The sequence below is a fragment of the Stenotrophomonas sp. Steno-Z1 genome, assembly GCF_056393175.1.
In genome coordinates, this window is record NZ_JBWJPB010000001.1 from 1,146,065 (window position 1) to 1,256,475 (window position 110,411).

The 110,411-nt window shown below is 68.3% G+C and carries 106 protein-coding genes and 9 tRNA genes (2 of these 115 running past the window's edge); 55 read left to right on the plus strand and 60 right to left on the minus strand.

The window, feature by feature from the left end; genetic code table 11:
* Positions 1–36: the 3' end of a hypothetical protein gene (locus tag AC06FD_RS04985; protein ID WP_478077135.1), read on the plus strand. The gene continues 108 nt to the left of window position 1, outside the view; 36 of the gene's 144 nt are visible here — the last part of the coding sequence; the start codon falls outside the window, past its left edge; the stop codon is at positions 34–36.
* 214 nt (positions 37–250) lie between these two features.
* Complete coding sequence (locus AC06FD_RS04990; protein ID WP_478077136.1) at positions 251–763, plus strand: hypothetical protein; 513 nt, start codon at positions 251–253, stop codon at positions 761–763.
* 901 nt (positions 764–1,664) lie between these two features.
* Here AC06FD_RS04990 and AC06FD_RS04995 read toward each other — a convergent pair.
* Positions 1,665–2,240, minus strand: coding sequence for a hypothetical protein (locus AC06FD_RS04995; RefSeq protein ID WP_478077137.1), 576 nt, complete (start codon positions 2,238–2,240; stop codon positions 1,665–1,667).
* Positions 2,241–2,376: 136 nt separating this feature from the next.
* Between AC06FD_RS04995 and AC06FD_RS05000 the strand changes: the two genes are divergently transcribed.
* On the plus strand, positions 2,377–3,186 hold the full coding sequence (locus AC06FD_RS05000) for a hypothetical protein (protein ID WP_478077138.1): 810 nt from the start codon (positions 2,377–2,379) through the stop codon (positions 3,184–3,186).
* Positions 3,187–3,410: 224 nt separating this feature from the next.
* Here AC06FD_RS05000 and AC06FD_RS05005 read toward each other — a convergent pair whose 3' ends face one another.
* From AC06FD_RS05005 to AC06FD_RS05015, 3 genes are all read right to left on the minus strand, one after another.
* On the minus strand, positions 3,411–4,169 hold the full coding sequence (locus AC06FD_RS05005) for a tyrosine-type recombinase/integrase (protein WP_478077139.1): 759 nt from the start codon (positions 4,167–4,169) through the stop codon (positions 3,411–3,413).
* Positions 4,118–4,654 (minus strand): hypothetical protein, encoded by a 537-nt coding sequence (locus AC06FD_RS05010; RefSeq protein WP_478077140.1) that lies wholly within the window; start codon positions 4,652–4,654, stop codon positions 4,118–4,120. The genes AC06FD_RS05005 and AC06FD_RS05010 overlap by 52 nt, the downstream gene beginning before the upstream one ends.
* Positions 4,655–4,871: 217 nt before the next feature.
* A tRNA-Leu gene (locus tag AC06FD_RS05015) sits at positions 4,872–4,958 on the minus strand.
* 124 nt (positions 4,959–5,082) lie between these two features.
* On the opposite strand from AC06FD_RS05015, the gene AC06FD_RS05020 reads away from it, so the two are divergent.
* Positions 5,083–5,463 carry a response regulator gene (locus AC06FD_RS05020; protein ID WP_478077141.1) on the plus strand — a complete coding sequence of 127 codons (381 nt, stop codon included), beginning with the start codon at positions 5,083–5,085 and terminating at the stop codon, positions 5,461–5,463.
* 9 nt (positions 5,464–5,472) lie between these two features.
* Here AC06FD_RS05020 and AC06FD_RS05025 read toward each other — a convergent pair whose 3' ends face one another.
* The gene (locus AC06FD_RS05025) at positions 5,473–6,429 is read right to left on the minus strand and encodes an SOS response-associated peptidase family protein (protein WP_478077142.1); all 957 of its coding nucleotides are present in this window, start codon (positions 6,427–6,429) and stop codon (positions 5,473–5,475) included.
* A gap of 104 nt (positions 6,430–6,533) precedes the next feature.
* Here AC06FD_RS05025 and AC06FD_RS05030 point away from each other — a divergent pair, with 104 nt between their 5' ends.
* Entirely contained in the window at positions 6,534–6,950 is a 417-nt protein-coding gene (locus tag AC06FD_RS05030) for a GNAT family N-acetyltransferase (protein ID WP_449336322.1), read from the plus strand.
* A 79-nt stretch (positions 6,951–7,029) separates the two neighbouring features.
* Here the strand turns inward: AC06FD_RS05030 and AC06FD_RS05035 are convergent.
* The 10 genes from AC06FD_RS05035 to AC06FD_RS05080 all read right to left on the minus strand — a co-directional run bounded on the left by AC06FD_RS05035 (position 7,030) and on the right by AC06FD_RS05080 (position 11,154).
* A tRNA-Glu gene (locus AC06FD_RS05035) sits at positions 7,030–7,105 on the minus strand.
* A gap of 48 nt (positions 7,106–7,153) precedes the next feature.
* Positions 7,154–7,229, minus strand: a tRNA-Ala gene (locus AC06FD_RS05040).
* 129 nt (positions 7,230–7,358) lie between these two features.
* A tRNA-Glu gene (locus AC06FD_RS05045) sits at positions 7,359–7,434 on the minus strand.
* 48 nt (positions 7,435–7,482) lie between these two features.
* Positions 7,483–7,558 (minus strand) — tRNA-Ala (locus AC06FD_RS05050).
* A gap of 119 nt (positions 7,559–7,677) precedes the next feature.
* A tRNA-Glu gene (locus AC06FD_RS05055) sits at positions 7,678–7,753 on the minus strand.
* 50 nt (positions 7,754–7,803) lie between these two features.
* A tRNA-Ala gene (locus AC06FD_RS05060) sits at positions 7,804–7,879 on the minus strand.
* Between the two features lie 146 nt (positions 7,880–8,025).
* Positions 8,026–8,101, minus strand: a tRNA-Glu gene (locus AC06FD_RS05065).
* Between the two features lie 52 nt (positions 8,102–8,153).
* A tRNA-Ala gene (locus tag AC06FD_RS05070) sits at positions 8,154–8,229 on the minus strand.
* A 103-nt stretch (positions 8,230–8,332) separates the two neighbouring features.
* Positions 8,333–10,759, minus strand: a complete 2,427-nt coding sequence (locus AC06FD_RS05075) for a heavy metal translocating P-type ATPase (RefSeq protein WP_478077143.1) — start codon at positions 10,757–10,759, stop codon at positions 8,333–8,335.
* Positions 10,756–11,154 (minus strand): heavy metal-responsive transcriptional regulator, encoded by a 399-nt coding sequence (locus tag AC06FD_RS05080; protein ID WP_259202960.1) that lies wholly within the window; start codon positions 11,152–11,154, stop codon positions 10,756–10,758. Before AC06FD_RS05080 ends, AC06FD_RS05075 begins: the two co-directional genes overlap by 4 nt.
* Before the next feature lie 219 nt (positions 11,155–11,373).
* Here AC06FD_RS05080 and AC06FD_RS05085 point away from each other — a divergent pair, with 219 nt between their 5' ends.
* The 10 genes from AC06FD_RS05085 to map all read left to right on the plus strand — a co-directional run bounded on the left by AC06FD_RS05085 (position 11,374) and on the right by map (position 22,349).
* A complete protein-coding gene (locus tag AC06FD_RS05085; RefSeq protein WP_259202959.1) occupies positions 11,374–12,441 on the plus strand; it encodes a GlxA family transcriptional regulator in 1,068 nt (355 codons plus the stop codon).
* 178 nt (positions 12,442–12,619) lie between these two features.
* Entirely contained in the window at positions 12,620–13,420 is an 801-nt protein-coding gene (locus tag AC06FD_RS05090; protein ID WP_478077144.1) for a TlpA family protein disulfide reductase, read from the plus strand.
* A 40-nt stretch (positions 13,421–13,460) separates the two neighbouring features.
* A complete protein-coding gene (gene dsbG / locus AC06FD_RS05095; protein WP_259202957.1) occupies positions 13,461–14,279 on the plus strand; it encodes a thiol:disulfide interchange protein DsbG in 819 nt (272 codons plus the stop codon).
* Between the two features lie 380 nt (positions 14,280–14,659).
* Positions 14,660–16,120, plus strand: a complete 1,461-nt coding sequence (locus AC06FD_RS05100; protein WP_478077145.1) for a DcaP family trimeric outer membrane transporter — start codon at positions 14,660–14,662, stop codon at positions 16,118–16,120.
* A 51-nt stretch (positions 16,121–16,171) separates the two neighbouring features.
* The gene (gene adiC / locus AC06FD_RS05105) at positions 16,172–17,518 is read left to right on the plus strand and encodes an arginine/agmatine antiporter (RefSeq protein WP_478077146.1); all 1,347 of its coding nucleotides are present in this window, start codon (positions 16,172–16,174) and stop codon (positions 17,516–17,518) included.
* Between the two features lie 21 nt (positions 17,519–17,539).
* On the plus strand, positions 17,540–19,828 hold the full coding sequence (locus tag AC06FD_RS05110; RefSeq protein ID WP_394162332.1) for an Orn/Lys/Arg family decarboxylase: 2,289 nt from the start codon (positions 17,540–17,542) through the stop codon (positions 19,826–19,828).
* A gap of 28 nt (positions 19,829–19,856) precedes the next feature.
* Entirely contained in the window at positions 19,857–20,759 is a 903-nt protein-coding gene (locus AC06FD_RS05115) for a cation diffusion facilitator family transporter (RefSeq protein ID WP_478077147.1), read from the plus strand.
* 114 nt (positions 20,760–20,873) lie between these two features.
* A complete protein-coding gene (locus AC06FD_RS05120; RefSeq protein WP_478077148.1) occupies positions 20,874–21,305 on the plus strand; it encodes a RidA family protein in 432 nt (143 codons plus the stop codon).
* Between the two features lie 67 nt (positions 21,306–21,372).
* Positions 21,373–21,585, plus strand: a complete 213-nt coding sequence (locus AC06FD_RS05125) for a ParD-like family protein (RefSeq protein WP_179458689.1) — start codon at positions 21,373–21,375, stop codon at positions 21,583–21,585.
* A complete protein-coding gene (gene map, locus AC06FD_RS05130; protein WP_478077149.1) occupies positions 21,582–22,349 on the plus strand; it encodes a type I methionyl aminopeptidase in 768 nt (255 codons plus the stop codon). The genes AC06FD_RS05125 and map overlap by 4 nt, the downstream gene beginning before the upstream one ends.
* Positions 22,350–22,376: 27 nt before the next feature.
* On the opposite strand, the gene AC06FD_RS05135 is transcribed toward map, so the two are convergent.
* Together AC06FD_RS05135 and AC06FD_RS05140 are read right to left on the minus strand one after the other, a co-directional pair.
* On the minus strand, positions 22,377–23,162 hold the full coding sequence (locus AC06FD_RS05135; RefSeq protein ID WP_478077150.1) for a LytR/AlgR family response regulator transcription factor: 786 nt from the start codon (positions 23,160–23,162) through the stop codon (positions 22,377–22,379).
* Entirely contained in the window at positions 23,159–24,283 is a 1,125-nt protein-coding gene (locus AC06FD_RS05140; protein WP_478077151.1) for a sensor histidine kinase, read from the minus strand. The genes AC06FD_RS05135 and AC06FD_RS05140 overlap by 4 nt, the downstream gene beginning before the upstream one ends.
* A gap of 185 nt (positions 24,284–24,468) precedes the next feature.
* Here AC06FD_RS05140 and AC06FD_RS05145 point away from each other — a divergent pair, with 185 nt between their 5' ends.
* The gene (locus AC06FD_RS05145) at positions 24,469–24,843 is read left to right on the plus strand and encodes a hypothetical protein (protein ID WP_259202940.1); all 375 of its coding nucleotides are present in this window, start codon (positions 24,469–24,471) and stop codon (positions 24,841–24,843) included.
* Positions 24,844–24,911: 68 nt separating this feature from the next.
* Here the strand turns inward: AC06FD_RS05145 and AC06FD_RS05150 are convergent, their stop codons facing one another.
* From AC06FD_RS05150 to gstA, 3 genes are all read right to left on the minus strand, one after another.
* Positions 24,912–25,577, minus strand: coding sequence for a hypothetical protein (locus tag AC06FD_RS05150; protein WP_478077152.1), 666 nt, complete (start codon positions 25,575–25,577; stop codon positions 24,912–24,914).
* Positions 25,574–26,317 (minus strand): hypothetical protein, encoded by a 744-nt coding sequence (locus tag AC06FD_RS05155; protein ID WP_394162311.1) that lies wholly within the window; start codon positions 26,315–26,317, stop codon positions 25,574–25,576. Before AC06FD_RS05155 ends, AC06FD_RS05150 begins: the two co-directional genes overlap by 4 nt.
* 191 nt (positions 26,318–26,508) lie before the next feature.
* Positions 26,509–27,153, minus strand: a complete 645-nt coding sequence (gstA, locus tag AC06FD_RS05160) for a glutathione transferase GstA (RefSeq protein WP_478077153.1) — start codon at positions 27,151–27,153, stop codon at positions 26,509–26,511.
* A gap of 135 nt (positions 27,154–27,288) precedes the next feature.
* Between gstA and AC06FD_RS05165 the strand changes: the two genes are divergently transcribed.
* A complete protein-coding gene (locus AC06FD_RS05165; RefSeq protein ID WP_259202936.1) occupies positions 27,289–27,621 on the plus strand; it encodes a winged helix-turn-helix transcriptional regulator in 333 nt (110 codons plus the stop codon).
* Positions 27,622–27,779: 158 nt separating this feature from the next.
* On the opposite strand, the gene AC06FD_RS05170 is transcribed toward AC06FD_RS05165, so the two are convergent.
* The 3 genes from AC06FD_RS05170 to AC06FD_RS05180 all read right to left on the minus strand — a co-directional run bounded on the left by AC06FD_RS05170 (position 27,780) and on the right by AC06FD_RS05180 (position 30,691).
* Positions 27,780–29,258, minus strand: coding sequence for a hypothetical protein (locus tag AC06FD_RS05170; RefSeq protein ID WP_478077154.1), 1,479 nt, complete (start codon positions 29,256–29,258; stop codon positions 27,780–27,782).
* An 82-nt stretch (positions 29,259–29,340) separates the two neighbouring features.
* Positions 29,341–29,730, minus strand: a complete 390-nt coding sequence (locus AC06FD_RS05175; RefSeq protein WP_478077155.1) for a hypothetical protein — start codon at positions 29,728–29,730, stop codon at positions 29,341–29,343.
* Positions 29,731–29,764: 34 nt separating this feature from the next.
* Positions 29,765–30,691 (minus strand): LysR family transcriptional regulator, encoded by a 927-nt coding sequence (locus AC06FD_RS05180; protein WP_394162299.1) that lies wholly within the window; start codon positions 30,689–30,691, stop codon positions 29,765–29,767.
* Positions 30,692–30,821: 130 nt separating this feature from the next.
* On the opposite strand from AC06FD_RS05180, the gene AC06FD_RS05185 reads away from it, so the two are divergent.
* Both AC06FD_RS05185 and AC06FD_RS05190 read left to right on the plus strand, forming a co-directional pair.
* Positions 30,822–31,214, plus strand: coding sequence for a RidA family protein (locus tag AC06FD_RS05185; RefSeq protein WP_449334445.1), 393 nt, complete (start codon positions 30,822–30,824; stop codon positions 31,212–31,214).
* A gap of 210 nt (positions 31,215–31,424) precedes the next feature.
* A complete protein-coding gene (locus tag AC06FD_RS05190; RefSeq protein WP_478077156.1) occupies positions 31,425–33,602 on the plus strand; it encodes a translocation/assembly module TamB domain-containing protein in 2,178 nt (725 codons plus the stop codon).
* Between the two features lie 24 nt (positions 33,603–33,626).
* On the opposite strand, the gene AC06FD_RS05195 is transcribed toward AC06FD_RS05190, so the two are convergent.
* On the minus strand, positions 33,627–33,836 hold the full coding sequence (locus tag AC06FD_RS05195) for a hypothetical protein (protein ID WP_478077157.1): 210 nt from the start codon (positions 33,834–33,836) through the stop codon (positions 33,627–33,629).
* Between the two features lie 99 nt (positions 33,837–33,935).
* Between AC06FD_RS05195 and AC06FD_RS05200 the strand changes: the two genes are divergently transcribed.
* The gene (locus tag AC06FD_RS05200; RefSeq protein WP_478077158.1) at positions 33,936–34,832 is read left to right on the plus strand and encodes a LysR substrate-binding domain-containing protein; all 897 of its coding nucleotides are present in this window, start codon (positions 33,936–33,938) and stop codon (positions 34,830–34,832) included.
* 16 nt (positions 34,833–34,848) lie between these two features.
* On the opposite strand, the gene AC06FD_RS05205 is transcribed toward AC06FD_RS05200, so the two are convergent.
* From AC06FD_RS05205 to AC06FD_RS05240, 8 genes are all read right to left on the minus strand, one after another.
* Positions 34,849–35,289 carry a hypothetical protein gene (locus tag AC06FD_RS05205; RefSeq protein WP_478077159.1) on the minus strand — a complete coding sequence of 147 codons (441 nt, stop codon included), beginning with the start codon at positions 35,287–35,289 and terminating at the stop codon, positions 34,849–34,851.
* A gap of 51 nt (positions 35,290–35,340) precedes the next feature.
* A complete protein-coding gene (locus tag AC06FD_RS05210; RefSeq protein ID WP_478077160.1) occupies positions 35,341–35,769 on the minus strand; it encodes a hypothetical protein in 429 nt (142 codons plus the stop codon).
* 52 nt (positions 35,770–35,821) lie between these two features.
* Positions 35,822–36,601, minus strand: a complete 780-nt coding sequence (locus AC06FD_RS05215) for a YggS family pyridoxal phosphate-dependent enzyme (RefSeq protein ID WP_478077161.1) — start codon at positions 36,599–36,601, stop codon at positions 35,822–35,824.
* Between the two features lie 64 nt (positions 36,602–36,665).
* Entirely contained in the window at positions 36,666–37,172 is a 507-nt protein-coding gene (locus AC06FD_RS05220; protein ID WP_394162283.1) for a hypothetical protein, read from the minus strand.
* Positions 37,173–37,352: 180 nt separating this feature from the next.
* Positions 37,353–40,454: an error-prone DNA polymerase gene (locus AC06FD_RS05225; RefSeq protein WP_259202917.1), complete on the minus strand. Its 3,102-nt coding sequence runs from the start codon at positions 40,452–40,454 to the stop codon at positions 37,353–37,355.
* Positions 40,451–41,866, minus strand: a complete 1,416-nt coding sequence (locus tag AC06FD_RS05230) for a Y-family DNA polymerase (protein WP_478077162.1) — start codon at positions 41,864–41,866, stop codon at positions 40,451–40,453. The genes AC06FD_RS05225 and AC06FD_RS05230 overlap by 4 nt, the downstream gene beginning before the upstream one ends.
* Positions 41,867–41,876: 10 nt before the next feature.
* Positions 41,877–42,494 (minus strand): translesion DNA synthesis-associated protein ImuA, encoded by a 618-nt coding sequence (gene imuA / locus AC06FD_RS05235; protein ID WP_478077163.1) that lies wholly within the window; start codon positions 42,492–42,494, stop codon positions 41,877–41,879.
* 244 nt (positions 42,495–42,738) lie between these two features.
* Entirely contained in the window at positions 42,739–43,917 is a 1,179-nt protein-coding gene (locus AC06FD_RS05240; RefSeq protein WP_478077164.1) for an MFS transporter, read from the minus strand.
* A 76-nt stretch (positions 43,918–43,993) separates the two neighbouring features.
* Between AC06FD_RS05240 and AC06FD_RS05245 the strand changes: the two genes are divergently transcribed.
* The gene (locus tag AC06FD_RS05245) at positions 43,994–44,437 is read left to right on the plus strand and encodes a winged helix-turn-helix transcriptional regulator (protein ID WP_449334437.1); all 444 of its coding nucleotides are present in this window, start codon (positions 43,994–43,996) and stop codon (positions 44,435–44,437) included.
* A 269-nt stretch (positions 44,438–44,706) separates the two neighbouring features.
* On the plus strand, positions 44,707–47,529 hold the full coding sequence (locus tag AC06FD_RS05250) for a beta-glucosidase (protein ID WP_394162271.1): 2,823 nt from the start codon (positions 44,707–44,709) through the stop codon (positions 47,527–47,529).
* Between the two features lie 111 nt (positions 47,530–47,640).
* On the opposite strand, the gene AC06FD_RS05255 is transcribed toward AC06FD_RS05250, so the two are convergent.
* Positions 47,641–48,537 carry a LysR family transcriptional regulator gene (locus AC06FD_RS05255; RefSeq protein WP_478077165.1) on the minus strand — a complete coding sequence of 299 codons (897 nt, stop codon included), beginning with the start codon at positions 48,535–48,537 and terminating at the stop codon, positions 47,641–47,643.
* A 107-nt stretch (positions 48,538–48,644) separates the two neighbouring features.
* Between AC06FD_RS05255 and AC06FD_RS05260 the strand changes: the two genes are divergently transcribed.
* The 3 genes from AC06FD_RS05260 (at position 48,645) to AC06FD_RS05270 (ending at position 52,400) form a co-directional block, all read left to right on the plus strand.
* Positions 48,645–50,000, plus strand: coding sequence for an MFS transporter (locus AC06FD_RS05260; protein ID WP_478077166.1), 1,356 nt, complete (start codon positions 48,645–48,647; stop codon positions 49,998–50,000).
* Positions 49,997–50,410, plus strand: coding sequence for a DUF4440 domain-containing protein (locus tag AC06FD_RS05265; protein ID WP_478077167.1), 414 nt, complete (start codon positions 49,997–49,999; stop codon positions 50,408–50,410). The genes AC06FD_RS05260 and AC06FD_RS05265 overlap by 4 nt, the downstream gene beginning before the upstream one ends.
* A gap of 94 nt (positions 50,411–50,504) precedes the next feature.
* On the plus strand, positions 50,505–52,400 hold the full coding sequence (locus AC06FD_RS05270; protein WP_478077168.1) for a CocE/NonD family hydrolase: 1,896 nt from the start codon (positions 50,505–50,507) through the stop codon (positions 52,398–52,400).
* A 318-nt stretch (positions 52,401–52,718) separates the two neighbouring features.
* Here the strand turns inward: AC06FD_RS05270 and AC06FD_RS05275 are convergent, their stop codons facing one another.
* Entirely contained in the window at positions 52,719–53,816 is a 1,098-nt protein-coding gene (locus tag AC06FD_RS05275; protein ID WP_478077169.1) for an alkene reductase, read from the minus strand.
* 212 nt (positions 53,817–54,028) lie between these two features.
* Between AC06FD_RS05275 and AC06FD_RS05280 the strand changes: the two genes are divergently transcribed.
* The 6 genes from AC06FD_RS05280 to dld all read left to right on the plus strand — a co-directional run bounded on the left by AC06FD_RS05280 (position 54,029) and on the right by dld (position 59,696).
* Positions 54,029–54,787, plus strand: coding sequence for an SDR family NAD(P)-dependent oxidoreductase (locus AC06FD_RS05280; RefSeq protein WP_449334432.1), 759 nt, complete (start codon positions 54,029–54,031; stop codon positions 54,785–54,787).
* A 128-nt stretch (positions 54,788–54,915) separates the two neighbouring features.
* The gene (locus AC06FD_RS05285; protein WP_310439164.1) at positions 54,916–55,374 is read left to right on the plus strand and encodes an MgtC/SapB family protein; all 459 of its coding nucleotides are present in this window, start codon (positions 54,916–54,918) and stop codon (positions 55,372–55,374) included.
* A complete protein-coding gene (locus AC06FD_RS05290; RefSeq protein WP_259202900.1) occupies positions 55,371–55,808 on the plus strand; it encodes a VOC family protein in 438 nt (145 codons plus the stop codon). Before AC06FD_RS05285 ends, AC06FD_RS05290 begins: the two co-directional genes overlap by 4 nt.
* A gap of 251 nt (positions 55,809–56,059) precedes the next feature.
* Positions 56,060–56,824, plus strand: coding sequence for a transcriptional regulator LldR (gene lldR / locus AC06FD_RS05295; protein ID WP_478077170.1), 765 nt, complete (start codon positions 56,060–56,062; stop codon positions 56,822–56,824).
* Positions 56,825–56,829: 5 nt separating this feature from the next.
* Positions 56,830–57,990: an FMN-dependent L-lactate dehydrogenase LldD gene (lldD, locus tag AC06FD_RS05300; protein WP_478077171.1), complete on the plus strand. Its 1,161-nt coding sequence runs from the start codon at positions 56,830–56,832 to the stop codon at positions 57,988–57,990.
* Positions 57,987–59,696: a D-lactate dehydrogenase gene (dld, locus tag AC06FD_RS05305; RefSeq protein ID WP_478077172.1), complete on the plus strand. Its 1,710-nt coding sequence runs from the start codon at positions 57,987–57,989 to the stop codon at positions 59,694–59,696. The genes lldD and dld overlap by 4 nt, the downstream gene beginning before the upstream one ends.
* A gap of 66 nt (positions 59,697–59,762) precedes the next feature.
* Here the strand turns inward: dld and AC06FD_RS05310 are convergent, their stop codons facing one another.
* On the minus strand, positions 59,763–60,068 hold the full coding sequence (locus AC06FD_RS05310) for an I78 family peptidase inhibitor (RefSeq protein WP_478077173.1): 306 nt from the start codon (positions 60,066–60,068) through the stop codon (positions 59,763–59,765).
* Positions 60,069–60,177: 109 nt separating this feature from the next.
* On the opposite strand from AC06FD_RS05310, the gene AC06FD_RS05315 reads away from it, so the two are divergent.
* Positions 60,178–60,672, plus strand: a complete 495-nt coding sequence (locus tag AC06FD_RS05315; protein ID WP_259202895.1) for a DUF1543 domain-containing protein — start codon at positions 60,178–60,180, stop codon at positions 60,670–60,672.
* A gap of 7 nt (positions 60,673–60,679) precedes the next feature.
* Here AC06FD_RS05315 and AC06FD_RS05320 read toward each other — a convergent pair whose 3' ends face one another.
* A complete protein-coding gene (locus AC06FD_RS05320) occupies positions 60,680–61,450 on the minus strand; it encodes a M949_RS01915 family surface polysaccharide biosynthesis protein (RefSeq protein ID WP_478077174.1) in 771 nt (256 codons plus the stop codon).
* Positions 61,451–61,573: 123 nt separating this feature from the next.
* Between AC06FD_RS05320 and AC06FD_RS05325 the strand changes: the two genes are divergently transcribed.
* From AC06FD_RS05325 to AC06FD_RS05355, 7 genes are all read left to right on the plus strand, one after another.
* A complete protein-coding gene (locus tag AC06FD_RS05325) occupies positions 61,574–62,197 on the plus strand; it encodes a decarboxylase (RefSeq protein WP_394162246.1) in 624 nt (207 codons plus the stop codon).
* A 19-nt stretch (positions 62,198–62,216) separates the two neighbouring features.
* Positions 62,217–63,008: a CDP-diacylglycerol diphosphatase gene (locus AC06FD_RS05330; RefSeq protein WP_478077371.1), complete on the plus strand. Its 792-nt coding sequence runs from the start codon at positions 62,217–62,219 to the stop codon at positions 63,006–63,008.
* Between the two features lie 67 nt (positions 63,009–63,075).
* Positions 63,076–63,978: a hypothetical protein gene (locus AC06FD_RS05335; protein WP_478077175.1), complete on the plus strand. Its 903-nt coding sequence runs from the start codon at positions 63,076–63,078 to the stop codon at positions 63,976–63,978.
* 151 nt (positions 63,979–64,129) lie between these two features.
* A complete protein-coding gene (locus AC06FD_RS05340) occupies positions 64,130–64,894 on the plus strand; it encodes a SapC family protein (RefSeq protein WP_259202891.1) in 765 nt (254 codons plus the stop codon).
* A 392-nt stretch (positions 64,895–65,286) separates the two neighbouring features.
* Entirely contained in the window at positions 65,287–68,016 is a 2,730-nt protein-coding gene (locus AC06FD_RS05345; RefSeq protein ID WP_478077176.1) for a TonB-dependent receptor, read from the plus strand.
* A gap of 283 nt (positions 68,017–68,299) precedes the next feature.
* Positions 68,300–68,755, plus strand: coding sequence for an N-acetyltransferase family protein (locus AC06FD_RS05350; RefSeq protein WP_478077177.1), 456 nt, complete (start codon positions 68,300–68,302; stop codon positions 68,753–68,755).
* 233 nt (positions 68,756–68,988) lie between these two features.
* On the plus strand, positions 68,989–69,408 hold the full coding sequence (locus tag AC06FD_RS05355) for a hypothetical protein (RefSeq protein WP_478077178.1): 420 nt from the start codon (positions 68,989–68,991) through the stop codon (positions 69,406–69,408).
* A 12-nt stretch (positions 69,409–69,420) separates the two neighbouring features.
* Here AC06FD_RS05355 and AC06FD_RS05360 read toward each other — a convergent pair whose 3' ends face one another.
* From AC06FD_RS05360 to AC06FD_RS05425, 14 genes are all read right to left on the minus strand, one after another.
* Positions 69,421–70,791 carry a serine hydrolase domain-containing protein gene (locus AC06FD_RS05360; protein WP_478077179.1) on the minus strand — a complete coding sequence of 457 codons (1,371 nt, stop codon included), beginning with the start codon at positions 70,789–70,791 and terminating at the stop codon, positions 69,421–69,423.
* Between the two features lie 173 nt (positions 70,792–70,964).
* Positions 70,965–71,681: a DUF2968 domain-containing protein gene (locus tag AC06FD_RS05365; RefSeq protein ID WP_478077180.1), complete on the minus strand. Its 717-nt coding sequence runs from the start codon at positions 71,679–71,681 to the stop codon at positions 70,965–70,967.
* 111 nt (positions 71,682–71,792) lie between these two features.
* Positions 71,793–73,967, minus strand: coding sequence for a TadG family pilus assembly protein (locus tag AC06FD_RS05370; protein WP_478077181.1), 2,175 nt, complete (start codon positions 73,965–73,967; stop codon positions 71,793–71,795).
* 4 nt (positions 73,968–73,971) lie between these two features.
* The gene (locus AC06FD_RS05375) at positions 73,972–74,400 is read right to left on the minus strand and encodes a DUF3613 domain-containing protein (RefSeq protein ID WP_478077182.1); all 429 of its coding nucleotides are present in this window, start codon (positions 74,398–74,400) and stop codon (positions 73,972–73,974) included.
* On the minus strand, positions 74,397–75,245 hold the full coding sequence (locus tag AC06FD_RS05380) for a tetratricopeptide repeat protein (protein WP_478077183.1): 849 nt from the start codon (positions 75,243–75,245) through the stop codon (positions 74,397–74,399). The genes AC06FD_RS05375 and AC06FD_RS05380 overlap by 4 nt, the downstream gene beginning before the upstream one ends.
* Positions 75,246–75,250: 5 nt before the next feature.
* Positions 75,251–76,237, minus strand: a complete 987-nt coding sequence (locus AC06FD_RS05385) for a type II secretion system F family protein (protein ID WP_478077184.1) — start codon at positions 76,235–76,237, stop codon at positions 75,251–75,253.
* Positions 76,234–77,184 (minus strand): type II secretion system F family protein, encoded by a 951-nt coding sequence (locus tag AC06FD_RS05390; protein ID WP_478077185.1) that lies wholly within the window; start codon positions 77,182–77,184, stop codon positions 76,234–76,236. Before AC06FD_RS05390 ends, AC06FD_RS05385 begins: the two co-directional genes overlap by 4 nt.
* Before the next feature lie 2 nt (positions 77,185–77,186).
* Positions 77,187–78,539, minus strand: a complete 1,353-nt coding sequence (locus tag AC06FD_RS05395; protein WP_259202879.1) for a TadA family conjugal transfer-associated ATPase — start codon at positions 78,537–78,539, stop codon at positions 77,187–77,189.
* Positions 78,524–79,810 (minus strand): CpaE/TadZ family protein, encoded by a 1,287-nt coding sequence (locus AC06FD_RS05400; RefSeq protein ID WP_478077186.1) that lies wholly within the window; start codon positions 79,808–79,810, stop codon positions 78,524–78,526. Before AC06FD_RS05400 ends, AC06FD_RS05395 begins: the two co-directional genes overlap by 16 nt.
* Positions 79,811–79,834: 24 nt before the next feature.
* Positions 79,835–81,187 (minus strand): type II and III secretion system protein family protein, encoded by a 1,353-nt coding sequence (locus AC06FD_RS05405; protein ID WP_478048043.1) that lies wholly within the window; start codon positions 81,185–81,187, stop codon positions 79,835–79,837.
* 18 nt (positions 81,188–81,205) lie between these two features.
* Positions 81,206–82,243 (minus strand): Flp pilus assembly protein CpaB, encoded by a 1,038-nt coding sequence (gene cpaB / locus AC06FD_RS05410; protein WP_478077187.1) that lies wholly within the window; start codon positions 82,241–82,243, stop codon positions 81,206–81,208.
* Positions 82,244–82,274: 31 nt separating this feature from the next.
* Positions 82,275–82,751 carry a TadE/TadG family type IV pilus assembly protein gene (locus AC06FD_RS05415; protein ID WP_259202876.1) on the minus strand — a complete coding sequence of 159 codons (477 nt, stop codon included), beginning with the start codon at positions 82,749–82,751 and terminating at the stop codon, positions 82,275–82,277.
* Positions 82,748–83,290 carry a prepilin peptidase gene (locus AC06FD_RS05420; RefSeq protein WP_478077188.1) on the minus strand — a complete coding sequence of 181 codons (543 nt, stop codon included), beginning with the start codon at positions 83,288–83,290 and terminating at the stop codon, positions 82,748–82,750. The genes AC06FD_RS05415 and AC06FD_RS05420 overlap by 4 nt, the downstream gene beginning before the upstream one ends.
* A 105-nt stretch (positions 83,291–83,395) precedes the next feature.
* The gene (locus AC06FD_RS05425) at positions 83,396–83,599 is read right to left on the minus strand and encodes a Flp family type IVb pilin (RefSeq protein ID WP_259202873.1); all 204 of its coding nucleotides are present in this window, start codon (positions 83,597–83,599) and stop codon (positions 83,396–83,398) included.
* Positions 83,600–84,385: 786 nt separating this feature from the next.
* On the opposite strand from AC06FD_RS05425, the gene AC06FD_RS05430 reads away from it, so the two are divergent.
* From AC06FD_RS05430 to AC06FD_RS05440, 3 genes are all read left to right on the plus strand, one after another.
* Positions 84,386–85,378 carry a helix-turn-helix domain-containing protein gene (locus AC06FD_RS05430; RefSeq protein ID WP_478077189.1) on the plus strand — a complete coding sequence of 331 codons (993 nt, stop codon included), beginning with the start codon at positions 84,386–84,388 and terminating at the stop codon, positions 85,376–85,378.
* A 225-nt stretch (positions 85,379–85,603) separates the two neighbouring features.
* On the plus strand, positions 85,604–90,184 hold the full coding sequence (locus AC06FD_RS05435) for a YadA-like family protein (RefSeq protein WP_478077190.1): 4,581 nt from the start codon (positions 85,604–85,606) through the stop codon (positions 90,182–90,184).
* Positions 90,185–90,277: 93 nt separating this feature from the next.
* Positions 90,278–91,138 carry an outer membrane protein assembly factor BamE gene (locus tag AC06FD_RS05440; protein WP_478077191.1) on the plus strand — a complete coding sequence of 287 codons (861 nt, stop codon included), beginning with the start codon at positions 90,278–90,280 and terminating at the stop codon, positions 91,136–91,138.
* A gap of 175 nt (positions 91,139–91,313) precedes the next feature.
* Here AC06FD_RS05440 and AC06FD_RS05445 read toward each other — a convergent pair whose 3' ends face one another.
* The 4 genes from AC06FD_RS05445 to AC06FD_RS05460 all read right to left on the minus strand — a co-directional run bounded on the left by AC06FD_RS05445 (position 91,314) and on the right by AC06FD_RS05460 (position 95,143).
* On the minus strand, positions 91,314–91,901 hold the full coding sequence (locus AC06FD_RS05445) for a fasciclin domain-containing protein (protein ID WP_478077192.1): 588 nt from the start codon (positions 91,899–91,901) through the stop codon (positions 91,314–91,316).
* A gap of 114 nt (positions 91,902–92,015) precedes the next feature.
* Positions 92,016–92,411: an OsmC family protein gene (locus AC06FD_RS05450; RefSeq protein WP_478077372.1), complete on the minus strand. Its 396-nt coding sequence runs from the start codon at positions 92,409–92,411 to the stop codon at positions 92,016–92,018.
* Between the two features lie 104 nt (positions 92,412–92,515).
* Complete coding sequence (locus AC06FD_RS05455) at positions 92,516–93,364, minus strand: acid phosphatase (protein WP_478077193.1); 849 nt, start codon at positions 93,362–93,364, stop codon at positions 92,516–92,518.
* A gap of 102 nt (positions 93,365–93,466) precedes the next feature.
* On the minus strand, positions 93,467–95,143 hold the full coding sequence (locus AC06FD_RS05460; protein ID WP_478077194.1) for a sensor histidine kinase: 1,677 nt from the start codon (positions 95,141–95,143) through the stop codon (positions 93,467–93,469).
* Between the two features lie 224 nt (positions 95,144–95,367).
* Here AC06FD_RS05460 and AC06FD_RS05465 point away from each other — a divergent pair, with 224 nt between their 5' ends.
* The 3 genes from AC06FD_RS05465 (at position 95,368) to AC06FD_RS05475 (ending at position 97,671) form a co-directional block, all read left to right on the plus strand.
* Positions 95,368–96,339: a helix-turn-helix domain-containing protein gene (locus tag AC06FD_RS05465; protein ID WP_478077195.1), complete on the plus strand. Its 972-nt coding sequence runs from the start codon at positions 95,368–95,370 to the stop codon at positions 96,337–96,339.
* Between the two features lie 171 nt (positions 96,340–96,510).
* Positions 96,511–97,161: a response regulator transcription factor gene (locus AC06FD_RS05470; protein ID WP_259202866.1), complete on the plus strand. Its 651-nt coding sequence runs from the start codon at positions 96,511–96,513 to the stop codon at positions 97,159–97,161.
* 114 nt (positions 97,162–97,275) lie between these two features.
* Positions 97,276–97,671 (plus strand): response regulator transcription factor, encoded by a 396-nt coding sequence (locus AC06FD_RS05475; protein ID WP_449334407.1) that lies wholly within the window; start codon positions 97,276–97,278, stop codon positions 97,669–97,671.
* Between the two features lie 13 nt (positions 97,672–97,684).
* On the opposite strand, the gene AC06FD_RS05480 is transcribed toward AC06FD_RS05475, so the two are convergent.
* On the minus strand, positions 97,685–98,869 hold the full coding sequence (locus AC06FD_RS05480; RefSeq protein WP_478077196.1) for a hypothetical protein: 1,185 nt from the start codon (positions 98,867–98,869) through the stop codon (positions 97,685–97,687).
* Between the two features lie 173 nt (positions 98,870–99,042).
* Between AC06FD_RS05480 and AC06FD_RS05485 the strand changes: the two genes are divergently transcribed.
* From AC06FD_RS05485 to AC06FD_RS05530, 10 genes are all read left to right on the plus strand, one after another.
* A complete protein-coding gene (locus tag AC06FD_RS05485) occupies positions 99,043–99,477 on the plus strand; it encodes a hypothetical protein (RefSeq protein ID WP_259202863.1) in 435 nt (144 codons plus the stop codon).
* On the plus strand, positions 99,474–99,986 hold the full coding sequence (locus AC06FD_RS05490) for a YidH family protein (protein ID WP_478077197.1): 513 nt from the start codon (positions 99,474–99,476) through the stop codon (positions 99,984–99,986). Before AC06FD_RS05485 ends, AC06FD_RS05490 begins: the two co-directional genes overlap by 4 nt.
* A 34-nt stretch (positions 99,987–100,020) precedes the next feature.
* Entirely contained in the window at positions 100,021–100,947 is a 927-nt protein-coding gene (locus AC06FD_RS05495) for a formylglycine-generating enzyme family protein (RefSeq protein WP_259202859.1), read from the plus strand.
* A 42-nt stretch (positions 100,948–100,989) separates the two neighbouring features.
* On the plus strand, positions 100,990–101,388 hold the full coding sequence (locus AC06FD_RS05500; RefSeq protein ID WP_259202858.1) for a DUF1622 domain-containing protein: 399 nt from the start codon (positions 100,990–100,992) through the stop codon (positions 101,386–101,388).
* 5 nt (positions 101,389–101,393) lie between these two features.
* Entirely contained in the window at positions 101,394–102,377 is a 984-nt protein-coding gene (locus tag AC06FD_RS05505) for a SphA family protein (RefSeq protein ID WP_478077198.1), read from the plus strand.
* Between the two features lie 37 nt (positions 102,378–102,414).
* Positions 102,415–103,233: a DUF2092 domain-containing protein gene (locus AC06FD_RS05510; protein ID WP_478077199.1), complete on the plus strand. Its 819-nt coding sequence runs from the start codon at positions 102,415–102,417 to the stop codon at positions 103,231–103,233.
* A 1-nt stretch (position 103,234) separates the two neighbouring features.
* Entirely contained in the window at positions 103,235–103,720 is a 486-nt protein-coding gene (locus AC06FD_RS05515) for a hypothetical protein (RefSeq protein WP_478077200.1), read from the plus strand.
* Between the two features lie 156 nt (positions 103,721–103,876).
* Complete coding sequence (locus AC06FD_RS05520) at positions 103,877–104,425, plus strand: DUF4136 domain-containing protein (RefSeq protein ID WP_259202854.1); 549 nt, start codon at positions 103,877–103,879, stop codon at positions 104,423–104,425.
* 105 nt (positions 104,426–104,530) lie between these two features.
* Entirely contained in the window at positions 104,531–105,736 is a 1,206-nt protein-coding gene (locus AC06FD_RS05525) for a BamA/TamA family outer membrane protein (RefSeq protein ID WP_478077201.1), read from the plus strand.
* The gene (locus tag AC06FD_RS05530) at positions 105,727–107,991 is read left to right on the plus strand and encodes a patatin-like phospholipase family protein (RefSeq protein ID WP_478077202.1); all 2,265 of its coding nucleotides are present in this window, start codon (positions 105,727–105,729) and stop codon (positions 107,989–107,991) included. Before AC06FD_RS05525 ends, AC06FD_RS05530 begins: the two co-directional genes overlap by 10 nt.
* A gap of 12 nt (positions 107,992–108,003) precedes the next feature.
* On the opposite strand, the gene AC06FD_RS05535 is transcribed toward AC06FD_RS05530, so the two are convergent.
* The 5 genes from AC06FD_RS05535 to AC06FD_RS05555 form a co-directional block, all read right to left on the minus strand.
* Positions 108,004–108,180 (minus strand): hypothetical protein, encoded by a 177-nt coding sequence (locus tag AC06FD_RS05535; protein WP_259202851.1) that lies wholly within the window; start codon positions 108,178–108,180, stop codon positions 108,004–108,006.
* A 19-nt stretch (positions 108,181–108,199) separates the two neighbouring features.
* Positions 108,200–108,799 carry a lipid-binding SYLF domain-containing protein gene (locus AC06FD_RS05540; protein WP_259202849.1) on the minus strand — a complete coding sequence of 200 codons (600 nt, stop codon included), beginning with the start codon at positions 108,797–108,799 and terminating at the stop codon, positions 108,200–108,202.
* A 33-nt stretch (positions 108,800–108,832) separates the two neighbouring features.
* The gene (locus AC06FD_RS05545; RefSeq protein WP_478077203.1) at positions 108,833–109,645 is read right to left on the minus strand and encodes a hypothetical protein; all 813 of its coding nucleotides are present in this window, start codon (positions 109,643–109,645) and stop codon (positions 108,833–108,835) included.
* The gene (locus AC06FD_RS05550; RefSeq protein WP_259202847.1) at positions 109,642–109,809 is read right to left on the minus strand and encodes a DUF6515 family protein; all 168 of its coding nucleotides are present in this window, start codon (positions 109,807–109,809) and stop codon (positions 109,642–109,644) included. Before AC06FD_RS05550 ends, AC06FD_RS05545 begins: the two co-directional genes overlap by 4 nt.
* A gap of 452 nt (positions 109,810–110,261) precedes the next feature.
* Positions 110,262–110,411 carry the 3' end of a DUF2092 domain-containing protein gene (locus AC06FD_RS05555; RefSeq protein WP_478077204.1) on the minus strand. It continues 657 nt past the right edge of the window, so the window shows 150 of its 807 coding nt (coding positions 658–807); its start codon lies beyond the right edge, outside the window — the gene reads right to left on this strand; it ends in the stop codon at positions 110,262–110,264.

The following is a 110,411-nucleotide window of genomic DNA, read 5'->3' on the forward strand; positions in this document are numbered from 1 at the left end:
GCTCCGAAGCCGTCGTCGAAGTCGCGCGGGAAGTGAGCAACCGGAGGGGTGGCCGAAAGGCCGCCCCTCTTCATTCGTAGATTGCAGAGGACAATCAAATCATATGAGCGCCATTACTAAGCTCTCGCCCGTAATACCCAGGCCCCGTCTATCTGACCGCAATCTTGCGCGATTCGTCCGCATGTCTGCTAGCAGGCAAATGAGGTTTCTGCATGATCAGAAGTACCCTCGCGGCACTCCCCAGGTGTTCATGCAGCCTTACTATGCCAAGGCCCTTGCAGGCATTCGTGACGTGATGAAGCGTGGCTTCCCCGGAATCATCGATGCTCGTGGAAAGCTCCAGGGCATTGCCCAGGAGACTCGTCGCAATAACTCGATGCGCGTGTTGGATGCCTTCATCGCATCGCCACACGCACAGCGGCGTTTGAAGGTAGTTCCCGGGCATCGCTACCAAGCCTACGTTCGTAGTCTCGAAGTTCGCTTCTCTCCACACGTTGTGGCGATGGATGGAGCAGAGGTGCGCTACATCTATTTCCATGAGAAGGGCGTTCAGTGCGATTCTGAAGAAGCTCGTCTTACACTGGAGTTCGGCTACTGGGTACTTACGCAGAACGGAGTTGAGGCCAAGCCACATCAGTTTGAGCTTATCGATCTCTTTTCTGGGAAGCACTTCCAAGGCCAGCCACTGAGGGCCGAGACCTTGAAGATGCTGGATGACATGGCGCGGCACATTGAGAGTCAGTGGTCCACCATCGAACCCTAGGTGTCACTTCACCCTGCCTCAGAGGATTTTACCGGGGCGGGTAGTCCCTGGGGTGACCTGCTTATTGGAACAGTTTGGCGAGGCCTGCCATCAAGCCGAAGCATATTGCGCCTGCCGTGAAGGAGTGCAAACGGGAGCAGGCGTTGATTTTTGAAGTCTCAGCAATCAGCTTGGCAATCTCGGCCTCAACCGTTTGGACGTCCATCGGCTTCCCTTTAGGTATCACCAAGGGCCGTCATTGTACGGCCTTTCAGGATGCCAACAGTGCCTTTCGGCCCCGCCTTCTCGCCGGCTGGAGATCTAAGCAGCCTAACCAGTAGAAAAAGATGGATGGCCGCAGGCCTGTTGAAAATGTGGAGGCCAGAATGGAAGCTGGCCTGCGCGTAAGGTCGTTGCGGCATAGTGGCATGAGCTGCAGAATGGCGTCCATGTTTGGACCATGGGGGGGCATAGATGTCGTTTGAAGGTCTTTTTCTCTTTCCCAATAGCAGCTTCTTGACCACAAAATAGTGGCATCGTCTTTCCAGAGTCATCTTTTGAGCATGAGTGTCGAACGCCGAGTCTTCTGGAATCAACTTCCTATTGACCGTTCGGTCTTCGACCAAGGCGGTCCCGCTGAAAGCCGCAGGAGGAGACGGAATCGCGAAAAGATCGGACTGGAGGGAGTTAAGCTTGATAACGGGGAGATCGAGCTGCCTGGGATGTGCATAGAGGGTCTTGCACGCACATGAGAAGGCGGGACGAATGAGTGCCCGGCCTATCTGCTAACTATTTCATTAGAAGTAGGTGCGAGAGCGCCCCCCAGAGGGGGGCGCCCGGCCATACTCATCAACTCCCCTCGAATTTTTTCACTAAAACCGCTGAATATAAGGTCCATTTCAGTGGCTCCGGACACTAACATTTAGCGCAATAGTGCCCATACAAAAAGCCAGCGGATTACCCAAAAAAGGATGAACGATGCGCCAACGCCTGCCAGGACCCAGATGGCAACTGAAGCGTATCGGTTGGGGCGTGGCTTCGGAACTACTTGGAGGATCTTACCCATCCCCTCGTTACTTAGTACATCGCCAAGTATTTGCCCGATGTACAACGGAGGGAAGTATATGTAAGAGATTGTGACCTGCTGCTTTGCTACCAGTGTTGGGAAAACGATCTCGGGGTACCCTTCGGGATTGTTTTGAATCGAGTACTGGGTGGGCGGGAAGATCGTGTGCGCCGGCAGGTTGCCTTGGATTCGGTGGGAGACACGAACGCCAGTCGCGGTCTTTTTGCCGGTATTGGCGACGACTATGGAGTGAAAGTTAACAAATGTCGGAACTCCCTGGTCGTTGGTACCGAGTGGCACTTGCGAGGCTTGCACTAGATAGCTGATGACTCGTGGCTTCGCCTCCGCGTACAACTTAAAGGCTGCGATAGAGAGGGCCGATATTGTTGGTGCCGCCAGTTTTGCCCAGGTCTCAATCTGATCTACTACCATGACAGTCTCTCCTATGACTGGGTGGGTTACCTAGGGCAACATTAGCAGGGCCGGTAAAGGCCAGCTAGGCCCTGCAAACCACTATCCTCCAGACTAGAAGACCACTAAAATCGCTTGAAATCCCAGGGGGCGATCCATGTCAAACGAGCCGGCGGAAACCGTTGCAGAGCTGAAGGAGCAGGTAAAAAGTGCCTTCTCTTCTCGCCTAAGAAGTCCATTCGTTGGCGTTTTCATCTTTAGCTGGATAGCGTGGAACCACAGACTTCTCTTTGTGCTCTTCGCAGACATGAGGGTCGGAAAACGTTTTGATTTTATCGATAGCGAACTCTATCCAACCCTTGAGCGATTTGTTGCTTATAACCTGCTATGGCCGATGTTGTCGTCGTTGGTATACATCATGCTGGTTCCTTGGGTGACGGAGCTGGTTCATCGTTGGAATCTATGGCATCAGCGACGGCTTCGAGAGGCTGACCTAAGGTCTCAGAATCTAGATGTCCTGACAGAGCAGCAATCTTCCGAGCTTCGAGGAGACGTGAGCGCGAGAAACCGCTTGATTGACGATCTCCGACAAAAGCTGACACGGCAGGAAAATTTGTCAAAAATGCTGGCTGCTATGCACGGAGAGCTTATCAACGCCGCCTCCGATAAGCCGCAGACTACCCTGCAGGACTATTTGCTATGCGACGTCTTTGTGACCAGGACAACGCTGGATATGAACGCGGACTTGTCAGTTCATGCATTTGAGGAGGACGGGCACGTCCATTCAAGGGGCGTGAGCCGAGGCCGTGCAGTTAAGGCAGAGAACTGGAGGTTCGATCACAAGAACCTTCAGCTTTTATGTGCCAATGGTGAAGTAATCGCTTCATTTCGGTTCAATTCAGCCAATGGGCGGTTCGAGGGTCAAGCTAACAATAGAGAAACGATTCTCATGCCACGCAGCTTGTAGTCATGCGTGAGGATAAGGCGATTTCCCGTGTGCGCAGTGCGCAGCTTGCGAACGCCACTGTCTAGCGAACGGGTGCCGATGTATGACGGCGCGGCCCTTCCTCTCGCTCTCTAAGGGCGTGGTGGTCCTTAGGCGCCCTATGTTGTCAGTGGCATTTGCGCAAGGTGCAAGATAGATCATGGTCCACATTCTTCCTTTAAGCGCGCTGTGTTTGGGGCGTCCGGTCATTGGGCTGTGACGATGCTCACTTCGCACCCTTGGACTTGAGTGGAGACCTCGCGCGCTTGGCTTTGGCGCATAACATAGTGATCAACTGCATCCCCGTAGGTGATCGCCCGCATTGCCTCGCTCATCATTTCCAGATTTTTCGATTTCACGTAGTGTTTAGCCATGATTGTCGAGGCACCTTCGTGACCGACAATCAGCTGCCGGAGCCATTCGGGGTGACCGGCCTCCGTCATCAAGGTGATCCCCGTATGTCGCAAGCTGTAGACCTGCAGCGTCTTATCTAGGCCGACTCGCTTCCGTACCGTCTGCAGTCGCTTGCCAATAAGCTTGAACCTGTTGTCGTCAGGCGTCGATGTGGTCAGGCCCGACAAGAGCCAGCCATCGGAGCTTTGGTCTGCCAGGCATGAGACAAGATCTCGAAGCTGAGACGGGATGGGAATCGTGCGCTCTCCTGCCTGTGTCTTGCTCCTGTTGATAGTCAGGGTGGTTTCGGTCACATCCTCGCAGCGCACATTGCACAGCTCCTGGGGACGCGCAGCCGTGTATGCGCAGATGGCCACCAAGGGCCACATCGGGTCGCCTTGAGGGATGGCCTGAAGCATTCTCAGCAGGTCATCAGGCGACCACGTAGACCGTTCATCGCGTGACGTGTCAGCAGCGCGCAGCAGCATACCGACCTTTCCAAAGGGATCGGACGTGGGGATCATCCCTCGAACTTCGAGCCAATCGGCAAATCCTCGGCAGGTGGCGAGCATGAACTGCTTGCGCGACTTACCCACCGGCAACGGTTCAGGGCCTCTTCCACAAAGCCCACCGCTCGCGTCTTAGTCAGATCGGTGGGGCGGGCGTCATCCCCCAGGTAGGTGAGCAGCTTGTTCAAGTGCCCACGGCGCTCTGCAACGGTTGCCTGCTTGATGCCTTTAGTCGCCTCAAGGGCCAACCACTGTTCACTGAGCGACTCGAGCAGCTGGACGCCGTTCGCCACTGAGCTCGCCTTGCGAACAAACCTTAGGTCTTTGATGCCGATCACCGGCTGCCCGTACTCGTCGCGGGGCAGGGCATCTAGGTATGAAGACAGCTGTCCATCGAAGTCGTTCTCCGACATGTCTCCAGCTCGAACCTGCTCGGCCAACGGCATAAGAGAGGCGGCATCCGCAGGCAGCGGCGCGCGCGCAGCCTCCTCGAAATCAGCTTGGAACCGCGCAATGACCTTGTGCCTGTCCCGAAGGGCTTGGCTCAAATTGGACGTGCGAAGAGATTCGTTTCCGGATCAGGCCCCAGACGTGCTGTGCGGATGTCGGGACTCTCATCGTGACGTAGAAGACCTTGCGGTCCCCTTGCCACGCTGCTTTAGATAGGTCCGTTGGGGACTCATGAACTACATTGTAGTTCAGTTTGTAGTTCACTTTTCGCCTACAACCCTTGTCCTCTATGGGTTTCAAGGGGTTTCGACCAGCTGGTGCCGAAGGTGGGACTCGAACCCACACGCTTTTAAGGGCGGCGGATTTTGAGTCCGCTGCGTCTACCGATTCCGCCACTTCGGCTGGCTGGCCGCGTAGTGTATACAAAACACGACGGTCTGGGGAGATCTGAATGCTTCAGTCGCCATGCGGCCGTCATCTGGGCGGGACGCTATACTCACCGTGCTGAACCATACAGGGAGCCGGTATGAGCGCGTTGCAGGATCTGCGGGTACTGGTGGTGGAAAACGATGAGATGAGCGCCACGCTGCTGCAGATGCAGCTGGTGCAGTCCGGTGCGGTCGTGGTGGGGGTGGCGGCGTCGGTGTCCGAGGCGTTGCGCTTGCTGGGGGCCAGCGATCCCCAGGTTGCCTTGCTGGATTACCGGCTGGCCAACAACGAAACAAGTGAGGCCGTTGCGGCTGGCCTGGGCGAGCGCGGCATTCCGTTCGTGCTTGCCACCGGCATGGCGCCGGACCACCTGCCCGAGGTATTTCGCAGTGGCGTGTTGCTGGGCAAGCCCTATCTCACCGCGGAACTGAACGCCGCGCTGGCGCGCGCGCTGCGGGGCGCGTCGGTCGCCAGCTGAGCGGGTGGCTCACGCCGCCTCGGCGTAGGCCAGTGATACGGGCTCGCGGTCATCCAGGATGCGGTAGAGCGCGGCCAGGTCCGGCGGGTCCGGGTTGAGCCACGCATCCAGGTATTCGGCCCGGATCGGCACGATGCAGCGATCATGGCCCGCCGCCGCCACGTCACGCGGCGGTTCATCGGTGATGGCGGCAAAGGACAGCAGGCGGCCTTCGGGGCCCTCCCACTCGGACCACAGGCAGGCGATCAGCAGGTCGCGCGGCGGCTGCGGTCGAAACTCCAGCACCACGTTGCCCGGTGTCTCGCCGGGCGCCAGCCTGCGCTTTTCCAGTGCATGGCGCGGGACGTGTTCGTAGAACGACTGCACCACCACCACACCGTGGCGATGCCCGAACGCGGACTTCCAGTACGAGGCGAGGCTGTCGCGCCGGGCGTTGTAGGTACCCGGATACAGCGTGTCGTTGCGAGCGGGTTTGTCAGGCAGGCGGCACTGGTAGCGCATGGGCTTGATCACCCGCTGGCCGTGCTCGGACACGATCACCGGCGCGTACACGCCAGGAAAGATGCGGCTGTCACGCGGCAGCAGGCCGGTGCGGCGCAGGTCGTCCAACCGCGCCTGCGCGCGCTCGATCCGGTTGCCGGCAACGCGCAGCGCGTTGCGTGCCTTCTGCGTGGGGCGGTGGGCCAGGGCCTCTTCGGCCTCCTTGAGGCGCGCGGACTGCACGCGGATCTCCTCGTCCAGCGCCTGCATTTCCTCGGCATGCCAGTGCTGGATCTTCGCCACGATGTCCTGGCCCTGGGCGGTACGCGCGCCGGCAAAGCCATCGTCCATGGCCTTGGGGGTCTTCGGGCGGTGCTTGCCAGGGTCGTGCGCGTAGAGCTGGGCGAACTCGTCCAGCGACAGCATGGCGCCGAATTCGCGGACCAGTTTGGTGTAATCGGCGCGGATCTGGGCGGAATAGCACATGGGGCAGGGCAGCGGCAGACAGGGGTACAGCATAGGCGTCTTCGTCGCACCCGGTGAGAAACCCATGGGTATGCTGGGGGTTCCTTCCTGTTGCGTGTCCTGCCATGTCCCTGCCTGACGGCCTCCAGTGTTTTCCCCAGACGCCCGATGTGGACGAGTACCGCGCGCTGCGCGTGGCCGCCGGGCTCAGTCCCAAATCGCACGAAGCGGCCACGCTTGGGCTGCCGCATACGGTGTTCGGGGTGAGCATCCGGGATGGCCGGAGGCTGGTGGCGATGGGACGGCTGATCGGGGACCGCGGCTGCTTCCTGCAGGTGGTGGATATCGCGGTGTTGCCCGCATGGCAGGGCCGGGGGCTGGGCAAGGTGGTGATGCAGCAGTTGGACCAGTGGCTGGCCGCGCATGCGGTGGGAGCCTATGTCAGCCTGATTGCCGATGGCCACGCCAATCGCCTGTATGCACAGTTTGGTTTCGCGGAAACCGCGCCGCGGTCGGTGGGGATGGCCAAGGTGGTCACGTAGGCGCGAGGGTCGGCGCTGGGCCGCTGCCGAGCACGCAAACAAAAAGCCCCGACCGAAGTCAGGGCTGTTTGTTTGAAGCTGGCGTCCCCACGGGGATTCGAACCCCGGTCGCCACCGTGAAAGGGTGATGTCCTAGGCCTCTAGACGATGGGGACGCGTTAAACCGAATTTGTCTTCCATCGGACGGCCTGTGTCCGGAGAAGTGGTGGAGCCAGGCGGGATCGAACCGCCGACCTCCTGCATGCCATGCAGGCGCTCTCCCAGCTGAGCTATGGCCCCACGTTGATGCTGCGAGCCGCCTATCATAGCGGCGCTTTTGCAGGATGGGAAGCTTTTTCTGCGGCCGACCGCTGGCGGGTGCGTACAAACAAAAAGCCCCGACCGAAGTCAGGGCTGTTTGTTTGAAGCTGGCGTCCCCACGGGGATTCGAACCCCGGTCGCCACCGTGAAAGGGTGATGTCCTAGGCCTCTAGACGATGGGGACGCGTTAAACCGAATTTGTCTTCTATCGGACGGCCTGTGTCCGGAGAAGTGGTGGAGCCAGGCGGGATCGAACCGCCGACCTCCTGCATGCCATGCAGGCGCTCTCCCAGCTGAGCTATGGCCCCACGTTGTACCGCGAGCCGCCTAGTATACCTGCCTGTTCACGTTTGTGGAAGACCAAACGAAACCCGCGGGAGGCGGTGACAAAAAGACCCGGCAAACCGGGCCTGATGTCGTTGATGAGTGGCGTCCCCACGGGGATTCGAACCCCGGTCGCCACCGTGAAAGGGTGATGTCCTAGGCCTCTAGACGATGGGGACGCATGAACTCATCAATGTTTTCAGCCATCCTGACGGCCTAAGGTCAGGAGTGGTGGAGCCAGGCGGGATCGAACCGCCGACCTCCTGCATGCCATGCAGGCGCTCTCCCAGCTGAGCTATGGCCCCACGATGCTGGAGGCGGAATTCTACGCGGATGTGAAGCTCCCGCCAAGTCTTTTTTCTGTCGTAACGCAGAAAAAAGTGCGTGCAGAACGCCGGTGATACACAACAAAAAAGCCCCGACCGCGGTCGAGGCTTTCCTGCTTTTCAATTGGCGTCCCCACGGGGATTCGAACCCCGGTCGCCACCGTGAAAGGGTGATGTCCTAGGCCTCTAGACGATGGGGACGCACGAAACTTCATATTTTGTCACTGCACTTCAATCGGCCTAATGATTGGAGTGGTGGAGCCAGGCGGGATCGAACCGCCGACCTCCTGCATGCCATGCAGGCGCTCTCCCAGCTGAGCTATGGCCCCACGTCGTGAGGAGCGAAATCATAGCGACGGTGTTTTCGATTGGCAAGAGAAAACTGCAGGAATTTCTTCATCCGTTGCATGAACTTCACTCACGCCGATCCGCTCATGCATCGGGCAAGCGTTGATGACGCAGGCGCAGTGCATTGCTGATCACCGATACCGAACTCAGGCTCATCGCAACGGCGGCCAGCATCGGCGACAGCGTGATGCCCAACGGATACAGCACGCCGGCGGCGACCGGTATGCCCAGGCCGTTGTAGAGGAACGCAAAGCCCAGGTTCTGGCGCATGTTGCGCACGCTGGCGGTGGACAGCTGACGGGCGCGCAGGATGCCGCGCAGGTCGCCCTTGACCAGCGTCACCTGCGCGCTGGACATGGCCACGTCGGTGCCATTGCCCATCGCGATGCCGACGTCGGCGGTGGCCAGTGCGGGCGCATCGTTGATGCCATCGCCGGCCATCGCCACCTTGCGGCCCTGCGCCTGCAGGCTGCGGATCAGCGCAGCCTTGTCGGCCGGGCGCATTTCGCCATGGACCTCGTCCAGTCCCAGCGTGCGCGCGACCGCATCGGCGGTGGCGTTGCCGTCGCCGGTGGCCATCACGATGCGCAGGCCGTCGCGGCGTAACTGCGCGATCGCGTCGGCGCTGGACGCCTTGATCGGATCGGCCACGGCGACCAGACCGGCCAGCTGCCCGTCGGCGGCCAGGAACATCACGCTGGCCGCGTCGCGGCGCAGGGCATCGGCGCGGTCGTGCAGCACGTCCAACGCGATGCCGTGTTCCTGCATCAGGGCGGCGTTGCCCAGCAGCAGGGCCCTGCCTTCGACGGTGCCGCGCACGCCCATCCCGGTCAGCGAATCGAACGCCTCCACCACGGCAAGCGCGCGCCCGCGCTGCCGCGCTTCGGCCACGATCGCGGCGGCCAGCGGATGCTCGCTGCCCTGGTCCAGGCTGGCCGCCCAATGCAGCACGTCGTCGGTGACAAACGGCGCCACGGCGTGCACGTCGCGGAAGTGCGGGCGGCCTTCGGTGAGCGTGCCGGTCTTGTCCACCACCAGCGTATCGATCTGGCGCAGCGCCTCGATCGCTTCGGCGTCGCGGAACAGCACGCCGTGCTGGGCGGCGCGGCCGGTCGCGACCATGATCGACATCGGCGTGGCCAGGCCCAATGCGCACGGGCAGGCGATGATCAGCACGGCGACTGCGCTGAGCACGGCGTGGGTCCAGGAGGGTGCCGGGCCGAACAGGCCCCAGCCGAAGAAGGTGAGCGTCGCCGCCAGCAGCACCGCCAGCACGAACCAGTAGGCCACCGTGTCGGCCATGCGCTGCATCGGGGCGCGTGAGCGTTGTGCCTGCGCCACCAACTGCACGATCTGCGCCAGCATGCTGTCGTCGCCCAGGCGGTCGGCGCGGATGACCAGGCTGCCGGTGCCGTTGAGGGTGGCGCCGATCACGCCGTCGCCGACGGTCTTGCCGACCGGCACCGGTTCGCCGGTGAGCATGGACTCGTCGACCGACGAGCGCCCCTCCAGCACCGTGCCATCGACCGGCACCTTTTCACCGGGGCGCACGCGCACGCGGTCGCCGGGGTGAAGTTGGGCGATGTCCACGTCCGCTTCGCTGCCGTCCTCGCGCAGCACGCGCGCCGTCTTCGGTGCCAGGCCCAGCAGCGCCTTGATCGCCGCCGAGGTCTTGGCCCGTGCGCGCAGTTCCATCAACTGGCCCAGCAGGGTCAGCGAAATGATCACCGCGGCCGCTTCGAAGTACACGCCGACATGGCCGTGTTGGCGGAACGACGGCGGGAACAGGTCCGGCGCGAGCGTGGCAACCACGCTGTAGCCATAGGCCGCCAGCACGCCGGTGCCGATCAGGGTCCACATGTTGGGGCTGCGGTTGCCGATCGACTGCGCCCAGCGCTGCAGGAACGGCCAGCCGGCCCACAGCACCACGGGGCTGGCCAGGGCCAGTTCGATCCACACCCGCACATCGGGCGACAGCCCGTGCAGCAGCGGGGTCATGGCCAGCATCGCCAGTGCCATGGTGGCCACGCTCAGCGGCAGGCTCCACCAGAAACGGCGCCGGAAGTCGGTGAGCTCCGGGTTCTCGCCGTCGTCCAGGCTGGGCATCATCGGCTCCAGCGCCATGCCGCAGATCGGGCAGGTGCCCGGGCCCTCCTGCACGATCTGCGGATCCATCGGGCAGGTGTACAGGGTGCCGGCCGGGGCCGGGGCGGCCATGTGCGAGGCCGGGTCCAGGTAGCGCGCCGGATCGGCGACGAACCGGCGCCGGCAGCCATCGCTGCAGAAGTGGTAGGCGCTGCCGGCATGCTGCGCGTGGTGGGCGGTGCGGGTCGGGTCCACGTCCATGCCGCAGACCAGGTCCTTCACCGTGGGGGCCCCGCCTGGCGCCTTGGCACCGCGGCAGCCGCCGGTGCTGGCCGGTGCCGCTACCGGCGCAGTGGCGGGCGTGCCGCCGCAGCAATTGCCGCCGGTACTGCCGTGGGAGGGATCGTGGTGATGGGTGTGGCTCATGGGCGGGGCTCCGTCAGCGCCGCCAGGATCGGGCACTGCTGCAGGTCGCCATGCCCGGGGCAGGCATCGACCAGTTGTTCGAGCGCGGCATGCATGCGCTGCAGCTCGGTGATGCGCTGCTGGATGTCGGCCAGCTTGTGCACGGCGGTTTCGCGGACCTGGGCCATGTCCTGGCCGCGCTGGTCGCTCAGGCTGAGCAGCTCGCCGATCTCCTCCAGCGTGAAGCCCAGCGCCTTGGCGCGCCGGATGAACTGCAGCCGGGTCAGGTCGCCCTGGTCGAAGACGCGATAGCCACCGGCACTGCGGCGCGCGGTGGGCAGCAGGTGCTGGCGCTCGTAATAGCGCACGGTGTCGATGGGCACGCCGGCCTGGCGTGCGAGCTGTCCGATGTTCATTGCCACCTCGTTGAAGAGCTGGACGGAAGGGTAAACCCTGGACTCTGGTCAAGAGTCAAGGGTTGCTGAAGCCCAGCCATCCGATGTCGCAGACGGGCCGGAAAATACAACTTGTTTCATAGCTCGCGCCGCACGCCCTCCGTACGCTCGGACACGTTCGCGAACCCCTTTCCCTGCGTGGGTTTCGCTGGTTACGGACGTTGTTCGAGGAGTTTGTCTATGCATGCACGTGTCTCCCCCCCGCCGACCCTTCCCAAGGCGGCGACCCCGGCGCTGATGGAAGTGGCCGTGCTCGAATACCCCGGCAGCCTGCGTGCGGCCGCTCCGGTGCTGTCCGAGCTGGCCCAGCGCTGCAACCGCACCGCAGCCGCTGGCCGGCGCCCGGGCGCGCGCATGCTGGTCACGCGCTGGACGCTGTCTGCGCGCGGCATGCAGCGGGTGGCCGGTGCCGAGCTGTTCGGCGATGCGCCGCCGGCGATCGTGGTGGTGCCGGGCAATGAACCGAGCTGGCCGCTGCCGCCGCCGGACGAGCGGATGCTGGCGTGGGTGCGCGACTGCCATGACGCCGGCACGGTGCTGGCGGGCTGCGACGAGGGCGCATTGCTGCTGGCCAGCAGTGGGGTGCTGGCGGGGCGCACGGTGAGCCTGCCCGATATCGCCCGCTGCCCGTCGCTGGCCTCCACCGTGGCCAGCTGGTCGCAGGGCGACCGCGCGCTGGTGGATGACGGCGATGTGCTCACCACCTCCGGTGCCGATGCCTGGAAGTACCTCAGCCTGCGCCTGTTGGCCCGCGTGTACGGACATGCCGTGATGGTCGAGGCGATCCAGCAGTTGCAGCTGGTGATCCCGCGCGCGGTGCAGGACGACCTGGAGCGCTTCAGCCCCAATTTCGCCCACGGTGACCGTGGCATCCTCAAGGCGCAGCGCTGGCTGCACACCATCGCCGCACGCGGGGTGAGCCTGCAGGACATCTGCGAGTCGTCCGGACTGGAGCCGCGCACCCTGCAGCGCCGTTTCCTGAAGGCCACCGGCCTGCGCCCGATCGAGTACTGCCAGCGCCTGCGCATCGCCAAGGCCCAACTGCTGCTGCAGGCCGGCGGCATCGTGGACGAAGTGTCCTGGGCGGTGGGCTATTCGGACCAGAGCGCGTTCCGCAGGTTGTTCCTGCGCATCGTCGGCGTGACCCCGGCGCGCTACCGCCGGCAGATCATCTCGCAGCGGCGCGCAGGGCGCGCCCGTACCGCCGCGGCGTGCGAGGTCGAGGAGCCGTTGCGCTCGGCTGCCTGACCGCTGCGCGCTGCGCATCCACTCCCACGACAACGGCAGGCCGGCACACGCGGCCTGCCGTTGTCGCCTGTGCAGGTGCGGCTTGCCCGATGGGCCTGGGGCGGTGACCATGCCGACGGGGTGATGTACAGCTGGGTGCGGCCGCGCGGGGTGCGGCTGGGCCGGAGATGGATGGATGATGAGCAGTATCGGCCCGGTTCCGCTGGGTGTCGTGTGGGTGGTGGTGGGAGGAGTACTGGCAGTGGGCGTGGCGCGTTGGCTGCGGCCCACGCCGCGGGAAGGCCAGCCGGCGCCGAGCGCGCTGTTGCTGGACATGCTGTTGCTGGCCCTGCTGGGGGGCCGCATCGGCTTCGTGATGGCGCATGCGCGCACCTACCTGGCGGATCCGTGGGCGGTCCTGCGCGTGGGCGACGGCGGCTTCCTGTGGTGGGCGGGGGTGCTGGTGGCCGCGGCCTGGGCGATATGGCGGCTGCGCCGCTGGCCCGGCGCCCGGCGCGCGGTCTGGTCCGGCGCGGTGGCCGGCCTGCTGTGCTGGCTCGCGCTGTCGCTGGGCATGGCGCAGTTGCAGCAGGCGCGCATCGTCGTGCCCGAGCTCACCCTGCAATCGATGGAGGGCGCCCCAGTGGCGCTGGCCGGGCAGGGCGGCATGCCGTTGGTGGTCAACCTGTGGGCGAGCTGGTGCGGCCCCTGCCGGCGCGAGATGCCGGTCTTCGCCGAGGCACAGCGACGTACGCCGGCGGTGCGTTTCGTGTTCGTCAACCAGGGCGAGGACGCCGGCGAGGTACGCCGTTTCCTGGGCGCCGAGCGCCTGTCGCTGCAGAACGTGCTGCTGGATGCCGACAGCCTGACCTCGACACGACTGCAGGTGCATGCCTATCCGACTACCCTGTTCTTCGATTCGCACGGCCGCCTGCAGGGCCTGCACATGGGGGAACTCAGTGCCGCCGGCCTGCAGGCCAGGCTTGATACGCTGCGCTGAGTACGCGTTGCTTTCCGTTTTGCAGACACCAGGAGTTGCCATGTTGTTCATATCCCCACGCCCGTTGGGCTCCCTGCTTGCCACGGGTCTGCTGTTGAGCCTGGCCGCGTGCAGCCAGGCGCAGTCGCCCAAGGCCCCGGCCACCGCCGCGACCAGGACCGGGGAACAGCCGGCCGTGCTCAAGGGCATCCAGAAGCATGGCTTCGAGGTGCTCGGCGAGTTCGACGCGCCCGGTGGCTTGCGTGGCTTTGCCGGCGTGGTCGGCGGGCAGCAGCCTGCGGCCGCCTATGTGACCCCGGACGGCAAGCACGTGCTGGTGGGCAGCCTGTTCAACGAGAACGGCGAGGAAGTCGGCGCGGCCGCGCTGGAGAAGCTGGCGGCCAAGCCGATGTCCGACCGGATGTGGAACAAGCTCGACGCCAGCGCCTGGGTGCGTGACGGTCGGGCGGATGCGCCGCGCGTGGTCTACACCTTCAGCGACGCGAACTGCCCTTATTGCCACAAGTTCTGGGAAGCGGCGCGGCCGTGGGTGGACAGCGGCAAGGTACAGCTGCGCCACATCATGGTCGGGGTGATCCGCGAGGACAGCCCGGCCAAGGCGGCGGCGATCCTGACCGCGCCCAACCCGAGCGCGGCCCTGCTGGAGAACGAGCATGGCTTCGACAAGGGCGGTATCAAGCCGGCGTCCAAGCTGAGCCCGGAGATCGCCAACAAGCTCAATGCCAACCAGGAGCTGATGCTGGAGATGGGCTTCCAGGGCACCCCGGGCATCCTGTTCAAGGACGACAAGGGGATGGTCGACCGCCTCTCCGGCTTGCCGCAGGGCAAGGACATGGAGCGGGTGATGGGGCCGCGCTGAGCGCACGCGCCGACGCATGATTCGCGCGCCGGTGCACTGCCGGCGCGCTGTACGTCACACTTTGCATCATTGGCGGTTGATCTAGATCAAGGCCAAAAACGACATGCGCACTAGCCTGTACGCATGCAGCCCACACGTCCCACGCTCCCGATCCTCTGCCGCACGACGACCGCGCGGCTGCTGCGTTCGCGACGCTTCACGAATGTCTCACCCGGCGATTGTTATTCAAGGCGCTGGCGCGCGGGTCAACCCCGCCATGCCGCTCGGGATGAGGAGGGCATCCCGCACGTGCAGTGCAGTACCGGGTTGTCGACCGGATTCCCTCGCGCATGCGCGGCGGAAACGGCCGGCAAGGCTGTTCGCGGTTCATGGAGAACGTGATGCGCCTGGCTGTCGTAACGTTTGCTTGCGTGGCGGCGCTGTCGTCTGCGCCAGTCCATGCACAGGCGTCGGCGGACGCGCTGCGGCAGGAGATCCGGTCGCTGCGGCACACGCTTGAGGCGATGGAGAAGCGCCTGGATGCGCTGGAGTCCAACAAACCTCCGCCAACCGCGTCGAGCGCTGCGAGCACCACGAGTCCCGCCATTCCCGCGATCGCCGCAACGACCGCGCCGCTACCTGCCACGTCCCCCCGCGCGCTCACCCAGGCCGGTGCCTCACAGGTCCCCGGCGTCGGCCAGGCCATCCTGCCGCCCCGTGATTCAGTGGCCGATCCGTCTTCGGCTGCATCGCGCCCGGACAGCGCTGCCGGCCCGACCGATCCCGAGCTGAAAGGCTTCTTCGCCATCCCAGGCACCGACACCCTGATCCGCATCGGCGGCTACGCCAAGCTCGATGCGATTGCCGATGCGCGCGCGGCCGGTGACCAGGAACAGTTCGTCACTTCTTCGATTCCGGTCGGCGGTGCACACCGGGATGTCTCCAACTTCACCCTGCATGCCAAGCAGACCCGCTTCAGCTTCGAAGCGCGGCGCCCGACCACGCATGGCAACCTGCGCTTCTACCTGGAGAACGACTTCTTCGGCAGCAGCGACAGCTACACGTTCCGCCTGCGCCACGCCTACGGTCAGCTCGGCAACACGTACGCGGGCTACGGCTATGCGACCTTCATGGACGCCGACAGCCTGCCCGACACGCTTGATTTTGCCGGGCCCGGTGGCGCCGGCTACCTGCTGGTGGCCGGCATCCATCACAGCGTCCCGATGGGCAAGGGCAACACGCTGACCTTCGCCGCCGAAGACCCGGACGCACAGCTGAGCGCGCCGGGCGACGGCATCAGCGCGGTCAACCAGGCACCGGATGTGACGGTCACCGCGCGCATGGAGCGCGGCTGGGGCCACCTGCAGCTGGGTGCCGTGGCGCGCAGCCTGGGCTATGACGGCAGTGCCGGCGATGACCGCCGCATCGGCGGCGGGCTGCAGTTGAGCGGCTCGGCCGCGATGGGCGACCAGGACCTGCTGCTGTTCGGCGCGCTGGGCGGCAAGGGCCTGGCCCGGTACACCGCCGACCTGACCGGCTCGGGCATGGATGCGGTGGTGACGGCCGACGGGCGCCTGGAACTGCTCTCGCTGCGCGGCGGCTTCGTCGGCTACACGCATTACTGGTCGCCGCTGTGGCGCTCCAACCTGATCTACGGGCAGCTCGACAGCGAACGCAACGACGCGCTGGCCGCCGACGCCTTCCGACGCAGCCGTTATGGCGTGTTCAACCTGATCTGGAGCCCGGCGCCGTCCTGGACGATGGGCATGGAGCTGCTGTACGGGCAGCTGGAACAGCAGGGCGGACAACGTGGCGACACGGTGCGGCTGCAGGGCAGCCTGCAATACAACTTCATCAAGTAGACCCCAACGCCCGGCGCGACCGGGTTCCTGCCAGGCAAAGGAGACAGCGTCATGGCGAAAGCGAAGAAGATCGGGGTGGTCGGTGCCACCTTCCTGGTGGCCGGCAACATGATGGGCTCGGGCGTGTTCCTGCTGCCTTCCAGCCTGGCCAAGATCGGTACCGCGTCGATCTGGGGCTGGCTGGTCACCACGGCCGGCGCGCTGCTGCTGGCCTTCGTGTTCGCCAAGCTGGGCAAGCTGGCGCCCAAGGCCGGCGGTCCCTACGCCTACGCACGCGACTGGTTCGGCCCGTACATGGGCTTCCAGACCAACACCATCTACTGGTTCGCCAACTGGATCGGCAACGTCGCCATCCCGATCGCGGCGGTGGGCTATTTCAGCTACTTCTTCCCGATCCTGTCCGAGCCGCTGCCGCGCTGCATCGCGGTGCTGGCCCTGGTATGGGCGTTGAGCTTCGCCAACGTGATCGGGCCGTCGTTCGTCAGCAAGCTGCAGACGGTGACCACCAGCTTCGCGCTGGTGCCGATCCTGGGCATCGCCATCTTCGGCTGGTTCTTCTTCGACCCGACCCTGTTCAAGGGCGCCTACAACGTGTCCGGGGAGTCCAACTTCGGGGCGATCTCCAGTGCGGCCGCCCTGACCTTGTGGGCGTTCATCGGCGTGGAATCGGCCTCGGTGACCGCCGGGGTGGTGGAGAACCCGGAGAAGAACGTGGCCCGCGCCACCCTGGCCGGTGTGTTCCTGGCGGCCATCGCCTACATCGCCAGTTCCTCGGTGATCATGGGCATGGTGCCCAACGGCGAGCTGCAGGTGTCCGATGCGCCGTTCGCGCTGGCCGCGGCCAACGCGGTGGGCGGCTGGGGCGGGGCGCTGGTGAGCCTGTGCGCCTTCGTCGGCGCGGCCGGCTCGCTCGGCGGCTGGATCCTGCTGACCGCGCAGAGCGCCAAGGCGGCCTCCGATGACGGCCTGTTCCCGGGCATCTTCAGCAAGACCAACAAGGACGACGTGCCCGTCAAGGGCGTGCTGATCGTGGCGGTTCTGATGACCCTGGCGGTGCTGGTCACCTCCACCTCGGAGACGGCCTCGGCGCAGTTCGATGTGATCACCTCGGCCGCGGTGGTCCTGACCCTGCTGCCCTACATCTATTCCTGCGTGGCCTGCTACTTCGTGGTCGAGCGCTCGCACACCCTGGTGCATACCGGTGCGTTCTGGCTGCTGACCAGCGTCACGGTCGTGTACTGCCTGTGGGCGATCTTCGGTTCGTCCGGCAGCATCGTCCAGTACGCCTTCCTGTTCGTGCTGTTCATCACGGTGTTCTACCCGTTCTTCAGCGAAGAGCGCCGCCGCCAGCGCGGCCTGCCTGCGCTGGATTCCGCCGTCCGCACGACGCTTTCGTGATATTGCCCCAGGAGAATGCCTGTGTACTTCAAGTCCCTTGATTACCCGATCATCGTCATCGACGACGATTACGAGTCCCCGCGCATCGGCGGCATCCTGATCCGCGCGCTGGTCGAAGAGCTGCGCAAGAGCGACCAGCGCGTCCTGTGCGGCCTGACCCTGGCCGACGCTCAGGCCGGTGCGCGCACCTACGTGGCCGCGTCGGCGGTGCTGATCTCCATCGATGGCACCGAAGAGAACCCGGAGCAGTTCCAGCGCCTGCTCGGCTTCCTGCGCGAGCAGAGCGCGCGTAGGGCCAACCTGCCGGTGTTCCTGTACGGCGAGCGGCGCACCATCGAGAAGGTGCCGAGCAAGCTGCTCAAGTTCGTGCACGGCTACATTTTCCTGTTCGAAGACACCAAGAGCTTCATCGCGCGCCAGGTCATGCGCGCGGCCGAAGACTACATGGCCAACCTGCTGCCGCCGTTCTTCAAGGCGCTGATCCACCACACCGCCGAGTCGAACTATTCGTGGCACACGCCGGGACACGCCGGTGGCGTGGCGTTCACCAAGTCGCCGGTGGGACGCGCGTTCCACCAGTTCTACGGCGAGAACACCCTGCGCAGCGACCTGTCGATCTCGGTGCCCGAGCTGGGCTCGCTGCTGGACCACAGCGGCCCGATCAAGGAAGCGGAAAACGAGGCAGCGCGCAATTTTGGCGCCGACCACACCTTCTTCGTCACCAACGGTACCTCCACCGCCAACAAGATCGTCTGGCACGGTACGGTAGGCCGTGGCGACGTGGTGTTCGTGGACCGCAACTGCCACAAGTCGCTGCTGCATTCGCTGATCATGACCGGCGGCATCCCGGTGTACTTCACCCCCAGCCGCAATGCGCACGGCATCATCGGGCCGATCAGCCTGGACCAGTTCACCCCCGAATCGCTGCAGGCGGCCATCGCCGCCAACCCACTGGCCAGCAAGGCCTTCAAGGCCGGCTCCAGGCCGCGCATCGCGGTGGTGACCAATTCCACCTATGACGGGCTGTGCTATAACGCCGAAAAGATCGCCGAGGAGATCGGCAGCGCGGTCGACTTCCTACATTTCGACGAGGCCTGGTATGCCTACGCCGCGTTCCATCCGTTCTACGAGAACCACTACGGCATGGCCAAGGGCAAGCCGCGCGAACAGGATGCGATCATCTTCACCACCCATTCCACGCACAAGCTGCTGGCCGCGTTCTCGCAGGCGTCGATGATCCACGTGCGCAATGCCGCCAGCCGGGAACTCGATGCCGAGCGCTTCAACGAAGCGTTCATGATGCACACGACCACCAGCCCGCACTACGGGGTGATCGCCGCGTGCGATGTGGCCTCGAAGATGATGGAAGGGGCGGCCGGTGAGTCGCTGGTGCAGGAGATGCACGACGAGGCGATCGCATTCCGCCGCGCCATGCTGCACGTGCGCGAGGACCTGGGCCGCGACGACTGGTGGTTCAGCGTATGGCAGCCGGACAAGCTGGAGCGTTCGCTGGCCAAGGGCGATACGCCGGCGCCGATGGTGGCCAAGCGCAGCGAGTGGTACCTGCAGCCGGACGCGCACTGGCATGGCTTCGACGGCCTGGTCGAGGACTACGTGCTGATCGATCCGATCAAGGTGACCCTGTTGACGCCGGGGCTGTCGATCGACGGCGCGGTCGGCCAGCGCGGGATCCCGGCGGCGGTACTGAGCAAGTTCCTGTGGACCCGTGGCATCACCGTGGAGAAGACCAACCTGTACTCGGTGCTGTTCCTGTTCTCGATGGGCATCACCAAGGGCAAGTGGAGCACGCTGGTCACCGAGTTGATGGCGTTCAAGGAGCTGTACGATGCCAACGCGCCGTTGACCCGGGCATTGCCGGGGCTGGCCGCGGACTATCCGGTGGCCTACGCCGGCTGGGGCCTGCGCGACCTGTGCCAGGCGCTGCACGAATTCAACCGCGAGTTCGCGGTGGCCCAGGTGATGCGCGCAATGTACGTGGACCTGCCCGAGCCGGTGATGACCCCGGCCGAGGCCTACGACCACCTGGTGCGCGGGCAGATCGAGCGGGTCGACATCGAGCAGATCAGCGGCCGTATCGCCGGCACCATGCTGGTGCCGTATCCGCCGGGCATCCCGACGATCATGCCCGGCGAGCGGTTCGGCGCCAGCGACGAGCCGATCATCCAGTCGCTGCGCATCGCCCGCGAGCAGAACGCGCGCTTCCCGGGTTTCGAGTCGGACGTGCACGGGCTTATCATCGACCGCGACGGCGATGTGCCGACCTACAAGGTGGAGGTGCTGAAGGTCTGACGCCCACGCGCAGGACCTTCGGCGGGCGATGGATACAGCACGCGAGCAGCGGGTCCTGAAACTGTCGATCGGGGTGACGGTGGCGGTCAGCGCCATCGGCTTCATCGGCGGCCTGCTGGTGGGGTCGCAGGCCATCCTGTTTGATGGCGTGTACAGCCTGGTCGACGTGGCCCTGACCCTGGTGGCGCTGGCGGTGCTGCGGCTGGTGGCGCGGGAAGGGAGCCCGCGCTTCCAGTACGGGTATTGGCACCTGGAGCCGATGGTGGAGGCGCTGGGAGGGGCGATCCTGTCGCTGGCCTGCATCTATGCGCTGGCCAATTCGGTCATCGGGTTGACGACCGGCGGCCACGAGGTCAAGGCGGGCCCTGCGCTGCTGTGGGCAGCGGTGTTGTGCGTGAGCAACCTCGGCATGGCGGCGTTCGTGCGGACCCGCGCGCTGCGCTTGCAATCATCCTTGCTGTGGCTGGATGTGCGGGCCTGGCTGCTGAGCGGGCTGATGAGCCTGGCGGTGGTGCTGGCATTCGTGATCGCCCTGCTGTTGCGCGGCGGCGCGCACGCCCACTGGATTCCGTACCTGGACCCGTTGGTGCTGGCGGCGATCAGCGTGGCGGTGCTGCCGGTGCCGCTGCGCAGCGCCTGGAAGGCCATGCGCGAGGTGCTGCAGGTGGCGCCGGACACGCTGGACGCGCGCGTGCAGACGGTCATGCAGGATTTCGTGGCCGAACACGGCTATCTGGATTTCACCAGCCACGTGGCCAAGATGGGACGCATGCGTTTCGTGGAGATCCACATCCTGACCCATCCGGAAACGGTCATCGGCAACATCGGCAACGTGGACCGGCTGCGTGATGAGATCGCCGAACGCCTGGATGCGCGGGGCAGCGAGTTCTGGTTGACGATCGATTTCACGGCCGATCCGGCCTGGACCTGAGGCCTGCGGGCAGTAGGGCCGTGCACGCACCGCAGCGTTGCATCGCGTCGCGTTGACCTCAACCACGGTTGAGGCCGGACACTGCGCGTCCACTCCCCAAGCGACACCCGCCCCATGTTGACCGATGCCCCTGTTGCGCCGACCGGCCTGTTCGGTTTCATCAATCCGTCCGGTCTATACGACCCGAGCGCGAACGGCTATTCGCACGTAGCCGTGGTGCGCCTGCCGGCGCGGGTGATCCACATCGCCGGGCAGGGCGGTGAGACCGCCGATGGCGCGTTGTCGCCGCGCTTCGAGGTGCAGGTTGCACAGGCACTGGACAACCTCAGCCTCGCGCTGGCGTCGGCCGGCGCCAGCCTGGCCGACGTGGCCAAGCTGACCGTGTTGGTGGTGGATCACGATCAGGACCGGCTCGGCATCCTGTCCGATCAGATCGGTCGGCGCTGGCCAGTGGGGCGTGCCCCGACCTGCACGTTGATCCCGGTACCGCGACTGGCGCTGGACGGGATGTTGTTCGAGATCGAAGCGACGGCCTATACCGCGTAAGAGCGCGTTGCCAGCGAATATATGAAGCATATATGATGTATATATCTTCAGTATTCGGGGCATCCCCATGGGCATCGTCAACATCGATGACGAACTGCACGACAACCTGCGCCGCGCCAGTGGCGTCTCCGGCCGTTCGATCAATGCCCAGGCCGGGTTCTGGATCAAGATCGGCATGCTGTGCGAGATGAACCCCGGTATGAGCTACCAGGAGATCGTCGGTCGCGAGCTGCGTGCCGCCGGGGTCGAGCCGGGGGCATTGCGGGTGGCCGAGGCATGATCAAGACCCTCGAAGAGCAGGCGTTGATGCGCGCATCGGGGCGCCTGCTGGCACAGGTGTTCGAGGCGCTGGACACGCTGCCGCTGGAAGGCATGAGCACGCTGCAGGTCAATGACTGGGTGGAGCGCTTCATCGTGGATGAGCTGCACGCGCGCCCGGCCAGCAAGGGGCAGTATGGCTTTGCCTACGTGTTGAACAGCTCGATCGACCGGGTGGTCTGCCACGGCGTGCCATCGGCTGATGACATCCTGCGCAGCGGCAGTATCGTCAACCTGGACATCACCCTGGAAAAGAACGGTTACATCGCCGATTCCAGCAAGACCTACCTGATCGGCGAGGTGGACTACGCGGCCAAGCGGCTGGTGCGGGTTACCCGCGAGGCGATGTGGAAAGGCATCGGCGTGGTACGCCCGGGCGCGACGCTGGGCGATATCGGCTTTGCCATCCAGCAGCATGCCAAGGCGCACGGTTACAGCGTGGTCAAGGAGTTCTGCGGGCACGGCATCGGCCGGGAGATGCACGAAGAGCCGCAGGTGCTGCATTACGGGCGGCGGGGTGACGGGCTGGCACTGGAGGAAGGGATGACCTTCACCATCGAGCCGATGATCAACCAGGGGCGAGCGGCCATCGACATGAGCGACGACGGCTGGACGGTGACCACCCGCGACGGCAAGTTGTCCGCGCAGGCCGAGCATACGGTGCTGGTCACTGCCGACGGGGTGGAGGTGTTGACGCTGCGTGCGGGCGAGCAGACCGGACGCTGACGGCAACCCGGCCGGGCATGGCCGGCGCTACCCGATGTCGCCGCTGCGCGTGGACACCAGCTTGAGGAACGCCTCGTTCTGGTAGCGGCTCATGCGCAGCTGCTGGCCGGTATCCAGGGTCACCACGTGGTGGCCGTTGAACCACGGATGGATTGCCTTGACCCGACGCACGTTGACGATCGCCGAGCGGTGCACCCGGGCGAACTGGCGCGGGTCCAGCCGCGCGGCGAGGGTGGTCATGGTTTCGCGCAGCTCGTGGACGCGGTCGGCCAGGTGGATCTCCACGATGTTGCGCGCGGCTTTGACCCAGACGATGTCGTCCACGGCGATCAGCACCACGTGTTCGTCCACCCGCACCGGGATGCGCTGCAGGTAGTCCTCGCGTTGGCGCAGTGCGTCCAGTGCCTGCAGGATCTGCACCGAGGCCTGGCTGCCGACCGCGCCGGCCATCGACAGCCGCTGCTTGGCGCGGTGCAGGGTGGCGGCGAAGCGCTCGCGGCTGAACGGCTTGACCAGGTAGTCCACCGCGTTGGCCTCGAAGGCCTTGACCGCATACTGCTCGTAGGCGGTGACGAACACGGTGGCGGGCATGCGTCCGGCGCCGATGGTGGCGACCACGTCCATGCCGTTGATCGCCGGCATCTGGATGTCCAGGAACACCAGGTCCGGCGACTGGCTGCGGATGGCGGCCACGGCCGAGACGCCGTCGCCGCATTCGCCGAGGATCTCGATGTCCGGGTCATCGGCCAACAGGCGCACGATCGCGCGGCGCGCGATCGGCTCGTCATCGACCACCAGCGCGGTAAGGCTCATGCCGGCGAGAGCCCCGGATGGAACTCGGGGGCATCCTCGGCGCTCTCCAGTGCGCGGAACGGCACCCGGATGCGGCACGCCACCCCTTCGGGCCAGATCATGTCCAGGCGGACCTCGGCGGCATCGCCGTACAGTTCGCGCAGGCGCAGACGCGTGTTGGCCATGCCGATGCCGTGGCCGGCCGAGGCGGTCGGTTCGGCCGACAGCGTGCTGTTGCGGTTGCGCACTTCGATGCACAGCACATCGCCGTCGCGTCGCGCGTCGATCTCGATGGTGTCGCTGCCCACGCGCTGGCCGATGCCGTGGCGCAGCGCGTTCTCCACCAGCGGCTGCAGGATCAGGCTGGGCACGGCGCAGTCCAGCGTATCGGGGGCGATATAGGTGCGGGTGGTCAGTCGGTCCTTGAAGCGCACGCGCTGGATGCCCAGGTACAGCTCGATCAGGTCCAGCTCCTGGCGCAGGCTGATTTCCTGGCCGTCGTAATCCTCCAGGAAGGCGCGCAGCAGCTCGCTCAGGCGCAGCAGCATGTCCTCGGCCGACAGCTTGTCTTCGTCGAGCAGGGTGATGATCGCGTGCAGCGTGTTGAACAGGAAATGCGGCTGCAACTGCGACTTCAAGGCGAGCAGGCGCGACTGTGCCAGCTCGGTGGCCAACTGGCTCGCTTCCAGTTCGCGCCGGGCCTTTTCAGCGTGGAAGTGGATGGCCTGCTGGATGGCAAACAGCGTCCAGTAGGTGAGCAGCCCGATGGCGAAGTGCTGTTCCAGGAAGTAGCCCAGCTGTTCGGCAAAACCGCTGGGCTCGAACAGCGTGGAGACCAGCGCGCCCAGCACCATCGCCGCGAACGTCATGCACAGGCTCGCCAGCACCTGCGCGCCGAGTCCGTGGAAGCGGAGGCTGCCGCGCACGGGGAAGCGCTCGGCGAGGCGGAAGACGGTGGGGGCCAGGGCGGCCCAGGTGTACCACTGGATCAGCGACCAGCGGGCCAGGTCCCAGAACGGCCAGTGGGTGCGGGGCAGGCCGACGTTGATCGCGTTCTGCATGGCGAACACCATCGCCACCAGCGTCCACAGGGCGATATAGCGTGACAGGCGGATCTGCGTGCTGCCGAGGCGGATGTTCATGCGGGCGTCCAGGGCCAGGCATCGCTGGCGAGCCCCATCTTAGGCAGGCCCCGGGCGGGCGGGAAGCGCCATGACGGCCCATTACGATTGGCCCGCGCGTGGCGACGATTGGTCCCGGATCGGTTGGCGGGGGGCGATGGCCGGTGCCTGATGCGGACGTCCTTCACCGCTACGGAGACGCCGCCATGTTCCTGATCCGCCCTGTCCTGATCGCTTCGCTGTGCTTGATGCCGCTGCTGGCGGCCGCCCCGGCGCAGGCCGGCGAGGCACGTTACCTCGGCCTGCTCAACCGCGCCCATGACAGCGTCGTGGCGCTGGAGGTGGCCCCGGCCGGCAGCGATGCCTACGTCGCCCGACCGATCGACAGGCTCGACGGGGGCGGCGGCGCAATCACCGTGCGCCTGGGGGAGGCCGGCTGCCGGTTCGACATACGGCTGCAGTTCCGCAATGGCCGGCGCGCTATCTATCACGGGGTGGATGTGTGCACCGGCGATACCCTGGCGATCGCACCGCTGCCACGCGGCCGCGACGATGTGGCGGTTGCCGTGCAGTCGCGCTGAGCACGCCGGTCGTCAGTGCTGACGACCGGTTGCCGAGCGTGCGGGTATCGGTGGGTGTCCCGCGAGGCTCACTTGTGCGGCGTTGCGCCTTCCTCGAAGGCCGCGCGACGGGCGCGATAGGCCACTACCTGCAGCTTGCCCGCACCCAGCAACGGACGCATCCGGCTGACCTCGGTGCCGACCCGATAGGCGCCCCCGCCGGGCGTGATGAAGGCCGAGGACTGCGAGGTGATCGTGGTGTCCTGCTTGCCCACGTGGCTGGCATCGGGGCGCAGCAGCAGGTACACCGGCGGCGTCGGACGGCTGCGGTCAACGAACACGCTCAGCGAGTACTCGTTGGTGCGGCGGACGAAGTCGGTGAACCGATACTGCTTGATTGGCTGGAAGCCCGCATCCAGCAGTTCGGCGCTGGCGGCGAAGGTGCCGCCTTCGGAAAGCGACACGCGGATGTCGATCTCCGAGGCGCCTTCCAACGCGTCCAGCCGGTACAACGCCACCGGCAACGCAGCGCCGGCCAGGGTGACGCAGGCTGCCACCTCGGCGAACTCCAGGCGTCGGTCCTCGGCATCTCCCCCGGGCGCCAGGTAATTCAGTGGACGGCTGGTCACTTCCGGCAGGCTGCCCACGCAGTGCAGGCGGGTATCGGGCACCGTGGCCTTGTAGGCCTGGTGGGCGCACCCCGGCAGTCCACTGGCGACCATCGCCAGCAGGACCATGGTGGTCAGCCGGCTCACAGCTGCCTGACCAGGGCGTCGCTGGTGCGGTCGATGGCCAGCTTGATGCCTTCCACGGTTTCGGCACCGGCGTCTTCGAGGGCATCGAAATCGGCGTAGGCAAAGCGCTGCGCCTCCGGTTCCAGGGTGATGACCTTGGCCTGGTTGAGTACGTTGTTGTAGACGACGAAGTCGGTGAAGTAGTTCTGCTTGCCGTCCTGGCTGACCAGGCGCGCGGCCACGCTCAGCATCGGGCGGTAGGGCGCATCGTCACCTGCACCGGCGGCGGCGTAACCGACGAAGTTCACGCTGAGGTCCAGCTGGGCATCGGCCTGGGGCTGGTGGGTATAGGCCTTGCGCAGACCGAACACGCCGCGGGCGGTCTTGCTGCCCTTGGGTTCCACCATCGCGCCGGGCCATACCAGGGTGTAGCCGCGTTCGGCCATGCGCTGGGTCAGGCTTTCCCTGAAGTACACCGCAGGGTCGAACTTGGCCGCGTCGCATGCGGCCTGCAACCGGTCACGCTTGCCGGCCATGTTGGCGGCGGCCACCAGCCCGCCGATCAGGCCGAAGTTGGCGCCGGGGTGGTTCATCATCAACACGTTCGGTTCGATCGGCGTTACGGGCAGCACCACGATGGTCTTGATTGGTGGCGTGGCGTCACGGTTGTACGCCTGCTGGGGTGGCAGGCTGACGCAGCCAGTCAATGCGGCCATCATGGCCAGGCCCACGCACACACGCTGGAAAGCGGCAAACTTCATGGACGAATCCCTCCTGTATGAAATTGCCCGGAGAGAGCCCGCCATGCATGGCTACGCAAGACCAGCCGCCCCCGCGACTGGCAGATCCTCCCCCCAGGATCCAGCCCGGATGCGTCCGGGCCGGCGGCAGCGTAACCGAGCGCCGCGCGCCGCACCAGAGGGGGCCGTGGCGGTTGGCCGGCGGCTGCGGATCAGGCCACAGCGGGGCGCGTCAGTCCCTCGCGCTCCAGCGCGGCACGTACCGACGGGCGCGCCTGCACGCGTTGGTACCAGCGCTGCAGATTGGCCAGCGCGTCGAAGTGGATATCGGCCTTGTAGTAGGAGGTCAGCCACGCCGCCTGGCCCCAGCCGACCAGGGCGAACAGGTAGGCGTCGGCGATGCTGAAGGTGTCGCCGGTGAGGTACGCGCGTTCGGCCAGCTGCGCGTCGATCCAGGCGAAACGTTGCACGAGCTTCGGGCGTGCGGTGTCTACGTATTTGCCGGCGGCGGTGGCGTACAGCAGCGGGATGAATCCCTTGTGGATCTCGGTGGCGAGGAAGCTCAGGCACTCCTGCAGGTGATAGCGCGCGAGCGTGCCGTTCGGCGGGGCCAGGGCGCTGGCCGGATGCTGGTCGGCAAGGAACTGCAGGATCGCCGCCCCTTCGCGGAGCACGCTGCCGTCGTCCAGTACCAGCGCCGGCACGTAGCCCAGCGGATTGACCTGCAGGTAGTCATCGCCGTCGACGGTGCGGTGGGTGCGGTGATCGACCTTGACCAGCGTGGCGGCGAGACCCAGTTCATTGATCACGATGTGCGGCGCGAGCGAGCAGGCGGCGGGCAGGTAATAGAGCTTCATTGCGGTGTCCAGGACGGGAGGGGCCTCCAGGTGAGGCGTCCTGGCGCATTCTAGGAGCGCGGTATAAAAACGGAAGAAGGCACTATCCTGTGGTGTAGGTACATAATGGTTACCTGCCACCTTCTGAACCCTTCGATGAAAGACAACGTCTCCGGCTGCTCGGTGGAAGAAGCAATGCGCCTGCTCGGCGGGCGCTGGCGGTTGCTGATCGCCTCTTACCTGCTGGATGGCCCGAGGCGGTTCAACGATCTGCGACGCGATATCCCTGCGATCTCGCAACGGATGTTGACCCTGGACCTGCGGGCACTGGAGGAGGCCGGGCTGGTCAGTCGGACCGTGTTTCCGACGGTGCCGGTCAAGGTGGAGTACGCGCTGACCGACGATGGGCGGCGGCTGCAGCCCGTGGTGGAGGTAATGCAGACATTCGGGCTGTGGGTGAAGGCGCGCGGCGCAGTCACTCCGGTGTAGCGGCCGTCTGGCCGTCAGCGCCGGATGCGTCGCTTCATCACCCGAAACCCGGGCACCCGGCACCTGCGCGATGTGCGGCGCTCTTCCGCGGGGGAATCGGTCAAGGTAGCCGGTGAGGGGATGCGCCGCACGTCGCGGCCACGCTCGCGAACGGCAACCTAGAATCTGACCCCGGAGAGCGTTGGTAGAGGTGGACTGAAATCCGAAGAAGCAACGATGAGCCCGTATGTCGTGATCGCCATCGACGGGGAATGACCTTCAGATGCCGATCCGGCGGGTTGCGGAAGCCGGGCATCCAGTTGCCCCGCACGCCGCAGAGTGTTGAGAACGCACCACATCTCCTGCAGTGATTTCGCGCCCGCTCCGAATGCGGAGAGAATGGGGGCCTCCCAAAGGCGGGTGAGAAGTTTGCTCCAGTCCCTCTGTTCGCCCAGTGCTTCTTGCTTGATCCAGAGCGCGAATTCCTTCCATGCGGTGTCCGCAGCGTCGACAGGATCACCCGTGCGCGCAGTGTCGTACTGAATCCTCCTTGCTTGCCGTCGCAGTGCACTACGGAGCCGCGAGCCAGACCAGCCCTTTGTACGCGCGGCTGCGATCACCGGCATGATCCTGCCCAGCGCATTTATTGCCCACGTCAAGCGCGCCTGCAGTTCGACCTGTTGCACTGCCATGCCGAACCGTAGCTCGGGAAGGTCCGGCGTGCCACGCCATTCCACGGACTCGGACCCGTGATCGTCGTCTGTGAGGGTGCCTGCTTCATAACTCTGGTGCTGGTGCAGGGCGTGTTCGAAGTGCACCAAGTCGGCGAGCTCGGTGACGACCATCGGGCCTGATTCACGTTCTGGCAGTGCAGCAGCCTGCGGACTGGGTGGGTCCAGATGGAGGACCTGAAGCAACGCGTTGCTGTCGAAATAGGTGGCCACACACACACTGGAGTCGATCGGCTCGGTCGAGGGTGACCACTCCTCGGCCGAATACAGTGAGAGGGTCGAGAATTTCATCGCCTGACCCAATCCCCTTTTCAATTCGCCACGATCCAGTTGCTCCAGCGTGCCCTTGGCTTCCACGGCCGACCATGCTTCGCAACTGCACTGCGCCATGTAGTCCGGATTCTGTATGCCTTTCATGGCGTTTCCGCCGCCTCCCAGGGTGACCGCTGGATGGGCGGTTATCTTGTAATGCCAGAATCGCCGCAGGTATCCGGCGTGGCAGGCATGGCTTCGGGTACGCCAGCGTCCGGTGGCGATGCGGCAGTAGATCGCACCCAAGGCGTAGGAAAGTGCCGATTTTTCCGTGGTTTCCAGCAACGAGGCGAACGCAGCGCGCTTCCAGGCGGCAGGTGTGCCCAAGGGGCTTGCGTTCTCCAGCAGGGTGAGATGAAACCGCAGGCGCTGGTACAGATGCCGATGAAGTGCATGCCATTCCTTGCCGCTGCACTCGACGCGCTTGTCCCAGCTCACCCCGTAGCCACAGTCATGCGCTGCAGCCCACATCTCGACACTGTTTGGTGCAGGCAGCGTCTCTGAGGGTACAAGCGGCTGGAACTGCGTGGACAAGAAGGGCCGCGCATCCAGCATGAAATCGATGGATGCCTTGGAGCGGACCTTGGGGACATGGAACGTGAGCAGGTTGGTCATCGCCGTATCATCCGTGATCGCCTGCCGCGCAGGATATGTCGGACGCGGGCCGCGGCGCCAGCCATCTGGCAACGCCAGGGCTTTACCGCGTGTCGCTGTCGTCGGCGCGGAACTGGATCACCTTGTCGAGGGTGAAGCCCGGCAGCATCGCGCGCAGTTCGGCCAGCATGCGCTGCCGCGATTGTTCGGCGGCGTCGGCGGGAAGGCCGGCGGCGAGGGCACGCTGGAGGGTATCCAGGCCGGCCGCCTGCAACGCCGGGTCGCAATACGAGGCCGCCGCCGTGGCGATCTCGGTGGCGCTGGCACTGCTGCGGAAATGCCGCTGTGCGTAGCCGAAATGACAATCGAGCAGGGCGGTCAGCAGCGGATGCTGCGCCGGGGCGGCTGCGGGTGCGGTCGTCTGGGCGAGGGCGATGGCGGGGGCCAGCAGTGCGAGGGCGGTGACCAGGGCGGGGCGGAAACGGGCGTGCATGCAGGGCCTTTCTGGGGAATGGAACGTGGTTCGCTCAGCGCGGGCGCATCGATTCGACCGGCGTGTGCTCGGCGAGCAGCGCGCCCACCCAGTCGATGAACACCCGCAGCTTGACGCTGACGTGCCGGTTCGGTGGAAACGCAACATACAGCGGCATCGGCGCCACCCGCCAGTCGGCGAGGACGCGGGTCAGTTCGTCGCGGGCCACGTGCGCGGCGGCCATGTAGTCGGGTAGCCACAGTACGCCGAGCCCGGCCAGGCCGGCGGCGAGGTACGCATTGCCATCGTCCAGCGCCAGCCGGTGGCGGCCCTGCACGGTGATGCGGTCCTGGCCACGCTGCAGGGTGTACGGCAGCACCTGGCCGTTGCGCGAGCGCAGGTAGCCGACGACGCGGTGGTGGCTGTCGGCCAGCACTGCCGGGTGGTCGGGGATGCCGGCCTCGCGCAGGTAGCCGGGCGCGGCGTAGAGCCCGGCCTGGAGGTCGCCGATGCGACGCGCGACCAGCGACGGGTCGGTGACCTCGCCGCCGCGGATCACCGCGTCCACGTTTTCGCCGATCAGGTCGATGTTCCGGTCGCTCGCGCCCAGGTCGAGCTGGATGTCCGGATAGCGGGCGAGGAAGCCGGGCAGCGCCGGGACCAGCAGCAGCCGCGCCAGCGGTGCCGGCACGTCGATGCGCAGGCGCCCGCGCGGTTCGGCGGCGGCACCGGACAGGCTGGTGTCGGCATCGTCGAGGTCGGCCAGCAGGCGCACCACCCGCTCGTAGTAGGCCGCGCCGTCGGCGGTGACGTTGACCTGGCGGGTGGTGCGGTTGAGCAGTCGCACGCGCAGTCGCGCCTCCAGGTGCTGCACCAGCTGGGTGACGGTGGTCCTGCTCACCTGCAGGGTCTGGGCGGCCTTGGTGAAGCTGCCGGTCTCCACCACGCGGGCGAAGGCCTGCATCGCATCGAACCTGTCCATGGGGCGCCTTTCGAGGGGGATTGTTTGGATTCTACAAACAGTGATGGCCGGTCTGGGGCGTTTATCCGGGCCGGTGCGGCCTCTACCGTAACCACATCACAACAACGGGCCGCCGGCCCGGGAGAAAACGATGGCAACCCGTGACGTAATCTTTCCGCCGGGGCGGCAGGCCCTGTATGAGCGCAACCGCTATTCGCCCGCCGTGCGCGCCAATGGCTTCCTGTTCGTGTCCGGCCAGGTCGGCAGCCGCGAGGACGGCTCGCCCGAACCGGTGCTGGAGGACCAGGTGCGGCGCGCCTTCGAGAACCTCAACGCGGTGCTGGGCGCGGCCGGCTGCAGCTTCGATGACGTGCTCGACGTGACCGTGTTCCTGGTCGATCCGGAGCGGATTTTCGAGCGGGTGTGGGCGATCGTGCCCGAGTACTGGGGCCAGGCGCCGTACCCGACCCTGACCGGAATCGGGGTGACCTGGCTGTACGGGTTCGACGTGGAGATCAAGGTGATCGCCAAGCTGCCGGACTGAGGGCGTCACGGCCGCGCGCCGGCTTCAACCGTGAGGTGGTGTACTGGCGGTGGAGTCATGCCTGGCATGGCTGGCAACGGTCATGACGCCGCGGGGAAGGCCAGCCACGCATGGCGTGGCTGTACGCCGTTACGCGGCGGGCCTTCACGCGACTGCGTCGGCCGGATGGGGATAGTGCAAGGGTCATTCTGCTGCCGCGCGCCTATTTCCATGCCCCTGATTCCCGAGCGCGTCCGGCGCTGGCCCCGGCCATGGCGCGTCGCGTTGCTCTCGCTGCTGGCGCTGTATGCGCTGTATCTGGTCGCCGGCAACGTGTTTCTCAATACGCCGCTGTTCGACGCGGTCACCAACCGCAAGCCTGAAAAGTTCAGCATGCAGACCGGCCCGGCGCTGACCCTGCTGCCCGGGCAGGCGGTGGTGTGGAACATCCGCATGCGCGGCCAGGCCAACCGCACCGTGTACGTCTTCCGTGCCGACCGCGCCAGCGCCTGGATCGACCTGGTGGCGCTGTTCCGTCGCGAGGTGCGGATACCGCGCATCGATGCCACGGGCGTGGACGCGGACATCCAGCGGGTGGACAAGGCGATCCCGCCTCCGCCGCGTGGCGATCGTGGCTGGACGCTGCGCTTTGATGCCATCCATAGCGACTCGATCCGCAGTGGTCGCTTCGGCACGCTGCTGATCGCCGGCCAGGGCCATGCCACGGTCGGGTTCCTCAAACAATTGAAGGGCGGGCCGTCGGAACTGTTCGATTCCCGAGCCGGCTTCGAGCAGGCCACGGTCAGCGTGGATGGGCTGAAAGTACTGGATGACGCGCACCTGGCCGCGCGCTTCCATTTCCCACGCCACTACCGTGATGAAGCACCGGGGCTGCGCAAGTTCGAGATCACCTACGCCCAGCTGCAGGTCGATGCACGCAGCCAGGCGCTGGAGATCGACACGGGCGGGCCGCACGTCAAAGTGGGCAGCGTGCCCTCCACGGCGCGGTTGAACGCCGACGTGGTGCTGGACAAGGGGGCGCTGCAACCGGGCAGCCGGGTGGTGTGGCGGGTGCCGGTGCATGCCGGTGTGGATGCCGATGACCGCGGGCTGCTGTCGCTGCAGTTGGACGTGGCCCAGGACATGCGCGTGCAGGCCCGGCTGCCGCGCGATCCGGAGACCGGCAGCGAGTTGCACGCCGACCTGCGCGTGACCGGAACGAAGATTCCGTTCCGGGCGCCGGCCGAGCTGCTGCCGCGGTTGTCCGGGCAGGTGCAGGGCGCGTGGAAGTTCGAGTCGTTGAACTGGATCGCCGATCTGTTCGTGCGCAAGCCCTGGTTCCACCTCGACGGTGGCGGGTTGCTCGAAGGCGACCTGAAGATCGCCGACGGCCAGCTCGCGCCGGGCAGCACGCTGGATATCCCGCAGGTGGCCGCGGTGGCGGAGGTGGCGGGCGTCCGCTTGCGCGGCGATGCCAACGCGCATGGCCGCATCGTGGCCGGCGCACCGGCGCAGGCACAGCTGGACGTGAAGATTCCGCAGTTCCGTGCCGCGCCCACGGCCGCGCCGAAATCGTTGCTGTTTGACGGTCGCGACATGGCCCTGACCCTGCGGGGCGATGCGCGGCTGCAGCAGTTGCGCGATGGCATGCGCGCGCAGCTGCGCTTCAACGATGCGCGGGTCCCCGACCTGACCGCCTACAACCGCTACCTGGGGGGCGACAACGTGCGTCTGCTCGGGGGCACCGGGCTGCTCAGCGGCGATGTCGAGATGGATTCGGCCGGCCGCGTCGGCACCGGTCGCGCCGACCTGCGCGGGCGGGGGGCACGGCTGCAGGTGGCCGGCCTGGCGATGCGCGGCGACGCCCAATTGAAGGCGCGGGTGCGGCGGGCCGACTTCGAGGCAAAACAATTCGACCTGGGCGGCACCACCGTGGAGCTGCGCAACATCCGCGTCGGCGATGCCGCCGGGGCCGACAACTGGTGGGGCACCGTGGCGTTGCGCCAGGGCCATATCGATGCGGCAGCACCGTTCCAGGTCACCGCGCAGGCCGACCTGCGCCTGCGCGATGCCGGGCCGCTGCTGGGCGTGTTCGCCGAGCGCAGCAGCTACCCGCGCTGGGTACTGGGCCTGCTGGACTCGGGTGAGGTGCAGGCCAGCGGCCAGCTGCGCTGGCGCAGTGGCGAGCTGTGGGTGGACGACCTGCAGGCCGAGAACGAACGGCTGTCGCTGCGCGCGCGGCTCGACCTCGCCCGCGCGCAGCGGCGGGGCAACCTGTACGTGCGCTGGGGCGTGCTGGGGGCGGGGATCGAGATGGATGGCCAGCAGCGCAAGTGGCACCTGGCCGGCGCGCGCGAATGGTACGAGCAGCAGCCGCGCGTGTTGCCGGCCAGCGGGCCGGCGCCGTAGGCGCAGCCCGCCGCGCTGCCGGGCTCAGGCACTGCGGCAACGCAGCCCGCCGGCAGGCGCCGGAGACTGTTCAACCGGCTGCGCGGGGCACGTCCCGGGCGCTGGCATTCGCTGGGCCAGGTCGGCCGGCGCATCGCTGCTGATAGCAGCCTCGGCCGTGCCCGCCAGACGCCGTGCCAGGTCGACATTGGTGATGTGGCCCTGCAGGAACAGCAGGTCGCCGAAGATAGTCATGTGCGCGCCTCCACTTGAGTGGAGTTGACGATAGGTGCAGGATGCGGAACGAAAAAGCGACATATCCGCAACCTTGCCTTGAATGGGATTCAAGTCGCCATGTCCCGCATTCCCCTCCAGGCCCTGCAGCATTTCGTCATCGCCGCACGCCTGGGCAACCTCACCCGGGCGGCGGAAACGCTCAACCTGACCGTCAGCGCGCTCAGCCACCAGATGCGGCAACTGGAGCAGCGACTGGGTTACCCGGTACTGCTGCGCCAGCCACGCGGGGTGGCGGTGACCACCGAAGGCCAGCGGCTGCTCGAGCAGATCGGGCCGCACCTGGATGCGATCGGGCTGGCGGTGCAACCGTTCGCCGCGCGGCATGACCGGGTGCTGACGGTCAGCGCCCTGCCATCGATGGCGTCGAACTGGCTGGTGCCACGGCTGGGCTCGTTCGTGGCCGCGCACCCGGAGATCGAACTGAGCCTGGAGTCGAGCGAGCGCCTCACCGACTTCGAACGCCACCTTCAGATCGATGCGGCCTTGCGCGTAGGCGCGGGGCAGTGGTCGGGCCTGCAGGCCGAGCCACTGTTCGACGAATGGCTGGTGCCGATGGCCAGCCCATCGCTGGTCGAGCGCATGGGCGGGGTGGCAGGGCGGCCGCTGTCGCAATGGCCGCTGCTGGGTGACCCGGATGGCGAGTGGCAGCGCTGGTTCGCGCTGGCCGGCGACACCCCGCCGGCGCGCTACGTGGCGCTGCTCAACGATTCAGAAGCACACCACCGTGCCGCGCTGGATGGTTTCGGGGTGGCGTTGGGACGGGTGACCCGCGCCCGGCTCCTGCTGGACTCCGGGCAGTTGATCGCGCTGTCCCCGCACCGGCTGAAGACGCGCTGGTCGCACTGGTTGGTGTATCCGCCACGCTCTGCATCACACCAGGGGTTCCTGGCGTTTCGTGCATGGTTGCATGCACAGGCGCGGGAGCACGACCTGCACATGCAGCAACGGGGGTGAGGCGACGGTGCCCGGCTCAGAACGCGGTGGGCATGACCGAGATTTCGCCATTGGCGCTCAGTGCCAGGCGGTATTTCAGCGGCTTGCCGAGCTCGGCGATGATCTCGGTTTCGCGTCGCGCACGTTCGGCTCCCAACCGGCACAGCGCCTTGCCTTCCGGATTCGGGCCGGTGCCGAGGATGTGGCGGCCCGGTGCGATGTGGAAGGTGACCTTCTCGGCGTTGTCGATGGTCGACACCTTGCGACCATCCAGATACACCGCCGTCATGCAGCCGCTCCCCATGGCGCCGGCATCACGCGCGACGATGAGTTCCACGCGATCTTCCGCAGCCTGCATGAGCTCGGGGGCGAAGATGCGGTCGGCGGGTGTCGAACGCGCGGTAAGGGTGTTGATCGGCTTGGTCGCGCATGCGCACACCGCCACGGTCATGCCGATAACAAGGAAAATAGACTTCATTGCGCCCCCTGGGGTAAGTGATATGCCACGCCTGATAGTAGCGCTGGCTGCTCAGCGCTTGTCCAGTGGCGTGTAGGCGTCATCGCGGGCTTCCGTCCCATGCGATGCAGGCAGGGCCGGGCAGGGCAGGCGCGATTCCAGTTCGCGGATCCGGGCCTGTGCCTTCGCATTGCCGTCGACCAGTTGGCGGTATGACCGGAACAGCAGGGCCACGCCGACAATGCTGATGGCGGTGGCCGGCGTGGCCAGCGCGGCGCAGGCCAATGCGAACGGGGTGCCTTGAAACCAGGGGTGGGTCATGAAGTACGGCAGGCTGGCGAGGGCGCCGTAGGCCATCCCGATCACCGAGGAGATGATGAGCACCAGCAGGCTGGGATGGCGGTGATGGCGATAGGCCGCCACCTGCAGGCCCAGAACCGCCAGCGCGCCCAGTTCGGCGTAAATGGTCAGGTACTTTGCGATCACGACATAACCGTCCATCTGCTGTCTTCTTTCCAACGCGGTGGCGAGGGCACGTGGCGGGGGGCAGTCACTACTGCTGCAGCGCGGGATCCGGCGTCGGCCAGTAGTGGCTGTCCGGGGTGGCGCGTGCACCGAAGATCGCCTGGCCGATGCGGACCACGGTGGCGCCTTCCTCGATGGCGATCTCGAAATCACCGGACATGCCCATCGACAGTTCGTCCAGGGCGATGCCGGCGGGAAGAGTCGGGCGGAGCCGATCGCGGAGGTCGCGCAGGCGTACGAAGCACGGGCGCACCTGGTCCGGATCCGGCGAAAACAGCGCCAGGGTCATCAGCCCGCGCACACGCAACCGGGTGAAGGCGGGCAACTGGTGCAGGAAATCGGCGACCTCGATCGGATCCAGCCCGTATTTGCTCGCCTCGCCGGAGGTGTTGACCTGCACGAAGACATCCAGCGTGCGTTGCTCCAGGGTCAGCCGCCGGTCCAGGGCCTCGGCCACGCGCAGGCTGTCCAGTGCCTGGAACTCGCTGGCAAAGCGTGCCACGTCGCGCGCCTTGTTGGTCTGCAGGTGGCCAATCACCGACCAGCGGATGCCCAGGTCGGCCATCGCGTCTGCCTTGGCCTGCGCTTCCTGCACTTTGTTCTCGCCCAGTTCGTGGCAGCCTGCCTGCCACGCCAGCCGCAGCCGTGCTTCGTCCACGGTCTTGCTTACCGGCAGCAGGCGCACGCTGGATGGCGCGCGGCCCGCGCGGGCGCAGGCGTCGGCGATGCGTGTATGTACGGCGGCGAGGTTGTCGGCGATCTCCGCGGCGGTGGTGGCCTGCGGCCAATCAGGGCGTGGGTTGGACATCGCGTACTCCGGGAAACTCGGCCGGTATGGTGGCATATCCGCGCGGCCCGATGGCACGCGCACCTCAGGGCGCGCTGGGCGCGCTGGGCCGGACGTAGTGCGACTGGCCGTTGTCGCCGACGAAGATCAACTCCGGCTTGCCCTGCCAGGACGTGAGCATGGCGCCGGTGCTGTTCTGGTGCTTGATCACCAGGGTGGCGCCGCGATCGGGATTGGCGGTGACCTTGAACACTTCGGTGGTGCCGCTGGCATCGTCGAGGGTGAGCATGGCTTCATCGCCGACGTCGGCCGTGCCGTAGCCGCCACGTTCGGAGCCGTCGGCACCGAGCAGGATCATGCCGGACAGCGGCGAAGCACGCGGGCCCTGCGACAGCCCTTTGCTCAACGGATCGGGGACCGGCGCGCCGAGGATCACGCGGGCCTGGCCGCTGCCGTCCTGGATGACCAGGCCACGCGCGGTGATCACCCGGTCCTCGGCCTGGCTCTGGTGCAGGCGCAGGGCGGTCCAGCCGGAGACGACCAAGGCGAGGCTGGAGACGATCAGCGTGGTGAGGGTGAGTGCGCGGGACACGAGCGGCTCCAGATCCTTGGAAGGCAGCGACAATAGCGGAAGGGGCAATTGCGACGCCAGTCGGGAAACTCTGTATTTACATCTATCGTGAAGTAGATCACGCGTTGAGGGCCGTCGCGCGGGTCGTGCAGCGCGCTGCACAGCGCAGTGCGCGAGGGCATGTGGTAAGACGCGCTGCCGTCAGTGGAAGTCGCGGCTGCGCGTGCGCACGCCGTCGATCAGGGCATCGATGTTGTGCATCTGGCGCACGATCAGGTGCTGCACGCCGTCCACGCGTTCGAGCCGGCCATCGATCTGCATCATCCGCGCTTCGACCAGCACGCGATGCTGGCGGTCGGCGATCTTGCGCCAGACCACGGCGTTGACCATGCCGCATTCGTCTTCCAGGGTGAGGAAGGTGACCCCGCTGGCGGTCTGCGGGCGCTGGCGCATGCGCACCAGCCCGGCGAAACGCACGCTGCGCCCGTGCGGCAGCGCGGCCAGCTCGTCCGAGCGCTGGCAGCGCCGCTGGCGCAGCTGCGGGCGGATGAAGGACACCATGTGCCGGCCCAGCGTGGTGCCGGTGCTGTTGTAGTCGGCCTGCATGTCCTCGAAGGCGCTGGGCAGCGGCAGCGGCACGCTGGCTTCGACGGTGGCGCGCGCGGTGTCGAACAGCGGCAGCGGTTTTTCCACGCCGGACACTTCCCAGCGCGCGCGATGGCGATGCCCGCTCAGCCCCTTCAATGCACCGGCATCGGCAAGCAGGCCCTGGTGACGGCGATCCAGCCGCGCGCGTTGGCTGAGATCGGCCACGCTCTCGAACGGCAGCCGTGCGCGTGCCTGCACCAGCGCGATGGCGACGTCTTCGCTGAAGCCGTCGATCAGGCGCAGGCCCAGGCGGATGCCGAACGGGCGGCCCGGCGTGGTGGGCGGCAGCAGCGTGCAGTCCCAGTCGCTGTGGCGCACATCCACTGGCAGCACCGGCACGCCGTGGCGGCGCGCGTCCTGCAGGATCTGGTCCGGCGTGTAAAAGCCCAGCGGCTGGCTGTTGATCAGGCTGGCGGCGAATGCGGACGGGTGGTGGCACTTGAGCCAGCAGCTGACATAGGTGATCAGCGCGAAGCTGGCCGCGTGGCTTTCCGGGAAACCGTAACTGCCGAAGCCCTTGATCTGCTCGAACAGGCGCTCGCCGTATTCGCGGCTGTAGTTGTTGGCGGCCATGCCAGCGAGTAGCTTGGCGCGGTGCGGCTCCAACCCACCGTGGCGTTTCCACGCCGCCATCGAGCGGCGCAGCGCATCGGCCTCGCCGGCAGTGAAGCCGGCGGCGGCCACCGCCAGCTGCATCACCTGTTCCTGGAACAGCGGTACACCGAGGGTGCGCTTGAAGACCTTCTCCAGCGCGGGCGGGTAGTCGATTTCCTCGATGCCTTCTTCCTTGAGCTTCTTGCGGCGGTTCAGGTACGGATGGACCATGTCGCCCTGGATCGGGCCGGGGCGAACGATCGCCACCTCGATGACCAGGTCGTAGAAGCAGCGCGGCTGCATGCGCGGCAGCATGGCCATCTGCGCGCGCGACTCGATCTGGAACACGCCCAGGGTGTCGGCGCGGCAGATCATGTCGTAGGTGGGCTCATCGCCGGAGGGGATATCGGCCATGCCCATCTTCGGCGCGCCATGCGCGTGCAGCATGGCCAGGCACTTGCGCACCGCGGTGAGCATGCCCAGCGCCAGGCAGTCGACCTTCATCAGCCCGGTGGCGTCAAGGTCGTCCTTGTCCCACTGGATCACGGTGCGGTCGGCCATGGCCGCGTTCTCCACCGGCACCAGCGTGGACAGGGGGTGTTCGGAAATCACGAAACCGCCCGGGTGCTGGGACAGATGGCGCGGGAAATCGACCAGCTCGCTGGTCAGCGCCACCACCCGCCGCATCAGCGGCGTGTCCGGGTCGAAGCCGCGCTCGCGCAGTGCCTCGGGCAGCGGCTCGTGGCTGCTCCAACGGTCCAGGCAGGCGGCCAGTTCGTTGACCTGGTCCGGTGGCAGGCCGAGCACGCGGGCCACGTCGCGCACCGCGCTGCGGCCGCGGTAGCTGATGGCCACGGCGGTGAGTGCGGCGCGCTCGCGGCCGTAACGGTTGAACACGTACTGCAGCACTTCCTCGCGGCGCTCATGTTCGAAATCGATGTCGATGTCCGGTGGTTCGTCGCGCTCTTCGGAGATGAAGCGCTCGAACAGCAGCTCCATCTCGCTGGGGTCGATCTCGGTCACGCCCAGCACGTAGCACACCGACGAATTGGCGGCCGAGCCGCGGCCCTGGCAGAGGATCTGCTGGCTGCGCGCGAAGCGCACGATATCGTGCACGGTCAGGAAGTAGGACTCGTACTGCTTGGTGTGGATCAGGTCGAGTTCGTGTTCGATCTGCCTGCGTTGTTTGGGCGTGGCACCGCTTTTCCAGCGCCATTGCATGCCTTCCTCGACCAGCGTGCGCAGCCAGCTGGCCGGGTCGTGCCCGGCCGGGATCAGTTCGCGCGGGTAGGTGTACTGCAGTTGCTTGAGATCGAAGTGGCAGCGGTCGGCGATGCGCAGGGTCTCGGCCAGCAAGGCCGGCGGGTACAGCGCGGCCAGCGCCTGGCGGGTGCGCAGGTGGCGTTCGCCGTTGGGAAACAGGCGCCAGCCGGCATCGGCGATGGTGCAGTGGTGGCGTATCGCGGTGAGGGTGTCCTGCAGGGCGCGGCGGCGGCGCACATGCATGTGGACATCGCCACTGGCCACCAGCGGGATGGCGTGTGCCGTGCCGAAGCGTTGCAACGCGTCCAGGCGTTGCGCATCGTCGGCCTCGCGGTGCAGTTCCACCGCCAGCCACAGCCGCCCGGCGAAACGCGCCTGCAGCCAGGCCGCGTCTTCCGCGCCGGGGGTGCGGTCCAGCCACAGGCACAGCAGGCTGGCCGGCAGGGCATCGAAGTCCTCGCGCAGGCAGCGGTATTCGCCCTTGGGCGCGCGCCGGCGGCAGGTGGTGATCAACTGGCACAGGCCGGCATAGGCGGCCAGGTCGGTGCACAGCAGGACCAGCCTGGGGCCGTCGTCCAGCTGGAATTCGGCGCCGGTGATCAGGGCCAGGTCGTGCTTCTTCGCCGCCTGCCAGGCGCGCACGATGCCGGCCAGCGAGCATTCGTCGGTGATCGCCAGTGCGCGGTAGCCCTGGCCCTTGGCACGCGCGAACAGTTCCTCGGCGATCGATGCGCCGCGCTGGAAGCTGAAGGCCGACAGGCAGTGCAGTTCGGCGTAGCCGGGCAGGGCGGCGCTCATGCGAACCAGCCGTGCAGCATCCACGGCCCCCCGCGCCCATCGGCGCTGGTATAGGCCCAGCCACGTTGGCCCTGTGCGGTCTGCACGACGTAATAGTCGCGGCGGATATCGCCTTCGTCCCACCACCCCGATTCGATCCGTTCGGGGCCGGACAGGATGCGCAGGTGCGGATCGAGCAGCGGCTGTGGGCGCGGCAGCAGCCAGCCCGGCCGGAGCGGCAGTGGCGGCGGTGGGCCCTTGGGCGCGCCGTGCGCATCGCCGCTGGCCCGTTCCGGGCGGTGCTCGGCACGCAGTCCCAGGCCCTGCACGGCCTCATCGCCCAGCCGCGCGCGCAGGCGTTCGCGCACCTGCTCCCACGGCATCGCCTGCTGTGGGCGTGGGTCGAACAGGTCGCGCGCGGCGGGGACGAACGGCGGCAGGTGCTCGGCCTGCAGGCGCAGGCCACGGCTGCCGGCCGGCAGCTGCAGGTGGTCCACGCGGTTGCGGGCCAGCTCGAACAGCATCGCCGCATCGCGCTCGGGGGCGAGCAGGCCGATGCTCAGGCAGGTGTCCGGGTGCTGGTCGTGTTCGAACCACAGATCGAAACGCTGCACGCCGCCATCGCGCGAGCACAGGAACGCGGCCAGGTCGCCGGTCAGGCGGCGCAGCGGGAACAGCAGGGCCTGGGTGGACTCGATTTCGTAATCGAACTCGATGCGCGCATCGAAGCGGTCCGGTGGCTGGAAATAACGCAACGGCGGCGTGCTGATCCCGCGCAGCGCATCCAGGTGGGCCAGCACCTGCGGCGGGAAGCGCCGGGCCAGGCTCTCGCGCGGCAACTGGAAGGCCGCGCCCAGCGTGCGCAGGCCCGAGCGCGCCAATACCGTGACCGCCTCGGCCGGCAGGCCGCTGTGCTCGATCGGCAACTGCGCCAGGGTGGCCTCGAGCTGGCCGGCGTCCACCCCCAGCCGCGCATGTACGCGGGTCAATACCCAGGCCGCATGCGGATTTGGCGCGGCGACCAGGCGATGGCGGAAGCCGAGGTCCTTCAAGCCATCGCACAGGCGTTTCTCGATCGCCGGCCAGTCGCCGAACAAGGCGCGGCTGGCACCGATCTCCAGCGCCAGCGCGTGCGGAAAGGCCAGGCTGACCTGCGAACTGATGCCGTACAGCCAGCTGGCCAGCAGCTGACGGGTGGCCTGCTCGGCGCGCGCGTCATGTTCGACGGTGAGCATGTCGCGGGTGAGCACCTGCGCCGCCGAGAGCAGCATGCCGCGACGCAACCCCAACCGACGGGCCGACGGGCTCACCGCATGCAGCACGCGGCGCTGCGCCGGGCCGCTGAGCAGCACCAGCGGCACCGATGGATCGGGCTGCTGGCGCAGCGCCGCATCCAGCGCCAACTGTGGCAACAACAGGCAGGCCCAGTGCATGGCGGGCCGCTCAATGCGCCAGCGACAGCGGCAAGGGCTGCGCAGGGGCCATGCCGCCGCGGCACTTGAGCACGCGCACCTGGCCGTTTTGTAGTTGCAGGCGCAGCGGCGCCGGCGAACTGTTGCGGGCCTGGCGCAGGTCGCGGAAGGCAAAGCCCAGGCACTGGCCGGTTTCGGCGGCCACCTGCAGCCGGCGCAGGGCACGGTCGTCGGCCTGCTGCGGCCAGCACAGCACGGCCGCACAGGCGGCGGAGCGCAGGCATTGCTCGGCCGCCCACAGCGCATCGCGCGGACTGGCCTGCACCACCTGGACCTGGCCCAGCGCCACCCCGGCGCCGGCCCAGCCAGGCGCATGCGGCAGGTAGGGCGGGGCGATCAGGACCACGGTCTGTTGCTGTTGGCTCAACCGCGCCAGGGTGGGCCAGACCAGGGCCAGCTCGCCTTGCCCGGGGGCGGCCAGCAGTACTTCGGACAGGGCCGACGGCGGCCAGCCGCCGCCCGGCAGGCGCGCGTCCAGTGCCGGGTGCCCGGTGGGGTGCAGGGCAGTGGCCGGCAGCGCCGTGCGCGGGCTGCCGCGCCAGACCTGGCGGGTTTCCAGCAGCTGGTCCAGGGCCACCACCGCGCCCATCAGCGCACCTCCCGACGGGGCTGGCACAGGCGGAAGCGGGCGGGAAACCGGGGCATGGCGGCGAGTATCGGCAGGGCGCGTGTCAGGGGCTGAGACCGACAATCCTACCCGCAATTAGTAAAAATGCTAACGCATTCGATAGCCGTGTTTTGAACCCGGTCGGGGTGATGAATGCTTCATCTGCCACCTCCGGTGGCGCCACGCCTGCATGGCTGACAGAGGCCATGGCGCCGGAACGCACACGCTACCGGGCAGGATCCGGGCGGCGCATCGACAGCCAGAGACCCAGCGCGGCAGCCGATACCCCGGCGCCCATGCCGCACACGCCAGGCCAACCGTGCGCGGCATACACCGCGCTGCCCAGCACCGCCCCCAACCCGCTGCCGGCGGCATAAAACAGCATGTAGGCGGCGATCACCTGCGCCTGCGCGTGCGGCGCGGCGGCCAGGATCAGGCTCTGGTTGGTGACGTGCAGGGCCTGCACGGCCAGATCGAGCAGCAGCACGCCCAGCACCAGCCAGCCCAAATGCAGCGACAGCCCCGCCAGCGGCGCCCAGCTCAGCAGCAACAGCAGCAACGCCGCGCCGGTCACGCGTTCGGCATGGCCTTGGTCACTCCAGTGCCCGCTACGTGAGGCGGCCAGCGCGCCGAGCAGACCGACCAGCGCGAACGCGCCGATCGCGGTGTGGCTGAGCGCCTGGGGTGGGGCGCTCAGGGGCAGCGCCATGCTGCTCCAGAACAGCCCGAACGCAACGAACATCAACATGCCGAGCACGCCGCGCCGGCGCAGCACCGGGTGCTGGCGCAGCAGCGCGGGCAGGGACAGCCGCGGCGTTGCGGCCGGTATCGGCAAGCGTGGCAGGCGCACCCACAGCAGCACGCCGCTGATCACCATCAGCGCGGCCGACAGCAGGTAGACCGCGCGCCAGCCGGCCAGGTCGGCAACGCCACCGGCCACCACCCGCGCCAGCAGCAACCCGATCACCACCCCGGCCTGGGCGGCACCGACCACGCGGCCGCGCTCGTGCGCATCGGCGGCGGCGGCCGCATAGGCGATCAGGCCCTGGGTCATCGCGGTGCCGAGCAGGCCCAGCGCGAGCATGCCCAGCAACAGCGCCAGCGCGTTGCCGGCGCAGGCGACGCCGAACAGGGCCAGCACCAGCGCCGCGTTCTGCACCGCCATCAGGCGGCGCCGGTCGCGGCGGTCGCCCAGCGGCACCAGCCAGAGCAGGGCCAGCACCGAGCCGAGCTGGGTGGCGGCGATCACCGCGCCGACCCGCGCGGTGCCGATGTGCAGGTCGGCGGCCAGCGCATCCAGCAGCGGTTGGGCGTAGTAGACGTTGGCCACGCTGAGGCCGGCGGCGCAGGCGAACAACAGCAGCAGGGGCGTGGCGGTGCGGGGCAGGGAGGTGGCGTGCGACATACGGTGGTCTCAAAATAGAACCAGTTGATTCTGGCGCACATGGTTCTAAAATGAAACCACTTCTGGAGGGCCCGCCATGCATGACGATCCGAACCTGACCTGCCCGGTGGCGCGTGCGTTGGACGTGGTGGGCGACCGCTGGTCGTTGCTGATCGTGCGCGACGCCTTTGACGGCGTGTGCCGTTTCAGCGATTTCCAACGCAGCCTGGGCATGTCGCGCAGCATGCTCAGCCAGCGCCTGCAGGCCCTGCAGGATTCCGGCGTGCTGGCGCAGCAGGCCGCCGCCGATGGCAGCCGGTATCACGACTATGTACTGACGGCGCAGGGCCGGGCGCTGTTCCCGCTGGTGGTGGCGCTGCGGCAATGGGGCGAGGGCTTCCTGTTCGCCGAAGGTGAACCGCGTTCGCAGCTGCTGACGATCGCCGATGGCCGGGGACTGGCCCCGCTGCTGCCGCGCGACGCCGATGGGCAGGTGCTGGAGGCGGCGGCCACCCAGGTGGTGAAGCCCACCGCAGGGTAATCGGCGGCGGCCGCATGCGCCTGCGAATCTGAACGCGCTGTTGACAGGCATGAACAGGGTGGACGACTCTTCACCGGATGGGTGTCGCCTGCGACGCCCACCGGACAGCATGGCTGTATCGACGGGCGGAGGGGCCTGGTCGTAGCCGTGCCGGCCCGCTGGTACCCGATACCGGCCTGCAAAGGTCGGGATCCGCCATCTTGGCGCTGCACCCTTCTGCGGCACGACTCCCTGGATTTTTTGCGCAAGCAAAGGTGTTTCGCCCGCTCATGAAAACGATTTCAAAGCCACTGGCCCTGACGGCCGCCATCACGCTCTCGCTCACCGCTTCGGCCTGGGCGTCCTCGCCCAAGGTTGCCGACAGCGGCGATGCCTTCACCGTGCTCCGCCTGGACCAGGCGCCCGCGCACCTGGATATCCAGCAGGTGGCCGACCAGCTGCAGGCACTCAACGTGGATGCGTTGACTGTCGGCAACGTGCACCGCCCCGCCGATACCGCCGACACCAGCCACGTGCCGGATCCGCTCGAGGCGCTGGCCGACCAGCTGGGCTACACCTATCGTTTCATCAGCGCCGATCCGGCCTCGGCCGAACGTCGCGGCAGCATCGTGATCGCGCGCCTGCCGGTGGAAGCGACCTCGGGCGTCGAAGCACCGGGCCTGGATTACCTGCGTTTGAACGACGGCCGCCACGTGGTGGCGCTGTACACCCGCAGCGCCGAGGACAGCAGCGGCCTGAAGGCACTGGTCGACGCCTCGCGCGTGGGCGCCCCGGCCGTGCTGCTCGGGGCCGATGCGGCCAGCGCCCAGGCCGCCGGCTTCCAGGCCAGTGGCGATGCCACCTATTCCCAGGGGTTCCAGTCCTCCTCCAGCACCGCGGTCAAGCTGCGCCTGGATGCCGGCAAGACCGCGCTCAAGGGCACCCTGGTGACCCTCGGTTACGCCGCCCCGGTCGGTGGCGATACGCCGTGGATGGATACCGCGCTCAACGCCGATGCACGCGCCCGCCTGATCGTGGCGAAGATGACCGACGATGAGAAATTCCAGATGCTGCACAGCTATTTCGGGCTGGGCAAGGATGGCGGGCCGTTGCCGGAAGGCGCGGTCGGTTCGGCCGGTTTCGTGCCGGGCGTAGCGCGCCTGGGCATCCCGTCGCAGCAGTCGGCCGATGCCGGCGTGGGCGTGACCAACCCGGGCGGCATCCGCAAGGGCGACCACGCCACGGCGATGCCGTCGGGCCCGTCCACCGCCTCGAGCTGGAACCCGGAAGTGGCCTTCGCCGGTGGCGCCACCATGGGCCGCGAGGCCTGGCAGCAGCGCTTCAACATCCTGCTGGCCGGCAGCGTCAACCTGCAGCGCGACCCGCGCAATGGCCGCAACTTCGAATACGCCGGCGAAGATCCCCTGCTGGCCGGTCGCCTGGTGGGCGAGTCGATCCGTGGCGTGCAGAGCCAGCACGTCATTTCGACGATGAAGCACTTCGCGCTCAACGACATGGAAACCTCGCGCAATTTCCACAGTGCCGAGATCGGCGAGCAGGCCATGCGTGAATCGGACCTGCTGGCCTTCGAGATCGCGCTGGACATCGGCAAGCCCGGCTCGGTGATGTGCTCCTACAACCGCATCAACGGCACCTACGGCTGCGAACACGATTACCTGATGAACCAGGTGCTCAAGCAGGAATGGAAGTTCCCCGGTTTCGTGATGTCCGATTGGGGCGGCGTGCACAGCGGTTCCAAGGCGGCGCTGGCCGGCCTGGACCAGCAGTCGGCCGGCGAGGTGTTCGACAAGGCGGTGTTCTTCGATGAACCGCTGCGCCTGGCCGTCAACGGTGGCGTGGTGCCGCGCGCGCGCCTGGATGACATGGTCCGCAGGATCCTGCGCGCGATGTTCGCCAACGGCAATTTCGACCTGCCGCCGCAGCACCAGCCGATCGACGACGCTGCCGGCTTCGCCGCCGCCCAGCGCACCGTGGAAGAGGGCAGCGTGCTGCTGCGCAATGCCAACGACGTGCTGCCGCTGGGTGCAGAGGTCAAGCGCATCGTGATCATCGGCGGGCATGCCGACAAGGGCGTGATCGGTGGCGGTGGTTCGTCGATGGTGGGCTGGACCGCCAAGGGCACCAACGCGGTGCCGGGCGTGCTGCCGACCACCTGGCCGGGCCCGGTGATCTTCCACCCGTCCTCGCCGCTGGAGGCGCTGCGCGCCGAGCGTCCCGACGCGCGCATCGACTACGTGGATGGTCGTGATGTCGCCGCTGCGGCGCGCGCGGCGGCCGCGGCCGATGTGGCCATCGTGTTCGCCACGCAGTGGTCGGCCGAGTCGGTCGACCTGCCGCACATGAAGCTGCCCGACAACCAGGACGCGCTGATCGCCGGGGTGGCCAAGGCCAATCCGAAGACGGTGGTGGTGCTGGAAACCAACGGTCCGGTCGAGCTGCCGTGGCTGCAGCAGGTGCCGGCGGTGCTGCAGGCGTGGTACCCGGGCATCCGCGGTGGCGAAGGCATCGCCGCGCTGCTGACCGGCAAGGTCAATCCGTCCGGTCGCCTGCCGGTGACCTGGCCGGTGGATGCCAGCCAGCTGCCGCGCCCGGAAGTGAACGGCCTGGGCTTCAATCCCAAGCACAAGCCGGACGACACCATCGACTACACCATCGAAGGCGCCAACGTCGGCTACAAGTGGTTCGCCGCCAAGGGCCTGGCCCCGCAGTTCGCGTTCGGCCACGGCCTGTCGTACACGCAGTTCAGCTACGACAACCTCAGCGCGGTGTCGCAGGGCCAGCGCCTGGTCGCCACGGTGGACATCCGCAATACCGGCAAGGTGGCCGGTGCGGACGTGGCGCAGCTGTACCTGAAGCTGCCCGATGGCAGCGCCACGCCGATCCGCCTGGTGGGCTTCCAGAAGGTGATGCTGCAGCCGGGCGAATCGCGCCGGATCCGCATCGAGGCCGAGCCGAAGACGCTGGCCAGCTTCGACACTGCCGACAAGCAGTGGAAGATCGCCGAGGGCCGTTACGAACTGCAGCTCTCGCGCGCGGCCGGCGAGCCGCTGCAGAGCACGCCGATCGTGCTGAGCGGCGGCGTGGTGCGCTGAGCAGGACGGGTACCGGCCCATGGTCGGTACCCATGGGGCGGACGACCCACGGTCGGTACCGGTCCTGGAGTACCGGGCAGGGCACGACCACGGGTCGTGCCCGCTGTTGATTCAGCCCGGAAGCTGCTGGCGCAGGTGCGCCAGCAGCAGTTGCACCCGGCGCGAGGGATGGGCGGTGTTGGGAAACACCGCGTAGACGCCCTGGCGCGGGAAGCGATGCCCACGCAGGATCGGCAGCAGCCGGCCGGCGGCGAGGTCATCGGCGATCAACCACTGTGGCAACACCGTCGCCCCGGCCCCGGCCAGTGCGAAGGCGCGCAGCGTGGACGCATTGTCCACGGTGACCACCGCATCGGCGGGGTTGCTGGCAAACAGCTGGTCGCTGCCGTCGGGCGCGATCAGGGGCAGGTCGGCCAGGCGCGGATAACCCAGCCGTGGCAGTGTGCGGATCCAGTCCGACTCGTCGCGGGCGGCCTCGTCGGGCAATGCAGACAACAGGGACGGCGCAGCCACCGCGCACAAGGCATGCTCATCGAGCAGGGTGGCGCGCAGCTCCGAGTCCGCCATGCGCCCCAACCGGATCGCCAGATCAAAGCGCTCGGGAATCAGGTCGGCATGTGCCGGCGAGGTCGACAGGTGCAGGCGCAACTGCGGGTGCTGGGCGCGGAATGTTTCCAGCAGCGGCACCAGCCTGGCGCTGGCATATTCGGGCGTGGTGGTCAGGCGCAGCGTGCCGCGCAGCTGCAACTGCTCGCTGCGCGCGTCCTCGATGGCCTGCGCGGCGGTGGCCAGCATGGCCACGCAATGCTGGTGGAAACGCTCGCCGGCCTCGGTCAAGGCCAGGCTGCGGGTGTTGCGCACCAGCAGGGTGACACCCAGTTCCTGTTCCAGCCGCTTCAGGTTGAAGCTCACCACTGCCTTGCTCTGGCCCAGCCGCTGTGCGGCGGCGGTGAGGCTGCCGGCGTCGACCACCGCCTTGAACGTCTCGAAGCGGTCCAGGCTGACCATTGCCCCGCCTTTGAATGTCAAAAATGATTTGACAGTCTTGCATTGGATGTTCGGTTTATCCAGCGCGTGCCGACGCGCATGCTGCGTCCTCACCAACGGAGCGCGCCATGACTTACCGGGCCAAAGTGGAGGGGCTGTACCTGCTAGGGTTCTCGCTGGACCTGGTCAACATGTTCATCGGCAACGTCGCCTATCCGGCGCTCGCGGCCGAGCTGCACGCCTCGGTGCCGCAGTTGGCATGGATCGGCAACGCCTACATGCTCGGGCTGACGCTGGTGATTCCCCTGGGCGGCTGGTTGGCCGCGCGGCTGGGCGAGCGGGCGCTGCTGTGCCTGTCGCTGGGTGTGTTCGCGCTGGCGGCGATCCTGGCCGGCAGTGCGCCGAGCATCGAGGCGCTGATCGGCTGGCGCTTCCTCCAGGGGTTGGGCGGCGGGCTGTTGATACCGGTCGGGCAGGCGCTGGCCTATCGGCATTGCCCGCCGACCGAGCGCGGCCGGCTGACCGCACGGATCATGGCGGTCGCGCTGCTGGTGCCGGCGTTGTCGCCTGCACTGGGCGGGTGGCTGGTCGGGCTGGGATCGTGGCGCTGGGTGCTGTGGGCCAGCGTTCCGCTGGCGGTGTTGGCGCTGGTGCTGGCGGCGCTGTGGATCCGGTCCGAACCGCCCTTGGCATTGCCGCGCCTGGACCGGCGCGGGCTGGTGCTGGGCTCGCTGGGCCTGAGCCTGCTGCTGGTGGCCCTGAGCCTGATCGCCGAGGCGCCGCAACGCGCGCTGGGCGTTGCGATGCTGGCCGCGGCCGCAGGCATTCTGATCGTCTATGCACGCACGGCCAGGCACACCGCAGAGCCGGTGCTGCAGTGGACGCTGCTGCGGCATCCCTCGTTGCGGCTGGCGATGCTGATCTACCTGTTGGTGCCCGGCACCTTCATAGGCACCCAGCTGGTGGCCACCCTGCTGCTCAGCCGGCTCGGTTACAACCCGGCCAGCATCGGCGGCTTCATGCTGCCATGGGCGCTGGCCTCGGCATGTGCCATCGCCACCACCCGCAGCGCGCTGCCGCGGATCGGACCGCGCGTGCTGCTCAGCGCGGGCATGGCCTGCCAGGCCATCGGCATCGCGCTGCTGCTGGCGGTGCAGCCGTCGCAACCGCTGCTGGCGGTGCTGGCGTTCGTGCTGATGGGCCTGGGCGGCAGCCTGTGCAGCAGCACCGCGCAGACGCTGGCGTTCCAGGGCCTGGCGCATGAAGAACTGATGCCGGGCAGCGCGCTGTGGAATCTCAATCGCCAGCTCAGTTTCTGCTTGGCCGCCGCATTGCTGGCGTGCGTGCTGGGTGCATCGACCGCCGTGCTGCCCGGACACGCGTTTGCCCTCACGCTGCTGCTGGCCAGCGGCATGACCCTGCTGCCCCTGCCGCTGCTGTGGCGGATACCGGCAGCGTCCCTTTCCCTGCGAGCCACACCATGACCCCTGCAACGCATGCTCTCTCCCACGCCGCCTTCGACGAGGTGCGCCTGCTGCACGTGATGATCGAAGACTGGTTCAACGCGCGCGTGCCGGCCCGTGATCTGGAACGATTGCTGGCGCGCTTCAGCGATGACTTCAGCATGGTCGGCATCGGCGGGATGCGCCTGGACAAGCCGGCATTGGCGCGCTTCTTCGCCAGCGCGCATGGCGGACGGCCAGGCCTTCGCATCGAGGTGGCCGAGCTGGCGCCGATCGCGTTGCCGGGCGACGCCTGTGCGGTGCGCTACCGCGAAGACCAGACCGACGCCGCGGGGCTATCGACGCGGCGCGAGGCATTGGCGGTGCTGGTCATCTGCCCCGGGGGTGAACTGCACTGGACGGCTTTGCAGGAAACGTCGGTTGGCGGCTGAATGCGCCTAACGGCGACCTTTGGCACCTACCCGGGCGGCGCGCCCGGCGCTAGGCTGCCAAGGTTCGTCGTCACCACCTGCCGGGAGAGAGCCCATGCGTGTTCGTGTCGTGCCTGTCGTGTTGTTGAGTCTCATGGTTGCCGCCAGTGTGTCGGCGCAGACCTCGCCGATGACCCCGGATATCCCGGCCAAGGGGTTCGTGACGCCCACGGCCAACGACAACTACGACAAGCGCGTGGTGATGGTGCCGATGCGCGACGGCACCAGGCTCTACACGGTGATCGTGGTGCCCAAGGGCGCCAGGAACGCCCCGATCCTGCTGACCCGCACGCCCTACGACGCGGCCAACCGCGCCAAGCGCATCGACTCGCCCAACATGCGCGACATCCTGCCGCAGGGTGATGAGGTGTTTGTCGACGGCGGCTACATCCGGGTGTTCCAGGACATCCGCGGCAAATACGGCTCCGAGGGCGATTACGTGATGACCCGGCCGCTGCGCGGCCCGCTCAACGGCACCAAGGTGGACCATGCCACCGACGCCTGGGACACCATCGACTGGCTGGTCAAGCACGTGCCGGAGAGCAACGGCAAGGTGGGCATGCTGGGCTCATCGTATGAAGGCTTCACCGTGGTGATGGCGCTGACCAACCCGCACCCGGCGATGAAGGTGGCCGCGCCGCAGAGCCCGATGATCGACGGCTGGATGGGCGACGACTGGCTCAACTACGGTGCGTTCCGCCAGGTCAACTTCGGCTATTTCACCGGGCAGCTGGCCAAACGCGGCAAGGGTCCGTCGATTCCCAGCGTGGGTTATGACGACTACACCACCTTCCTGCGTGCCGGGTCGGCCGGGGACTACGCCAAGGCCAACGGGCTGGACCAGTTGCCGTGGTGGCACAAACTGGTGGAACACCCGGCGTACGACGCGTTCTGGCAGGAACAGGCGCTGGATGCGCAGATGGCCAAGACGCCGCTGAAGGTACCGACCATGTGGCTGCAGGGCCTGTGGGACCAGGAAGACATGTGGGGCGCGGTGCACAGCTATGCGGCGATGGAACCACGCGACAGCAGCAACACGCTCAATTACCTGGTGATGGGCCCATGGCGGCACAGCCAGGTGAACTACGACGGCAGCAACCTGGGCGCGCTGAAGTTCGAGGGCGATACCGCGCTGCAGTTCCGGCGCGACGTGCTCAAGCCGTTCTTCGACCAATACCTGGTGGATGGCGCGGCCAAGGCCGATACGCCGCCGGTGCTGATCTACAACACCGGTGAAAACCACTGGGACACGCTGCAGCAGTGGCCGCGCACCGCCGCACAGAGCAAGCCGCTGTACCTGCGCGCCGGCGGCAAGCTGTCGTTCGAGGCACCGCAGCCAGGCGAGGCCACCTACGAGGCGTACGTGGCCGACCCGGCCAAGCCGGTACCGTTCGTGCCGCGGCCGGTGCGCTTCGCCGATCGTGACATGTGGACCAGTTGGCTGGTCAAGGACCAGCGTTTCGTGGATGGGCGCACGGACGTGCTGACCTTCGTCAGCGAACCACTGACCGAGCCGCTGCGCATCGGTGGCGCGCCGCAGGTGAACCTGCAGGCCTCCACGACCGGTACCGATGCCGACTGGGTGGTGAAGCTGATCGACGTGTATCCCGACCAGACGCCGTCCACGCCGGAGATGGGCGGCTACGAACTGGCGGTGTCGATGGCGATCTTCCGGGGGCGCTATCGGGAGAGCTTCAGCGATCCGAAGGCGATTGCGAGCAACCAGGTGCTGGATTACCGATTCGGCCTGCCGACGGCCAACCATGTGTTCCAGCCGGGCCATCGGGTGATGGTGCAGGTGCAGTCCAGCCTGTTCCCGCTGTACGACCGCAATCCGCAGACCTTCGTGCCGAACATCTACCTGGCCAAGCCGGGCGATTACCAGAAGGCGACGCAGCAGGTGTGGCACGCGCCGCAGCAGGCGAGTTTCATTTCGCTGCCGGTGTATTGAGTGCGCAGAGCCGACTGACGGTTGGCTCTACGGGTATAGGTGCAGCCGACCAACGGTCGGCTCTACGGGTACAGCTGACCGACGGTTGGCTTTATGGGCGCAGCCGACCAACGGTCGGCTCTACGGGGTACGGCCGGCCGACGGTTGGCTTTATGGGTGCAGCCGACCAACGGTCGGCTCTACGGGTACAGCTGACCGACGGTTGGCTTTACGGGCGCAGCCGACCGACGGTCGGCTCTACCGGGGTACGGCCGGCCGACGGTTGGCTTTGCGGGGCGCAGCCGACCAACGGTCGGCTCTACGGGGTCTGGGGCCGTGTCATGCGCCTGAGACGCTCGGGTAATCGGTGTAGCCGTGCGAGCCACCGCCGTACAGCGTGTCCGGGTCCAGCTCGGACAGGGCTACGCCGAGGCGCAGGCGTTCGACCAGGTCGGGGTTGGCGATGAAGGGGCGTCCGAAGGCGATCACGTCGGCATAGCCGGAGGCGATGGCGGCTTCGGCGGTGTCCTTGGTGTAGCCATTGTTGGCGATCCACGCGCCCTTGAACTTCGCGCGCAGCGCCGCGTAGTCGAACGCGATGTTGTCGCGTGGGCCACCGGTGGCCCCTTCGATGACGTGGATGAAGGCCAGCGGGCCGATCGCGTCCAGGCGCTCGACGGCGCGCTCGAACAGCGGCTGCGGGTCCGAATCGTGGGCGTCGTTGGCCGGGGTCACCGGGGACAGGCGCACGCCGGTGCGCTCGGCGCCGATTTCCGAGGCGATCGCACGCACGACGTCATCGAGCAGGCGGGTGCGGTTCTCGATGCTGCCACCGTACGCGTCGGTGCGATGGTTGCTGCCGTCGCGCAGGAACTGGTCGATCAGGTAGCCGTTGGCCGCATGCACCTCCACGCCATCGAAACCGGCGGTGATGGCATTGCGTGCGGCCTGGCGGTAGTCCTGGATCAACGCCGGGATCTCCTCCAGGTCCAGTGCGCGCGGCACCGAGACATCTTCAAAGCCCTTGGCGGTGAAGGTCTTCGCCTTGGCCTGCAGCGCGCTCGGCGCCACCGGCACCTGGCCTTCGGGCAGCAGGCTGGTGTGCGAAATGCGGCCCACGTGCCACAGCTGCAGCACGATCTTGCCGCCAGTCTCGTGCACCGCATCGGTGACCTTCTTCCACGCGTCGATCTGGGCCTGGTTGTAGATCCCGGGCGTGTCCAGATAGCCCTGGCCGAGCGGGCTGATCTGCGTAGCCTCGGCGATCAGCAGGCCGGCGCTGGCGCGCTGGGCGTAGTACTGGACGGCGAGCGGATTGGGTACTCGGCCTTCGATGGCACGATTGCGGGTCAGCGGTGCCATCGCGATGCGGTTGGCCACCGCGATCGCGCCGAGGCGGGTGGGGGTGAACAACGGGCCGTCACTGGAAGAAGTCATGTGCAATACCTTGGGGGAGGGCGCTGCCGGATGTGCAGCGTGGACAGACAGGATGTGGATGTACGCGAACCAGCATAGGGGCAGCTGCGTTGCAGCGATGGGAAGCATTGTTGCGACGTCCCGCGTGCACGTTCTGTAACGCCTCGCAGGCGTACCGTCGTGCCAGGTGCAGGCGATGCCTGCCGGCAGTTTCCAACCAGAGGTACAACGCGATGATTGATTATCAGCTCACGGGCAAGGTGGCGATCGTGACCGGCGGGGTGTCGGGCATCGGCCTGGCCGCCGCAGAACTGCTGGCCGCGTCCGGCGCGGCGGTGGCGGTGTGGGACCTGAAGGACGACGCGGTGCAGAAGACGGCCGACGCGCTGCGCGCCAAGGGTGCCAAGGCGATCGGCATCGCACTGGATGTCACCGACGAGCAGGCCGTCGAGGCGGCGGTCAAGCAGACCGTGCAGGCCTTGGGCGGCCTGGACATCGCCGTCAACAACGCCGGCATCGGCGGTCCGTCCGCCAGCAGCGGCGACTATCCGGTGGACGGCTGGAAGCGGGTGATCGATGTGAACCTCACCAGCGTCTTCCTGTGCCAGCGCGCGCAGATCCAGGCGATGCGCGCGGCCGGCAAGGGCGGCAGCATCATCAACATGGCCTCGATCCTGGGCCAGGTGGGCTTCAACAATTCGGCCGCCTACGTGGCGGCCAAGCATGGCGTGGTGGGGCTGACCCAGACCGCGGCCTGGGAGCATGCCGGCGACCGGATCCGGGTCAACGCGGTGGGCCCGGGCTTCATCGCCACGCCGCTGCTGGAAAAGATGGACCCGACGGTAAAGAAGGCGCTGGAGGGCAAGCATGCGCTGGGCCGGCTCGGCCAGCCCGACGAGGTGGCGGCACTGGTGGCCTGGCTGGCCAGTGACGATGCGAGCTTCGCCACCGGCACCTATTACGCCATCGACGGCGGCTACCTGGCGCAGTAAGCCGGGTCCCGCACCGGTCATGCGGCAGCCACAACGCCGCATGACCGTGCACGCCTACCTCACGCGTCCCTTCACGGGCTTGCCACGGCGCTCGCGCAAGGCTGGAGCGAACAGGCGAGGACGTGTGGATGGGATGGGAACAGGATCTATCGATATTGCTGCGGATAGGTGCAGCGATGGTGTTCGGCGGGCTGATCGGCATCGAGCGCGAGATGGGCAAGCATGCGGCGGGTTTGCGCACGCACATGCTCATCGCCGGCGCTGCGGCATTGATCGTGGGCCTGGGCGACAGCATTGCCGAACACTTCCAACAGGAGCGCTACCGCGACCTGTTGCAGGTTGATCCGGTGCGACTGATCGAAGCGGTGGTGGCCTGCGTCGGCTTCGTCGCCGCCGGCACCATCCTGCGCGGCACGCGCGATGACCAGGTGAGTGGGTTGACCACGGCCAGTTCGTTGATCATGTCCGCCGCGATCGGCATCGCGGTGGGTATCGGTGAGTACGTGATCGCCATCGGCGTCAGCATCCTGTGCCTGATCGTGCTGGCGGTCTTCAGCCGTGTCGCCAAGAAACTGGAGTCCTCATGAGCAGCGATCGCCCCTTCGAGATCCAACGTATCGACCACGTGGTGCTGCGCGTGCAGGACCTGCCGCGCGCCGTGGCCTTCTACCGCGATGTGCTCGGCTGCACGGTGGCGCGCGAGCGGCCATCACTGGGCATGGTGCACCTGCATGCCGGGGCATCGATGATCGACCTGATCGGCATCGATGGAAAGCTGGGCAAGCCGGGCGGGGCGGCGGCGGGTGCCGAAGGGCGCAACCTGGAGCATGTGTGCCTACGCGTGGAGCCCTTCGATGTGGAGCAGTTGCGGGCGCACCTGCAGACGCACGGGGTGGCATTGAGCGGCAAGCCGGAGAGCCACTTCGGCGCGGAAGGGGATGGGGTGTCGGTCTACCTGCGCGATCCCGACGGCAATGGCGTGGAACTGAAAGGGCCGGCGAGCGACTGCGGCTGCAGTTAATGGTCCTACCAATCACGGGTGACTGCGCTGTGGTTTAATGGGCAGGTGCCGCGAAGTCGATATGCTTCGCGGGCGCCTCCCGGGTAACGCGGATTATTGGTAATACCAATGACGGGGCCCGGCGGGCATCCCGGCCGGTGTCTTCGCGCACCGGCCGCCCTCCGTTTCTGATGAGATCCGCCGATGCAGTCCCGCCACGTCCTGGATGTAACCCCTCCCAGCCATGGACGCACGCGCCTGCCGGTGAGGGCATGAAGGCCGATCGCGTCTCCGACAGGGTGGCCGCGCAGCTGCGCTCGCTGGTCCACGCGCAGCAGTTGCAGCCCGGAGACCGGCTGCCGGCCGAGCGCACGCTGGCCGTGCAGTTGGGCGTGTCGCGCACCGCGCTGCGCGAGGCGATCGCGCAGCTGTCCAGCCAGGGCATGCTCACCGCCCGGGTGGGCGGCGGCACGTTCGTGAGCGAGCCGACGGCGCAGGCGCGCGCGACCATCGATGCACCGTTGCTGCCGTACCTGCCGGTGTTCCAGGGCGATCCAGCCTACCGTTTCGACGTGCTCGAGATCCGCCACGCACTTGAAGGTGCGACCGCCTGGCATGCCGCGTTGCGCGCCACCGATGCCGATCATGCGCGTATCCGCGCCGCGTTCGACACGCTCATGGCCGCGCATGGCCGGGACGATCCGGCGGGTGAGGCGCGCGCCGATGCCGGTTTCCACCTGGCCATCGCCGAGGCGGCGCACAATCTGGTGCTGCTGCAGGTGATGCGCGGCCTGTTCGAGCTGTTGCAGACCAATATCTCGCAGAGCCGCGCCATGCTCTTTGCCTCCCCGCGCACGTCCGAGCCGCTGTCGGCGCAGCACCGCGAGATGATGGAGGCGGTGCTGGCCGGCGACCCCGAGCGTGCGCGTGCCGCCGCGCACGCGCACCTGGAATACGTGCACGCCGCGCTGCGCACGCTCGACGACAACGACGCCCGGCGCGCACGCGCCTCACGGCTCCCTGCTGCCCACCGTTGACCGCCATGATCATCTCCGCCTCCACCGACTTCCGTGCCGCCGCCCAGCGCCGGCTGCCTCCGTTCCTGTTCCATTACATCGACGGTGGCGCGTACGCCGAACACACGCTGCGCCGCAACGTGGCCGACCTGGCCGATATCGCGCTGCGCCAGCGGGTGCTGCGCGACATGGGCGCGCTGAGCCTGGAGACCGAGCTGTTCGGTGAGCGGCTGGCGATGCCGGTGGCACTGGGACCGGTCGGGTTGACCGGCATGTATGCGCGTCGCGGTGAGGTGCAGGCGGCGCGTGCGGCGGCCAGCCGCGGCATCCCGTTCACCCTGTCCACCGTGTCGGTCTGCCCGATCGAGGAAGTGGCCCCGGCGATCGAGCGGCCGATGTGGTTCCAGCTGTACGTGCTCAAGGACCGCGGTTTCATGCGCAACGCGCTGGAGCGGGCCAGGGCGGCCGGGGTGACCACGCTGGTGTTCACCGTGGACATGCCCACGCCGGGCGCGCGCTACCGCGACGCACACTCGGGCATGAGTGGTCCCAATGCCGCGGCGCGGCGCATGCTGCAGGCGCTCACCCATCCGCGCTGGTCCTGGGACGTGGGCCTGCGCGGCCGCCCGCATGACCTGGGCAACATCTCCACCTACCGCGGCAGCCCGACCGGGTTGGCCGACTACATCGGCTGGCTGGGCGACAACTTCGACCCCTCCATTTCGTGGCGGGACCTGGAATGGATCCGCGCGTTCTGGACCGGGCCGATGGTGATCAAGGGCATCCTGGACCCCGAGGATGCGCGCGATGCGGTGCGCTTCGGTGCTGACGGCATCGTGGTGTCCAACCACGGCGGGCGCCAGCTCGATGGCGTGCTGTCCAGTGCGCGGGCACTGCCGGCGATCGCCGATGCGGTCAAGGGCGAGCTGAAGATCCTGGCCGATTCAGGCATCCGCAACGGGCTGGACGTAGTGCGCATGCTCGCGCTGGGCGCCGACAGCGTGCTGCTGGGCCGCGCGTTCGTCTACGCGTTGGCGGCACGGGGCGAGGAGGGCGTGGCCCATCTGCTGGACCTGTTCGCCAGGGAGATGCGCGTGGCGATGACGCTGACCGGCGCCCGCACCATCGCCGAGATCAGTCGCGATTCCCTGGTGGACGCCAGCCGCCGCGCCGCAGGTGCGCCATGAGCGGTGCGGGCGACAGCACGGCGGGATTGCTGGCGCGATTGCGCGACATCGTCGGCGCCGCGCACGTGTTGAGCGGCGACAGGCCGACCCGGCGGTTCCGCACGGGCTACCGTTTCGGCGACGGCCCGGTGCTGGCGGTGGTGCGCCCCGGCACGCTGGTGGAGCAGTGGCGCGTATTGCAGGCGATCGTGGCGGCCCAGGCAATCGTGATCATGCAGGCCGCCAATACCGGGCTGACCGGCGGCTCCACGCCGGACGGCAGCGACTACGATCGCCCGGTGGTGATCATCAACACGCTGCGCCTGACCGGCATCCAGCTGCTCAACGCGGGCCATCAGGTGGTATGCCTGCCCGGCGCCACCCTGGACCGGCTGGAGCAGGTGCTGGCACCGCTGGACCGCGAGCCGCATTCGGTGATCGGGTCGTCCTGCATCGGCGCCTCGGTCCTGGGCGGGGTCTGCAACAACTCCGGTGGTGCGCTGGTGCGGCGCGGGCCGGCCTACACCGAGATGGCGTTGTTCGCCCAGGTGGATGCGCAGGGGCGGATGCAGCTGGTCAACCACCTGGGCATCGCCCTGGGTGATGACCCGGAGCAGATCCTGGACCGGCTGCAGCGCGGCGACTACCGCGAGGCCGATGTCGACAATGCCACGGGACGCGCCGCCGCCGATCCGCGGTACGCCGCGCAGGTGCGCCAGGTCGACGCGCCGACGCCGGCCCGTTACAACGCCGATCCCTCGCGCCATTACGAAGCGGCCGGTTCGGCTGGCAAGCTGGCGGTGTTCGCGGTGCGCCTGGATACCTTCGCGCGCGAGCCGTCGGAGGTGTTCTACATCGGCAGCAACGCGATGGAGGATTTGACCGGGATCCGCCGGCACCTGCTGACCGCCTTCGAGCGCCTGCCGATTTCCGGCGAATACCTGCATCGGGAGGCCTTCGACATCGGTGCGCGCTATGGCAAGGACACCTTCCTGCTGATCGATCGGCTGGGCACGGCGCGGGTGCCGGCGGCATTCGCGCTGAAGAGCCGGATCGACGGGGCGTTCGAGTCGATCGGTCTGCGCGGGGTCACCGACCGGGTGATCCAGGCGCTGGTACGGCGGCTGCCGGACCACCTGCCGCCACGCATGACGCAGTTCCGTGACCGTTACGAGCACCACCTGCTGCTGAAGGTCTCCGCGCTGGATGCGGCGGCCACCGAGGCGTTCCTGCGCAGCTGCCTGGAGCAGCGCGAGGGTGACTTCTTCCGCTGTACGCCCGAGGAAGGACGCAAGGCCTTCCTGCATCGTTTCGCGGTCGCCGGCGCGGCGGTGCGTTATCGCGCGGTGCATCGCGATACGGTGCAGGACATCGTGGCGCTGGACGTGGCGCTGCGCCGCGACGACCGGCAGTGGGTGGAGCAGCTGCCGGCCGAACTGGATGCGCGGCTGGCCGGCAAGCTGTACTACGGGCATTTCTTCTGCCACGTGTTCCACCAGGACTACATCGTACGCAAGGGCGAAGATCCGCTGGCGATCGAACACGCGATGTGGGCGTTGCTGGACCAGCGCGGCGCGGAATACCCGGCCGAGCACAATGTCGGCCACCTGTATCCGGCCAAGCCGGCGCTGGCGGCGTTCTACCGCGGGTTGGACCCCACCAACGTGTTCAATCCCGGCATCGGCCAGACCCCGAAGACGCACGGCTGGGGCGGCTGCAAGCCGTAGCGCCGCCCCCTTGGGGGCCGCGCGGGATCGCCGACGCCGGATGGCGCAGCCACGCGTGGCGTGGCGCTACTCGCAGCGTACGGCGGTGATCACGTTGTCCTTGTCGATGAACACGCGCAGGCGATCCTGGCGGAGGTCGCGGGTGGTGATGGTGCCGGGACCGATCGGATTGACCAGGCCGGCGCCGCTCTGTGCGGAGAGCTTGCGCATGGTGGCTTCGCTGGCCGGCTGGCCGACGGCCCAGTCCAGGCCGCCGCCCTTGCACAGCCCGGGTCCCTTGACCTCCGGTCCGGGGGTGCTGACGCAGGCGCCCAGCGCCAGGCTGGACATGGCGGCGAGGGTGGGGGCCACGAGGCGGGAAAGGGCTGGCATGTGGTCGCTCCTGCGGGGTCTGCTGCCGAAGATACCACCGCCGGCCCCTGCGCCGCGTGGGCGCGGGGCTACACTACGGCCCGTTGGAAACACTCCGGGAGACAGCGCAGTGCTGCACGTGTTCATGCTGGGCGGGCGCCACCCGCAGGCGCGGATCGAAATCCATGACGTGGCCTTCGCCAACGTCGAGCGGATCGAGGACGCCTACCCGCAGCTGCGCCGCGACTGGTTCGGCCAGGCCAAGGGTCTGCACGTGGATGGCTGGCTGGCGGTGGACGGGATCGACGGCTACCAGGTGCGCTTCGGCGATGCCGCGCCGGCGGCAGGCGCGCCGCGGCTGTACTTCGTCAACCTGGGCGGCTACGTGCCGCACTCGCTCGGCGAAGCGCACGACTACCTGCTGCTGGTCGCCGACGACGACGGGGAGGCCCGGCGCAAGGCCCGGCAGCGCCGCGATGCAAGCTGGATCAAGCCGCATACCGACGCCTTGCTGGACGTGGACGACTGCATCGCCATCGACCAGGTCGGCGGCCGCTACGTACAGTTGCTGCCCGGCCCGCACCTGGGCATCGCATTGGCCAGCGACTACATCGTGATCGGCTGACGGGCGCTTACGGGGCGTCGCCGTTGCCATCGTTGTCGCCGTCTGGCACCGGCAGCACCCGCACCGCGTCCCACACGGCGTCCAGGTGCTGGCGGAACGCGATCGGCGCAGCGGCCAGCGCGGGGTCGTCCTGGCGCTCGCCGCCGAACGGTTCCTCCCCGGGGAGGCTGACCAGCGACTCGCCTTCGATGCCGTAGCTGCGCGCGCCGTCGATCAGGGTGATGTGGATCGCCTGCGGGTCCACGCCGCCGCCGCAGAAGGTGTGGCTGGCCAGGGTGATTTCCGCCTGCCCATCGCCGTCCAGATCGGTGGCGCCCACCTGGTCCAGCAGCCAGCCGGCGTCCAGGTCCAGCCCCGGGCAGGGCACGCGGATCTCGCGCTGCCAGCGCTGGCGGTAGCCCGGCGCGTCGGTGCGCTCGAGCAGGGTGGCGCTCAGCACGGCGACGGCGAGGGTGTCGCCGGGGGTGTCCGGGTCGGCTTCTTCGCGGTCGGCGCGTTCCACTACCAGCAGGCCCTCGCCATGCCGATCGCGGAAGCGCACCGGCATGCGCTTCCCGCCCAGGCCAAGCGCCTGCGCCTGGGCGGCGGACAACCCAGGCAAGGTCTGGAAGGCCGCACTGGCGGGCGCAGTCGCGGGCACGGTCGCGGCCCCGGCGGGCACTGTCGCCGGCGCCGGCGGCGGCAGCGGTGCCGCACCACAACCGGCAAGCAGCATCGCCGCGGTGAGTGACAGACAGGCGGGATGCAGTCGCATCCGGAGCGGGTGGGGAAGGGGCATGGGCAATCCGTTGCGTGGCAGCGCCGATGATCGCGCGAACGGTGCCCGGCACGCCAGCATTGCTCCCTCCGAGCCGCTGGCGCATAGTGTCGCGGCAATGTGAAGACGCGATGGATGATGATGATGTTCGAGGGGATGTTCGCAGGCCGCCTGGCCCTGCTGTTGGCTGCTGCCTTGGTGGGCACCTCCGCCGCGTCGGCGGCCGAGCCGCTGGTGGGCGGCTGGCGCAACCTGCATTCGGCCAGTGGGGCCGAGCCGATGCTGCGCGACGTGCCGTTCGCGGTGCTGCCACGCGCGGCGACCGAGGGCGATCGCTTCGCCATCCTGGACCGCGAGTCCAAACGCGTGGTGTGCTGCCTGGTGGTGGACAGCCCGCGGCTGGACGCGATCGCGCTTGAAACCCGCTACCGGCTGCCTGGCGTCTGGATCGCCGACCTGACCGGGGACGAGGCCTACAACCGTCGCCGTGGCGAACCGCACGTCTACGCGATGAAGCGCGTCGACGACCTGGTCGACTATGCCTACAGCGATGCACCCGAGGCCTACAGCGATCTGGGCGGGCTGCTGTTGCCGGCCGATGCCGGCATGGACGCGTCCGGCACGCTCACCCTGGGCGCGGACCGCTACCGCCTGCAGTTCACGTCGCTGCCGTTCGCCGACGAGAACGGTGCGCTCGACCGCTATACCCTGCAGCCCGCCGGCAGCGCCCCGGCGCTGGTGGTGGAAGTGCCGTTCAGTACCTACTGAGCGGGCGAGGGGGTCGATGGTGAGGGTACGTTCGGTGTGGTTGATCGCGTGTGCGTGGCTGGTGGGCTGTGCCACGCCCGCGCCGGTGGCGCCGGCCAAGCCGCCACCGAACCCGGATGCGCTGTGGGGGTTGATCCAGCGCGACTGCATCGGGCCGGGCACGCCCCGGGGCGATTGCCTGGCGGTGGAGACAGCGCCGGCGCGCCGCGACGTGGTGTTCAAGGACGCGCACGGGGACTACCAGTTCCTGCTGATGCCGCTGGACAAGGTGAGCGGCATCGAGAGCCCCGCGCTGCTGCGCGCCGGCGCGCCCAATTACTTCGCCAGTGCGTGGGACGCACGCTGGCGTACCGCGCTGGCGTTGGGACGGCCGTTGCCGCGCGAGGTGGCCAGCCTGGCGTTGAACTCGCCACATGGGCGCTCGCAGCACCAGTTGCACATCCACATCGACTGCCTGCGCGCGGACGTGCTGGCGCAGCTGGCGCGGATGGGGGAGGGCATCGATACGCGCTGGAAGCCACTGCCGGAGCCGCTGCGCGGCCATGTTTACCAGGCGCGCCGCGTGCAGGGGGCGACGCTGCAGGTGGACCCGATCCAGCTGCTGGCCGGTGAACTGGCCGGCGCGCAGGACATGGGCCATTGGTCGCTGGTGGTCAGCGGCGCACACGACCGTGACGGCCAGCCCGGCTTCCTGCTGCTGGCCACGCGCATGGACGAGGCCGCCGGCAACGATGCCAGCGGCGAAGAACTGCAGGATCACGCATGCGCCGCGGTGACCGGTGCGGACGGGCCGCTGGACGGCGTGCGCTGAGCCACCGCATCGCTGGGCTATCATGCCGCCTCTCGACACGCGCCCTGCGGCGCGCAGGATGCGATCCATGGCAAGGAAGCGTGACCCGTTGTTCTCCCGTCTGACCCTGCTCGCGCTGCTTGCGCTGGCCACTGACGCGGCCCTCGCCGCCCGCCCCGCCGATGGGTTTGCCGACCGCGCCGGCAACCGGCTGGAGGCGCTGATCGAGCAACCGGCGACGACCGCGCCGGACGCCGATGATCGCGATGCCTCGCCGCGTTACTGCAGTGCCGACCACCAGTGGTGCGTGCGTACCCGCGCCGATGCCGGGGACGGCACCGCCCAGTTGGAGGTGGAGCATCATGTGGCCGGCGACGCCGAGCCGCGCATGCGCTTTGTGCCGCTGACCGGCCTCACCGAGTCCGGAAGCGTGCGGCCATGGCCGTTCATCGTGCGCATGGCGCCGGGCATCGGTGCGCCGCAGGTGCCGGCCGATCCGGCCCAGGCACAGCTGCAGAACGTGCTGGTCGGCGTGCTCGACGAAGCCACCACCGGCTACTCCGGCGGCGGTGCCAGTGCCTCAACGGTGCGGCTGGCCCGGATCTACCACCAGGACGACGGCGTCCAGGTGGACGCGGACGTGCTGGTCCTGCCCGCTGACGGCAACGCGTCGATCCGGGCCTGTTTCAGCGCAGCCGACACCACGCAGCGGGCGGGTGCCTGCCATGACGAGTACACCTTCTCGGCGGACGTGACGCTGGACCCGGCCGGGCAGGGCATGCCGGTGCTGCGCTACCGCACCACCGCCACCCGCTACCCGGCGGGCGTCTCGCGGCGCGAGGATTCGCTGGCCAAGCCGCCGCTGCGGCGCAAGGACCTGCGTACCGAGACCGTGGCGGCCTGCTCGTTCCTGCGCGTCCTGCACTTCGATGGCGCCCGTTACCAACCCGATTCGCCGTTGCCGGACTGTGCCGATTACACCGGTCTCTAGAGGGCGACGCCGCGGCGCCAATTCAGGCCGGATGCAGGGGCCCTGTTGTCCAGGGCCGCACATTCGTCATGGAGCCACGCTATAGTTGCCGATCAATGCGGTGCCCGCTTTCGCGCCCGGGCTGTCTGGCGCGCCGTACCTGACTTATTCCATGACTGCTGAAACGACTACTCCGCCGGCTCCGGCCCAGGCTTCCAGCCCGCTGTTCTACCGCGAGCCGCTGCCGCTGCAATCGGACAAGCACGCCAACTGGCGCCTGGTGCAGGGCACCGTGTCCTTCGCCGCCGAAACCAACGCCATCCCGGCAGTGGTGGGTGAATTCGGCCTGGCCGCGCAGCACTTCCCGATCCTGTTCACCGGCAACGATGCCGCCCCGATCGTGGCCGTGGGCCTGGCCCGCAACAACCTGTTCATCGACGGCGACAAGTGGGCCCAGGACACCTACGCACCCGCGTACGTGCGCCGTTACCCGTTCGTGTTCATGCAGGGCGAGCCGGACAGCGATTACATGCTGGCGATCGACGCCGGTGCCGAACACGTCAATCAGGGCACCAGCGAAGAAGGCGAGCCGCTGTTCGTGGACGGCAAGCCGACCGAACTGCTCGACAACGCCATGCGGTTCTGCGGCGACTTCACCCGCGAGCATGAGCTGACCCGTCAGTTCAGCGCGGCGATCAAGGCCCAGGACCTGCTGATCGATCGCAGCATCGATGTGACGCTGAACAACGGCGAGCAGATGTCGGTCAACGGCTTCCAGGTGGTGGACGTGGAAAAGCTGGCCAAGCTGCCCGACGACGTCGTCCTGGCCTGGCACCGCAACGGCTACCTGGCGCTGGTGCACCACCACCTGAGCTCGCTGGCGCGCTTCAACGCGCTGGTGCAGCGGCAGAGCCTGCAGGCCGCTGCCAAGGCCTGACCGGCCTGGCAAGGCGTTGCAGTGAAACGGCGGCCGCAGGGCCGCCGTTTCTGTTTTGCATCCCGGCGCGGCCCCGGCGCTGCCGCGGCGCCCGCACTGCGGCTGGTCGGGACCCTGCAGCATCTGCAGCAGCAGCGCGCCGTAGGCGGCGCGGTCGTCGGGAAGAGACACGGGATGGTTCCGCAACGACGTGGCGCCACGTCGACGCAGCAGCCGGCAAGGCATCGCACGCGCGGGCCACGCGCGGCGGGCCTTAGGCGGAAAGCCGATATGCATATCGCGGGCGATCATTTCCGGGGCGGGTGCCCATTCAGCAGACTGGCGCGCCCTCCGGCCCCCCTGCGGCAATGGCTTGCCCGCACCGGAGCGACTCTCCCCATCCTGGAACCTGCATGTCTTTGCTTCGTCGCCCGTTGCGCCTGCGTCCCCTGGTCGTGTCCCTGCTGCCGCTGCTTGGCATCAGCCCGCTGGCGCTCGCCGCCGAGGGCGCCGCCCCCACCGAACTGGAGGCGGTCAAAATCACCGGCTCGCGCATTCCGCGTGCCAGCGTGGAAGGTCCCTCCCCGGTCACCGTGATCACCCGGCAGCAGATCGAGGCGCAGGGCTACCGCAGCGCGTTCGAAGCGCTCAGCGCACTGACCGAGAACACGGGCAGCGTGCAGGGCGAGGACTTCGGCAATACCTTTACTCCGGCCGCCAACACCATCAACCTGCGCGGCCTCGGCCCCAACCGCACCCTGGTGCTGGTCAACGGGCGTCGCCAGTCGGACTACCCGCTGGCCTACGAAGGCTCGGTCAACGTGGTCAACCTGGCCAATATCCCCAGCGCGCTGATCGACCGCATCGAGGTGCTCACCGGTGGCGCGTCGGCGGTGTACGGCTCGGACGCGATCGCCGGCGTGGTCAACATCATCCTGAAGAAGACCTACGAAGGGGTGGGCATCAACCTCAAGGCCGGCACCACCGGGCAGGGCGGCGGCGACAACCAGCGACTGCAGGTGGTCGGCGGCAGTTCGAGCGACCAGTGGGACGCGATCTTCGGCCTGGAGATCGCCAATCGCAAGGCGATCTACGGCTCGCAGCGCGACTTCATGGATTCGCTGACCGACGACCCGCGCGGCGTGGCTCCGTTGCCGACCGCCGTGGCCTATCGGCGCAACGCCAGCACCAGCACCTACATCGACCCGGGCCTGGCCGGCTGCGATGCCAGCGCCGGCCTGTACGGTGGCAGCGTGTTCCGGGCGCAGAACCCGCGGCAAGGCGCGTACTGCGGCAGCAACGAGGCCGCGGCCACCTTCTGGACCGTGCAGACCGAGAAGCGCAACATCGATGCCTACAGCGCGTTGACCTGGCGCCTCAACGACCGCCAGGAGCTGTTTGCCGACGTAGCCATCGGCACTGCGCGCATCTACAACAACACCCGTGCACCCAGCTGGACGTCGTCGCGCAACTATTTCTACAACCAGGCCAGCGGCCAGCTGGAAAGCTGGTATCGCCGTTTCGCGCCGGAGGAGATCGGTGGCGTACAGCGCAACGCCAATCGGTTCCTGGAGACCTCGTGGTCGTTCAACGTCGGCGCGCGCGGCAGCCTGGGCAGCTCGGACTGGGACTATGAAGCGGCCTACAGCCGTTCGCGTTACGAAAACCGCACGCGCCGCCCGGTGCTGCTGGCCGGCATCAACGACTACCTGCTCGGGCCGAAGCTGGGCACCCGCAACGGCGTGGATGTGTATGCCCCGGACCCGGCGCGGCTGTACCAGCCGTTGACCCCGAACGAGTACGCCGACCTCTCGTCCACCCAGGAAAGCCGCAACGCGGCGTGGCTGCAGGCGGCCACCTTCAGCGTCAACGGGCAGCTGTTCGATCTGCCCGGTGGACGTGCCGCGCTGGCGGCGGTGCTGGAAGCGGGCAGCCAGGGCTACAACAACCGGCCGGACCCGCGCCTGGCTACCGGCGAATTCTGGAACACCAGCGCTGGCATCCCGGCCGGCGGCGAGCGTGACCGCTATGCGGCCGGCGTGGAACTGCAGCTGCCGCTGCTGGAACGCCTGACCGCCACGGTGGCCGGTCGTTACGACCAGTACCGCGCGGCCGGCGACCACATCGGCAAGGCCACCTGGAGCGCCGGGCTGGAGTTCCGCCCGATCGACACGCTGCTGCTGCGCGCGAGCGCGGCCACCAGCTTCCGCGCGCCGGACATGAACTACGTGTTTGCCAGCGAAACCCGCGGCTACAACCCGGGCATGACCGACTACTGGCGCTGCCGCAGTGCCGGCCAGGCGTACGACGACTGCGACTACAGCGGCCTGTCCATCGACTACACCAGCGGCGCCAATCCGCAGCTGCAGCCGGAGACGGCCACGTCCTATGGCGCAGGGTTTGTGTGGTCGCCATCGCCGAATGTCGACTTCACCGCCGACTACTACGACATCCGCATCGACCAGGAAGTGACCAACCTGGATTCCTCGCGGATCCTGCGCGACGAAGCCGATTGCCGCCTCGGCCAGACCGTGGGCGGGGACGCGCGCGACATCAACTCGGCGCAGTGCCAGGACGCGCTGTCGCGGGTGATCCGCAACCCGGCCGACGCCGCGGTGCAACCCAACCAGGTGGTGCGCGTGTTGATCAACCCGATCAACGCCGCCTCCGAGTCGGTGCGCGGCATCGACCTGAAGGCGAACACGCGCTGGGATGCCGGCCGTTACGGCCAGTTCTCCGCGCGGCTGGCCTATTCGCTGGTGATCGACCACGAGTACCGCCAGTTCGCCGAGGACGAGGCGATCGACCAGCGCAACTCGCTGGATTCCTACCAGTGGCGCAGCAAGGTCAACGGCAGCGTGACCTGGGCGATCAACGACTGGACCGCCACCCTGTACGGCATCCGTTACGGCTCGCTGCCCAAGACCGATGGCAGTGGTCGCATCGCCCCTTACATGACCTACAACGCCAGCGTGTACCGCAGGCTCACGGACAACGCGAACGTGGGCCTGATCGTCAACAACCTGCGCGACAGTCGGCCCCCGGCGGACAGGAACGGTGGGGGCTGGCCGTTCTATCCGGTCGGCAACTACGACCCGTATGGTCGTCAGCTGTGGCTGGAGTTCGATTACCGCTTCCTGTAATCGACGCGCCGCTGTGATCGCAGCAGAGACCCGGCATCGCCGGGCCTCTGTGTGCGCAGGTTGGGTCCAGGTGCGACATCCACCGCCACCCGGTGACGGCAGCAGCGACATCGACAGGGCAATCAGCACGCCGGTGTCGCGGAGTGTGTCCAGCCACGCGGCATCCACGTGCAGCGTCGGGGTGCTCCATGCCGTCGTGCAGCCGATGACGCAAACGGCGCGGCGTGGACGGCGCCATCTGCGCTATTGTCCGCGTTCGAATCAACGATCCGGACGCCGCTGCATGCCCATTACCTACCGCACCGCCATCGCCGACGATGCCGCCGATTGCATCGACCTGCGCGGTCGTACCCGCGAGAACGCATTCTCGGCGGCGCAACTGGCGGCGCTGGGCATCACCGTGGAGAGCTGGGCGGAGGGCATCGCGCAGGGTGGGTTTCCCGGCCACGTGGCCGAGGTCGACGGGCGCATGGTCGGCTACTGCTTCGGTGATCGCGACAGTGGCGAGATCATCGTGCTGGCGTTGCTGCCGGACTGGGAGGGCAAGGGCATCGGCAAGGCGCTGCTGGCGCGGATGGTCGAGGATTTCCGCGGCTGGGGATTCGCACGTCTGTTCCTGGGGTGCGCGGCCGATCCCGCGGTGCGCTCGCACGGGTTCTATCGCCACCTGGGATGGCGGCCGACCGGGGAAATCGATGACCTGGGCGATGAGATCCTGGAGTTGCGCCTGGCAGTGTGATCGTTTCGATGTTTGAGGTCGGATAGTCCGCACGGCGCGGTAGGTGCAAGGCCCGCCGCCGCGGAAACGCCACGTGCGTCGCGGTAGCGGCAGTGCGTACGCGGGATGCTGGCGGCAGGTCAGGGAGACTGCCGATGCCATCGCGATCTACAGCACGACCCGTTGTCTGCTTCTTGCTTTGGACGCTTGCGCTGATGCCCGCAGGCTCAGCAGCGCCGGCGCCCACGCCCGAAGTGCAGCAGATCCATAAATGCCGGGTGGATGGTGTGGCCACCTTCCAGCGCCATGCCTGCGCCGACGGCCAGGCCGAGCAGGCCTGGGAGGTGGACGTGGTGCCGGCCGAGCGCCGGCACGCGGCACGGATCGAGGCGATTCGCCGCGAGTTGCTGGCGCGCAAGCGGGCGCTGGAGGCCGAGCGCGCGCCACCGCATCAGCATCAGCATCGCCGGCCACGCCCGGCACGCCGTGACGGCAGTGCGCCCAGGCGGCGCGCACGGGCAACGCCCGGCGCGGTCATTTCGCTGCATCAGCAGCCGCGCGCGTGCGCAACGGCCCGAGGCCAACGTGAGCGGGCGTACGCCCGGGCAGGGATGACGCGCCGCTTCGCGCTGAGCCGGCAGATGGACGACCGCGTGTACGCCGCGTGCCGGTGACGGGCCACGGGTTCAGGGCGTACGGGGCAGCGGCCGGGTCATCAGGTAGCGCGCCAGGGCATCGAAGGCGGGCAGGGTGGTGGGGTCGTTGGCCGCGTTGCCCGCGGTGGGATGGGAGCCAAAGCGGGCGATGACCACCTTGGCGGTCGGATCGATGTACAACGCCTGGCCGTGCACCCCCCGTGCCATGTAGGCACCGTGGTCGTTATGGCTGACCCACCACATGCCGCGATAGCTCCAGCCCGGCAGCAGCGGATAGCCAGCCTTGGCGAAGGCCCGTTTGTCGCCGCCGGCACGGATGCGTGCGATGGCGGCGGCGGGCACGATCTGCTGGCCATTGGCGCGGCCGTCCTGCAGCAGCACCTGGCCGAGCCGCGCCAGGTCGCGCAGGCCGGCATTGAAGCCGCCGCCGGCGAACGGCGTACCGGTGGAGTCGACGGTGTAGTAGGCGTCCTGCTCGGCACCGAGGCGCTTCCAGATGCGCTCGGACAGCAGGGTGGAGACCGGCGTGCCGGTGCGGCGGGCGATGATCCAGCCGAGGGCGTCGGTGTTGATCGTCTTGTAGCCGAATGCCTGGCCGTGGCGGCCCTGCTTCTGCACGGTGGTGAGGTAATCGTAGTAGCTGCGCGGCCCGGTGTAGCCGGGTGCGGGTGGCAACGTGCTGCCGGCGGCCGAGAACTGCCAGACCTCGGCGTTGGGGTCGGCGTAGTCTTCGCTGTAGCGCAGCGCGGTGGTCATCTCCAGCACCTGCCTGACCGTGGCGTCGGCGAAGGCGCTGTGGGCCAGTTCGGGGATGATCGCGCCGACCGTTTCGTTCTCGTCGATCACCCCCTCGGCGACCAGCATCTCGCCGAGCAGGCCGGTGATCGACTTGGTGACCGACATCGCGCCGTGCTGGCCATCGGCCTGCAGGCAGCCGGCATAGCGTTCGTAGACCACCGCGCCGTCGTGCAGCACGACGATGCCGTCGGTGTAGTTGGCCTGCAGCGACTGCGCCCAGGTCATCGTGGCGTGCGTGTTCAATGGCGTGAACAGCAGCGCATCGATGGCGGGATCCGACTGTTGCGGCAGCGGTGAGGCCGCGCCGCTGCCTCGGCTGACACCGACCGTCGGCATCAACTGGCGGAAATGGCAGGCGGTCCAGCGCAACTTCGGGAAGCTGAAGTAGTCGTCGTCGGTGTAGCGGATGCGCTTGGCCTCCGGCGGCGGGAAGCCCTGCATCCAGCCCAGCGCCTGCGGGTCGGAGGCGGCGGCGTCCAGGGGCGGGGTAGTCCTTGGCGCGGCATGCGCCACCGGGAACAAGGCGAGCGCGGCCAGCAGTGCCGCCGCGCGGGCCAGGGGCAGGTGCGAACGGGTCCGGCGGGCCGGTGCGGTGGTCGCCATGGCCATCTCCTCATGCGAGCGCAAGGATTCCTGCGGTTACCCGAGAGGGTACTGCACCACGCATGCCAGCGGGCAGCGCGGCCAGGGCGACGCGGAAGCGGCTGGGGCGCGGGAAAACGCGGCGGGGGCGCGCGCGTGCGGCAGGCTCCCTGCGCTGCAGGGAGCCGCCTGGCTTACGGGTTGCCGGTGGTGCCGGCCGGTGCCGGGGCCGCAACCGGTGCGCTGCCTTCCGGCGGCGGCAACGACAGCTCCGGGTTGCCCTGCTGGGCCTGCAGGGCCTGGATGCGCTGGTTGAGCGCGTCGAGCTGGCTGTGGGTGCTGCGCAGGTCGGTGCTCAGCGAGACGGCCTGCTGCTTGGCCTGCTGGATCGAGCTGCTGACCTGCAGCGACTGCTGGCGCTGCAGCTCGGCTTCCTGCTGCAGGCTGCGCAGGCGTTGTTCGTTGAAGGCGACCAGGTTCTCGGTGTAGCGCTTGCCGGCTTCCAGGCGGGTGGTGTCGATGTACACCTGGGCCAGTTCCTCGGTCTGCTGCACGAAGGTGCGGTAGACCTTTTCGGCGTTGTCGACCGAGTCGGTCTTGATCACGCGCCAGAAGTCCTTCTCATGGAACAGCGCCGCGTAGTACTGCAGCGTGGCGGTGTTGAACAGCAGGCTGGCGCCGTAGCTGCCGTTGTAAGTGGTGCGCAGTTCGGTGAGCTGCTGCGAATCCATCAGCTGGCGCAGTTCGTCCACGCTGTTGCGGACCACCGGTGCGCTGCGCGCGGGTTCCGCAGGCTCCCCCTTGGGCGCGCGCGCGGCGAGCGCCTGCGGCGCGATGCCTGCTGCCACCACCATCAGGCTGGTGGCCAGGAACGTCCGGCCACGGGATACCACTGCTTTTCTCTCTCGCATCATCAGGCCGTCCACGAATGGCTCAATCGGTGAAAGTTCGTCTGTGAAATTCCAGTCCCCGCGGCAGTCTAGCATGCAGTCCACGCGCTGCCGCCAGCGCGCGGGGAGGGGTCAATAGACCAGCTGGGCGGGGGTGCACTGCACCGCGTGCAGGTGCACATCGGTGCGCCCCAGCTCCAGTCCCAGCACCCGTGCCAGGGTCTGGGTGAGGAGGGTGCCGACGCCGTTGAGCAACGGCTTGAGCAGGCCCTCCAGCACCGGCCGCAGCAGGGTGCAGAGCAGGCCGCTGCAGGCCACCGTGTTGGTGCTCGGGTCGGTGATGCCGCCGTTGCCCTGGTAGCTGTCCAGCAGCCCCGCATCGGCGGTCTGCAGGTACGAAGCGAGGTTGCCCTTGACGCAGTTGTTGTAGGACAGCAGCACGCTGACCAGGCCACTGCAGCGGTTGATCACCAATCCGCCGAGGACGGTGCCGAGCAGACCATCGAGCGCGCCAAGGCCCTGGCCGGTGACCGTGACCCGGTACGCTTCCCACACCGAGCCATCGCGGTAGCAGGTGGCCAGCCCGAGCAGGCCGCAGGCGTACGGCACGCCGTTCTTGACCTGCCAGTCGCCGAAGCGCTGGATGCCCAGGCTGGTGGATCCATCGCGCAACAGCGCGATGCTGGCGTCCACGTCGAACTGGCCGTTGCTCTTGCGGGTGGCCATCAGGAACTGGTCGGCCAGCTGGCTGGCGGTCTCGGCCTTGTCCATGCCCTTGGGGGCCGGGTTGAGCACGCCACCGAGCACGCGCAGCAGTTCGCGCACCAGGTCGTTGACGGCGTTGCCGATCTGCGCGCCGTTGATCCAGGTCGATCGGGTGTCGCCCGGTGACAGGGTGACGGTCTCGTCGTGGGTGAGCGCGTTGAGTGAGATGCGGTCGTTGATCAGCGGCGCGCCGAGCAGGGTGAGCAGTTGCTCGTTCTGCAGGCTGGCGTCGCAGACGTTGCGCCTGGAGAACTGTGAGGCCGCATCGACCTTGCCTACGCACGCGCGCAGCACCGAGGACTCGACGCGGATACTGGCGGTGGCCGGCTGCGCGGCGCATTGCAGGCTGGTGAGCGTCCCCATCGCATTGGTGACATCGGCATACACCGGCAGGCGCAGGCGGATGCCGAGCAGGCTCAGTACCCGACCCACGCCCAGGACGAAGTTGTTGCTGTCGATGTCCAGGCTGACCCGCACCTGCGCGTTGTAGGCGCGCGCGCCGACGCCGCCGATGGCGATCGAGGGTGGCTCGATGATCGCCGCCTTGGCCTGCACCAGGCCGAGGATGTTGAGCTGGTTGACCGCCACGCCCTTGCCGCCGTTGGCGATGCTGATGCTGGTGGTGATCAGGTCCAGCGCGTTGACCTCGGCCTGCAGGGCGGCCGAGGCCGGGCCGTCCGGGGCGACGATGCTGCCGAACAGGCCGCTGCCGGCCGCGTTGCTGCCCAACTGGACGTTGAGCTGGTCGACGTCCAGCTGCGCGCCGAGCGCATCGCGCAGGGCCCGCAGGTCGACGTTGGCCACGCCGCTCTGCGCCAGCACGCTGGCGGTGGCGTCGAGCAGTTGGCCGAGGGAGACCTTGTGCGCGGCCAGCAGCGCGTTGAAGTCGCCGATGCTGATGTTGGCATCCACCGGAATGCCCAACGCCTTGAGCAGGCCCCCGGGGGTGACCTTGGCCTGGGCCAGGCCGTCATAGCCGAGCAACGTGGTCTGGTCCAGGTCGACCCCGACCAGCTTGAGCACGCTCCCGAGCGGCGTGGTGCCGTTGACCCGCAGCAGCTGCGAGCCGACGCTGAACACCGCCAGCGGCGGCGCCCGGGTGGCCACGGCCTGCGCACTCACCTGCGGCAGGCCGCGGGACGGGCCGAAGAACGGCAGCACGGGACGTTCGGCGATCACCTTGACCGCGTTGACCGTAGTGCTGTCGATGAAATGGTCGCTGCTGGCGTGGGTCGGGTTCCAGTCGCCGCAGCGCACGCGCAGGGTGCCGGCGAAGCGGTTGGCCTGCAGCGCGTTGCCACGGGCGGCGCTGTTGTCGGTGCGGTCGGCGCTGCACAGGTCCAGGCGCTGCGCGCCGGCCAGGGCGGCGAGGTCGGCGATCTTCTGCACGTCGCGCTTGGCCCAGTACAGGTAACCGACCTCGACCAGGCCGAGCATCGCGACCAGCGCGACCATGATCACCATCATCGTCACCGACATCCCGCCACGCTGGCGCCGGCGCGACGCCGAGCGGATGGCAGGGGTGCACTGCGGGCGGCTCATGGGCTCAGTCTCCGCTGCCACTGCCGATGCCATCCCCGGTGATGTCCTTGCGCACGCTGGTGTCGAGGAATTCCGGGATGGGGTGGGTGAAGCTCTGCAGGTAGCGCGCGTAGCTGAGCGAGGCCTGGTCGCCGAGCATGGGCAGGTGGGCGCCGGCCTGGGCGCCGCTGGCCTGGAGGCGCAGCAGGGCGCGGGTGGTGTCGCCGATCTGTGGGCGCGGTGGCGGTGCCAGCGGCGCGGGCGCGGGCATCGGGGTGGCCGGTGGCACGGGCGGCGATGTCGGCACCGTGGCCGGCACCTCGGTGCGCGGCGCGGCGGTGTCGCCGAGCATCTGCCCGGTCAACGGACGCTGCTGGGCAGGTGCGAGCGCGCAGGCCAGCAGGCAGCCCACGGCGATCGACAGACGCATGGCGGGCGAGGCGAAGGCGTTCATGGGGTGCTCTCGTGGGCGGGATCGGCGCCGCCGAAGCGTTCCAGCATCGACGGGGCGAGGCGCGCATCGGCGCGCGGGGGGCGGGCCGCGGTGGCGGCAACCGGCGCGCCCGGGCGGGCCGGTTCGCTGACCGGTGCCGGGGCGGCGGGCGGCACGGTGGCGGGTGGCTGCCGCAACTGTTGGGCGAGCCGCTGCACTTCGTCGCGCGCGGCGGCAGGCAGTGCGGCGCTGCGCATGATCTGGTCGGCCATCGCGGTGTCGTTGCGCAGCAGTGCCCACACCGCCAGGTTGGCGTTGGCCTTGACGTTGCCCGGGGCCAGCTCGGCAGCCTTGGCCAACGGTTCGCGGGCCTGGGCCAGGTGGCCGGCGCGCAGCCGCGCGAAGCCGAGGTCGCCGAGGTAGTCGGTGTTGAGCGGCTGCAGCTGCACGGCGCGTGCCAGGCTGGTTTCGGCTTGCGCCGCATCGCCCGCACGGGCCGCGATCAGGCCCAGCCCGTGCCATGCCGCGGCGCCCTGCGGGCCGTTGGCCAGGCTGGTGTACAGGCTGCGGGCCGCGTCCACCTGTTGGGTTTCGCGCAGGCCATCGGCCTGCAGCAGGCGCAGGGCAGGGCTGTCGCCATAGCGCTGGCGGTAGGCATCCACGTGCGCCAGCGAGGCGAAGTACGCCCCCTGGCGCTGCATCTGGCCGATCAGGTCCAGGTACATGCGCTTGTCGTCCTGCGGCGGTGTCTCCAGCGGCGCCAGGCTGAGCGGGTCGGGGCGGTAGGCGGTGTGCGCCGACCCGCAGGCGGTGCACAGCACCAGCGTGGTGAGCAGCAGCCCGAGATGCGGCAGGCGATTCGGCATGGTGGTCATCCCAGTCGGTTCACGGCGTTGGCCAGCGCGATGATCGCCGGGCCGGACAACACCAGCATCAGGGCTGGCAGCAGGGTCAGCATCATCACCACGGTCATCTTCACCGAGAGCTTGCCGACCTTTTCCTTCAGCGTTGAACGACGCTGTTCGCGCAGGCGCACGCTGAACTGGCGCAGCGGCTCTTGGACCGCGCCGCCATGTTCATGCACCTGCAGCATCAACTGCACCAGGCTGCGCAGGTCTTCGTCGTCGAACGATTCGGCCAGCCGGCGCAGCGATTGCTGGCGCGTGCGGCCGTGCATGTAGGCGATGTTGGCCTGCTGGATTTCGCGACCGAGCACCGGGATGGCGCTGCGCAGCTTGTCGCCGAGCGTCTGCAGGCTCTGGTCCATGCTGAAGCCGACGCCCTGCAGCAGGCGCAGCAGGTCGATCAGCAGCGGCAGTTCGGCCGAGACGCGCTTGCGCAGGCGCGTGGCCCAGGCGCGCAGCGCGAATTTGGGCAGCAGCACGCCGGTGCCCAGTGCGCCCAGCATCACCACCAGGCGGCTGAGGCCATCGCCGCGATAGAACAGCATCGCCAGCACCAGGCACAGGACGGCCAGCAACAGGCGCAGCGCGAGGAAGCTGGCGGTGCCGGCACGCGTGTGCCAGCCGGCCTGGTCGAGCAGCAGGCGGTCCTCCGGCGCAAGCAGGGCCGCCTCGAGGCGACCACCGTTGAAGCGCTCGCCCAGGCTGGCCAGCCACGCCCAGCCACGCGGGCCCGCGTCGGCGGTGGTGGGGGTGTTGGCCGCGGTGGCCGCGGTGGCGGCCGTGGCGACCGTGGCGGCATCGCGGGGGGCCTCCTCGCGGTTGCGCAAGGCGGTCTGCAGGGTGGCGGCGGTGCGCTGCTGCTGACCGCTCAGCCACAGCCCGGCCATGCCGAGCAGGCCCACGCCGAGGGCGAGCAGGAGCAGGGCGAGGATGAGCAGGCTGTCGGCGCTCATAGCGAGCGCGCCAGCCGATACAGCAGGAAGCCGCCCACCAGCTCCAGCAGCAGCGCGGCGCCGAGGATGCGATGGCCCAATGGCGCCTGCAGCACCGGCTCGAAGAAGTCCGGGCTGACGATCGCCATCAACAGCGCCGACAGTGGCGGCAGCAGGCCGAGTACCCAGGCGGACATGCGCGTCTCGGCGGTGGTGGCCATGAGTTCCTGGCGGGCCTGGTCGACATCGCGCATGAAGTCGCTCATGCGCTGCAGGATCTGGTCCGAGCGGCCGCCGATGCGGATGCTCACCCCCAGCACCACGGCCAGGACGTCCAGCACATCCAGCCGGTACGGTTGCGCGGCCTGGCTGAGCGCGCGATCCAGGTCCAGGCCACTGCGGGTGCCGGACAGGGTGTCATCGAGCAGGCCACGCAGCGGCATCGGGACCTGCTGGCTGGCAGTCTGGAAGGACATCTGCAGGCTGTTGCCCAGCCCGGTCAGGCGCACCAGGTTGTCGAGGAAGTCGGGCAGTTGGCGCAGCAGGCGCCGTTGCAGGCCGAGGATGCGGCGCGACACCCACAGCCCGAGGACCAGCGCATACAGGCCCAGCGCGATCGGCCAGACCCAGCCGGTGCCGATGCGTGCCGCCGCCGCCCAGGCCAGCAGCACGCCGCCCAGCGCCCACAGGATCGGCAGCCGCCAGCCGGTGCGCAGCGCGGCGCGTTGCAGCAGCGCGTCCCAGGGCAGGGTGTCGGGGCGTGCGGCGGCGGGCGGCGTTGATGCGGCCGCGGCCGGACGTGCCGGCATGCCGGCCAGCAGCGGCGTGGCCGGATGGGCGGCCAGGCGGTGTTCGGCGTGCTGTAGCGAGGCACGCTGGCGTTCGCGGCGGGCCGCGCCCCACCACAGTTCGATGGCCACCGCCACCAGCACCAGGATCGCACTGCACAGCAACAGCACCGTGGTCATGCTCAGTAGCCTCCGTCCAATGCCTCGCGCAGCTGGCGCCGGAATGGCTCCAGCTTGTGCGAGTGGGGATGGAAGCCAAGTCCGACCCAGCGGTCGTGCTCCCGGCCGTCGGCGTCGATCTGGATTTCGTGGCGGAACATTTCCTGGGTGCTGATCAGGTTGTCGCTGACCCCGGTGATTTCCGTGATCGACACCAGCACCCGGCGACCGCTGCCCAGCCGCGAGATCTGCACGATGAAGTCGATCGCGCTGGCGATCTGCCGGCGCAGGCTGTCCTCGCTGCCCTGGAAACCGGCGAACCCGGCCAGCATCTCGATGCGGTACAGGCAGTCGCGCGGCGAATTGGCGTGGATGGTGGCCATCGAGCCGTCGTGGCCGGTATTCATCGCCTGCAGCATTTCCAGCACTTCGGCCCCGCGCACTTCGCCGACCACGATGCGGTCCGGGCGCATGCGCAGGCTGTTGCGCACCAGATCGCGGATGCTTACCGCGCCCTGGCCATCGGCACCGCCGATGCGGCTTTCCAGGCGCACCACGTGCGGGTGGTTGAGCGAGAGCTCGGCGGTGTCTTCCACGGTGATGACCCGCTCGTCGGCGGGGATGTAGCTGGCCAGCGCGTTGAGCAGCGACGTCTTGCCCGAGCTGGTGCCGCCGGAGACCAGGATGTTGCAGCGGCCCAGCACCATGGCATGCAGCAGCGCCTGCATGGCGCGGTCGAAGGTGCCCATGCGCAGCAGTTCGTCGGGCGTGAACGGGTCCTTGCGGAACTTGCGGATGGACACCATCGGGCCATCGACGGCCAGCGGCGAGATGATCGCATTGAGGCGGCCGCCGTTGGGCAGGCGCGCATCGACCATCGGGTTGGATTCGTCCAGGCGGCGGCCGAGCGGGGCCAGGATGCGGCGCAGGATGCGCAGCAGGTGGCTGTCATCGCTGAAGCGCTGGGTGGCGCGCACCAGGCGGCCGCCCTGGGAGACGTGGATGTCCTTGTAGCCGTTGATGAGGATGTCTTCGATGCTGGGATCGTGCAGCAGGTCGTCCAGTGGACCGAAGCCGGTCAACTCCTTGACCAGCGCGCCGGCGACGATGTCCATCTCGGCTTCGTTGACCGGGATGCGCCATTCCTGCACGAAAATCGCGGTCTGGGTGTGCACGTAGCGGGCCACCGTATCCGGTGCCCACGCATCGATGTCGATGCGTTCGTCCTCGATGCTGTTGAGCAGGTGCTCGTGGGCGGCCACCAGCACCTTTTGGTATTCGTCGGACTGGGCGAAGGGGGGCGGCGCGGCATCGACCGCGGGGGCGGCCTCGTTGCGCGCGTGCAGGGGAGCGAACGGCGTCACTTTGTCTTCCATGGGAGACCACTCAGGCGGAGGACGAGTTTTTCCCGCCAGCCACGGGGCAGGGCGCCGGCGAGTGCCGGGTCCAGCCGCGCCAGCAGGGGAGTCAGGGCACGCAGGTAGGGATCGCGCGGTGCATCCTGCAGCAGCAGGTGGCCATGGTTGGCGCTGGCGCGCAGGCGGTGGCAGTCGGGCAGGGTCGCCAGCAACGGCAGCGCGAAGCGCTCGGCGATCTGGGTCGGCGCCAGCCCGCCCGCCTCATCGTGGCGGTTGACCACCAGCTGCAGGCGGGCGTCGCGCGCACCGAGCGCTTCGAGTTGCCTGAGCGCCAGGTCCAGCGAGACCAGCGTGCCGATCGCCTGGTCGACGACCAGCCAGATCTCGTCGGCGCTGTTGAGCAGCGAGCGCGGAATCTGTCGCACCGGCGCCCCGCCGAGCTCGCACAGCACGGTGTCGAACACGCCGCGCAGGCGCTGCACCAGCACCGCCGGATCGGCGACCGGGCCGCCCTCGCTGCCGGCCGGCTGGCCGAGCAGGGTCAGCCCGCCCGGGTGCCGGGTCATCGCGGTCCGCGCCAGGGTGGCATCGATGCGCGTGGCATTGCGCAGCGCATCCTCGTAGTGGAACTGGCTGTCCACGTTGAGGTACAGCGCCGCATCGCCGGCCGGCTGGCCGAGGTCGAGCAGCAGCAGGCTGTTGTCGTGCTGGGCCGGGTCGGCGTCGGCGGTGGCGGCGCCGCCCGGGTGGCCGAGCTGTTGCGCCAGTACGCCCAGATGCACGGCCAGGGTGCTGCTGCCCACGCCGGCGCGCACGCCCAGCACCAGCACCAGCCGCGCCTTGTGCGCAGGCTCGGGCGCCACGCTGCGGATGGGTGCGGCACCGCCGGCGCGGCGCAGCACCGTATCGATATCGGCGGTGGCGGCATCCAGGTCGAGGATGTCGCGCAGGCCGGCGCGCAACGCGGCGACCACGCCGTCAAGCTGGTCGGGGGCGGTGGAGCCGACCGCCACCAGGGCCAGGTCGGGCACGCTGCGCTGCAGGTGCCGGGTGAGATCGGTGGATGCCGCGGCCTGTTCGCGCCGGAAGTCGAGCAGCACCACGCAGGTGCCGCTGCGCCGGTGCGCATCCAGCGCGATGCTCGAACCGCGGCTGTCCTCCCAGTGCACGCGGGTGCCGACCGGGAGCCGTGGGCCGAGCGTTTCAAGCAGCTCGGGGCTGGGCGCGACCAGGACCAGTGTCATCGGCGGCGCCATCGGATGCAGCAACGGGATGGGGGCGGAAGACATGGGGAAGGGGCTCCTGGCATCGGCTCAGCGCGAGAAGCCGGGCAGCTGGTCCGACGATGCCGGGCTGAGCAGCCACGCACCCCAGACCGGCAGGTTCGGCTTGACCTCGCGGTCGCCGGGCAGCGGCACCACGGTGTCGCGCGCCAGCGGTTGCACCAGGCGCGGGGTCACGATGATCACCAGTTCCTTTTCCTCGCGTTTGTAGTTGAGGCTGCGGAAGAACGACCCGATGATCGGCAGGTCGCCCAGCAGCGGGATCTTGTCGACGCTGGAGCTGACCGTGTTGCTGACCAGTCCGCCGATCACGAACGTTTCGCCGTCGCCCAGCTCGACGGTGGTGTCGGCACGGCGGGTAGTGATCGAGGGAATCTGCACGCCGTTGTAGGAGATGCCGGCGGCGTAATTGAGGTCGCTCGCCTCCGGAGCGACCTTCAGCGCGATCCGGTCCGGGCCGAGCACCGTCGGGGTGACGGTCAGGCCGATGCCGAACGGCTTGAAGGTGATGGTGGTGGTGCCCAGCCCCTGCGGCTCGAGGATCGGCAGCTCGCCGCCGGCCAGGAAGCTGGCGCTCTGCCCGGACAGCGCCACCAGCGTGGGCTCGGCCAATACGCGTGCCATGCCGTTGCTCTGCAGCAGGTCGATGTTGGCATCCCAGCCGTGGGTGAGTGACTTGAACACCAGCCCGAACGCGGATGACAGCGGGTTGTTGACCACCGGGACGTCGGGGTCGGTGCCGATCGGCGCCACGCCGGGCAGGGTGCCGCCCGGGCGGGTGATGCCGTAGAAGAAGCCGTTGTTCTGGTTGGCGAAGCTCATGCCGATCTGGCGCAGTACCGACTTGTTGAACTCCACCACCTTCACGTCCACCTGCACCACGCCGCCGCTGGCGATGGTGGAGACATCGGCGAGCTGGCCGTCCTTGCCCAGCGCCATGCTGGCGGCCTTGCGGCTCTGCTCATGGTCCAGCAGGCCTGCCGCACTCCCTTGCAGCAGGCCCTGACCATCCTGCAGGGTGACCTGCAGGCCCTCCGACGGTGGCAGCGCCCCCTGGACCGCGCTGCGCACGTCGATCTGCATCCGTTGCGGCTCGCTCTGCTGGCGGCGCCAGACCAGCAGCGTGGTGGTGCCCGGTGCCTTGCCCACCAGCAGTGCCTGGCGCGGACCGCGCAGCATCACCACGTCGGCCACGCTGGGGTCGGCGATGGCGACCCGCTCGAGGTCGGCCGGCAGCGTCCACGGGCGTTGTTCGCGCGTCTGCAGGACCACATCGGCATTGGCCATGCCCAGCACCGGGCTGCCCCCGAGCACCAGCGCCAGCAGCAGGCGCGTGGACCAGCGGTGCGTGGGACGGTGCAGGCGGGCGGGGCGTGGCGTCATGGAGGGTCTCGGCATGGCTCACGGAGAGCCGCTGTGGGAGGAAACATCGCCGCGGATGATCTCGACACCGCGATCGAGCCGTGGGGCAGTGCGCGGTGCGCTGGCCCGTGGCGGCGCCGCCGCACGCGGGGCGCGGACGCTGCTGCGACCGGCCAGGGCATCGCTGTCCAGGCCGGCGTAGGCGTCGTTCTCGGGCGAGGCCAGGGCGAGGCGTTGTTCGGGGCTGAGTTCGCGGCGCGGGTTGAGCACGCTGGCGGGCGGGGCGAACAGGCTCTGGTCCGGCTGGCCGACATCGGCCGGATTGCGCAGGGCCAGGAACAAGCGACCTTGTTGCGCGCCGAGCAGCAGGCGGTTGGCGTCGGCCACCGGCACCGCCAGCACCGCACTGCGGATCGGTGCATTGGTGCTGGTGCTGCTGGCGCTGCTCGACGCACCGCCCTGGATATCCTGGGCCCGGCTGTCGTTACCGGCGGCGGCAGTGGGGTCGTCCGCACCGGTGGCAACCGGTTGTCCGGGTACCGCATCGGCGGCGCCGTAGCTAAGCACGCGCAGCCGCGACAGCAGCAGGCGCGCCTGGGCCTGGCCATCGGTGTTCATCCCCGGGGGCGCACGCAGGTTGAGGAACACATCGACGTAGTCGCCCGGCAGGATGCGGTTGCCGGCGGCCACCAGTTCATCCACCGGCACGGCAAGCGCGCGTTCGCCGGGGTTGAGGCGCAGCGCATAGCCCTGCGCCATCAGGGCGCTGTTCAACGCGGTGCCCGCCGGGATGTCGTGCACGGGGACCGCGCCGGTAGCGGCGGCGATGTTGGCATAGCCGCCTGTGGGGGCCTGCGGCGCGGCGCCGATGCGCAGGTCGGCGGCGCTGATCGGACGCCCGGCGGGCAACAGGGTGGCGGCCTCGACGACGGGCCACTGCTGTGGCTGGCCGGCCACGGTCGGCGAGGGTGCCGCCGCCGTGTTCGGCGTGCGCCGGCTGACCAGGAAGGCGACCACGGCCAGCAGCAGGGCCAGGGCGATCAATGCCACTGCGGCGATGCGGGTCAGCTTAAGCATGCAACTGCCTCCGGGAAGGGTGCGCCGCGCATCAGGGCGTACCCAGGTCGAGCTGGGCCACCGCGGTACTGCGGATCGGCTGGGTCATCAGCCACCCGTACATGCGCCCGGTACCGGGCAGGAACGGTTTGCTGCTGTAGTCATAACTCACCGACACCTGCATGCATTGCGCGCTGGCCAGGCCCACGCACGGGGCCGGTGCCGACACCACGATCGGCGGCGCGGCGGCGTTGTTGCAGTTGGCCTGCTGGCCGGCGAAGTTGAGCAGCCATTGCATCGAGCGCTGCGCGGCCTGGCAGGCCGCCACGCGGCGGTCGTTGGGACTGGCATAGCGCAGCGACGCGCGTGCGCCCTCGGCGGAGGCCAGCGACAGGGTCTGCTGGGCGGCCATGATCATCACGCCGGTGTAGGTGAGCAGCAGCAGCGGCACCACCCCGATGATCAGCATGAAGGCGAATTCAAGGGTGGCCACGCCGCGTTGGCGACGGGCGAGGAGGGCAGCCTTCATGGAGCCGCTCCCTGGCCCTGCCAGAGCAGGTAGCCCAGCGTGGCGGCGGCCAGGTAGGCCGCGTAGGGAATGCCCGTCCGGCCTTGGCGCAGGGCCTGCAGGCGCTGGGCGGCGGGGCCTGTCTGCCAGTGCTCGCGCACGCGTGCCTGCAGCAGCTGCGCACGCAGTGGCAGGCTGGCGCGCAGGCCGGGCGCGAGGACGACGACCGTCGCATGCAGGCCGGCAAGCAGGCTCGCCACGATCCAGATCGGCAGCAGTGCCGATGCCCCGAGCAGCAGCCCCAGCACGGCGAAGTACTTCACATCGCCCGCGCCCATCCAGCCGATTGCATAGAACGGCAGCAGCGACAGCAGCCCGACCAGCAGGCCGAGCAGATGCATGCCGGGGAAGGCGGCACCGGTCATCCATGACCACAGCAGCGCGCCCGTTGCCAGGACCGCCACGCACAGCAGCCACCGATTGGACACGCGCCGCGCGTACAGGTCGCTGGTGGCGACCTGGGCGCTGAGCAGCACGGCCAATACCGGCAGCAGTGACATCCGATGGTTCCTCCATGATGGCGCATCGAACCGGGGGGCAAGGCATGCCGTTGGCGACGCCGCAGGGTGGCCTGCGGGCGCAGCCTTCGGGCAGTGCGCTGTGGATCAGGTGGTCGGGGTGCTCGGCGCGCCGCCGCTGGCGCTTTCGACAAGCGTCTTGAGCTTGCTGAAGAGCGTGTCGAACATGTCGGTCAGGCCGGTGCGGGCGGCGACGACCAACACGCCGGCGATCACGGCGGCGAGGATGCCGTACTCGAGCGCGGTGACGCCGTCTTCTTCGGCAAGGAAGGTGCGGATGGAGGCTTTCATGACGGTCTACTCCCTGTTCCAGTCAATGGATTGAACTGCCTGCGTATGGATGGGGGATATCCGGCTCCGCCGGATCCATCCTGTAACCTGCGCGCTCCGTGCGCAGGGTGCGGCCGCACCTGCGGCCGCAGGCCTACCTGGGCATTGCCAGGCGGACCGTGTGCGGGAAGGGCGGGGCAGGCAGCGTCGGACCGCGCGGCGTGATCGCCTGCGCCGGTCGGGTCGGGAACAGCGTGACATCCCTGAGCATCTGCATTGCATCCCCCTGTCGTGCAAACCCGGTTTCCGCCATGGAACTGCCGGGATGCGTGCCTGCCGGAAAGTCCGGCGTCATCAACAGAATCCAAATCAATCATCGGCGGCGTCGGGTCCGACTTTAATCGCCGCAATCCGCCCGTTATCTCCGCATGAGCGATGAGCACCATTTAATGTTTATAAAGTGAAAGAGATGTGTTTATAACGTGATGGCGTCGTGACGACGGGTTTTTGGCGCTGTATTTAGACCGTTCCAAGTTGTTTTCAAAGGAATTTCTTCACCTGCAGTGCCCGCGAGGTGGGTGGGTTTACCTTCCGGCGAGTTCATGCATACTTGCCGAAAATGCGCATCCATAATCGGGCGACGACCCGCGCGCAATATGCAGTCAGGGTATTCAGGGTTTTCCGTTGCTGCGCTGGCGGCCGGTGGCGGGTTTATGCAGCGCATTCGCCGAGTGCATACAGGAAGAGACGGGCGCGGCCGGCTTGAGCGGCGTCGCGCGCATCCAGGCGCAAGGGGGCATCACTGTCATGGTAGATGGTGTAGTGGGCGACAATGGCGGCGACGGCGTGTTCCGGTCCTACGACCTGGCCACGCTGAGCGGCGTGCTACGTGTCTGCGACCTGGAAATGGTGCTGCTGGATGGCAATGGTCCACGCGCGACCCTGCATTCGCGCGTCCACGACGAAGCCCTGTTCTGCACCGCGCATTGCGGGTTCCACTTCCGCGGTCGCTTCATGCTGCCGCAGGACTGGTGCCTGCTTGGCTTCATCCACGCTACCGACGAGGGGCGCAGCTGGTGCCATGGCATTCCGCTCAGCGCGGGGATGGCGGTGACCGTCCTTCCCGAGGGCATCAGCGAGTTCGCCCTGAGCGCGGGCACCCGGCTGAGCATGCTGCTGGCGCCGATGCAGCGCGTCCAGCGCAAGCTGACCGAACTGAGCCTGCGCAATACGCTGCCCTCGGGGCAGGCGTTGTCGCTGTTCAACAGCGAGGCCAGCGGCGGCCAGGCGCGCCTGCTGCAGCGTTACGAAGCGCTGCATGCGCAGTTGTCCGCGGCGGACGGCGCGCTCGCCGCCGATGCCGTGGAAACGGTGCTGCACGACCATATCCAGGCATTGCTGGGTGCGGGGAGCGAGGACCGGCCGTCCAACACGCGCGCACGCCGCGCCCATTACCTGATCGCGCAGCGCGCCGAGAATTTCATGCGGCTCAATCTGCGGCGTTATATCTACATGCACGAGATCTGCGACGCCGCCGGGGTCAGCGAGCGTGCGCTGCGCTACGCCTTCGAAGACCTGTTCGGCACCTCGCCCAACCGTTACCTGTCGATGTTGCGGTTGTGCGCGGCCTGTCGCGGGCTGTCGATGGCCGACTCCAGCCGCAAGTCGGTCAAGGCCGTCGCGCTCAGCTGTGGGCTCTGGGACCTGTCCCGTTTTGCCGACAATTACCGTCGTGTATTCGGCGAGCTGCCGCGCGACACGCTGATGCGCGCGCCGGCCCAGATCGGCAGCCCGGCCTGATCGTTCGCGGCAGGCGCCGCCCCCCCTCCAGGTGCCATGCACGTTTCCGGCAATCTGCCGGAATTGCGCATGCCGCTGCCGGTTATCGTCCCTGTATTGCCGGAACGCACGCATGCGCTGCCGGAATGAAGTGCCCCGCAGATGACGTGGCGACTGTAATGACATCCAAGTGCCGAGAGGCATGGCTGATGCAGTCCACATCGTCCGTACACGGGGGAATACCTGATGAACCGTATCTTTCGACTGGTCTGGAGCCACCGGCTGAATGCCCTGGTGGTCGTTTCCGAAGTGGCCACCTCGCGTGGCAGCCTGGTGGCCGGCCCGGTCGTGGTGCACCTGAAGGTACCGCTGTCGCTGCTGTCCATGGGCCTGGCCCTGGCCCTGAGCAGCGGAACGGCGCTGGCCGGTGAGAGCCAGACCCGCAGCGACCTGGATGCGCTGACCGCCAAGTACGCACCGCTGCCGGTCAAGCTGGATGCCGACGCCGCGCTGGCAGCGGTGGTGCGTGCGCGCGACGGCTCGCCCGCGCTCAACGCCGATGCCAACGTGTCCCTCAACCTGGGCCTGGGCAAGGCCGGCGGCACGGCGGCGCCCCTGCCTGCGGTGCAGGTGGGGGGCACGCTGAAGGCCGCGCTGCCGCAGCAGGTGGCCGTGCCCGGAACCGCTGCGTCGGGGGCGGCCAACGCGACGGTCACGCTGGCCGGCACGCCGGTACTGGGCGCCGATACATCGGTGAACGCGACCGTGGCCGCACACCCGAAGGCGGCCGTGGCGACCCGGGCGACGCTCGCCGCGAGCGTGCCCGCCGCGGTGAAGCTGGATGCCACGTTGCAGGCGGGCGCGGAGGCCGCGCTGGAGGCGGGTGCCGGCGCAACGGGCGGCGCGAAGGCCGGCATCGCGGCCACCGCGACGATCGGCGCCACCGCCACCGCCACGGATACCGTCACCGCCAGCGTCGATGACGCGGTGCAGGCCACCCTGGCCTCCGGCGTCGCCGGCGGGGTGGGCGTGGATGCACTCGCGCACGCGGCAGTGGTGGCCGACCGCAACGAAAAGCGGGTGGACGCCGGGGCCAGCCTGATGCAGACCACGTCGCTGACGATGTCGCCGACGGCCGCCTCCGGTGGCCTGCTGGGCGGCGTGGGCGACCTGCTCAATGGCGTGGGCAACACGCTGGGCAATGTGGTGGGCGGGGTGAGCGACACCGTCGGCAACGTCGTGGGCGGGGTCAGCAATACGGTGGGCAACGTAGTGGGCGGGGTCGGCGGCACCGTGGGCAACATCGTCGGTGGCGTGGGCGGGGTGGTCTTCCCGGCGCCCACGTCGCTGCCGCCCGGCCACCCCAAGGCACCGGCACCCACCGATCCCAACGCGGGGCTGATCATCGGCACCGGCGGCCTGGTGGGGTCGTTGTCGAGTCTGGTCGGGCCGACCGCGCAGGGCCTGCTCGGTGGCGACGGCTACATGCGCAATGGCAACCTGGCCGTCAGCAGCGCCAACGTCATGCAGACCTATTCGGTGACCAACGTGCTGGGCCTGCCGGTGGTCAACCTGACCCCGGCCGGGACCCTGCTCAACGGGTTGGGCGGGGCCACCACCGGCGGCAGTTCGCACCTGACCCTGATCGGCGGTGTGACCTCCGACAGCTACATCTACAACATCAACAATGGCAATCCCAACGGGCTGCTCGGCCTGCTGCTGCCCGACCAGGCCCCGGGCTGGTCCAATACGTGCGTGGACCTGCTGGTGGCCAGCGTCGATTGCTGGGCGGTCAACGCTGCGCAGGACTACCAGGTGCTGGTCGGCGACGGCGCCTATGCCAATGGGTCGCGCGAAGTGGTGATCGGCGCCAACGCGCGGCATGAGCTGGCGCCGGTGGATGCCAACGTGGCGTTCCCGGGGGCAGGGCAGAACGATCCGAACGACCCCACCGGCGTACCGACCGCCGACTACGCCGCGCGCATGGGCCATTCGGTGGTGGTGGGCGACAGCGCCAAGGGCACGGCCAACGGCCAGGTGCTGCTGGGCGCGGAGGCCACGTCCACGCAGGCCAACAGCGTGGCGCTGGGCTACCGCACCGTGGCCAACCGCGGCGCGCAGGCCAGCTACAGCGCGTATGGCCTGACCACGCCGCAGGTGTCGGCCGGTGAGGTCTCGGTCGGTTTCGCCGGCGGCGAGCGCCAACTGACCAACGTGGCCGCCGGCAGCGCGCCCACCGATGCGGTCAACGTGCGCCAGTTGCAGGGCGCGATCAACCAGATCGACGCGCTGGACGTGTTCGCGGTGACCTACGACGACGACGGCGCCGGTGGCGCCGACTACCGCCGCATTACCCTGGGCGGTGGCACCGGCACGACCACGTTGGCCAACCTGGCCCCGGGCGCGATCGGCGCGGGCAGCACCGAGGCGGTCAACGGCGCGCAGCTGTTCTCCAGCAACCAGGCCATCGTCGACTACTTCGGCGGGCTGACCGCGTTCGACCCGGCCACCGGTGCCTGGACCGCGCCGAGCTTTGCGATCACCAGCGTGTCCGACGGCGGCGCGATCGCCCAGGGCGTGTACGACAACGCCACCGATGCGTTCTCGGCGGTGGATGGCTCGCTGGTCAACCTCAATACGCAGATTACCGACATCCGCAACGGGGCCGGCAGCAAGTACCTGAAGGTCAACTCGATCGGCCTGGCCGCCGCCGCCGCTGGCACCGACAGCATCGCCGTCGGCAGTGGCGCCACCGCGACCGCGGCCAATGCCATCGCGGTGGGCGCCGGTGCAATGGCCGACCGTGACGGCACGGTGTCGGTGGGGGCGGTGGGCAACGAGCGCCAGGTGGTCAATGTCGCCGCCGGCACGCTGGCCACCGACGCGGTCAACCTGGGCCAGTTGCAGGCCTCCGAGCAGGGTGCGCTGCGCTATGACGAAAACCCCGACGGCAGCGTCAACTACGCCAGCGCCACGCTCGGCAACGGCACCGGCACCACCCGCCTGGGCAACCTCAGCGCCGGCGCGGTCACCGCGGTGAGCACCGAGGCGATCAACGGTGCGCAGCTGTTCAATGCCAGCCAGGCGCTGGCCACGCACCTGGGCGGCGGTGCCGCGGTGGACGCCAACGGGGTGCTCAGCGCGCCGACCTACACGATCAATGCGGTGTCCAGCACCGGCCAGGTCACGGCGGGCGACTATCGCGACGTGGGCACGGCGTTCGACGCGGTCAGCCAGTCGCTGGCCAATGTGGCCGACCAGACCGATGCGGTGGACCGGTTGGCGGTGAAGTACGACGTGGATGCCGGCGGCAACGCCACCGATACGGTCACGCTGGGCGGAACCGGCGGCGGCGCGGCGGTGGCACTGACCAACCTGTCCGACGGCAGCGTGCTGGCCGGTAGCCGTGATGCGGTCACCGGCAACCAGTTGTTCCAGACCAACAACGCGATCATCGGTTACTTCGGCGGTACCACCAGCTTCGATCCCGCCACCCGCATCTGGACCGCGCCGACCTTCAGCATTTCGTCCATCGCCACCGACGGCAGCGTGCTGAGCAACGACTACAGCAACGTCACCGTGGCCTTCGCCGCCGTGGACGACTCGCTGCTCAACATCAACACCCGGATCAGCCAGATCCAGCCGGGCGCGGGCAGCCCGTTCGTGCAGGTCAACTCGGCCAAGGCTGCCGCCAGCGCGGCTGGCGCCAACAGCATCGCGATCGGGCCGGTGGCCTCGGCCACCGGCAGCGGCAGCACCGCCATCGGCGATGGCGCCGATGCCAGTGCCGACAACAGCGTGGCGCTCGGCAGCGGTTCGGTGGCCAGCGTGGGCGCGGAGACCGGCTACACCGGCGCCTATGGCGCGGCCGGCGGCAGCAACTCGGCCGGTGAAGTCTCGGTGGGCAGCACCGGTGCCGAGCGCAAGGTCACCCATGTGGCCGATGGCTCCGACCGCTACGACGCGGTCAACGTGGGCCAGCTGCAGAACGGGGTGAGCTACGCCATCGACCAGTCCAAGGCCTACACCGACACCCAGATCAACAACATCAACAACGGCACCTCGGGCATGTTCCAGGTCAACAACACCAACAACCTGGCCGCGCCCGCCGCCACCGGCGCCAACGCAGCCGCAGGCGGCGTGGGGTCCAGCGCGGCAGGGGCCAACAGCACCGCGCTCGGCAACGGGGCCAGCGCGCAGGGCACCAACACCGTGGCGCTGGGGGCCGGCTCGGTGGCGACCCGCGACAACACGGTCTCGGTGGGCAGCGCCGGTGCCGAGCGCCAGATCACCAATGTCGGCGACGGCAGCGCGGCCACCGATGCGGTCAATGTGCGCCAGCTGCAGGCTTCGCAACAGGGCACGATCCGCTACGACACCACGGTCAACGGCAGCACCAACCTCAACAGCGTCACCCTGGGCAGCACCAGCACCGGCCCGACCACGGTGCGCAACGTCGCCGCCGGGACCGCCGGGACCGACGCGGTCAACGTGGACCAGCTGCGCGCCGGCATGAACCAGAGCCTGGACTGGTCCAAGGCCTACACCGACGAGCGCTTCGATTCGTTCGACCGCAACTTGCGCCGCACCGACGACCGCGCATCGGCCGGCGTCGCGGCGGCGATGGCGGTGGCCGGGCTGCCGCAGCCGTATGAAGCCGGGCGCAGCATGGCCGCGATCGCCGCCGGCAGCTACAACGGCGAGTCGGGCGTGGCGCTGGGGATCTCCGGCGTCTCCGAAGGCGGCCGCTGGATCTACAAGGTGGCCGGCACCACCAACAGCCGCGGCGAAGGCGGCGTGTCGGTCGGCGCGGGCATCCAGTGGTGATGGCCCGATGCAGCACCTGCCGTGATCGTTCCCGGTGCGCGCCAGCGGCCGCATCGGGGAGTCCAGCGCCCAGCGGCGCACAAGGGGGAATCCATGTCCGCATCGACCACGCTGTACGACCACGCACCGTTGCTGCGCTCGCTGTCGCTGTGCCTGGCGGTGCTGTTGTTCAGTGCCTGCGCCAGCACCGGCAAACCCAAGGCGGCGGCCGCCGCGCTGCCTGACGCCGGCGGGGAGGGCGCGGCGGTGCGCTTTCCCGATCCAAAGCGGGCCGCGCTCAAGGAAGGCCTGTTCGTGGACCTGGACAACCTGCGCCTGTTCGCACGCGGCATGAGCAAGCGGCAGCTGTACACCCTGCTGGGCACCCCGCACTTCGGCGAGGGCATGTGGGGCGTGCGCGACTGGAACTACCTGTTCAACTTCCGCAGCTCCCCCGGCGGCGACTACTTCACCTGCCAGTTCCACGTGCACTTCGACGGCAAGGGCATCGCCCAGGCCGGCTATTGGAAGCCGCAGGCGTGCGCGGCACTGCTGCAGCCGCCGGCACCACCGCCAGCGCCTGCACCTGCGCCGATGCCGGAGACGCCGGTGCGCCTGTCCGCCGATGCCCTGTTCGCGTTCGACAGCGCCGTGCTGACCGACGCGGGGCGGCGCAGCGTGGACGCGTTGCTGGAACAGGTACGCAATGCCAGCCAGGTGCAGACCATCCAGGTGCTCGGCTATACCGACCGTATCGGCAGCGACAGTTACAACCAGCTGTTGTCGCAGCGGCGTGCGCAGGCGGTGCGCGACGCGCTGGTGCAGGGCGGCGTGGCGGCAGCGGCGATCGTGGCCGAGGGCCGCGGCAAGGCCGATGCGCTGGTGCAGTGCACCCAGGGTGATCGGCAGGCGGTGATCGCCTGCCTGGCACCGAATCGACGCGTCGAGATTTCCGGCCTGGCGCGTTCGCGCTGAGCCGTTGCGCGGCCGTGGGCCGCGCGTCCTTCCCCCGTCAATGCCCCGGGCCGATGTGCCTCTCCCACATCGACCGGGGGTCCCTTTTGACCTGGCCCGACGTCCCGGCAGGATGTCTCCCCCGTCATCGCATCGAGGCGGCGGGCCAGGTCATCCTTTTGCCGCTACGCCGGCGTTACGGCATCAGGACCTTGTCGACCACATGGATCACGCCATTGCTCTGGCGCACGTCGGCGATGGTCACGTGGGCGGTATTGCCCTTGCTGTCGGTGAGGGTGATGCCCTTGCCGGCCTGGCGCGCGGTCAGTGTTTCACCCTGCACGGTGGTCAGGCTGGCCTTGCCGCCGCCCTGTTTGATCCGGGCCAGCAGCGCGGTGCTATCCAGGTTGCCTGCCACGACGTGGTAGGTCAGCACCTTGGTCAGGTCGGCCTTCTTTTCCGGCTTGAGCAGTCCATCGACCGTGCCCTTGGGGAGTGCCGCGAAGGCCGCGTTGGTCGGCGCGAATACGGTGAACGGGCCAGGGCCCTTGAGCGTTTCCACCAGGCCGGCGGCCTTGACCGCCGCGACCAGGGTGGTGTGGTCCTTGGAGTTGACGGCGTTGTCGATGATGTCCTTGTTGGCGTACATCGCCGCGCCGCCCACCGTGGGGTTGGCGGCCATCGCGTGGTCATGCGCGGCCATCGGCGCCTGCGCGAAGGCCAGCGGTGCAGCGGCGGTGGACAGGCAGGCAAGCAGGAGCAGACCGGTGAACGAGGTTTTCATGTGGTTCTTCCCGACAGAGCGTCCAAGTGACGCAACTGGATCTACGCGGGAAGTGGCACCGCGGATGCAGTGCCCGGCACATTGGCCGGCTTGTTAGCGACAGGTGACGGCGGCTCAGTCCGTGCCGCGCTCGCTGGTGATGACCGCGCCCTCGCGCATCACCAGGGTCACCGGGGTGCGTTCCACCACGTCGAGCAGCCGCGCCCATTGTGCGTCGCTGAGCGCGCCACTGGCGTGCAGCACGCGGTGCACCACCAGCTTGCCGGCGTCGTCGCGGCGGGAGGCCAACTCGGCGCGGAACTCGCCCAGGTCCCAGCCCTTTTTTTCGGCATACATGCGCAGCGTGATCGCCGTGCACGCCGACAACGACGCCAGGTACAGATCGAACGGCGCGAAACCGGCGCCCTGGCCACCCAATGCGAGTGGTTCGTCGGCGCTGAGCTGGTGCGTGCCGCTGCGGATCTGGTGGCGGTAACGGGGGCCGTCTGAAACGATCTGGACCTGTGCCATGCGATGCGCCCTGCTGCGGTGGAGGAAGGCGCGCAGCATCGCACGGCGCTGCCTGGGCCGGTGCACGCGGCGCGCGGAACGCAGCGTCATGGCCGTGGCCGCGTTCACTCCACCCCGGGGATCACCTGCTTCAGCGCCGCGGCCTCGGCCTCACAGCCGCTTGCCGGCACGCTGCTGCCGCGCAGGCCGCTGATCTCGGCGCGGGCGGCGGCCATGTCCGCGCTGAAGTCGGCGTCGGCATGCAGCCTGGCGAGCGCGCCGGCCGCCACCGCACGGCCCTGCAGCACGTCGCTCTGCCAATGCGCGTTGCAGACCAACCGGTTCTCGCCGAAGGCGCGTCCACGCGCCAGCAGCGCATCGGCCTGGTCCGGGCTCAACTCGGTGAGCAGCAGCGCCCAGGTCCAGCCGATCGCCGTGTGCCCGGAGGGGTAGGAGCCATCGGTGCGCAGCGCCGCTTCATCGGCCGGCGCGCAGGTGGCTTCCTTGTAGTAGACGAACGGGCGGGTGCGCTTGTAATGGTCCTTGGCCGCATAGGTGGCCAGGCCCGCATCGACCATGCTCCGCTGCAGCAGCAGGTACAGGCGCGGGGTGTCCTGCTGGCTGATCGGTACCCCCAGCGCGCAGGCGAAGGTCCCGGCGACATGCGGGAAGCGCAGGTCCGCATCGGAACTGGCCAATGCGTAGCGCGGCGTACCGCGCAGCTTCTGCGATGCGCGGCTGACCGCCTGGTCGCGGGCAAATGCGGGTGAGCCCTTGGCCGGTGGCGGTGGCAGCAACGCCAGGCTGTCGGGCAGGGCGCGGCCGAGATAGCCGGCCGGTACCCCGGGCCGCAGTTCTGGCACGGCGCGTGCGGGAGCAGACGGTGCCGACGGCGGCGCTACGGGTTGCAGGGGGCCCGATGCGCAGCCGGCCAGCAGCGAAGACAGCAGCACCACCCGGGTGGCAACACGCATGGCAACCTCCACGATCATGGCCGTGCCGGCCGACAGGCCTCCAATCTGGAAGCATCGCGGTGGAGCGGCAAGCGGGTTCCTACCTGCGCGGCGACAGTAAAACTACTGTCTGTCGCCTGGATGCAGGCCCGCGGCCAGCGGGAACCGCACCTCGATGCGGGTGCCGCCGAGTGGGCTGCGGTCTACCGCGAGCGTACCGCCAAGCAGGCGCGCGCGTTCTTCCATGCTGATCATGCCCAGCCCCGGCGCCAGCGAGCGGCTGCACGGCGCGGGCATGCCGCGGCCATCGTCGTCCACACGCAGCACCAGGTCCTGGCCACGCACCGCGACCAGCACCTCGGCCAGCCGGGCCTGGGCGTGCCGGTCCACGTTGTTGAGCGCTTCCTGCACGATCCGGAACAGGCTCAGTTCCTGGTCGCCCTGCAATGGCGGCGTATCTTCGATGCGGCAGCGCAGGCGCAGCGTGCCGCGTGCGTTGCGCTTGATGCAGAACGCATCCAGCGCGCTGGCCAGCCCGGTGAAGCGCAGGATGCTCGGATGCAGTTCGTGGGAGATCGAGCGGATGTCGTTGGAGACCGCGAGCAGGTTTTCCTGCAGTTCCACCATCGCGGCGCGCTCGCTCGGGGCCACCTGGTGGCGCAACCCGCTGAGGCGGATCGAGATCGCGGCGAGCGACTGGTTCACCTCGTCGTGCAGGTCGCGCGCGATCCGCGTGCGTTCTTCTTCCTGCACCACCAGCATGCGCCCGGTGACTTCGCCGAGCCGGCGGTAGGCCTGTTGCAGTTGCAGGTGGTTGGAAAGTTTCTGCTCGGACAGGGCACCCAGGAACAGCAGCGCAAAGCCGGTGCCCAGCGTCCAGGCCTGCGCGGGCAGCAGGTCGTGGCCCGGCGCGGGCGCGGCGAAGGGCCCCATGCCCAGCATGCCCAGCTGCATGCCCAGCACCGCCACCACCAGCATGCTCAGGCTGGCCCCGCTCACCCCGAACACGATCAGGGCCCACACCAATAACGGAATGGGGGCCACCGCCAGCAGCGGGGTCAGCGCGCCCGGCGGCCAATCCACCTGCCACAACAGCGCCAACGCGCCGAGCAGGGTCACGGCCAGTACGATGCTGCGCCAGTGCCAGCCATGCCGCCGCTCGGGGCTGCGCAGCAGGCGGGCCAGGCTGACGACCGCGGGCACGATCAGCAGGTAGCTGACGCTGCCGCACAGCGCGGCCGAACGCAGGTCCGGATGCGGCAGCGCGCCGATTGCGCGGGTGCCCACTACCTGTTGCCAGCCGGCGCTGCACAGCGGCAGTGCGATGCAGGCCAGCAGCAGAAACCAGGCGATATCCAGATAGCCTTCCAGCGCGGAGTGCGCGCCGCGCCAGCGCAGCAGCAGCGCGGCCACCCCCAGCACCAACGCGATTTCGCCGAGGCTGGCGAGCAGGCGCACGACCACGGTATCGGGCATCAGCGCCGCGCCCAGCACGGTGCCAGCGCAGGCGGCCAGTACGCAGGTCCGCCACGCCGCGCGCGGCGTGCACAGCAACCAGCCCAGCAACAGCGGGCCGGGCAGCCACAGCACGTGCAGGCGCAGGCCGGGTACCACGCTGACATTGGGCAGCAGTTGGCCGAGCAGGCAGGCGGCCAGCAGCGGCGCGCCGCAGGTGAAGATGGTGCGCAGATCAGGTGAGGGCCGCGTAGAGATCTCGTCGTGGGCGTCGCTGGAGCGGGGGACGCCGGGGTCCACGGGCTCGATGCCGATCGGCTTGACGGGGCTCGCTACCTGGACCATGCACCTCTGCACACATTGGCTGGGACGGTTGGCGCGTACGCGGATGCATCCCCGGCTCGACCACGCCATTCTTCGGCATGCCACTGCAGGTCTGCGTCCGTGCGTGGATGGGCGCGTGCAGGCGGTGCTTGTCCGCGCTGCCCAACGGCCCCACAATCGCGCCGATCTAAGCACGTCCGTCGTACACCTGCTATCCGATTTCCGACCTGCTCCAGGGAGTTGGCATGGACGAACCGATGGCGCCGTATACCCGCTTCGTGGTCGATGGCTTTGATGCCGATGCATTGCTCGGCGTGGTCCGCGATACCCGTTTCGAGCAGCGCCTGCTCGGTGCCGGGCATTTCCGCGCCTGCCTGCAGCGGCTGGTGTTTCCCGAGTTCAGCCTGGACAGCGGGGCCTATTCGTTGCCGATCTTCGCCAGTGGCAGCTTCGGCGCAGGCTTGATCGCGTTGGCGATGGCGGTGTCCTGCACGCATCCGATGTGGGCCAACGGACGCTGGATCGGTGCCGGCCAGGTGATGGTCTTTGCCGAGGACAGTGAGTTGAACGTGCGGCCCAGCCCGGGAGGCTGGCAATGGGCGGTGCTGCTGATCCCGCGCGAGGTCCTGCAGCGCGGCGCACTGCAGCGGGTAGGCCGCGAACTGCGCCTGCCCAGCCATGGCTGGTACAGCCGTGCGGCCGCGCCGGCCGACGCACAGGCGCTGCGCGATGGCGTGGCCAGCGTGCTGGGCAGCGCGGCCTCGCACCAGGGCCTGCTCAGTGCGGCGCAGGTGCAGGCACAAGGCGAACTGCTGCTGGGCGTGTTCATCGATGCGGTGTACGCCAGCGACAGCGGGCCGGAGAGCCGGGCGGTCGGCAACTGGGTGGAGCGGCAGCGCGATGCGATCGTGCGCCGCGCCGAGCGCTACCTGAAGACACAGCTGGACCGTGCCTTCGACAGCCGCGGCCTCGCACTGGCCCTGGGCGTGGGCGAGCGGCAGTTGGAGCGCCTGTTCCGTGATGTCTACGGCCACGGGCCCTGCCACTGGCACCAGATGGCGCGGCTCAACCTGGCGCGCAGTGCGCTGCTTCAGGCGGGTCGCAATGACAGCGTGACCGACATTGCGACGCGCTGCGGTTTCTCCCATTTGGGGCGCTTTTCTGTGACGTACCGCAATGTCTTTGGAGAATGTCCACGCGACACCCTGCGTACGTGATCGGCAGTCGCGGCCGGCCACGTCGCCGCCTCACAATCTCGTCACGGTAAGGCTCGCATGGTCAGCGCGCTGCACGCCTGCGTGCACTGCGCTCCGGCATCGCCGCCGGTCGCACTGCCAAGGGTGCCGCGACTCAATCAGGGGATGATTGATACCGACGGAGACATCGCAATGAGCGTGATGTGTGAGCGTTCGCTTTCAACGCAGTTCCGCAGGGTCGTGGTGGCCGACGACCACATGCTGGTGGCGCAGGGCATCGAACGGCTGCTGACCGATACGTTCGCCACCGTCGAACTGGTGGCCTCGGGCGAGCAGCTGGTCGAATCGGTGCGGCGCGATCCCCCCGACGTGGTGGTGGCCGACATCAGCATGCCGGGCATGAGTGGCATCGATGCGATGCGCCTGATGCGTGGCGAAGGCTACGCGATGCCGTTCGTGTTCCTGACCATGCACGATGAGTCCAGCGTCGCGGCCGAGGCCATCCGTGCGGGTGCCCGCGGCTACATCCTGAAGAGTTCAGCCGGCGACGAACTGATGCGCGCCCTGGCCGGCATCATGGACGGGCAGACCTACGTCACCCCGACCCTGGCCGCCAACGCCATCGTGTGCTCGGGCCGACCGGCGTACACCCTGACCGAAAAACAGCTGCGCATCCTCGAGTACGTGGCACTGGGCCTGCGCTCCAAGCAGATCGCCTACGAACTGGGCGTGTCGGTGCGCACGATCGAGTCGCACAAGTACGCGATCATGCAGGAGCTGGGGGTGCACGGCACCCTGGAGCTGGTGCGCAAGGCTGAGCAGGAAGGCCTGATCCGGCATTGAGCGGCCACGGGGGTGGCGGCAAGTAGATTTACTTGCCGCCACCCGGTTGTTTTTCCCTTGTTCGCCCATCCGGGCGCGCCCACCATCGACCCACGCGTCGAACGGGCGGAAGCCATGAATGCGGTCCGTGTGCTGCTGGCCGAGGATGGATGTGCGATGGGGCGCCAGCTCCGTGGCCTGCTGTGCCAGCAGTTCGATGTCATCGGCCTGGTGCAGGATGGCGAATCGCTGGTGCAGGCATCGGTGGCCATGCTCCCGGACGTGATCGTGACCGATATCGCCATGCCGGGGCTGAGCGGGCTGGAAGCCGCACGCCGGTTGCGCGCGCAGCGGCCCGTGCTGGGCGTGGTGTTCATCACCGTGCATGCCGAGCTGCAGATGGTGCGCCAGGCGATGGGGCTGGGCGTATGCAGCTATGTGTTGAAGGCCGATGCCGGCGACGACCTGCTGGTGGCGGTGCAGGCGGCGCTGGAGGGCACGCCCTTCGTATCGCGCTCGCTGCAGCGCTGAGCGCGCCGCCCGCTCAAACCAGGATACCGACCAGCTTCGTCACCAGCTCATCCACGGACATGGCCATCAACGCCAGCGGCAGCAGCGGCAGCGCGGCATGCAGCGCGATCCAGAGCAGGTTCCAGCGGTTGAACGGCACCACCGACATCCGTGCAAGGCCCTGGTAGACCCCGCTGAAATCCGCGTACGCCGATGCATCGCCGTGGTCGAGCAGGCTGTCGGCGCCGGCGTCAGCCGCCTCGCTGCTCGCCTGGAGGCCGGCCGCCTGCCAGCGCTGGTCGAACACGGCCGCGGCACGATTGCCCAGCGCATCGAAGCGGAACAGTGCATGGCGCTTGGCCCGCATCATGCTGGGCATGAGCATCAGCAGGGGCGCGACGAGCAGCGCGGTGGCCCCCACTACGTAGCCGGCCAGCAGGTGCCGCAACGAGTACAGCGACTCGTCCAGCCAGTGCATCTGGTTGCAGCAGGCACCGGCCAGCAGCAGCCCGCCGGCCAGGGCGAGGATCGCGAAGCGCTCCTGGGCCAGGCCGAGGAAGGCCAGCCCACCGGCGCCGTCGGGGTGTTCGGGGTGCAGGCGCAGGCCGACCCGGGGCAACCCGCACAGCAACACGCTCCACAACACGAAGCGCCACAGCCACAGCAGGCCCAGCAGTCGGAATACCGGCAGCGATACCCATTCGTACCAGCGGCCTGCGGCCGTGAGCTGGCCGTCCTGCAAGCGCCAGTCGGCGATCCCCGGCAACAGGTTGACCGCGTGCCCGGCCAGCGCCAACGGGGCCAGCGCGATCACCATGCACAGCAGCTCGGGAAGCCAGCTGTCGCGGCCGCGGCGGACCCGCGCCAGCAACTGTTCCAGGCGCGCACAGCGGCGCGCCGGCACGAGACTGGCATGGCCGAGCTGGCGCAGTGCATTGCGCAGCAACGCGTCGGCATGCGGGGCGGCCAGCACCAGCAAGGGCAGGGCCAGCAGCAGGCGGCTCAGCGTGGCGTAGTCGCCCAGCAGGGCCATGCCGCCGCGGCTGGGCATCAGCGTGCCGGCCACTGCGGTCAACACCAGGGGCGGCAACAGGCTGATGGCCAGCAGGCCTGCCGCCAGCCACCATGACAGGTGCGCATGGCCGCGCAGCAGGCCGGCTGCATGCAGCAGGCGGTGGACCAGGCCACCGCGCATCAGCGAATACCCGTGTTGCGCCATGCTGCGTGGTCTCCCAGCGGGGTCGGCAATCGATCATCTCCGGCGCGCAGAGCATAGCGCCGCCGCGCCGCCACCACGGCGCAGTAAAAATACTGGGCAGCGTGCAGTACCAATCCGGATGTGCGCCCGACGCGGCACGACCAAGCTTGAGGCCTGTCGCAGGGAATCCGGTAATGCTCTCGGTCATCGACATCCTCACCCGCTTCTGGACCGACATGATCGAGCGCGCGGACGGCCCGATGACGTTCCGCTTCTTCCTGCAGCCGACCATGGCGCTGATCACCGCGCTGATCGACGGCATCAAGGACGCGCGCGCCGGCAAGTCGCCCTACGCGTGGATGCTGGCCCACAGCGATGCCGGGCACCGCCTGAGCGCGTGGCGCGAGGGGGTCACCGCCACCGCCCGCATCCTGCTGCTGGGCGTGGGCATGGACGTGATCTACCAGGTCCGCATGTTCGGCGGCTTCAAGTACCCGGTGGAGGCGTTCGTGATCGCCGTGGTGCTGGGCTTCCTGCCGTACCTGCTGCTGCGGGGCCCGATCAACCGAATCGCCGGTTGGTGGCTGCACCGCCGCGCCATTACCCCTCCCAAGGACCGTGGACCATGAGCGCACAGGATCCCCGCAAGGCGCTGGCCGACCGCGCCGTCACCCTCGGCGAGGCGCGCGACCTGCTGGGCGGCACCGATGCGGCCTCGATGGAGCTGTCCTCGCGGCGCACCGGGATGTCGTTCCAGCGCACCCGGATGAGCGCGGACCGTACGCTCATGTCGATCATCCGTACCGCGCTGTCGCTGATCGGCTTTGGCTTCACCATCTACCAGTTCTTCGGGCACATGCTGGAGGTGCCCGGCACCACGCTGCGCCCGCACGCGCCGCGCAACTTCGGCGTGGCGCTGGTGGGGCTGGGGCTGGTGCTGCTCACGCTGGGGATCATCTACCACGTGCGCTACATGCAGCAGCTGCGCAGCGAGCGCGACCTGATGATCGGCGAAGGCCTGATCCACGGCGAGAGCCACTATCCGATCTCGCTGACGCTGATCACCGCCGGCCTGCTGTGGCTGCTTGGCGTGCTGGCCATCGCCGGCATGACCTTCAACGTGGCGCCGTTCGCATGAACGGCCGTGTACCTGGACCCACCGGGAGGGCGCGATGAGCGCGGTCATCGATGACATGGTTGCGCTGGACGGCGGGGTGTTCAGCATGGGCTCCAACGACCACTACCCGGAGGAGCGCCCGGCGCACAAGGTGCGCGTGGGACCGTTCCGGATCGATCGCCACGCGGTCACCAACCGCGATTTCTCGCGTTTCGTCAGTGCCACCGGCTACACCACGCTGGCCGAGCGCCCGGCCGATCCGCGCGACTACCCCGGCGCCGATCCGGCGCTGCTGGTGCCGTCCTCGGTGGTGTTCGTGCAGCCGGCGCACCCGGTGGACATGTCCAACCCGCACAACTGGTGGCACTACCTGGCCGGGGCCGACTGGCGCCATCCGCGCGGCCCGGGCACGCACCTGGAGGGGCTGGACGATCACCCGGTGGTGCATGTCGGCTTTGCCGATGCATGCGCCTATGCCACCTGGAGCGGCAAGACGCTGCCCACCGAGGCCGAGTGGGAGTTCGCCGCGCGCGGCGGCCGCACCGAGGGCGAGTTTGCGTGGGGCGATACGCTCACCGTGCGCGGCCGCCACCAGGCCAACACCTGGCAGGGCGAGTTCCCGTGGTTGAATCTGGACGAGGACGGCCACCGCTGGACCGCGCCGGTGGGCAGCTATGCGCCCAATGGCTACGGTCTGTACGACATGATCGGCAACGTCTGGGAGTGGACCACCGACTGGTACCAGCATCACGACCAGCTGCAGGGGCGGCCCTGTTGCGCCATCGAGAACCCGCGCGGCGGCGAGCGCGAGCGCAGTCACGACCCGCGCGACGCCAGTGCGGTGCCGCGGCGGGTGATGAAGGGCGGCTCGCACCTGTGCGCGCCCAACTATTGCCGCCGCTACCGGCCCGCCGCCCGCATGGCCCAGCCGGTGGATACCTCCACCTGCCACCTCGGCTTCCGCTGCGTGGTGCGCGGATGAACCGCCGCGCCGTGCCGCTTCGTCGCTTCCAGAGGATCGCCGATGTCCACCCTGAAAACCTGGCTGGTGGCATGCACCGAACCGGTCGTGGTGGTGATCGATGCGATGGCGCTGGTACTGATCGTGCTGGCCACCGTGATCGCCTTTGTGCGCGGGGTGCGCCTGCTGCTGGGGGGGCACGCCGACAACGTGGCGCGCCGCGAGCTGTGGTTGGAGTACGGGCGCTGGCTGGTGGCGGGGCTGACCGTGCAGCTGGCGGCCGACATCCTGGAATCCTCGATCTACACCAGCTGGGACAGCATCGGCCAGCTGGGGGCGGTCGCGGTGATCCGGACCTTCCTGAATGTCTTCCTGGAGCGCGATATCCAGGAGGTCCGCGAACGCCAGCGACGTGCCGCCGCGCGACAGAACCCGGCCACGCGCAACCGACCCGAGAGGTGATCCGCATGGGCAGCCCATCCTTCCGTCACTACCGTCGTTCCAGCGGGATCTGCGCGGCCCTGCTGGGCGCCCTGGCGCTGGCCGCCAGCCTGCAGGCGCATGCCACCGAAGGGGCGCTCGGACGATCGATCACCGGCATGCAGATCACCTCGTATGCCGGGGTGATCCCGCCGGAACCGGGCATGCAGTGGTCGCTCAGCTACGTGCAGTACGACGGCCGGATCGGCGGCAGCCGCGCCGCGCCCATCGCCGGGCAGATCTCGCTCGGGCTGGAGGCCGACATCAGCCTCACCGCCGCCACCGGCGTGTACGTCTGGCCGACCCACACCGGCAAGTGGAACTTCGCCTCGATGCTGACCGTGCCGTACATCATCGCCGACGTCACCGCCAACCTGGAGGGCCCGCTGGGCGGTCGCCGCCAGGCCAAGGACAGTGCCTCCAACCTGTTCGATGTGTACTTCGCCCCGTTCATCGCCGGCTACCACATCGACCCGGTCCAGCACGTGTCGTTCGGCCTGTACGTCTACGCGCCGACCGCCAAGTACGACCCGGACAAGCTGGCCAACCCCGGCCTGAACGTGTGGACGCTGTCGCCCAGCGTGGGCTACACGCATCTGTTCCAGAAGGGCACGCTCGAATTCAGCGTGCTGGGTGCGGTGGACTGGTACAGCCGCAATGACGACACCGACTACAGGAACGGGCTGGTGGCGCGCACCGATGCGTTGCTGGTGAAGCGCACGCCGAGTGGCTGGGGCGTCGGTGCCGCGGCGGGCTGGATCCAGCAGCTGCAGGACGACCGCGGCGACACCGCCGACCGCCTCAACGGGTTCAAGGGGCGCTCGTTCGGCATCGGGCCGGTGCTGACCTATGGCAAGAAGTGGCCCGGTGGCGAGCACCTGGACGTGTCGCTGCGCTATATCGGCGAGTTCAGCGTGCGCAACCGCTTCGAGGGCGACCCTTGGACCGTCTCGATCAGCGGCGGGTTCTGAGCCGCGCCGTCCCTTTCCGCTGCCTGGAGACACGCTCATGGTTGCCGCACCCCGCCACATGGCCTGGACCACCAGCCTGCTGCTCGCGGCGCTTCCCGTCGCGCACGCTGCCACCCGGACTGCCACGCCCGCGTCGCCGCCCGCGGCCACCGCTGCCGTCCAGCCCGAACGAGACCCCGAGGCGCTGGCCGCGCTGGACCGGATGGGCGCGGCGCTGCGCGCGCTCAAGCAGTTCTCGCTGGTCTCGCAGGCCAGTACCGAAGTGGTACTCGATGATGGCCAGAAAATCGAACTCGACGGCACGGTCACCTACAAGGTCGTCACCCCCAACCGGCTGTTCCTGGAGCTGAGCAGCGACCGCCAGCTGCGCCAGCTCTACTACGACGGCACGACGCTGTCGGTGTACTCGCCGCGCTTGAAGTACTACGCCCAGGTGGACGGGGTGCATGCCACCCTGGCCGAGCTGGTCGAGGAGGTCGGCGTGCGCTACGGCATCGAGATGCCGCTGGCCGACATGTTCCTGTGGGGTACCGACAAGGCGCCCAAAAGCGCCATCCGCGGCGCGCTGCACGTGGGAGGCGGCCTGGTCGATGGCGAGGCGATCGAGCAGTACGCCTTCCAGCAGGACCAGGTGGACTGGCAGATATGGATCTCCAAGGCGACCTCGCTGCCGAAGAAGCTGATCATCACCGCGCTGGACGACCCGGCCCTGCCGCAGTATCGCGCCGAACTGCACTGGAATACGCGCGGGACCCTCAAGGACAGCGCCTTCGCCTTCACCGCGCCTGCCGATGCCGCCCGCATCAAACTGGTCCCCGTGGCCGTGGTGGCCATCGACGCTGTACAGGAGAAGTGACATGCCGACGTCAACGCGCACTGCCGCGCCATTGCTGATGCTGCCATCGCTGCTCGTGCTGGGCCTTGCGCTGGCGGCCGCGCCCGCCCAGGCCCAGCGCGCCGGCTTCCACGGCGGCGCGCGCGCCAGCGCGCACACCAACATCAACCGGCCCGTGCAGCGGCCGCAGGGCGGGGCGGTCAATGCCAACCGCACCGTCAACCGCAACGTCAACCGCAACATCAATCGCAACGTCAACGTCGACGTGAACTACCACGACGACCATTGGAACCACTGGGACGACCACCCCTTCGCCACGGCGGCAGCGGTGACCGCCGGGGTGGCCGTGACCTCGGCGGTGATCGGCTCGATCGTCAGTTCCGTTCCCTCCAGCTGCGTCACCACGGTCATCAACGGCATGGCCTACCAGCAGTGTGGCAGCACGTGGTACGAGCCGCGCTATGCCGGCACCAGCGTGCAGTACGTGGTGATCAACCCGCCGCGCTGACCGGTAGTTTTGCCTGCCGCCGCTGCGTAGTAATGCGGATTCGCCGCCACCCCGGGCCCCTTAACGTGGGGCCTACGGCAGCCCGTTTGCCGCCGCACCCGTCATCGTCGTCGCTGCACCCGCAGCGCGTCCTATCCCGCAACTGGAGCCTGCGTCATGAAAGCCTTCGTCATCGCCGTCCTGGCCAGCTCGCTGGTCGCCTGTGCGTCTTCGCCCACGGTGAAGACCGACTACGACAACACCGCCAACTTCGGGTCCTACACGACCTATTCGTGGGCCATCACGCCCCAGGCCGGTTCCCCGCTGGTGCAGCAGCGCATCGTGCAGGGGGTCAATACACGCATGCAGGCCAAGGGCCTGCGTGAGGTACCGCAGGGCGGCGACATCGCCCTTGCGGTGCACGTCATCACCGCCCAGAAGCAGACCCTGGACACCTTCTACTCCGGCAGCGGCATGGGTGGCTGGGGCTGGCGCGGCGGCTGGGGCGGTGGCATGGCCATGGGCAGCGCGACCACCCAGGTGCGCACCTATGACGTCGGCACGCTGGTGGTGGACATGTTCGATGCGCGCACCAAGCAGGCGGTCTGGCGCGGGACGGCCAGCGGCACCGTGCCGGGTTCGCCGGACAAGGTCAATGCTGCGGTCGATGCCGGGCTGGACAAGATCTTCGCCGCTTATCCGCCGGGCGCCAGCGCCGCGCGCTGATCGCGGCGGCGCCAGGTTCGCTGGTGTCACTGCGCGGTGCCGCGCCGGGCTCCTCCCTCCCGCCGGGGCGGCATCGCGCATCTTTCAGGCATGTCGAGGTGGTTCATGTCGATTCCCTGCCGCATGCTCGGCTGCCTGTTGCTGCTGTCTCCGGTGTACGCGGCCGCCCAGGCCGGCGCCGGGGCCGAGCCGGCCGCCGGGCCATCGCCATCGCCGTCCACGACGGCTGCGGGTGGCCTGCGCTCGGTGTTCCGTGACAGCGAGGACGGCCGGTTCGACATGTCGCGCTGGCTGCTGGAACACCGCGGCTTCCTGCCGGTGCCGATCATCATCACCGACCCGGCGGTGGGCAACGGCGGCGGCGTGGCGCTGGCGTTCTTCCACGCCCCGCATGCACGGGCCGAGCCGTCGGCCGATGGCAGCACGCCGAAAATGGTCACCCCGGACATCTACGGCGGGGGCGCGATGCGCACCGAGAACGGCAGCGAAGCCTACGGGCTGGGCGCGTCGCTGCATTTCGACGAGGACCGTTGGCGTTATCGCGGCGGCGTGGCCAAGGCGTCGTTCAACCTGGGTTTCCATACGCCGGGCACGCTGCTGCCCACGACCAGCATCGATTACAACGTGGACGGGCTGATGTCGTTCCAGCAAGGCTTCCGGCGCCTGGGCGAGCGCGACATCTACCTCGGCTTGGCCTGGATCTACATGGACATGGACATCGGTTTCGATGTCGCCAGCGATCGCGACCGCTTCCAGCCGCATGAACTGGCCACGCGCAGCTCCGGGCTGGGGCTGTCGCTGGAATACGACAGCCGCGACAACCCGTTTACGCCATCCAGTGGCTGGTTGGGGATGATCGAAGGCAACTACTACCTGCCGGGGATCGGCAGTGACACCGCGTTCCAGAGCTATCGCGGGCATGCCTACGGATACTGGCCACTGGGTTCGCGGCTGGTGCTCGGCGGCCGGGCGGACGCACGCTGGGCCAACGGCGATATTCCGTTCTACCGGCTGCCCTATATCGATCTGCGCGGGATCGGCTCGGCGCGTTACCAGGACACCCGTGCGGCGGTGCTGGAAACCGAGCTGCGCTGGAACGTCACCCGGCGCTGGGCAGTGATCGGCTTCGTCGGCGCAGGGCGTACCTGGGGCCGGCACAACAGTTTCAGCGACGGCAGCAGCCAGGTCTCCAAGGGGACCGGCGTGCGCTACCTGATCGCGCGCAAGCTGGGCATGCAGGTCGGCGTGGATTACGCCTGGGGCCCGGAGGACGACACCCTCTACGTGCAGGTGGGCAGCGCGTGGCGCTGACCGCGCCCCTGCGCTGGGTGTGCTGGCTGCTGCTCGCCGGCTGGCCAGCCGCGCTGCAGGCAGCCGGGCCCCCGCCGTCGGCGCCGGGAACGAGCTGCGGCGTGCGCACGGCAGGCGATACCCGTCCACGGATCGGGTTGGCGCTGGGCGGCGGTGGTGCACGCGGCATCGCGCACGTGCGCATCCTCAAGCAACTCGAGGCCCAGCAGATTCCGGTGGACTGCATCGCCGGCACCAGTGCTGGCGCGCTGGTGGGCGCGCTGTACGCCTCCGGTTCGACCCCGGCGCAGATCGAGCAGCTGGTGCTGGACACGCAATGGATGGCGATGTTCAGCGACACCCTGCCGCGCCGCGAGCGTTCGCTGCGCCGCAAGGCCGATGACTACGAGCAGCTGGCGGCGATCGGCATCGGCTTCGGTGGCGAGCAGGGCAAGGCGGTGTCGCTGGCCGGCGGCGTCTCCGAGGGCGAGAAGCTGATCGCGCTGTTCGAACGCGCCACGGGCGGGGCGCGGGTCAGCGGCCGCTTCGACGACCTGCCCATTCCGTTCCGGGCGGTGGCCACCGACATCAATACCGGCCAGCCGGTGGTGCTGGCACAGGGCAGCCTGCCGATGGCGATGCGCGCCAGCATGTCCTTGCCGGGGATCTTCCGGCCGGTGGTGATCGACGGGCGCGTGCTGGTCGACGGCGGTGTGTCCAACCAGGTGCCGATCGACGTGGTCCGGGCGATGGGCGCCGACCAGGTGATCGCGGTGGACGTGGGCACGCCGTTGCGGGTGCTCGACGGCAATGCCAGCCTGGTGGATGTGATCGGCCAGCTCAGCGGTTTCCTCACCACCGGCAGCGCGCAACGGCAACTGGACAGCCTGGGGCAGGGCGACCTGCTGATCTCGCCGGACCTGACCGGCAAGGTCGCCACCGGCGACTTCGACAAGGCGCCGGAGGCGCTGCGGATCGGCCAGTTGGCCGCCGATGCCGCCGCACCGGCGCTGCGCGCCTTCGAGCAGCCGCTGCCGGCCTATGCGGCCTGGCAGGCGCAGCGGGCAAGGCGCAGCGTTGCGGTGGCGCCAGCGCAGGTCGACTTCGTGGAGGTGGTCAACGACACCGGCTACGCCGATGCGTTGCTGCTGTCCTACCTGCCGCTGCAGGTGGGCCAGCCGCTGGATACCGCGGCGATGCAGGCGGGTATCCTGCGCGGCTACGGCATGGGCACGCTCGCCAGTTTCAGCTACGAGGTGCGCGAGCGCGACGGCCGGACCGGCGTGGTGGTCACCGCGAACGCAAAACCGAACGGGCCGGCGTACCTGGAGGCCGGGTTGAGCCTGAGCGATGACCTGGAGGGCAACCACGAGAGCAACCTGCGCGCCGGCGTCTTGTTCTCGCCGCTGTCGCCCTACGGCGCCGAGGCGCGCGTGGTGCTGCAGGTGGGCAGCGAGCCGGGGCTCACCGGCGAGTACTACCATCCCTTCGACCTGAGCAACCACTACGCCTTCCAGGTGGGGGGTGGCCTGCAGACGCGCAGCTTCAACCTCTACGACGAAGACGGTGACAAGACCGCGCGCTTCCGCGTGCGCCGTGCCGGTGCAACGGTGGGGCTGGTGCGCCACGTGGGCAACGTGCTGTCGTTGAGCGCGGGGCTGCAGCGCTACGCCGGCAACGCGGAAGTGGAAGTGGGCGATCCCACCCTCCCACGCACGCACTTCGACGAAGGTGCCTGGTTCGCGCAGGCCACGCTGGACGATATCGACAGCCTGTACTTCCCCCGCGACGGGCGCCTGGTCAACCTGGGTACCTACCAGTCGCGCGCCGGGTTGGGCGCGGACACCGCCTTCGGCCAATGGGACCTGGATGCGGTGGCGGCCAGGTCCTTCGGCCGCCACGCACTGCAGGTCGGGCTGCGCTACCACGTCACCACCTCGGGCACCGCCCCGGTGCAGAGCCTGTACCGGCTGGGTGGGCGCTGGCGCCTGGCCGGCTTCCAGCACAACCAGCTGACCGGCCAGGACTACGCGCTCGGCTTTACCGGCTATACCTACGAACTGGGCAGGGTCCTGGGACGCTCGGCGCAGGTGGGGGCCACCCTGGAATACGGCAACGCGTGGCAGCGGCGCTCGGACATGGCGCTGGCCGACGGGATCTGGAACGGCAGCGTGTTCCTCGGCTTCGACTCGTGGATCGGACCGCTGATCTTCGGGGTGGGCTTCCGCGAGGGCGGCGAGAACGTGTTGTTCATCGAACTCGGGCAGTCGCTGTGAGCGCGGCGTGCGTCACCACACCTGCGACAGGATCACCGCCAGCGCGCCGATCCAGCACACCAGCACGAACCAGGCCAGCACGGCGTTGGCGCCGAGCCCGCGATGGCGCACGAGCAGGCTGACCACCAGCGCGGCCAGCAGCGGGAGCAGGAACAGGCTGAGGATCCAGGCCCAGGGATGGGTATGCATGGCGTGGGTTCCTTGCCGGTCAGTCCAGCGCCTTGTCGGGGTAGTAGCGGGTGCCGCTGACCGTCAGTTCCGCGGCCAGGCCGCTTTCGGTCAACTGGTAGACCCACACGCCATCGGACACCTGCACCGCGCCGGTCAGGCCGCCGCCGGCCTTGTCCACCTGCGCGGCCAGCGTGGCCTGGCCACCGATCTCGATGCCGCGGGTGACGAAGTCGGTATAGGCCGCTGGCGTCCTGAACACCCAGACCAGATCGAAGGTCTTCGCGCCGAAGCCCAGCCCGGCCTGGATCTCGACCATGCGCATGAAGGTCTCACGACCGCTGCGGGTCTCGATCGCCACGCCGCGCCCGCTGCCGCCGCCGGCAACCAGGATCTTCACCCCGAAATTGCGGAACACCGCATAGCCGGCCGACGTGGCGATGGCCTGGCGTGCGCCGGGCTGTGCCGCGTAGAGCCGGCTGAGCACCTCGGTGGACGCAACGCGCGCCGTGTTGCGCGCCTCTTGGGTGGCGGCGCTGGGGCTGCCGTCGGCGTTGCGCGGCGGGGCGCTGCTGCAGGCGGCGCACAGGGCGAGGGCCGCGGCGAGCGCGGCGGCGTGGGTCGGGCGCAGCACGTGCATGGTCCATCTCTCCTTGGCGCGTAGCGCCAGCGCCTATTCGGGGAAGACGAGGGTGACGATGAAGCGGCCGGTCCAGCGGCTGGCATCGGCCGGCCGGTCCACGTTGTAGAACCCGCCCAGGCCCACGCTCACCGGGGTGTGGCCGAGGTGCAGCACCTTCGACACCGTGGCGCCGACGGGCACCGTCCACGCATTGCCACTGGCGGCCTTCCAGTTGTAGCTGGTCTCGGAGGTGAAGCTCAGCGACCAGCCATCGGGCAGGTTGCGGGTCACGAACGGCTGCACGCTGGTGCTGCTGACATCATCGCGATCGTCGTCGCCGGCCACCGACCACACATGGTTGGCCAGTGCGCCCAGCGTCCACGTGCGGGTCTTGTGGACCAGGATGAAGGCCGGGCCCAGCGAATACTTGCCGGTGCCCAGGCTGTCGTGCGACGCGGTGTCGAGCAGCGCGGCGGCGCCGAACCCGATCTCGGGGCCGCGCGCCTCGGCGGCTGTTTTGCGGATGTAGTAGCCCTGCACGAACAGATCGCCACTGCCATGCTTGCGTTCGGGGAAGTGGTTCCAGCTCAGCGGCAGGATCGGGCGCAGGATGAATTTGCCGTTGTCGCCCACGAAGGGGATCACCGGCTGGATCTTCAACTGCTGGTTGTGGAACGCATCCCCCGGGCCGACCGACCCGAGGTAGTTGTACTGGAACGGCACCGAGATCAGCGCGGCGCCGGGATCGGCCAGCTTGCGCGCGATATCGTCGGTGGAGTCGCTGCCGGTTGCGGGCGCGGCGACTGCAGCCGGCCACGCCAGCAGCAGCGCCACGCTGAGGACGACGGCGGCTACGCGCGTCATCGCGGCGCGTCCACGACGATGTACTGCACCGTGGTGCCTACATAGCGCGGCTGGTACCAGGCGTTGTCGCACTGCTGGTAGCCGATGCCATCGACCACCACCGTGCTGCAGCTGGGCGGCAGCGAATAGACGATGGAGCCGATCATCGCCGAGGTGACGGCCACACCGGCGGTGACGGCGGCCGCATCCCAGAACGGGTGATCCCAGTACGGGGGCGGCGGCGGTGGGCCTGGCGGATGCGGGCCAGGACCAGGTCCAGGACCAGGTCCAGGACCGGGGCCTGGACCCGGTCCTGGGCCAGGATGGGGACCGGGACCAGGACCCGGACCAGGATGGGGACCGGGACCAGGACCAGGCCCCGGATGAGGCCCCGGCTGGGGTGCGGGACCCGGGCCGGGTGGATGTGGCCCCATGCCGCCGCCACCGCCTGGATGGGCCATGCCCCCACCGCCGAAGCCACCGCCACCGAAGCCGCCGGCGTGCCCGATGGAGGGGTGGGCGAAGCCGCGCAGGCCGGGTCGCGCGTGCACGGCCGCGGGGGCGAGCAGCGTTGCGCCGGCCATGACCAGCAGCGCGGTGCCAAGGGCGGTGCGCAGGTGCGCGTTGGTGTGCATGCTCAGTTCCCCTCTGCGGTGGTGGCCTGCGCGGCGACCGCCACCGGCACGAACACGATCCGGGTGGCGCCGCTCGGGTTGAACGCCAGCTCGCTGGCGCTGATCGCCCGGCGGGTATCCCACTGCAGCGCGGCCTGGTAGCTGGGCAGCGC

What these genes read in the sequence shown, in the direction of transcription:
- AC06FD_RS05100 (WP_478077145.1), top strand. Translation starts at nt 14,660, where the DNA reads ATGCGCCTGGCTGTCGTAACGTTTGCTTGCGTGGCGGCGCTGTCGTCT.
- AC06FD_RS05415 (WP_259202876.1), bottom strand. Translation starts at nt 82,751, where the DNA reads ATGAAGGCTGCCCTCCTCGCCCGTCGCCAACGCGGCGTGGCCACCCTT.
- AC06FD_RS04990 (WP_478077136.1), top strand. Translation starts at nt 251, where the DNA reads ATGCAGCCTTACTATGCCAAGGCCCTTGCAGGCATTCGTGACGTGATG.
- lldR (WP_478077170.1), top strand. Translation starts at nt 56,060, where the DNA reads ATGAAGGCCGATCGCGTCTCCGACAGGGTGGCCGCGCAGCTGCGCTCG.
- AC06FD_RS05370 (WP_478077181.1), bottom strand. Translation starts at nt 73,967, where the DNA reads ATGAGCCGCCCGCAGTGCACCCCTGCCATCCGCTCGGCGTCGCGCCGG.
- AC06FD_RS05430 (WP_478077189.1), top strand. Translation starts at nt 84,386, where the DNA reads ATGGTAGATGGTGTAGTGGGCGACAATGGCGGCGACGGCGTGTTCCGG.
- AC06FD_RS05230 (WP_478077162.1), bottom strand. Translation starts at nt 41,866, where the DNA reads ATGCACTGGGCCTGCCTGTTGTTGCCACAGTTGGCGCTGGATGCGGCG.
- AC06FD_RS05025 (WP_478077142.1), bottom strand. Translation starts at nt 6,429, where the DNA reads ATGTGCTATTCCGCCCAGATCCGCGCCGATTACACCAAACTGGTCCGC.
- AC06FD_RS05395 (WP_259202879.1), bottom strand. Translation starts at nt 78,539, where the DNA reads ATGGAAGACAAAGTGACGCCGTTCGCTCCCCTGCACGCGCGCAACGAG.
- AC06FD_RS05125 (WP_179458689.1), top strand. Translation starts at nt 21,373, where the DNA reads ATGGGCATCGTCAACATCGATGACGAACTGCACGACAACCTGCGCCGC.
- AC06FD_RS05535 (WP_259202851.1), bottom strand. Translation starts at nt 108,180, where the DNA reads ATGCATACCCATCCCTGGGCCTGGATCCTCAGCCTGTTCCTGCTCCCG.
- AC06FD_RS05275 (WP_478077169.1), bottom strand. Translation starts at nt 53,816, where the DNA reads ATGACTTCTTCCAGTGACGGCCCGTTGTTCACCCCCACCCGCCTCGGC.
- AC06FD_RS05085 (WP_259202959.1), top strand. Translation starts at nt 11,374, where the DNA reads ATGCATGCACGTGTCTCCCCCCCGCCGACCCTTCCCAAGGCGGCGACC.
- AC06FD_RS05145 (WP_259202940.1), top strand. Translation starts at nt 24,469, where the DNA reads ATGTTCCTGATCCGCCCTGTCCTGATCGCTTCGCTGTGCTTGATGCCG.
- AC06FD_RS05310 (WP_478077173.1), bottom strand. Translation starts at nt 60,068, where the DNA reads ATGCCAGCCCTTTCCCGCCTCGTGGCCCCCACCCTCGCCGCCATGTCC.
- AC06FD_RS05195 (WP_478077157.1), bottom strand. Translation starts at nt 33,836, where the DNA reads ATGACTATCTTCGGCGACCTGCTGTTCCTGCAGGGCCACATCACCAAT.
- AC06FD_RS05000 (WP_478077138.1), top strand. Translation starts at nt 2,377, where the DNA reads ATGTCAAACGAGCCGGCGGAAACCGTTGCAGAGCTGAAGGAGCAGGTA.
- AC06FD_RS05475 (WP_449334407.1), top strand. Translation starts at nt 97,276, where the DNA reads ATGAATGCGGTCCGTGTGCTGCTGGCCGAGGATGGATGTGCGATGGGG.
- AC06FD_RS05375 (WP_478077182.1), bottom strand. Translation starts at nt 74,400, where the DNA reads ATGAACGCCTTCGCCTCGCCCGCCATGCGTCTGTCGATCGCCGTGGGC.
- AC06FD_RS05265 (WP_478077167.1), top strand. Translation starts at nt 49,997, where the DNA reads ATGACCCCTGCAACGCATGCTCTCTCCCACGCCGCCTTCGACGAGGTG.
- AC06FD_RS05005 (WP_478077139.1), bottom strand. Translation starts at nt 4,169, where the DNA reads ATGCTCGCCACCTGCCGAGGATTTGCCGATTGGCTCGAAGTTCGAGGG.
- AC06FD_RS05030 (WP_449336322.1), top strand. Translation starts at nt 6,534, where the DNA reads ATGTCCCTGCCTGACGGCCTCCAGTGTTTTCCCCAGACGCCCGATGTG.
- AC06FD_RS05485 (WP_259202863.1), top strand. Translation starts at nt 99,043, where the DNA reads ATGCTCTCGGTCATCGACATCCTCACCCGCTTCTGGACCGACATGATC.
- AC06FD_RS05420 (WP_478077188.1), bottom strand. Translation starts at nt 83,290, where the DNA reads ATGTCACTGCTGCCGGTATTGGCCGTGCTGCTCAGCGCCCAGGTCGCC.
- AC06FD_RS05495 (WP_259202859.1), top strand. Translation starts at nt 100,021, where the DNA reads ATGAGCGCGGTCATCGATGACATGGTTGCGCTGGACGGCGGGGTGTTC.
- AC06FD_RS05345 (WP_478077176.1), top strand. Translation starts at nt 65,287, where the DNA reads ATGTCTTTGCTTCGTCGCCCGTTGCGCCTGCGTCCCCTGGTCGTGTCC.
- AC06FD_RS05210 (WP_478077160.1), bottom strand. Translation starts at nt 35,769, where the DNA reads ATGGACGGTTATGTCGTGATCGCAAAGTACCTGACCATTTACGCCGAA.
- AC06FD_RS05090 (WP_478077144.1), top strand. Translation starts at nt 12,620, where the DNA reads ATGAGCAGTATCGGCCCGGTTCCGCTGGGTGTCGTGTGGGTGGTGGTG.
- AC06FD_RS05505 (WP_478077198.1), top strand. Translation starts at nt 101,394, where the DNA reads ATGGGCAGCCCATCCTTCCGTCACTACCGTCGTTCCAGCGGGATCTGC.
- AC06FD_RS05465 (WP_478077195.1), top strand. Translation starts at nt 95,368, where the DNA reads ATGGACGAACCGATGGCGCCGTATACCCGCTTCGTGGTCGATGGCTTT.
- AC06FD_RS05280 (WP_449334432.1), top strand. Translation starts at nt 54,029, where the DNA reads ATGATTGATTATCAGCTCACGGGCAAGGTGGCGATCGTGACCGGCGGG.
- AC06FD_RS05400 (WP_478077186.1), bottom strand. Translation starts at nt 79,810, where the DNA reads ATGTCTTCCGCCCCCATCCCGTTGCTGCATCCGATGGCGCCGCCGATG.
- imuA (WP_478077163.1), bottom strand. Translation starts at nt 42,494, where the DNA reads ATGGGCGCGGTGGTGGCCCTGGACCAGCTGCTGGAAACCCGCCAGGTC.
- AC06FD_RS04995 (WP_478077137.1), bottom strand. Translation starts at nt 2,240, where the DNA reads ATGGTAGTAGATCAGATTGAGACCTGGGCAAAACTGGCGGCACCAACA.
- AC06FD_RS05170 (WP_478077154.1), bottom strand. Translation starts at nt 29,258, where the DNA reads ATGACCAACCTGCTCACGTTCCATGTCCCCAAGGTCCGCTCCAAGGCA.
- AC06FD_RS05360 (WP_478077179.1), bottom strand. Translation starts at nt 70,791, where the DNA reads ATGGCGACCACCGCACCGGCCCGCCGGACCCGTTCGCACCTGCCCCTG.
- AC06FD_RS05525 (WP_478077201.1), top strand. Translation starts at nt 104,531, where the DNA reads ATGTCGATTCCCTGCCGCATGCTCGGCTGCCTGTTGCTGCTGTCTCCG.
- AC06FD_RS05260 (WP_478077166.1), top strand. Translation starts at nt 48,645, where the DNA reads ATGACTTACCGGGCCAAAGTGGAGGGGCTGTACCTGCTAGGGTTCTCG.
- AC06FD_RS05435 (WP_478077190.1), top strand. Translation starts at nt 85,604, where the DNA reads ATGAACCGTATCTTTCGACTGGTCTGGAGCCACCGGCTGAATGCCCTG.
- adiC (WP_478077146.1), top strand. Translation starts at nt 16,172, where the DNA reads ATGGCGAAAGCGAAGAAGATCGGGGTGGTCGGTGCCACCTTCCTGGTG.
- AC06FD_RS05480 (WP_478077196.1), bottom strand. Translation starts at nt 98,869, where the DNA reads ATGGCGCAACACGGGTATTCGCTGATGCGCGGTGGCCTGGTCCACCGC.
- AC06FD_RS05470 (WP_259202866.1), top strand. Translation starts at nt 96,511, where the DNA reads ATGAGCGTGATGTGTGAGCGTTCGCTTTCAACGCAGTTCCGCAGGGTC.
- AC06FD_RS05205 (WP_478077159.1), bottom strand. Translation starts at nt 35,289, where the DNA reads ATGAAGTCTATTTTCCTTGTTATCGGCATGACCGTGGCGGTGTGCGCA.
- AC06FD_RS05290 (WP_259202900.1), top strand. Translation starts at nt 55,371, where the DNA reads ATGAGCAGCGATCGCCCCTTCGAGATCCAACGTATCGACCACGTGGTG.
- AC06FD_RS05425 (WP_259202873.1), bottom strand. Translation starts at nt 83,599, where the DNA reads ATGAAAGCCTCCATCCGCACCTTCCTTGCCGAAGAAGACGGCGTCACC.
- AC06FD_RS05225 (WP_259202917.1), bottom strand. Translation starts at nt 40,454, where the DNA reads ATGAGCGCCGCCCTGCCCGGCTACGCCGAACTGCACTGCCTGTCGGCC.
- AC06FD_RS05135 (WP_478077150.1), bottom strand. Translation starts at nt 23,162, where the DNA reads ATGAGCCTTACCGCGCTGGTGGTCGATGACGAGCCGATCGCGCGCCGC.
- AC06FD_RS05500 (WP_259202858.1), top strand. Translation starts at nt 100,990, where the DNA reads ATGTCCACCCTGAAAACCTGGCTGGTGGCATGCACCGAACCGGTCGTG.
- AC06FD_RS05115 (WP_478077147.1), top strand. Translation starts at nt 19,857, where the DNA reads ATGGATACAGCACGCGAGCAGCGGGTCCTGAAACTGTCGATCGGGGTG.
- AC06FD_RS05450 (WP_478077372.1), bottom strand. Translation starts at nt 92,411, where the DNA reads ATGGCACAGGTCCAGATCGTTTCAGACGGCCCCCGTTACCGCCACCAG.
- AC06FD_RS05020 (WP_478077141.1), top strand. Translation starts at nt 5,083, where the DNA reads ATGAGCGCGTTGCAGGATCTGCGGGTACTGGTGGTGGAAAACGATGAG.
- AC06FD_RS05335 (WP_478077175.1), top strand. Translation starts at nt 63,076, where the DNA reads ATGGCAAGGAAGCGTGACCCGTTGTTCTCCCGTCTGACCCTGCTCGCG.
- AC06FD_RS05390 (WP_478077185.1), bottom strand. Translation starts at nt 77,184, where the DNA reads ATGACCACGGTGCTGTTGCTGTGCAGTGCGATCCTGGTGCTGGTGGCG.
- cpaB (WP_478077187.1), bottom strand. Translation starts at nt 82,243, where the DNA reads ATGCTTAAGCTGACCCGCATCGCCGCAGTGGCATTGATCGCCCTGGCC.
- AC06FD_RS05445 (WP_478077192.1), bottom strand. Translation starts at nt 91,901, where the DNA reads ATGAAAACCTCGTTCACCGGTCTGCTCCTGCTTGCCTGCCTGTCCACC.
- AC06FD_RS05325 (WP_394162246.1), top strand. Translation starts at nt 61,574, where the DNA reads ATGTTCGAGGGGATGTTCGCAGGCCGCCTGGCCCTGCTGTTGGCTGCT.
- AC06FD_RS05180 (WP_394162299.1), bottom strand. Translation starts at nt 30,691, where the DNA reads ATGGACAGGTTCGATGCGATGCAGGCCTTCGCCCGCGTGGTGGAGACC.
- AC06FD_RS05140 (WP_478077151.1), bottom strand. Translation starts at nt 24,283, where the DNA reads ATGAACATCCGCCTCGGCAGCACGCAGATCCGCCTGTCACGCTATATC.
- AC06FD_RS05545 (WP_478077203.1), bottom strand. Translation starts at nt 109,645, where the DNA reads ATGACGCGCGTAGCCGCCGTCGTCCTCAGCGTGGCGCTGCTGCTGGCG.
- AC06FD_RS05380 (WP_478077183.1), bottom strand. Translation starts at nt 75,245, where the DNA reads ATGCCGAATCGCCTGCCGCATCTCGGGCTGCTGCTCACCACGCTGGTG.
- AC06FD_RS05385 (WP_478077184.1), bottom strand. Translation starts at nt 76,237, where the DNA reads ATGAGCGCCGACAGCCTGCTCATCCTCGCCCTGCTCCTGCTCGCCCTC.
- AC06FD_RS05490 (WP_478077197.1), top strand. Translation starts at nt 99,474, where the DNA reads ATGAGCGCACAGGATCCCCGCAAGGCGCTGGCCGACCGCGCCGTCACC.
- AC06FD_RS05285 (WP_310439164.1), top strand. Translation starts at nt 54,916, where the DNA reads ATGGGATGGGAACAGGATCTATCGATATTGCTGCGGATAGGTGCAGCG.
- AC06FD_RS05520 (WP_259202854.1), top strand. Translation starts at nt 103,877, where the DNA reads ATGAAAGCCTTCGTCATCGCCGTCCTGGCCAGCTCGCTGGTCGCCTGT.
- AC06FD_RS05255 (WP_478077165.1), bottom strand. Translation starts at nt 48,537, where the DNA reads ATGGTCAGCCTGGACCGCTTCGAGACGTTCAAGGCGGTGGTCGACGCC.
- AC06FD_RS05510 (WP_478077199.1), top strand. Translation starts at nt 102,415, where the DNA reads ATGGTTGCCGCACCCCGCCACATGGCCTGGACCACCAGCCTGCTGCTC.
- lldD (WP_478077171.1), top strand. Translation starts at nt 56,830, where the DNA reads ATGATCATCTCCGCCTCCACCGACTTCCGTGCCGCCGCCCAGCGCCGG.
- AC06FD_RS05200 (WP_478077158.1), top strand. Translation starts at nt 33,936, where the DNA reads ATGTCCCGCATTCCCCTCCAGGCCCTGCAGCATTTCGTCATCGCCGCA.
- AC06FD_RS05340 (WP_259202891.1), top strand. Translation starts at nt 64,130, where the DNA reads ATGACTGCTGAAACGACTACTCCGCCGGCTCCGGCCCAGGCTTCCAGC.
- AC06FD_RS05240 (WP_478077164.1), bottom strand. Translation starts at nt 43,917, where the DNA reads ATGTCGCACGCCACCTCCCTGCCCCGCACCGCCACGCCCCTGCTGCTG.
- AC06FD_RS05455 (WP_478077193.1), bottom strand. Translation starts at nt 93,364, where the DNA reads ATGCGTGTTGCCACCCGGGTGGTGCTGCTGTCTTCGCTGCTGGCCGGC.
- AC06FD_RS05515 (WP_478077200.1), top strand. Translation starts at nt 103,235, where the DNA reads ATGCCGACGTCAACGCGCACTGCCGCGCCATTGCTGATGCTGCCATCG.
- gstA (WP_478077153.1), bottom strand. Translation starts at nt 27,153, where the DNA reads ATGAAGCTCTATTACCTGCCCGCCGCCTGCTCGCTCGCGCCGCACATC.
- AC06FD_RS05120 (WP_478077148.1), top strand. Translation starts at nt 20,874, where the DNA reads ATGTTGACCGATGCCCCTGTTGCGCCGACCGGCCTGTTCGGTTTCATC.
- AC06FD_RS05270 (WP_478077168.1), top strand. Translation starts at nt 50,505, where the DNA reads ATGCGTGTTCGTGTCGTGCCTGTCGTGTTGTTGAGTCTCATGGTTGCC.
- AC06FD_RS05080 (WP_259202960.1), bottom strand. Translation starts at nt 11,154, where the DNA reads ATGAACATCGGACAGCTCGCACGCCAGGCCGGCGTGCCCATCGACACC.
- AC06FD_RS05460 (WP_478077194.1), bottom strand. Translation starts at nt 95,143, where the DNA reads ATGGTCCAGGTAGCGAGCCCCGTCAAGCCGATCGGCATCGAGCCCGTG.
- dsbG (WP_259202957.1), top strand. Translation starts at nt 13,461, where the DNA reads ATGTTGTTCATATCCCCACGCCCGTTGGGCTCCCTGCTTGCCACGGGT.
- AC06FD_RS05440 (WP_478077191.1), top strand. Translation starts at nt 90,278, where the DNA reads ATGTCCGCATCGACCACGCTGTACGACCACGCACCGTTGCTGCGCTCG.
- dld (WP_478077172.1), top strand. Translation starts at nt 57,987, where the DNA reads ATGAGCGGTGCGGGCGACAGCACGGCGGGATTGCTGGCGCGATTGCGC.
- AC06FD_RS05350 (WP_478077177.1), top strand. Translation starts at nt 68,300, where the DNA reads ATGCCCATTACCTACCGCACCGCCATCGCCGACGATGCCGCCGATTGC.
- AC06FD_RS05405 (WP_478048043.1), bottom strand. Translation starts at nt 81,187, where the DNA reads ATGACGCCACGCCCCGCCCGCCTGCACCGTCCCACGCACCGCTGGTCC.
- AC06FD_RS05185 (WP_449334445.1), top strand. Translation starts at nt 30,822, where the DNA reads ATGGCAACCCGTGACGTAATCTTTCCGCCGGGGCGGCAGGCCCTGTAT.
- AC06FD_RS05165 (WP_259202936.1), top strand. Translation starts at nt 27,289, where the DNA reads ATGAAAGACAACGTCTCCGGCTGCTCGGTGGAAGAAGCAATGCGCCTG.
- AC06FD_RS05190 (WP_478077156.1), top strand. Translation starts at nt 31,425, where the DNA reads ATGCCCCTGATTCCCGAGCGCGTCCGGCGCTGGCCCCGGCCATGGCGC.
- AC06FD_RS05155 (WP_394162311.1), bottom strand. Translation starts at nt 26,317, where the DNA reads ATGAAGTTTGCCGCTTTCCAGCGTGTGTGCGTGGGCCTGGCCATGATG.
- AC06FD_RS05215 (WP_478077161.1), bottom strand. Translation starts at nt 36,601, where the DNA reads ATGTCCAACCCACGCCCTGATTGGCCGCAGGCCACCACCGCCGCGGAG.
- AC06FD_RS05320 (WP_478077174.1), bottom strand. Translation starts at nt 61,450, where the DNA reads ATGCCCCTTCCCCACCCGCTCCGGATGCGACTGCATCCCGCCTGTCTG.
- AC06FD_RS05075 (WP_478077143.1), bottom strand. Translation starts at nt 10,759, where the DNA reads ATGAGCCACACCCATCACCACGATCCCTCCCACGGCAGTACCGGCGGC.
- map (WP_478077149.1), top strand. Translation starts at nt 21,582, where the DNA reads ATGATCAAGACCCTCGAAGAGCAGGCGTTGATGCGCGCATCGGGGCGC.
- AC06FD_RS05175 (WP_478077155.1), bottom strand. Translation starts at nt 29,730, where the DNA reads ATGCACGCCCGTTTCCGCCCCGCCCTGGTCACCGCCCTCGCACTGCTG.
- AC06FD_RS05245 (WP_449334437.1), top strand. Translation starts at nt 43,994, where the DNA reads ATGCATGACGATCCGAACCTGACCTGCCCGGTGGCGCGTGCGTTGGAC.
- AC06FD_RS05540 (WP_259202849.1), bottom strand. Translation starts at nt 108,799, where the DNA reads ATGCACGTGCTGCGCCCGACCCACGCCGCCGCGCTCGCCGCGGCCCTC.
- AC06FD_RS05365 (WP_478077180.1), bottom strand. Translation starts at nt 71,681, where the DNA reads ATGCGAGAGAGAAAAGCAGTGGTATCCCGTGGCCGGACGTTCCTGGCC.
- AC06FD_RS05250 (WP_394162271.1), top strand. Translation starts at nt 44,707, where the DNA reads ATGAAAACGATTTCAAAGCCACTGGCCCTGACGGCCGCCATCACGCTC.